Origin of the sequence: Pseudomonas sp. S44, assembly GCF_016624805.1 — a bacterium.
In the GTDB taxonomy this organism is placed as follows: domain Bacteria; phylum Pseudomonadota; class Gammaproteobacteria; order Pseudomonadales; family Pseudomonadaceae; genus Aquipseudomonas; species Aquipseudomonas machongensis.
Map to the genome: position 1 here is coordinate 56,819 of NZ_JACVTY010000009.1, position 108,363 is coordinate 165,181.

Annotated in this window: 92 protein-coding genes and 1 pseudogene (1 of these 93 running past the window's edge); 44 read left to right on the forward strand and 49 right to left on the reverse strand. The window is 64.3% G+C overall.

Features of this window, described 5'->3' with window-relative positions:
* A protein-coding gene (locus IAE40_RS09525) for a YgiQ family radical SAM protein (protein WP_200603082.1) crosses the window boundary here: on the forward strand, positions 1 to 1,353 show its 3' portion. 948 nt of this gene lie to the left of the window's left edge; only the last 1,353 of its 2,301 coding nucleotides appear in the window; its start codon lies beyond the left edge, outside the window; it ends in the stop codon at positions 1,351 to 1,353.
* Between the two features lie 63 nt (positions 1,354 to 1,416).
* On the opposite strand, the gene IAE40_RS09530 is transcribed toward IAE40_RS09525, so the two are convergent.
* Entirely contained in the window at positions 1,417 to 2,004 is a 588-nt protein-coding gene (locus tag IAE40_RS09530; RefSeq protein ID WP_054894542.1) for a TIGR00730 family Rossman fold protein, read from the reverse strand.
* A gap of 372 nt (positions 2,005 to 2,376) precedes the next feature.
* Here IAE40_RS09530 and azu point away from each other — a divergent pair, with 372 nt between their 5' ends.
* Positions 2,377 to 2,823: an azurin gene (gene azu / locus IAE40_RS09535; RefSeq protein ID WP_054894543.1), complete on the forward strand. Its 447-nt coding sequence runs from the start codon at positions 2,377 to 2,379 to the stop codon at positions 2,821 to 2,823.
* Between the two features lie 111 nt (positions 2,824 to 2,934).
* On the opposite strand, the gene nadE is transcribed toward azu, so the two are convergent.
* Entirely contained in the window at positions 2,935 to 3,762 is an 828-nt protein-coding gene (gene nadE / locus IAE40_RS09540; protein ID WP_153774199.1) for an ammonia-dependent NAD(+) synthetase, read from the reverse strand.
* Positions 3,763 to 3,765: 3 nt separating this feature from the next.
* Positions 3,766 to 4,971, reverse strand: coding sequence for a nicotinate phosphoribosyltransferase (gene pncB, locus IAE40_RS09545; protein ID WP_054894545.1), 1,206 nt, complete (start codon positions 4,969 to 4,971; stop codon positions 3,766 to 3,768).
* A 471-nt stretch (positions 4,972 to 5,442) separates the two neighbouring features.
* Between pncB and IAE40_RS09550 the strand changes: the two genes are divergently transcribed.
* From IAE40_RS09550 to IAE40_RS09575, 6 genes are all read left to right on the forward strand, one after another.
* On the forward strand, positions 5,443 to 6,579 hold the full coding sequence (locus tag IAE40_RS09550; RefSeq protein WP_054894546.1) for a branched-chain amino acid ABC transporter substrate-binding protein: 1,137 nt from the start codon (positions 5,443 to 5,445) through the stop codon (positions 6,577 to 6,579).
* A 158-nt stretch (positions 6,580 to 6,737) separates the two neighbouring features.
* Positions 6,738 to 7,652 carry an ABC transporter permease subunit gene (locus IAE40_RS09555; protein WP_054894547.1) on the forward strand — a complete coding sequence of 305 codons (915 nt, stop codon included), beginning with the start codon at positions 6,738 to 6,740 and terminating at the stop codon, positions 7,650 to 7,652.
* A gap of 2 nt (positions 7,653 to 7,654) precedes the next feature.
* Positions 7,655 to 8,956, forward strand: a complete 1,302-nt coding sequence (gene livM, locus IAE40_RS09560; protein WP_054894548.1) for a high-affinity branched-chain amino acid ABC transporter permease LivM — start codon at positions 7,655 to 7,657, stop codon at positions 8,954 to 8,956.
* Positions 8,953 to 9,828 carry an ABC transporter ATP-binding protein gene (locus IAE40_RS09565; RefSeq protein ID WP_197892457.1) on the forward strand — a complete coding sequence of 292 codons (876 nt, stop codon included), beginning with the start codon at positions 8,953 to 8,955 and terminating at the stop codon, positions 9,826 to 9,828. The genes livM and IAE40_RS09565 overlap by 4 nt, the downstream gene beginning before the upstream one ends.
* Complete coding sequence (locus IAE40_RS09570) at positions 9,825 to 10,541, forward strand: ABC transporter ATP-binding protein (RefSeq protein WP_054894550.1); 717 nt, start codon at positions 9,825 to 9,827, stop codon at positions 10,539 to 10,541. Before IAE40_RS09565 ends, IAE40_RS09570 begins: the two co-directional genes overlap by 4 nt.
* Before the next feature lie 594 nt (positions 10,542 to 11,135).
* Entirely contained in the window at positions 11,136 to 11,903 is a 768-nt protein-coding gene (locus tag IAE40_RS09575; protein ID WP_054894551.1) for an SDR family oxidoreductase, read from the forward strand.
* A gap of 171 nt (positions 11,904 to 12,074) precedes the next feature.
* Here the strand turns inward: IAE40_RS09575 and IAE40_RS09580 are convergent, their stop codons facing one another.
* The 3 genes from IAE40_RS09580 to IAE40_RS09590 form a co-directional block, all read right to left on the reverse strand.
* Positions 12,075 to 13,184 (reverse strand): AGE family epimerase/isomerase, encoded by a 1,110-nt coding sequence (locus IAE40_RS09580; protein WP_200603083.1) that lies wholly within the window; start codon positions 13,182 to 13,184, stop codon positions 12,075 to 12,077.
* Between the two features lie 82 nt (positions 13,185 to 13,266).
* Positions 13,267 to 13,899, reverse strand: coding sequence for a TetR family transcriptional regulator (locus tag IAE40_RS09585; protein ID WP_054894553.1), 633 nt, complete (start codon positions 13,897 to 13,899; stop codon positions 13,267 to 13,269).
* A gap of 125 nt (positions 13,900 to 14,024) precedes the next feature.
* Positions 14,025 to 14,480 (reverse strand): phage infection protein, encoded by a 456-nt coding sequence (locus tag IAE40_RS09590; RefSeq protein WP_200603084.1) that lies wholly within the window; start codon positions 14,478 to 14,480, stop codon positions 14,025 to 14,027.
* Positions 14,481 to 14,821: 341 nt separating this feature from the next.
* On the opposite strand from IAE40_RS09590, the gene IAE40_RS09595 reads away from it, so the two are divergent.
* On the forward strand, positions 14,822 to 16,885 hold the full coding sequence (locus IAE40_RS09595) for an AsmA family protein (RefSeq protein WP_197892453.1): 2,064 nt from the start codon (positions 14,822 to 14,824) through the stop codon (positions 16,883 to 16,885).
* 68 nt (positions 16,886 to 16,953) lie between these two features.
* Here the strand turns inward: IAE40_RS09595 and IAE40_RS09600 are convergent, their stop codons facing one another.
* Positions 16,954 to 17,541: a TetR/AcrR family transcriptional regulator gene (locus tag IAE40_RS09600; protein ID WP_197892452.1), complete on the reverse strand. Its 588-nt coding sequence runs from the start codon at positions 17,539 to 17,541 to the stop codon at positions 16,954 to 16,956.
* 116 nt (positions 17,542 to 17,657) lie between these two features.
* Between IAE40_RS09600 and IAE40_RS09605 the strand changes: the two genes are divergently transcribed.
* Positions 17,658 to 18,839: an epoxide hydrolase family protein gene (locus tag IAE40_RS09605; protein WP_153774108.1), complete on the forward strand. Its 1,182-nt coding sequence runs from the start codon at positions 17,658 to 17,660 to the stop codon at positions 18,837 to 18,839.
* A gap of 65 nt (positions 18,840 to 18,904) precedes the next feature.
* Here the strand turns inward: IAE40_RS09605 and IAE40_RS09610 are convergent, their stop codons facing one another.
* Complete coding sequence (locus IAE40_RS09610; protein WP_065861630.1) at positions 18,905 to 19,435, reverse strand: ferritin-like domain-containing protein; 531 nt, start codon at positions 19,433 to 19,435, stop codon at positions 18,905 to 18,907.
* Positions 19,436 to 19,477: 42 nt separating this feature from the next.
* Positions 19,478 to 19,819, reverse strand: coding sequence for an osmotically-inducible lipoprotein OsmE (gene osmE / locus IAE40_RS09615; RefSeq protein ID WP_054925771.1), 342 nt, complete (start codon positions 19,817 to 19,819; stop codon positions 19,478 to 19,480).
* A 135-nt stretch (positions 19,820 to 19,954) separates the two neighbouring features.
* Here osmE and IAE40_RS09620 point away from each other — a divergent pair, with 135 nt between their 5' ends.
* The gene (locus IAE40_RS09620; RefSeq protein WP_200603085.1) at positions 19,955 to 20,845 is read left to right on the forward strand and encodes an esterase/lipase family protein; all 891 of its coding nucleotides are present in this window, start codon (positions 19,955 to 19,957) and stop codon (positions 20,843 to 20,845) included.
* Here IAE40_RS09620 and IAE40_RS09625 read toward each other — a convergent pair.
* The gene (locus IAE40_RS09625; protein ID WP_200603086.1) at positions 20,826 to 21,719 is read right to left on the reverse strand and encodes a DMT family transporter; all 894 of its coding nucleotides are present in this window, start codon (positions 21,717 to 21,719) and stop codon (positions 20,826 to 20,828) included. The two genes, IAE40_RS09620 and IAE40_RS09625, sit on opposite strands and share 20 nt — an antisense overlap.
* 166 nt (positions 21,720 to 21,885) lie before the next feature.
* On the opposite strand from IAE40_RS09625, the gene IAE40_RS09630 reads away from it, so the two are divergent.
* The 3 genes from IAE40_RS09630 (at position 21,886) to IAE40_RS09640 (ending at position 24,108) form a co-directional block, all read left to right on the forward strand.
* Complete coding sequence (locus IAE40_RS09630; RefSeq protein ID WP_200603087.1) at positions 21,886 to 22,674, forward strand: AraC family transcriptional regulator; 789 nt, start codon at positions 21,886 to 21,888, stop codon at positions 22,672 to 22,674.
* Positions 22,675 to 22,736: 62 nt separating this feature from the next.
* The gene (locus tag IAE40_RS09635) at positions 22,737 to 23,030 is read left to right on the forward strand and encodes a PsiF family protein (protein WP_153774105.1); all 294 of its coding nucleotides are present in this window, start codon (positions 22,737 to 22,739) and stop codon (positions 23,028 to 23,030) included.
* Between the two features lie 70 nt (positions 23,031 to 23,100).
* Positions 23,101 to 24,108, forward strand: a complete 1,008-nt coding sequence (locus tag IAE40_RS09640) for an AI-2E family transporter (RefSeq protein ID WP_153774104.1) — start codon at positions 23,101 to 23,103, stop codon at positions 24,106 to 24,108.
* Between the two features lie 267 nt (positions 24,109 to 24,375).
* On the opposite strand, the gene IAE40_RS09645 is transcribed toward IAE40_RS09640, so the two are convergent.
* Positions 24,376 to 25,647, reverse strand: coding sequence for an Hsp70 family protein (locus IAE40_RS09645; RefSeq protein ID WP_063546350.1), 1,272 nt, complete (start codon positions 25,645 to 25,647; stop codon positions 24,376 to 24,378).
* Positions 25,648 to 25,810: 163 nt separating this feature from the next.
* Between IAE40_RS09645 and cbpA the strand changes: the two genes are divergently transcribed.
* Both cbpA and IAE40_RS09655 read left to right on the forward strand, forming a co-directional pair.
* Positions 25,811 to 26,764 carry a curved DNA-binding protein gene (gene cbpA / locus IAE40_RS09650; RefSeq protein ID WP_200603088.1) on the forward strand — a complete coding sequence of 318 codons (954 nt, stop codon included), beginning with the start codon at positions 25,811 to 25,813 and terminating at the stop codon, positions 26,762 to 26,764.
* Positions 26,765 to 26,766: 2 nt separating this feature from the next.
* Positions 26,767 to 27,072: a chaperone modulator CbpM gene (locus IAE40_RS09655; protein WP_054894567.1), complete on the forward strand. Its 306-nt coding sequence runs from the start codon at positions 26,767 to 26,769 to the stop codon at positions 27,070 to 27,072.
* A 13-nt stretch (positions 27,073 to 27,085) separates the two neighbouring features.
* Here the strand turns inward: IAE40_RS09655 and IAE40_RS09660 are convergent, their stop codons facing one another.
* From IAE40_RS09660 to cbiE, 18 genes are all read right to left on the reverse strand, one after another.
* Positions 27,086 to 27,616, reverse strand: coding sequence for a GNAT family N-acetyltransferase (locus IAE40_RS09660; RefSeq protein ID WP_054894568.1), 531 nt, complete (start codon positions 27,614 to 27,616; stop codon positions 27,086 to 27,088).
* A 3-nt stretch (positions 27,617 to 27,619) separates the two neighbouring features.
* A complete protein-coding gene (locus IAE40_RS09665) occupies positions 27,620 to 28,144 on the reverse strand; it encodes a GNAT family N-acetyltransferase (RefSeq protein WP_197892444.1) in 525 nt (174 codons plus the stop codon).
* A gap of 31 nt (positions 28,145 to 28,175) precedes the next feature.
* The gene (gene urtE, locus IAE40_RS09670; protein WP_054894570.1) at positions 28,176 to 28,874 is read right to left on the reverse strand and encodes an urea ABC transporter ATP-binding subunit UrtE; all 699 of its coding nucleotides are present in this window, start codon (positions 28,872 to 28,874) and stop codon (positions 28,176 to 28,178) included.
* 146 nt (positions 28,875 to 29,020) lie between these two features.
* A complete protein-coding gene (gene urtD / locus IAE40_RS09675; protein ID WP_063546347.1) occupies positions 29,021 to 29,878 on the reverse strand; it encodes an urea ABC transporter ATP-binding protein UrtD in 858 nt (285 codons plus the stop codon).
* Positions 29,875 to 30,954: an urea ABC transporter permease subunit UrtC gene (urtC, locus tag IAE40_RS09680; protein WP_200603089.1), complete on the reverse strand. Its 1,080-nt coding sequence runs from the start codon at positions 30,952 to 30,954 to the stop codon at positions 29,875 to 29,877. The genes urtD and urtC overlap by 4 nt, the downstream gene beginning before the upstream one ends.
* Positions 30,954 to 32,441, reverse strand: a complete 1,488-nt coding sequence (urtB, locus tag IAE40_RS09685) for an urea ABC transporter permease subunit UrtB (protein WP_153774100.1) — start codon at positions 32,439 to 32,441, stop codon at positions 30,954 to 30,956. The genes urtC and urtB overlap by 1 nt, the downstream gene beginning before the upstream one ends.
* Positions 32,442 to 32,580: 139 nt before the next feature.
* A complete protein-coding gene (gene urtA, locus IAE40_RS09690) occupies positions 32,581 to 33,846 on the reverse strand; it encodes an urea ABC transporter substrate-binding protein (protein WP_112899285.1) in 1,266 nt (421 codons plus the stop codon).
* Positions 33,847 to 34,399: 553 nt separating this feature from the next.
* On the reverse strand, positions 34,400 to 35,806 hold the full coding sequence (cycA, locus tag IAE40_RS09695) for a D-serine/D-alanine/glycine transporter (RefSeq protein ID WP_153774099.1): 1,407 nt from the start codon (positions 35,804 to 35,806) through the stop codon (positions 34,400 to 34,402).
* A 242-nt stretch (positions 35,807 to 36,048) separates the two neighbouring features.
* Entirely contained in the window at positions 36,049 to 37,416 is a 1,368-nt protein-coding gene (locus IAE40_RS09700; protein ID WP_153774098.1) for a PepSY-associated TM helix domain-containing protein, read from the reverse strand.
* Positions 37,417 to 37,473: 57 nt separating this feature from the next.
* Positions 37,474 to 39,531 carry a TonB-dependent copper receptor gene (locus tag IAE40_RS09705; RefSeq protein WP_200603090.1) on the reverse strand — a complete coding sequence of 686 codons (2,058 nt, stop codon included), beginning with the start codon at positions 39,529 to 39,531 and terminating at the stop codon, positions 37,474 to 37,476.
* Between the two features lie 67 nt (positions 39,532 to 39,598).
* A complete protein-coding gene (locus IAE40_RS09710; protein ID WP_200603091.1) occupies positions 39,599 to 40,036 on the reverse strand; it encodes a DUF2946 domain-containing protein in 438 nt (145 codons plus the stop codon).
* A 19-nt stretch (positions 40,037 to 40,055) separates the two neighbouring features.
* Complete coding sequence (locus tag IAE40_RS09715; protein ID WP_063546333.1) at positions 40,056 to 40,538, reverse strand: copper chaperone PCu(A)C; 483 nt, start codon at positions 40,536 to 40,538, stop codon at positions 40,056 to 40,058.
* A gap of 44 nt (positions 40,539 to 40,582) precedes the next feature.
* Positions 40,583 to 40,969 (reverse strand): DUF2946 domain-containing protein, encoded by a 387-nt coding sequence (locus IAE40_RS09720; RefSeq protein WP_200603092.1) that lies wholly within the window; start codon positions 40,967 to 40,969, stop codon positions 40,583 to 40,585.
* Positions 40,970 to 41,152: 183 nt separating this feature from the next.
* Entirely contained in the window at positions 41,153 to 42,007 is an 855-nt protein-coding gene (locus tag IAE40_RS09725; protein ID WP_054894580.1) for an SPFH domain-containing protein, read from the reverse strand.
* Between the two features lie 24 nt (positions 42,008 to 42,031).
* Positions 42,032 to 42,469, reverse strand: a complete 438-nt coding sequence (locus IAE40_RS09730) for an NfeD family protein (RefSeq protein WP_054894581.1) — start codon at positions 42,467 to 42,469, stop codon at positions 42,032 to 42,034.
* Positions 42,470 to 42,576: 107 nt separating this feature from the next.
* On the reverse strand, positions 42,577 to 43,296 hold the full coding sequence (locus IAE40_RS09735) for a cobalt-precorrin-6A reductase (protein ID WP_197892431.1): 720 nt from the start codon (positions 43,294 to 43,296) through the stop codon (positions 42,577 to 42,579).
* Positions 43,293 to 44,387, reverse strand: coding sequence for a cobalt-precorrin-5B (C(1))-methyltransferase (locus tag IAE40_RS09740; protein WP_112899277.1), 1,095 nt, complete (start codon positions 44,385 to 44,387; stop codon positions 43,293 to 43,295). Before IAE40_RS09740 ends, IAE40_RS09735 begins: the two co-directional genes overlap by 4 nt.
* On the reverse strand, positions 44,380 to 45,591 hold the full coding sequence (cbiE, locus tag IAE40_RS09745; protein WP_200603093.1) for a precorrin-6y C5,15-methyltransferase (decarboxylating) subunit CbiE: 1,212 nt from the start codon (positions 45,589 to 45,591) through the stop codon (positions 44,380 to 44,382). The genes IAE40_RS09740 and cbiE overlap by 8 nt, the downstream gene beginning before the upstream one ends.
* A 228-nt stretch (positions 45,592 to 45,819) precedes the next feature.
* Between cbiE and cobG the strand changes: the two genes are divergently transcribed.
* The 7 genes from cobG (at position 45,820) to IAE40_RS09780 (ending at position 52,325) form a co-directional block, all read left to right on the forward strand.
* Positions 45,820 to 47,151: a precorrin-3B synthase gene (gene cobG / locus IAE40_RS09750; protein WP_200603094.1), complete on the forward strand. Its 1,332-nt coding sequence runs from the start codon at positions 45,820 to 45,822 to the stop codon at positions 47,149 to 47,151.
* Positions 47,144 to 47,770: a precorrin-8X methylmutase gene (locus tag IAE40_RS09755; protein WP_197892426.1), complete on the forward strand. Its 627-nt coding sequence runs from the start codon at positions 47,144 to 47,146 to the stop codon at positions 47,768 to 47,770. Before cobG ends, IAE40_RS09755 begins: the two co-directional genes overlap by 8 nt.
* The gene (locus tag IAE40_RS09760; protein WP_172964810.1) at positions 47,767 to 48,501 is read left to right on the forward strand and encodes a precorrin-2 C(20)-methyltransferase; all 735 of its coding nucleotides are present in this window, start codon (positions 47,767 to 47,769) and stop codon (positions 48,499 to 48,501) included. Before IAE40_RS09755 ends, IAE40_RS09760 begins: the two co-directional genes overlap by 4 nt.
* Positions 48,489 to 50,195 (forward strand): precorrin-3B C(17)-methyltransferase, encoded by a 1,707-nt coding sequence (gene cobJ, locus IAE40_RS09765; RefSeq protein ID WP_200603095.1) that lies wholly within the window; start codon positions 48,489 to 48,491, stop codon positions 50,193 to 50,195. The genes IAE40_RS09760 and cobJ overlap by 13 nt, the downstream gene beginning before the upstream one ends.
* 92 nt (positions 50,196 to 50,287) lie before the next feature.
* Positions 50,288 to 50,968, forward strand: a complete 681-nt coding sequence (locus IAE40_RS09770) for a hypothetical protein (RefSeq protein WP_153774089.1) — start codon at positions 50,288 to 50,290, stop codon at positions 50,966 to 50,968.
* Between the two features lie 60 nt (positions 50,969 to 51,028).
* Complete coding sequence (locus IAE40_RS09775; RefSeq protein WP_197892423.1) at positions 51,029 to 51,709, forward strand: hypothetical protein; 681 nt, start codon at positions 51,029 to 51,031, stop codon at positions 51,707 to 51,709.
* Complete coding sequence (locus tag IAE40_RS09780) at positions 51,702 to 52,325, forward strand: hypothetical protein (protein WP_197892422.1); 624 nt, start codon at positions 51,702 to 51,704, stop codon at positions 52,323 to 52,325. Before IAE40_RS09775 ends, IAE40_RS09780 begins: the two co-directional genes overlap by 8 nt.
* A 14-nt stretch (positions 52,326 to 52,339) precedes the next feature.
* Here IAE40_RS09780 and IAE40_RS09785 read toward each other — a convergent pair whose 3' ends face one another.
* The 7 genes from IAE40_RS09785 to prmA form a co-directional block, all read right to left on the reverse strand.
* The gene (locus tag IAE40_RS09785) at positions 52,340 to 55,111 is read right to left on the reverse strand and encodes a hybrid sensor histidine kinase/response regulator (protein WP_200603096.1); all 2,772 of its coding nucleotides are present in this window, start codon (positions 55,109 to 55,111) and stop codon (positions 52,340 to 52,342) included.
* 135 nt (positions 55,112 to 55,246) lie between these two features.
* Positions 55,247 to 56,542 carry a phosphoribosylamine--glycine ligase gene (gene purD, locus IAE40_RS09790; RefSeq protein WP_200603097.1) on the reverse strand — a complete coding sequence of 432 codons (1,296 nt, stop codon included), beginning with the start codon at positions 56,540 to 56,542 and terminating at the stop codon, positions 55,247 to 55,249.
* A gap of 182 nt (positions 56,543 to 56,724) precedes the next feature.
* Complete coding sequence (purH, locus tag IAE40_RS09795; RefSeq protein ID WP_200603098.1) at positions 56,725 to 58,332, reverse strand: bifunctional phosphoribosylaminoimidazolecarboxamide formyltransferase/IMP cyclohydrolase; 1,608 nt, start codon at positions 58,330 to 58,332, stop codon at positions 56,725 to 56,727.
* Positions 58,333 to 58,412: 80 nt separating this feature from the next.
* Positions 58,413 to 58,733 carry a DNA-binding transcriptional regulator Fis gene (gene fis, locus IAE40_RS09800; protein ID WP_029614158.1) on the reverse strand — a complete coding sequence of 107 codons (321 nt, stop codon included), beginning with the start codon at positions 58,731 to 58,733 and terminating at the stop codon, positions 58,413 to 58,415.
* Positions 58,730 to 59,743 (reverse strand): tRNA dihydrouridine synthase DusB, encoded by a 1,014-nt coding sequence (dusB, locus tag IAE40_RS09805; RefSeq protein WP_054894209.1) that lies wholly within the window; start codon positions 59,741 to 59,743, stop codon positions 58,730 to 58,732. Before dusB ends, fis begins: the two co-directional genes overlap by 4 nt.
* A 168-nt stretch (positions 59,744 to 59,911) precedes the next feature.
* A complete protein-coding gene (locus tag IAE40_RS09810) occupies positions 59,912 to 61,207 on the reverse strand; it encodes a DUF3426 domain-containing protein (protein WP_200603099.1) in 1,296 nt (431 codons plus the stop codon).
* Positions 61,208 to 61,261: 54 nt separating this feature from the next.
* A complete protein-coding gene (prmA, locus tag IAE40_RS09815) occupies positions 61,262 to 62,140 on the reverse strand; it encodes a 50S ribosomal protein L11 methyltransferase (RefSeq protein WP_054894207.1) in 879 nt (292 codons plus the stop codon).
* 186 nt (positions 62,141 to 62,326) lie between these two features.
* Between prmA and IAE40_RS09820 the strand changes: the two genes are divergently transcribed.
* Entirely contained in the window at positions 62,327 to 66,214 is a 3,888-nt protein-coding gene (locus IAE40_RS09820) for a dermonecrotic toxin domain-containing protein (protein ID WP_153774084.1), read from the forward strand.
* Between the two features lie 173 nt (positions 66,215 to 66,387).
* Here the strand turns inward: IAE40_RS09820 and accC are convergent, their stop codons facing one another.
* The 6 genes from accC to IAE40_RS09850 all read right to left on the reverse strand — a co-directional run bounded on the left by accC (position 66,388) and on the right by IAE40_RS09850 (position 74,643).
* The gene (accC, locus tag IAE40_RS09825) at positions 66,388 to 67,743 is read right to left on the reverse strand and encodes an acetyl-CoA carboxylase biotin carboxylase subunit (RefSeq protein ID WP_054894205.1); all 1,356 of its coding nucleotides are present in this window, start codon (positions 67,741 to 67,743) and stop codon (positions 66,388 to 66,390) included.
* Between the two features lie 17 nt (positions 67,744 to 67,760).
* On the reverse strand, positions 67,761 to 68,225 hold the full coding sequence (gene accB / locus IAE40_RS09830; RefSeq protein ID WP_054894204.1) for an acetyl-CoA carboxylase biotin carboxyl carrier protein: 465 nt from the start codon (positions 68,223 to 68,225) through the stop codon (positions 67,761 to 67,763).
* Positions 68,226 to 68,334: 109 nt separating this feature from the next.
* Positions 68,335 to 68,787: a type II 3-dehydroquinate dehydratase gene (aroQ, locus tag IAE40_RS09835; protein WP_054894203.1), complete on the reverse strand. Its 453-nt coding sequence runs from the start codon at positions 68,785 to 68,787 to the stop codon at positions 68,335 to 68,337.
* A gap of 179 nt (positions 68,788 to 68,966) precedes the next feature.
* Complete coding sequence (locus IAE40_RS09840) at positions 68,967 to 70,733, reverse strand: protein-disulfide reductase DsbD (RefSeq protein WP_200603100.1); 1,767 nt, start codon at positions 70,731 to 70,733, stop codon at positions 68,967 to 68,969.
* 218 nt (positions 70,734 to 70,951) lie between these two features.
* Positions 70,952 to 72,913 carry a methyl-accepting chemotaxis protein gene (locus IAE40_RS09845; RefSeq protein WP_153774082.1) on the reverse strand — a complete coding sequence of 654 codons (1,962 nt, stop codon included), beginning with the start codon at positions 72,911 to 72,913 and terminating at the stop codon, positions 70,952 to 70,954.
* A gap of 113 nt (positions 72,914 to 73,026) precedes the next feature.
* Positions 73,027 to 74,643, reverse strand: a complete 1,617-nt coding sequence (locus IAE40_RS09850) for a response regulator (protein WP_125931321.1) — start codon at positions 74,641 to 74,643, stop codon at positions 73,027 to 73,029.
* Between the two features lie 250 nt (positions 74,644 to 74,893).
* Here IAE40_RS09850 and IAE40_RS09855 point away from each other — a divergent pair, with 250 nt between their 5' ends.
* The 4 genes from IAE40_RS09855 to speA all read left to right on the forward strand — a co-directional run bounded on the left by IAE40_RS09855 (position 74,894) and on the right by speA (position 79,139).
* Positions 74,894 to 75,961, forward strand: coding sequence for a DUF2333 family protein (locus tag IAE40_RS09855; protein ID WP_054894199.1), 1,068 nt, complete (start codon positions 74,894 to 74,896; stop codon positions 75,959 to 75,961).
* Complete coding sequence (locus tag IAE40_RS09860; protein ID WP_153774080.1) at positions 75,958 to 76,491, forward strand: NUDIX hydrolase; 534 nt, start codon at positions 75,958 to 75,960, stop codon at positions 76,489 to 76,491. The genes IAE40_RS09855 and IAE40_RS09860 overlap by 4 nt, the downstream gene beginning before the upstream one ends.
* Positions 76,492 to 76,700: 209 nt before the next feature.
* The gene (locus IAE40_RS09865) at positions 76,701 to 77,072 is read left to right on the forward strand and encodes a translation initiation factor Sui1 (RefSeq protein ID WP_054894197.1); all 372 of its coding nucleotides are present in this window, start codon (positions 76,701 to 76,703) and stop codon (positions 77,070 to 77,072) included.
* Positions 77,073 to 77,225: 153 nt separating this feature from the next.
* Positions 77,226 to 79,139, forward strand: a complete 1,914-nt coding sequence (speA, locus tag IAE40_RS09870) for an arginine decarboxylase (RefSeq protein WP_197892415.1) — start codon at positions 77,226 to 77,228, stop codon at positions 79,137 to 79,139.
* A gap of 42 nt (positions 79,140 to 79,181) precedes the next feature.
* On the opposite strand, the gene IAE40_RS09875 is transcribed toward speA, so the two are convergent.
* On the reverse strand, positions 79,182 to 80,519 hold the full coding sequence (locus IAE40_RS09875; protein WP_153774078.1) for an MATE family efflux transporter: 1,338 nt from the start codon (positions 80,517 to 80,519) through the stop codon (positions 79,182 to 79,184).
* A gap of 204 nt (positions 80,520 to 80,723) precedes the next feature.
* Between IAE40_RS09875 and IAE40_RS09880 the strand changes: the two genes are divergently transcribed.
* Positions 80,724 to 85,625 (forward strand): alpha-2-macroglobulin family protein, encoded by a 4,902-nt coding sequence (locus IAE40_RS09880; RefSeq protein WP_200603101.1) that lies wholly within the window; start codon positions 80,724 to 80,726, stop codon positions 85,623 to 85,625.
* Positions 85,626 to 85,683: 58 nt separating this feature from the next.
* Here IAE40_RS09880 and IAE40_RS09885 read toward each other — a convergent pair whose 3' ends face one another.
* Positions 85,684 to 85,977 (reverse strand): hypothetical protein, encoded by a 294-nt coding sequence (locus IAE40_RS09885; RefSeq protein ID WP_054894193.1) that lies wholly within the window; start codon positions 85,975 to 85,977, stop codon positions 85,684 to 85,686.
* Positions 85,978 to 86,036: 59 nt separating this feature from the next.
* Here IAE40_RS09885 and pbpC point away from each other — a divergent pair, with 59 nt between their 5' ends.
* The 5 genes and pseudogenes from pbpC (at position 86,037) to IAE40_RS09910 (ending at position 93,252) form a co-directional block, all read left to right on the forward strand.
* A complete protein-coding gene (gene pbpC, locus IAE40_RS09890) occupies positions 86,037 to 88,397 on the forward strand; it encodes a peptidoglycan glycosyltransferase PbpC (RefSeq protein ID WP_200603102.1) in 2,361 nt (786 codons plus the stop codon).
* Positions 88,398 to 88,649: 252 nt separating this feature from the next.
* Positions 88,650 to 90,236: a collagen-like triple helix repeat-containing protein gene (locus IAE40_RS09895; RefSeq protein WP_200603103.1), complete on the forward strand. Its 1,587-nt coding sequence runs from the start codon at positions 88,650 to 88,652 to the stop codon at positions 90,234 to 90,236.
* Positions 90,237 to 90,372: 136 nt separating this feature from the next.
* Positions 90,373 to 92,043, forward strand: coding sequence for a ShlB/FhaC/HecB family hemolysin secretion/activation protein (locus tag IAE40_RS09900; RefSeq protein ID WP_200603104.1), 1,671 nt, complete (start codon positions 90,373 to 90,375; stop codon positions 92,041 to 92,043).
* Between the two features lie 176 nt (positions 92,044 to 92,219).
* Positions 92,220 to 92,678, forward strand: a complete 459-nt coding sequence (locus IAE40_RS09905; RefSeq protein WP_153774073.1) for a helix-turn-helix domain-containing protein — start codon at positions 92,220 to 92,222, stop codon at positions 92,676 to 92,678.
* Positions 92,678 to 93,252 (forward strand): annotated as a pseudogene (locus tag IAE40_RS09910) (PIN domain-containing protein). The gene IAE40_RS09905 and the pseudogene IAE40_RS09910 overlap by 1 nt, the downstream one beginning before the upstream one ends.
* Positions 93,253 to 93,262: 10 nt before the next feature.
* Here IAE40_RS09910 and IAE40_RS09915 read toward each other — a convergent pair.
* On the reverse strand, positions 93,263 to 93,673 hold the full coding sequence (locus IAE40_RS09915) for a response regulator (protein WP_054894187.1): 411 nt from the start codon (positions 93,671 to 93,673) through the stop codon (positions 93,263 to 93,265).
* A 48-nt stretch (positions 93,674 to 93,721) separates the two neighbouring features.
* Positions 93,722 to 93,898, reverse strand: coding sequence for a Flp family type IVb pilin (locus IAE40_RS09920; protein ID WP_063546282.1), 177 nt, complete (start codon positions 93,896 to 93,898; stop codon positions 93,722 to 93,724).
* 283 nt (positions 93,899 to 94,181) lie between these two features.
* On the opposite strand from IAE40_RS09920, the gene cpaB reads away from it, so the two are divergent.
* The 8 genes from cpaB to IAE40_RS09960 are packed head-to-tail and all read left to right on the forward strand — an operon-like array spanning position 94,182 to position 101,602.
* Positions 94,182 to 95,129, forward strand: coding sequence for a Flp pilus assembly protein CpaB (gene cpaB, locus IAE40_RS09925; protein WP_197892407.1), 948 nt, complete (start codon positions 94,182 to 94,184; stop codon positions 95,127 to 95,129).
* Between the two features lie 18 nt (positions 95,130 to 95,147).
* Complete coding sequence (locus IAE40_RS09930) at positions 95,148 to 96,392, forward strand: type II and III secretion system protein family protein (RefSeq protein ID WP_125931334.1); 1,245 nt, start codon at positions 95,148 to 95,150, stop codon at positions 96,390 to 96,392.
* Positions 96,389 to 97,579, forward strand: coding sequence for a pilus assembly protein (locus IAE40_RS09935; RefSeq protein ID WP_153774071.1), 1,191 nt, complete (start codon positions 96,389 to 96,391; stop codon positions 97,577 to 97,579). The genes IAE40_RS09930 and IAE40_RS09935 overlap by 4 nt, the downstream gene beginning before the upstream one ends.
* Positions 97,576 to 98,832 (forward strand): CpaF family protein, encoded by a 1,257-nt coding sequence (locus tag IAE40_RS09940; RefSeq protein WP_200603105.1) that lies wholly within the window; start codon positions 97,576 to 97,578, stop codon positions 98,830 to 98,832. The genes IAE40_RS09935 and IAE40_RS09940 overlap by 4 nt, the downstream gene beginning before the upstream one ends.
* The gene (locus IAE40_RS09945; protein ID WP_200603106.1) at positions 98,829 to 99,710 is read left to right on the forward strand and encodes a type II secretion system F family protein; all 882 of its coding nucleotides are present in this window, start codon (positions 98,829 to 98,831) and stop codon (positions 99,708 to 99,710) included. The genes IAE40_RS09940 and IAE40_RS09945 overlap by 4 nt, the downstream gene beginning before the upstream one ends.
* Before the next feature lies 1 nt (position 99,711).
* Positions 99,712 to 100,599 carry a type II secretion system F family protein gene (locus IAE40_RS09950; protein WP_200603107.1) on the forward strand — a complete coding sequence of 296 codons (888 nt, stop codon included), beginning with the start codon at positions 99,712 to 99,714 and terminating at the stop codon, positions 100,597 to 100,599.
* Positions 100,600 to 100,622: 23 nt separating this feature from the next.
* Positions 100,623 to 101,324, forward strand: a complete 702-nt coding sequence (locus tag IAE40_RS09955; RefSeq protein WP_153774067.1) for a tetratricopeptide repeat protein — start codon at positions 100,623 to 100,625, stop codon at positions 101,322 to 101,324.
* A 17-nt stretch (positions 101,325 to 101,341) separates the two neighbouring features.
* Positions 101,342 to 101,602, forward strand: coding sequence for a DUF3613 domain-containing protein (locus IAE40_RS09960; RefSeq protein ID WP_153774066.1), 261 nt, complete (start codon positions 101,342 to 101,344; stop codon positions 101,600 to 101,602).
* 127 nt (positions 101,603 to 101,729) lie between these two features.
* Here IAE40_RS09960 and IAE40_RS09965 read toward each other — a convergent pair whose 3' ends face one another.
* Together IAE40_RS09965 and IAE40_RS09970 are read right to left on the reverse strand one after the other, a co-directional pair.
* Positions 101,730 to 102,506 (reverse strand): response regulator transcription factor, encoded by a 777-nt coding sequence (locus IAE40_RS09965; RefSeq protein WP_153774065.1) that lies wholly within the window; start codon positions 102,504 to 102,506, stop codon positions 101,730 to 101,732.
* Between the two features lie 122 nt (positions 102,507 to 102,628).
* Positions 102,629 to 103,099, reverse strand: a complete 471-nt coding sequence (locus tag IAE40_RS09970) for an A24 family peptidase (protein ID WP_054895204.1) — start codon at positions 103,097 to 103,099, stop codon at positions 102,629 to 102,631.
* Between the two features lie 76 nt (positions 103,100 to 103,175).
* Between IAE40_RS09970 and IAE40_RS09975 the strand changes: the two genes are divergently transcribed.
* Entirely contained in the window at positions 103,176 to 103,619 is a 444-nt protein-coding gene (locus IAE40_RS09975; RefSeq protein ID WP_200603108.1) for a TadE/TadG family type IV pilus assembly protein, read from the forward strand.
* The gene (locus tag IAE40_RS09980; RefSeq protein WP_200603109.1) at positions 103,616 to 106,255 is read left to right on the forward strand and encodes a PAS domain-containing sensor histidine kinase; all 2,640 of its coding nucleotides are present in this window, start codon (positions 103,616 to 103,618) and stop codon (positions 106,253 to 106,255) included. The genes IAE40_RS09975 and IAE40_RS09980 overlap by 4 nt, the downstream gene beginning before the upstream one ends.
* On the opposite strand, the gene IAE40_RS09985 is transcribed toward IAE40_RS09980, so the two are convergent.
* Complete coding sequence (locus IAE40_RS09985; RefSeq protein ID WP_325167272.1) at positions 106,240 to 108,204, reverse strand: pilus assembly protein TadG-related protein; 1,965 nt, start codon at positions 108,202 to 108,204, stop codon at positions 106,240 to 106,242. The two genes, IAE40_RS09980 and IAE40_RS09985, sit on opposite strands and share 16 nt — an antisense overlap.
* Positions 108,205 to 108,363: the final 159 nt, after the last annotated feature.

The following is a 108,363-nucleotide window of genomic DNA, read 5'->3' on the forward strand; positions in this document are numbered from 1 at the left end:
ACCAACCCAGGCAACGCCCGCGCCCTGGTGCAGAAGCACGGTGAAGTGGACGTGTGGTTCAACCCACCACCCATTCCGATGAGCACCGAGGAAATGGACTACGTGTTCGGCATGCCCTACGCGCGCGTCCCGCACCCGGCCTATGGCAAGGAGCGCATCCCGGCCTACGAGATGATCCGCTTCTCGGTGAACATCATGCGCGGCTGCTTCGGCGGCTGTACCTTCTGCTCGATCACCGAGCACGAAGGCCGGATCATCCAGAACCGCTCCCACGAATCGATCCTGCACGAGATCGAGGAAATGCGCGACAAGGTACCGGGCTTCACCGGCGTGGTCTCTGACCTGGGCGGCCCGACCGCCAACATGTATCGCATCGCCTGCAAGAGCCACGAGATCGAGAAGCACTGCCGCAAGCCGTCATGTGTGTTCCCGGGCATCTGCGAGAACCTCAATACCGACCACAGCTCGCTGATCTCGCTGTATCGCAAGGCGCGTGCGCTGCCGGGGGTAAAGAAGATCCTCATCGCCTCGGGCCTGCGTTACGACCTGGCGGTCGAGTCGCCGGAGTACGTGAAGGAGCTGGTCACCCACCACGTCGGTGGCTACCTCAAGATCGCCCCGGAGCACACCGAGCGTGGTCCGCTGGACAAGATGATGAAGCCGGGTATCGGCAGCTACGACCGCTTCAAGCGCATGTTCGAGAAGTACTCGAAGGAAGCGGGCAAGGAGCAGTACCTGATCCCGTACTTCATCGCTGCGCATCCTGGTACCACCGACGAAGACATGATGAACCTGGCCCTCTGGCTCAAGGGCAACGGTTTCCGCGCCGACCAGGTGCAGGCGTTTTACCCTTCGCCCATGGCGTCGGCCACGGCCATGTACCACTCGGGCAAGAACCCGCTGCGCAAGGTCACCTACAAGAGTGAGGGTGTGGAGATCGTCAAGAGCGACGAGCAGCGCCGCTTGCACAAGGCGTTCCTGCGCTACCACGACCCGAAGGGCTGGCCGATGCTGCGTGAAGCGCTGACCCGCATGGGGCGCGCCGACCTGATCGGCCCGGGCAAGCACCAGTTGATCCCGCTGCACCAGCCGCAGACCGACAGCTACCAGAGCGCGCGTCGCAAGAACTCGACGCCGGCTGGCAGCCACAAGGTGGCCAAGGAGCAGAAGATCCTCACCCAGCACAACGGCCTGCCGCCGCGTGCCAGCGATGGCAGCAAGCCGTGGGACAAGCGCGAGAAGGCCAAGGCCGAGGCATTCGCCCGCAACCAGCAGGCGGCCAAGGAGCGCAAGGAAGCGGCCAAAGGCGGCAAGGGCAAGAAGAAGCCGCGCCAGCCAGTGATTCCGCGCTGACCTCCAGGCCCGCAAGGAACATGGTGGGGGCGAAGCGCCGTCCCCACAGGTTCTGTAAAACGATCAATCAGGCTTGTGATCGACCCACTTCGGCGCCACCGGGGCGATGAAGCTGTCCATGCCATCGAGCAGCTCATCCGCCTGCTGACCGAGCAACAGCATCGCCCGGTGCTGCGGCCGCACGAAACCTTCCTCGACGATATGGTCGAGGAAGCCGCCAAGCTTTTCATAGAAGCCATTCACATCCAGCAGCCCCAGCGGCTTGGCGTGATAGCCCAGTTGGCCCCAGGTCCAGACCTCGAACAACTCTTCCAGCGTACCCAGCCCACCCGGTAGGGCGATGAAGGCATCGCTGAGCTCGGCCATGCGCGCCTTGCGGGCATGCATGCCGTCGACCACCTCCAGGCGCGTCAGCCCTTTGTGGCCGACTTCGGCGTCCATCAGGCTCTGCGGGATGATGCCGATGACTTCGCCACCAGCGGCCATGGCAGCATCGGCGACGATGCCCATGAGGCCGACGGCGCCACCGCCGTAGACCAGAGTCAGGCCGCGGTGGGCGATGGCCTGGCCGAGGGCGATGGCGGCCTCACGATAGGCCGGGTTGGCGCCGATGCTGGCGCCGCAGAAGACACAGACGGAACGTACGGGCATTGCTTATCTCCAGTGCAGTTCACCCGCTGCGCAGGCAGCGGGGCACACAGGGTAAGGCGCAATGCCGCGTGCTCCAAGCGTCGAGTTCACTCCGGTCGGGCGAACTCGCAGACCGCCGCACCGGTTGCGCCGCACGCATAGGCAGCCAACAGGCCGCGCATGAAATTTCCGAGATTCATGGCACTTGCTCCTAAATGAGAGGTTGTCCCATCGTCTATCAAGCAGGCATGATGTGCTCTTAGATTGTTTGTATACAATCCATTGAACAATACTACTGGCTGGCTCATTGATGGCCCTTGATTCAAATCAGCAAGGGCCTGGCCGGTTTCAGGCAGTCTCGCAATTGATAAAACCCTGCCAAGGAGATTCACGATGTTTGCGAAAGCTGTAGCGGTATCCCTGCTGACCCTCGCCAGCGCTTCTGTCTTTGCCGCCGACTGCAAGGTGACTGTCGACTCCACCGACCAGATGTCGTTCAACACCAAGGAGTTCACCGTCGACAAGAGCTGCAAGACCGTCGAGATCGAACTGACTCATGGTGGCAGCCTGCCGAAGAACGTCATGGGCCATAACCTGGTGATCAGCAAGACGGCCGACATGCAGGCCATTGCCACCGAGGGCATGACCCAGGGTCTGGACAAGGACTACATCAAGGCTGACAACGCTGCGATCATCGCCCACACCAAGATGATTGGCGCTGGTGAGAAAGACACCATCAAGCTGGACACCTCCAAGCTTGAAGCCGGTGGCGACTACAGCTTCTTCTGCACCTTCCCGGGCCACATCTCGATGATGAAGGGCAAGGTTGTCGTCAAGTAATCAAAGGCTGACGCTGAACCCTGTGGGAGCGGGTTTACCCGCGAATGCGATGTCGAATCTACCGACGCATTCGCGGGTGAACCCGCTCCCACAGGTCTTTCTGCAGCCTGATCAAGGGGCGAACGGCAGTTCGCGCTTGTGCTGGGTCTTGCGGTAGGTGGCGACGATGATGTCGAACGCTGCCTGGTCAACCGGCTGCCCATGCAGGAAGTCATCGATCTGCTGATAGGTCACGCCATGCGACGCCTCGTCCGGCTTGCCTGGTTCCAGGTCTTCCAGATCTGCAGTTGGCACCTTCTCCACCAGCGATTCCGGCGCACCGAAGCTGCGCGCGATCGCCCGCACCTGGTTCTTCACCAGCCCGCTCAGCGGCGCCAGGTCACAGGCACCATCACCGAACTTGGTAAAGAAGCCCATCACCGCCTCGGCGGCGTGGTCGGTGCCGATCACCAGGCCTGCGCGCGCGCCAGCGATGGTGTACTGGGCGACCATGCGGGTGCGCGCCTTGACGTTGCCGACGACGAAGTCGACCAGGGTCGGCGAGCCGTTCTTCAGTTCCGCCACTTCGGCGGCCAGGGCCCTGACAGCCGGGGCGATATCGACGGTGTGCACTTCGTCTGCCTTGATCACCTCCAGGCAGGCCTGGGCGTCGTGCTCGTCGTGCTGCACTTGGTAGGGCAGGCGCACGGCGATGAAAGTGTAGGCCTGGTCGCCGGTCTCGGCGCGCAGTTCATTGACAGCGCGTTGGGCGAGCAGGGCAGCGGTCAGCGAATCGACGCCGCCGCTGATGCCTAGCACCAGGGTCTTGAGCCGGGCGTTGGCCAGGCAGTCCTTGATGAAGGCCACGCGCCGGGCCACTTCCTTCTCGAGCGCGGCGGCGTCGGCGAAGGGCGGCTGTACCTTGAGCGCCTGGGCAATCTCTTGCTGAACGGCTTGCATGGGTTACTCCTTGCTAGGGACTTTGAATACGTGACGCAGGTAGGCGACGAAGTTCTCGTCGCGGCATTGGGTCTTGGCGGCTTCGTCGGAAATCTTCGCCACTGGCGAGCCGTTGCAGTCGGTCATTTTAAGCACGATGCTCATCGGCGCCACACCCGGAATGTCACAGGTCAGGTTGGTGCCGATGCCGAAGCTGACATTGATGCGACCGCGCAGTGCGCGGAAGATCTGCAGGGTGCGCGGCAGGTCCAGGCCATCGGAGAACACCAGGGTCTTGGTCATCGGATCGATCCCCAGCTTGCGGTAGTGCGCGATGGCCTTTTCCGCCCAGGCCACCGGCTCGCCGGAATCGTGGCGCAGGCCGTCGAAGAGCTTGGCGAAGTACAGGTCGAAGTCGCCGAGGAATGCATCCATGGTGATGCAGTCGGTCAGGGCGATGCCGAGCAGCCCGCGGTACTCGCGCACCCAGCAGTCCAGCGCGGCGATCTGGCTGTCGATCAGCCGTGGGCCGAGTTGCTGGTGGGCCATGATCCATTCGTGGGCCATGGTGCCAAGTGGCTTGATATCCAGTTTCCATGCCAGGTCGACGTTACTGGTGCCGACGAAGCGTGCCGGGAAGTCATCGCGCATCACCCGCACCACTTCTTCCTGCACGCGGCTCGAGAAGCGTCGGCGTGTGCCGAAGTCGGCGACCTGCAGGGCGCCCAGCTCCTCTTCGCTGGCATTGGCGCGCAACCAGTCGAACTTGCGATGGAGCTGGTCGCGCGCAGCGTTCAGGCGCATCTGCGGATGCAGGTGGCGGTTGCGCACTTCACTGATGATCGCCAGCAGCGGCACCTCGAACAGGATCACGTGCAGCCACGGGCCGCGCAGGCGCAGGAACAGCTGGTCGTGCTCGATGCCGATGCGCAGGTAGCGCAGGTTGAAGCGGAACAGGCCGAGAAAGCGCAGGAAGTCGGGCTTGAGGAAGCTGATGCGCTCGAGGAAGGTCAGTTGGCCGTCGTCGAGGGTGAGGTCGGCCAGCCGTTCGATCTGCCGGCGGATTTCGCCCAGATAGGGGCGCAGGTCTTCGCCATTGCGGCAGCGGAATTCCCATTCCACGTCGGCGTCCGGGTAGTTGTGCAGGACGCCCTGCATCATGGTGAGCTTGTAGAAGTCGGTGTCGAGCAGGTTATGCACGATGCGCTCGGCGAATGCGCTCTCGCTCATTGAATGGCTCCAGGGCGGCGATTGGTGCCTATTGTGCCAGCTTCGAGAGGGGGCCAGGGATTTGTGGTGGCCCCTTTGCGGGGAAACGCCGCCTGAATGCGAAAAGGCCATCATCGATAAACCACCATTCCCCGTCACAGCGTCTAGCCTTGAAACAGTGCCTGCCTGTAGCAGTCGCGCACCAGCGGTGTGCACTTCGGTGACGTCATGCTGTTACAGGATGGTTGCACGTAAACACTTGCGAGGGTTGCAATGATGGCACCTTGCGGTTGCTCCTTTGTTTTGCGTTCAGTGGCGCCTGCCCTGTGGCAGACGGTTGCACGCTCAATAAAGAAACGACCGCCGGAGGTCTGCAGTGGCCCAGCGAAGTGTGTTTTCCCGGAAGACAAAACCGATGGCACGGCCCTTGCTCAGAGCACAGGGTTGATGAAGTTGTAGTGCCAACTAAAAAAACTCTAGGAGCACCACCTCATGTCGCAGACGTTTTACAAGAAAGGTTTCCTGGCACTGGCCGTGGCTACGGCACTGGGTGTTTCTTCGTATGTACAGGCCGACGTAAAGATCGGCGTAGCGGGCCCGATGACCGGCGCCAACGCAGCGTTTGGCGAGCAATACATGAAGGGCGCCCAGGCGGCAGCCGATGTGGTCAACAAGGCCGGCGGCATCAACGGCGAGAAGATCGTCCTGGTCAAGGGCGATGACGCCTGCGAGCCGAAGCAGGCCGTGGCCGTTGCCAACCGCCTGGTCGATCAGGACAAGGTGATCGGCGTGGTCGGACACTTCTGCTCCTCCAACACCATTCCCGCCTCCGAGGTGTACGACGAAGCGGGCGTCATCGCGATCACCCCCGGGTCGACCAACCCGCAGGTCACCGAGCGTGGCCTGTCGGCCATGTTCCGCATGTGTGGACGTGACGACCAGCAGGGCATCGTTGCCGGCGATTACATCGTCGATGTGCTCAAGGGCAAGAAGGTCGCGGTCCTGCACGACAAGGACACCTATGGCCAGGGCCTGGCCGATGCGACCAAGGCGCAGCTCGAGAAGCGCGGCGTCAAGCCTGTGTTGTACGAAGGCCTGACCCGTGGCGAGAAGGACTTCAGCGCCGTGGTCACCAAGATCCGCTCCACCGGTGCCGACGTCGTCTACTTCGGCGGCCTGCACCCGGAAGCCGGTCCGCTGGTGCGCCAACTGCGCGAGCAGGGCCTGAAGGACGTCAAGTTCATGTCCGACGACGGTATCGTCACCGACGAACTGGTGGCCACCGCAGGCGGTGCGCAATACACCGACGGGGTGTACATGACCTTTGGTGCCGACCCGCGCCTGCTGCCGGACAGCAAGGCGGTGGTCGAGGAGTTCCGCAAGGCCGGCACCGAGCCTGAAGGCTACACCCTGTACGCCTACGCCTCGATCCAGGCGCTGGCCGCCGCGTTCAACGGCGCCAAGTCGAACAAGGGCGAAGACGCCGCCAAGTGGCTCAAGGCCAATCCGGTCAAGACCGTCATGGGCGAGAAGAAGTGGGACAGCAAGGGCGACCTGACCGTCTCCGACTACGTGGTCTACCAGTGGGATGCCAACGGCAAGTACCACCAGCTGGAAAAACAAAAATAACAACGGCTCGCGGCCCGGGCGCGTTGGCGCACCGGGCCCAGCCCCGCGGTATTTGTACTTTATCCGTAGATCTGCACAGTCCTGCGCGGCGAGGGACGCTCTGCCCTTGCCCTCGCCGTGGTCGGCGCTCGTGCAATCTCAACAGGTGAGATTGCGTTATGGATGGTATTTTCCTGCAGCAACTGATCAATGGGCTGACCCTCGGGTCTGTCTATGGTCTGATCGCCATCGGCTACACAATGGTCTATGGCATCATCGGCATGATCAACTTCGCGCACGGCGAGGTGTATATGATCTCCGCGTATCTCGCGGCGATCAGCCTGGCATTGCTGGCCTACTTCGGTATCGAATCCTTCCCGCTGCTGATGCTTGGCACGCTGTTGTTCACCATTGTCGTCACCGGTGTCTATGGCTTCACCATCGAGCGCATCGCCTACAAGCCACTGCGCAACTCCACCCGCCTGGCGCCGCTGATCAGCGCCATCGGTATCTCGCTGATCCTGCAGAACTACGCGCAGCTCAGCCAGGGGGCGCGCCAGCAAGGCGTACCGACCCTGCTCGAAGGCGCCTGGCGCGTCGATATCGGCACCGGCTTCGTCCAGCTCACCTACACCAAGATCTTCATCCTGGTTGCCGCCTTCGTCGGCATGGGCCTGCTCACCTATGTCATCAAGTACACCAAGCTCGGGCGCATGTGCCGCGCCACCCAGCAGGACCGCAAGATGGCGTCGATCCTCGGGATCAACACCGACCGGGTGATCTCCTATGTGTTCGTCATCGGTGCGGTGATGGCAGCGCTGGCGGGTGTGCTGATCACCATGAACTACGGCACCTTCGACTTCTATGCGGGCTTCATCATCGGCATCAAGGCGTTCACTGCCGCGGTACTCGGGGGCATCGGCTCGCTACCGGGCGCCATGCTCGGCGGGATCATCCTGGGCATTTCCGAGTCGCTGTTCTCTGGGCTGGTCAACTCCGACTACAAGGACGTCTTCAGCTTCTCGCTGTTGGTGATAATCCTCATCTTCCGTCCACAAGGCCTGCTCGGTCGCCCGCTCGTGGCTAAGGTGTGATCATGTCCGTTGCCAATACTGCCTCCACTTCCCCAAGCAAGGGTTTCGACATCAAGCGCAGCCTGATCGAGACCCTCGTCGCCGGCCTGCTGGCGCTCATCGTTTTCGGACCTGTCGTCGGCGTGGTGCTCGACGGCTACAGCTTCAATGCAGAACCCCGGCGCGTGGCCTGGCTGGTCGGCGGGGTGATGATCGGTCGCTTCGTGCTCAGCCTGTTCCTGCAGACAACCACCGGCCAACGCCTGCTGCAAGGTTTCGACAGCGGCGGCTCAGGCGTGCACGTGCTGGCACCCGACTACAAGTCGCGCCTGCGCTACATCATCCCGGCGTTGATCGTCATCGCCATCGTCTTCCCGATCTTTGCCAACAAGTACCTGCTGACCGTAGTCATCCTCGGGCTGATCTACGTGCTGCTGGGGTTGGGCCTGAACATCGTGGTCGGCCTGGCCGGGTTGCTCGACCTGGGTTACGTGGCGTTCTACGCCATTGGCGCCTATGGCCTGGCGCTGGGCTACCAGTACCTGGGGCTGGGCTTCTGGAGCGTGCTGCCGCTGGCGGCCATCGCTGCGGCACTGGCCGGATGCATACTGGGCTTCCCGGTGTTGCGCATGCATGGCGACTACCTGGCGATCGTGACCCTGGGCTTCGGTGAGATCATCCGCCTGGTGCTGAACAACTGGCTGTCGTTCACCGGTGGCCCGAACGGCATGCCGGCGCCGTCGCCGACCTTCTTCGGGCTGGAGTTCGGCCGTCGGGCGAAGGATGGCGGGGTGCCGTTCCACGAGTTCTTCGGTATCGAATACAACGCCAACTACAAGTTCCTGTTCATCTACATCGTGCTGTTCCTGGTGGTATTGGCGGTGCTCTACATCAAGCACCGGCTCACGCGCATGCCGGTCGGCCGCGCCTGGGAGGCGCTGCGCGAAGACGAGATCGCCTGCCGTTCGATGGGCCTGAACCACGTGCTGGTCAAGCTTTCGGCCTTCACCCTTGGCGCGTCTACTGCCGGTCTTGCCGGGGTGTTCTTCGCCACTTACCAAGGCTTCGTCAACCCGTCCTCGTTCACCTTCTTCGAATCGGCGTTGATCCTGGCCATCGTCGTGCTGGGCGGGATGGGCTCGACCGTGGGCGTGGTGATCGCCGCCTTCGTGCTGACCGTGGCGCCGGAGCTGCTGCGCAGCTTCTCCGAGTACCGCGTGCTGCTGTTCGGTGTGCTGATGGTGCTGATGATGATCTGGCGACCGCGAGGGCTGATTCGCATCAGCCGCACTGGCGTGGTCCCACGTAAAGGAGTGGCGCCATGAGCGACGAAATCATTCTCTCGGTCGACAACCTGATGATGCAGTTCGGCGGCATCAAGGCGCTCAGCGACGTCAGCCTGAAGGTCAAGCGCAACCAGATCTTCGCCCTGATCGGCCCCAACGGCGCCGGCAAGACCACGGTGTTCAACTGCCTGACCGGCTTCTACAAGGCCAGCGGTGGGCGTATCGAGCTGAACGTGCGTGGCAGCCACACCAACGTCATCCAACTGCTGGGCGAACGCTTCGAGGCGACGGATTTCGTTTCGCCGACACGCTTCGCCAATCGTCTGTACTACAAGATGTTCGGTGGTACCCATCTGGTGAACCGCGCGGGCCTTGCGCGCACCTTCCAGAACATTCGCCTGTTCAAGGAAATGTCGGTGGTGGAAAACCTGCTGGTGGCCCAGCACATGTGGGTCAACCGCAGCCTGCTGGCCGGGGTGCTCAACACCAAGGGGTATCGCCAGGCCGAAAGCGACGCGCTGGACCACGCGTTCTACTGGTTGGAGGTGGTCGATCTGGTCGATTGCGCCAACCGCCTGGCTGGCGAGTTGTCGTACGGTCAGCAGCGTCGGCTGGAGATCGCCCGGGCGATGTGCACGCGGCCGAAGATCATCTGCCTGGACGAGCCGGCCGCCGGTCTCAACCCGCAGGAGACCGAGGCCCTGAGCCGCATGATCCGTGTGCTGCGCGACGAACACGACATCACCGTGGTGCTGATCGAGCACGACATGGGCATGGTCATGAGCATTTCCGATCACATCGTCGTGCTCGACCACGGCAATGTGATCGCCGAAGGCGCCCCGCAGGACATCCGCAACAACCCGACGGTGATCGCCGCCTACCTGGGTGCCGACGAAGAGGAACTGATATGAGTGCACCCATTCTCGAGCTCAAGGACCTGGATGTGTTCTACGGGCCGATCCAGGCGCTGAAGAAGGTCTCGATGCACATCGAGGAGGGCGAGACGGTCAGCCTGATCGGTGCCAACGGCGCGGGCAAGTCCACGCTGCTGATGTCGATCTTCGGCCAGCCGCGGGCAGCTTCCGGGCAGATCCTCTACCGTGGCACTGACATTACCCGCAAGTCGTCGCACTACATCGCCTCCAACGGCATCGCCCAGTCACCGGAAGGGCGGCGGGTGTTCCCCGACATGACCGTCGAGGAGAACCTGATGATGGGCACCATCCCCATCGGCGACAAGCATGCCGACGAAGACATGCAGCGCATGTACGAGCTGTTCCCGCGACTCAAGGAGCGACGCAACCAGCGGGCCATGACCATGTCCGGCGGCGAGCAGCAGATGCTGGCCATCGCCCGCGCCTTGATGAGCCGGCCCAAGCTGCTGTTGCTGGACGAGCCGTCGCTGGGGTTGGCGCCGATCGTGGTCAAGCAGATCTTCTCGACCCTGCGCGAGCTGGCCAAGACCGGCATGACCATTTTCCTGGTCGAGCAGAACGCCAACCATGCGCTGAAACTGTCGGACCGGGCCTATGTGATGGTCAACGGGCAGATCCGCATGACCGGGACCGGGCAGGAGTTGCTGGTCAACGAAGAGGTGCGTAGCGCCTATCTGGGCGGGCATTGAGGTGTGGCAGGGGCTGCTTTGCGGCCCCGGTCGCCAATGTGGACAACTTGTCGCACATCCCGCCTGAACCACCGTAGATTCCCTGCATAACCCCTTGTTTCCACAGGCACGATGTTTTCCACGATTAATGTGGAACCGCCTGTGGAAAACATGGTGGCATGTCGCTGGACCCCACGTATCCAAAGGCCTGCATGGCGTTGGTCAATATTTGATCAGTCAAGCGTTGTGCACAGTTACGTCGCGCTTTTGCCCGTGAATCGCAGCTCGAAATCGCTGTTGCCTTTCTGTGGATAAGTCTGTGCGCAACCCTTGGACAGACTGCTGGACACGGCATGGTTGAAAGCGTTGCGCCATCACCTGAGCGTTCTGAAAGAGTTTATCCAGGTCAAAGGGTTCCCTTTGCCCGACGAGTTGCCCCCAATCCATGGGGAAAGCCTTGTGGATAAGATGCGTATAGCCTGCACCAGCCCTTGTGCTGCAAGGCTTTCGAGGCGTTGCCTGTTTTTTGACCAGTACCGAAAACGGCTTGCTGCCAGCGTGCGCCGCGGGCATGCTGCAAGGCCTGCCACGAGCCCTACAGCGAAGGAGAACAGCATGACGTCCACCGTATTCATCACAGGTGCCACTTCCGGTTTCGGTGAAGCCACTGCCCGTCGTTTCGCCGACGCTGGCTGGAAGCTGGTGCTTACCGGTCGCCGCAAGGAGCGCCTGGATGCCCTGTGCGCCGAGCTGTCGGCCAAGACCGAGGTGCTCGGCCTGGTGGTCGATGTGCGCGACCGCAAGGCGATGGAGGCGGCCATTGCCAGCCTGCCGCCGGCCTTCGACAAGCTGCAGGGCCTGGTCAACAACGCAGGGCTGGCCCTGGGCGCCGACCCTGCACCGCAGTGCGACCTGGACGACTGGGAAACCATGGTCGATACCAACATCAAGGGCCTGATGTACACCACCCGCCTGCTGTTGCCGCGCCTGATCGCCCATGGCCGTGGCGCAAGCATCCTCAATGTGGGTTCGGTGGCGGGCAACTATCCCTATCCGGGCAGCCATGTGTATGGCGGCACCAAAGCCTTTGTCGGGCAGTTCTCCCTGAGCCTGCGCTGCGACCTGCGCGGCACCGGCGTACGGGTGACCAACATCGAGCCGGGCCTGTGCGAAAGCGAGTTCTCGCTGGTGCGCTTCGGTGGCGACCAGTCGCGCTACGACGCTACCTACGCGGGCGCCGAGCCGATCCAGCCGCAGGACATCGCCGATACCATCTTCTGGGTACTCAACCAGCCGGCGCACATCAACATCAACAACCTTGAGCTGATGCCGGTAAGTCAGGACTGGGCTGGGTTCTCGATCGACCGTTCGGCCAAGGGCTGAAAACGGTTCCACGCCAGCCCTTGTAGGAGCGGCGGTTCGGCGCCCCGACTTGCCCGCGAAAAAGACACCGCGCTGCCTGGCACGGGCTATGCCCGTGTTCGCGGGACAAGCCCGCACACAGGGATTGGGCTGGCCTTTAGATTTTGAGCAGGACAGTTGCTCCTGCATCAATCAGAGCAGGCGTTGCAGGCCTTCGAGGCAGGTGGCCAGGTGGTAGGGCGTGGTGGATGGCATGTCGTGTCGGCTGACCGCGCCCTGGCCGTCGCGGCATTCGTGCCAGCCGCCGGCATGCAGGAAGTTGTCTTCGAGGGCTTTGAGCTGGGTCATCAGCTTCGCCTCGTTGCCTGGCTTCAATGCCAGCGCCCGCAGATATTCAGCCTGGGCCCAGATCCGCTGGGTCGCATCGATCACCTTGCCGTCCACATCCAGCGAAGCGAGCACCGCCGCGTCCTTCACGCCGCAGCGCTCGGCGTACTCGAATGCCCGACTGATCGATGCATGCAAGGGTGTACCGCGCAGCAGTGGCGAGGTGTCGAGCAGGTAGAACCATTCGAACTGATGCCCAGGCTCGAACCAGTTATCCACAGCACCGCGGGGTTTCTCCAGCATCACGCCGTGGGCCGGATCGATGAACTCCGCCTGCAGGGCTGTGCATAACAGCAGCAGAGCCGCTTGCGCGGCATCGTCCTGGCGCACGGCCAGGGTCTGCAGGAAGGCTTCGGCCAGGTGCATCTGCGGGTTCTGCAGCGGGCCGCTGCCAAGGTCGGACCAGTCTTCGCCCAGCACGGCTTCGTACAGGCCATCATCCCGGGCGAACTGCTCCTCGATGATTTCCAGGGCCGCGTTCAGCGCCGACTCGACCAGTCCTTCGCGGACCTTGCCCCAGTAGTGGGCGCAGGCGAAGACGATGAAGGCGTGGGTGTAGAGGTCCTTGCGTCGGTCCAGTGGCTTGCCGTCGGCATCGATGCTGTAGAACCAGCCGCCGTGCTCGGCGTCGTGAAAATGCCGCTGCAGTGAGCGGAACAGCGCTGCAGCACGCTCGGCGGCACCGGGTTGCTCGATGCGGTTGCTGAACAGGTACAACTGGCGTGCGCAGGCCATGGCGCGGTAGCGCTGCACCGGCAGCGGCTGGTGTTTGGCGTCGAGGGCTTCGAAGGGCAGGGCCATGTCGGCGTTCCAACCGGGACCTTGCCACAAGGGCACGATGCGCTCGGCGAAATGTTCGCGCACAGAAGCCAGGCAGGTACTCAGCTCGGACGGGGTAGGGCGGGGGTTGGACATGAAGGCGCTCGTCGCAATCGGGCAGGGCGCCATGGTAGCAGAACTGGTGAAGGGGTTGATTGTGCCGGCCGCTTCGCGGGCTTCAGCCCGGATTCCCCAACCCCTGCCAATGCCGCGCCCCGACGAAGATGAAGCGCAGTTGCTGGGTGATCTTGTCCTGCGCGGTCAGCGCCTGTGGGCAAGCCGGATCAGGGCTGTCGATCAGCTCTGGCAGGGTGGCGAACACGGTCTTGACCACCAGGTCGGCCATCACCCCGAGGGCGGCGCTGTCCAGATGCTGCCAGCGGGTCATGCGTGCAAGGTCGGTGGCCAGGTCAGAGCTGATATCCCGGCGCAGTCGGGCGATGGCCTGGCGCACGGGCTGCGAGCCGCCGTACTGTTCACGGGCGAGGAACAGGAACTGGGCGCGGTGAGCCGCTACCACATCGAGGAAGATACGTACCGAGGCGTCGGTGATGCCACCGAGTTCGAATTCGTTGTGGCGCACCAGGCGAATGGTCTGGCGGAAGGTGGCATCGACCTCGGCGACCAGCGCCAGGCCCAAGGCATCCATATCGGGGAAATGCCGGTAGAAACCGGTGGGGACGATACCGGCCGCCTTGGCCACTTCGCGCAGACTGATGCTGCCGAAGCCCCGGCCACTCTCCATGAGCTGGCAGGCGGCGTCGAGCAAGGCCTGGCGGGTCTGTTGCTTCTGTTCGGCACGCGGCAGCATGGGGCTCTGGATTCTGTGACTGTACGGCTTGGCACTCTAGATAAAAAAACGAAGCCCGGTCAATGGACCGGGCTTTGGAGGGGAGCAAGCGCTGTATGTCGAGTTGTCTTTATCAGCCATGGGCATCAGCTCACGCGGCGGATTTCGACCAGACGATCCGAGCCGCCTTCGGCTACGCGGTTGTTGCGTTCGATCAGGCGGTCCGAGCCACCTTCGGCAACGCGGTTGTTGCGTTCGATCAGGCGATCCGAGCCACCTTCGGCAACGCGGTTGTTGCGTTCGATCAAACGGTCCGAGCCACCTTCGGCAACGCGGTTATTACGTTCGATCAAGCGATCCGAGCCACCTTCGGCTACGCGGTTGTTGCGTTCGATCAGACGATCCGAGCCACCTTCGGCAACGCGGTTGTTGCGTTCGATCAGACGATCAGAACCACCTTCGGCAACCGTCTTCAGGGGCTGGGAAATCACTGCCGAGCTGGAACGGGCTTCGGCACTCAGGTGTTGGTCGGCAGCCGGCAAGGCGAAGGCGTTGGCGGCGAGGATGGAAAGACTCAGGCTCAGCAGCAGTTGGCGTTTCATGATTCGGTGCTCCTCGTGGGACGCTGGAAAGTGGGTACGAGGGCAATGCTACGCTTGGTAACTCAAGAAAAAAGTTCATATGGCTAATGGTAACAATCGACGTAAATGATGGTTGACCGCGAAGGCTCTGGATCAATGATTTCGGGGTGGTTGGTGGCTACGTGCTACCGCGTTTCACCGGTAACATCCAGGTCGATTTCACCCGCAAAGCTGAGGAATGGGTCAGAAAAAACTTCGCTATCATTGCCGTCGTCGATAAAACCCCTCGGGCTTTCATCAGTCCGAAGTAATGAATGCCTTTGCCGCACCGCTTCAAGTCTTGCAGTCAGGAGAGCCCCGCAATGACGCGCCCCGCCAGAATCTTCACCTGGATCCTCGCCAGCCTCGCGGCCTTGCTGGCGATACTGGTGGTGGTGATTGCCACCTTCGACTGGAACCGTATCAAGCCGCTGCTCAACGAGAAGGTCTCCGAAGCGCTGCACCGCCCGTTCGCCATCAAGGGCAACCTCGCCGTGCACTGGCAGCGCGAGCCCGATGAGGGCGGCTGGCGCGCCTGGGTGCCTTGGCCGCGCTTCGTGGCCGAAGACCTGACCCTGGGCAACCCCGACTGGCTCAAGGAGCCGCAGATGGTCGGCCTGGAACGTGTCGAGTTTCGCCTGTCGCCGCTGCCGCTGTTGTTCCAGCAGATCTCGATCCCCCGAATCGACCTCACTCATCCCACCGCCAGTCTCACGCGCCTGGCTGACGGCCGCGCCAACTGGACTTTCGATTTCGGGCCCAAGGACGAGAACGCCGAACCTTCCAGGTGGGTGCTCGATATCGGGGCGATCGGATTCGACCAGGGTAATGTGCGCTTCGACGACCAGACCCTGAAGACCGACATGAAGGTGCAGATCGACCCGCTGGGCAAGCCGATCCCGTTCAGCGAGATCGTCGGCAAGGCCAGCGCGGAAAAAGCCGGTGGCGCGCAGGATTACGCGTTCGGGCTCAAGGCCGAAGGCCGCTACAAGGGCCAGCCAGTGTCCGCGACCGGCAAGATCGGTGGCCTGCTGGCGCTGCAGGACGCCAGGCAGCCATTCCCGCTGCAGGTCGATGCACGCGTGGGTGACACCCGCGCAGCCGTCGCCGGCACCCTGACCGACCCACGCAATCTCGGCGCTCTGGACCTGCGCCTGAAGCTTTCCGGCAGCAGCCTGGGCAACCTCTACCCGCTGACCGGTGTGACCCTGCCCGATACGCCGGCGTATTCCACCGACGGCCACCTCAGCGCCAACCTGCATGATCCGCAGGGCGCGCGTTTCCGCTACGAAGGCTTCAACGGCAAGATCGGTGACAGCGACATCCATGGCGACCTGGCCTTCGTCGCCAGCCAGCCACGGCCCAAGCTCTCCGGCAACCTGGTCTCCAACCAGTTGCTGTTCAAGGACCTGGCGCCACTGATCGGCGCTGATTCCAATGCCGAGCAGAAAGCCCGTGGTGGCGCCAGCAAGCAGCCGACCGGCAAGGTGCTGCCGGTAGAGGAGTTCCGCACCGACCGCTGGCGGGCGATGGATGCCGACGTGACGTTCGCTGGCAAGCGCATCGTGCATAGCGAGCAGTTGCCGTTCAAGGATCTGTCTGCCCATGTGGTGCTCGAGGACGGTCTGCTGCGTATGGTCCCGCTGCGCTTTGGCGTGGCCGGCGGCAACCTCGATGCCAATATTCGCCTCGATGGCCGCTCGGTGCCGATGCAGGGCCGGGCACGCCTGACTGCCCGCGGCTTCAAGCTCAAGGAACTGTTCCCCACCTTCGCGCCGATGCAGACCAGCTTCGGCGAGCTGAACGGCGACGCCGACCTGAGCGGTCGCGGCAATTCGGTGGCGGCGTTGCTGGGCACTTCCAACGGCGACCTGCGCCTGCTGATCAATGATGGCGCGATCAGCCGCAGCCTGATGGAGATCGCCGGGCTCAACGTCGGCAACTACGTGGTCGACAAGCTGTTCGGCGACGAGGATGTGAAGATCAACTGCGCGGCGGCCGACGTGGGTATCAAGGATGGCCTGGCGACCACGCGGCTGTTCGTGTTCGACACCGAGAACGCGATCATCTACATCAATGGCACGGCGAATTTCGCCAGCGAGCAACTGGACCTGAAGGTCACTCCGGAATCCAAGGGGCTGCGCCTGTTCTCGCTGCGCTCACCGCTGTATGTGCGTGGGCCGTTCGCCAAGCCCAGTGCTGGTGTGCAGGCGGTGCCGCTGGCCTTGCGTGGCGCAGGGATGGTGGCGCTGGGTGTGGCCATCGGGCCGGCTGCCGGGTTGCTGGCGCTCATCGCTCCGAGTGGTGATGTGCCCAACCAGTGCACGCCGCTGCTGGAGCGGATGAAGGCCGGCAAGGCGCCTGCGGCGGTGAAGCCGAAGAAGTAGAGGGAACGGCACGGCGGTTCGGCGCCCCGACTGGCCCCGCGATAGGGCCGGCCCAGCCAAATAATCGGCTACAGCCCGAGCGCCGTCAGGAAGGCATCGATCTGCCGCTCGAACGCCGGCCGCTCATACTCCACCAACGCCATGCGCCACAGCCCCTTGAGATAGGTGGCGATGATCGCTGCATTCAATTGCGGGTCCATGCTCGACGGCAACTCCCCACGCTCGCGGTCCTCGGCCAGGCGCCCGGCGAACATCGCCTTCAAGTCCGCCAGCGCCTGCTCGGCGCGTAGCCTCAGCTCGTCGTCGACCAGCACTTCCTCGGTCTCCATCGCCGCCAGCAGGCACAGGCGCGAGGGCGTTTGTGGGTTGTCGAGGCTGTCGAGCACATCGGCGAAGAACGCACGGATGCCCAGGGCCGCAGTCGGTGCGGCCAACAGAGCCTGTTCGCGCTTGCCGACCACCTCTTCGTTGTAGCGCTCGACGCAGGCCAGGTAGAGCTGCTTCTTGCTCTTGAGGGTGTTGTAGAACGAGCCCTCGCCGATGCCCATGACCTTGAGTAGGTCGCGCAGGCCGGTGGCGGCGTAGCCGTTTTTCCAGAACAAGTCCGTGGCGCTGGCCAGGGCTTGCTGATAGTCGAATGAGATTTTTCGTGTCATGGGCCGCACTCTATCGCATTTGTAGCAGTCGTTAAAGTTTTTCGTTGACAGTGTTCCGAGGCGCGGCTTAGTGTTTGTAGTGACCGCTACAGGTTCGTTTTCATCCGGAGTTGAACATGTCCACGCTTTCCACCCTCGAGCCATTCAAGGTCGATGTCCCGCAGGCTGCAATCGACGACCTGCACCAGCGCCTGCGCGCCATCCGCTGGCCCGACCCGGAACTGGTCGCCGACTGGTCCCAGGGCGTGCCCCTGGAGGCTGCCAAGGGCTTGATCGACCATTGGCTCAACCACTACGACTGGCGCCAGTTCGAGGCTCGCATCAACCGCTTCGAGCAGTTCCACACACAGATAGACGGCGTCGCTGTTCACTTCATCCATGCGCGCTCGCCGCATCCCCAGGCGATGCCGATCCTGCTCACCCATGGCTGGCCGGGTTCGGTGGTGGAGTTTCTCGACGTCATCGAGCGCCTTACCGACCCGACCCGCTTCGGCGGCCGTGCCGAAGACGCCTTCCACGTCGTGGTGCCGTCGATTCCCGGCTATGGCTTCTCGGAAAAGCCCACCGAGCAGGGCTGGAATCCACAGCGGATTGCCCGTGCCTGGGCCGTGCTGATGACCGAGAGGCTCGGGTACCCGCGCTGGGTCGCCCAAGGCGGTGATTGGGGGTCGGCAATCACCCACGCACTGGCCAGTCAGCAGCCGGCGGGCTTGCTCGCCGCCCATGTGAACCTGTTGCTGGTGGTGCCCGAGCACGCCCCAGAGCATCCCACCGAGGCCGAGCTGCGGGCGCTGAGTGACGTGGATCATTACCTGGACCAGATGTCCGGCTATGCCGACCAGATGAACACCCGGCCGCAGACCATCGGCTATGCACTGAACGACTCGCCGCTGGCGCTGGCCATGTGGATGTACGAGAAATTCTGGGAGTGGACCGATAACAAGGGGCGCCCGGAAGATGCCCTGAGCCGCGACCAGATGCTCGACGACATCTCGCTGTACTGGTTCACCGGCACCGGTACGTCCAGCGCCCGCTTGTACTGGGAGGGTGTGGGCAGCACCATTCGCGACCGCAGTTTCTTCTCGGCGGTGCGTGCGTCTTCAGAGCGCATCCAGTTGCCGATGGGGGCCACGGTGTTTCCCGCCGAGACCTTCCAGCCGCCGCGCAAGTGGGCCGAGCAAGCCTACGCTGAACTGTTCTACTGGAATGAAGCCGAGCACGGCGGGCACTTCGCGGCGTTCGAGCAGCCGCAGATCTTTGCCCGGGAGATGTGGCGGGCCTTTGCGCGGTTCCGCTGAGAGGGGTGAGCGGGCTTGTCGCGGTGCCGGGCACCGCGACGGCCTCTTCGCGGGCAAGCCCGCTCCTACAGCCCTTGCAGCAGGTCGGACATATCGTCTGCGTGCTCTTCTTCCTGGGCCAGGATGTCTTCGAAGATGCGACGGGTGGTCGGGTCCTTGTCACCGATGTACTGGATGATCTCGCGGTAGCTGTCGATGGCGATACGCTCGGCAACCAGGTCTTCGAGCACCATCTCCTTGAGATTGCTGCCGGCCACGTACTGCGCGTGGGAGTTCTTGCTCAGGTTGTCCGGGTTGAAGTCCGGCTCGCCGCCTAGCTGGACGATACGCTCGGCCAGCTTGTCGGCGTGTTCGGACTCCTGGTTCGCGTGCTCGAGGAACTCCTCGGCAGCGACGCTGGCCTTGATACCGCTGGCCATGAAGTAGTGGCGCTTGTAGCGCAGGGTGCAGACCAGCTCGGTGGCCAGCGACTCGTTGAGCAGGCGGATGATTGTCTCGCGGTCGGCGTTGTAGCCTTCGGTGACGGCGCCTTGCTCTACATGCTGGCGTGCGCGCTGGCGCAAAGTGTTGATATCGGTCAGTTCAACGTTGCTCATGATTCTCTCCATACAGATCAGGGGGTAAGTGGGCGGGAGGGCTTACTGGCCGGGTAAGGCCTTGCGGTCCTCTTCTCGCTGTTTGCAGGTCTTGAATCCCTTGGCGTCGACATGTCCGCTGGCGTCGAAGCGCACGTAGTAGGGCTGCTGCTTGCCATCCTTGTAGAGGATGTAGTCGTTGCAGATCCCGCCGTTGGGCAGGTCGCTCATGTTCGATGGGCTGCCGCCGATGGCGATGACCTTTTGCGTGGTCATGCCGTGCTCGACCTGCTTGACCAGCGGCTCGTCGCGATAGGTGACGTAGTCCGCCGGGTTTTCCGGACGGCTGCCGCAGGCGGCGAGGGTCGTGCTTGCGACAAGAATGGCCAGGATCGCTTTGTTCATGGTTCCGCTCCTTGCAGAAAGGTCCGTTGCGGGTGGCTGTCAAGGTTGGAACCGCACGGCGCGTCAAGAGTTCGATTCATCAGGCGAAGCGGCGACTACCCTGAGAAGGGCAGGGTTCAGGGAGAGGAACGGCAGATGACAAACGAACTGGCCACACGCTACCCACTGGTGCTGGTGCCGGGCATGCTCGGTTTCGTGCGCTTGCTGCTCTACCCCTACTGGTTTGGCATCGTGCCGGCGTTGCGCCGGGGTGGGGCACAGGTGTTCGCGGTGCAGGTCTCGCCGCTGCATTCCAGCGAGGTGCGTGGCGAGCAGTTACTGGTGATCATCGAAGACATCTGCCAGCGCACCGGGGCAGACAAGGTCAACCTCATCGGCCACAGCCAGGGCGCTTTGAGCGCGCGTTATGCCGCAGCGCGCAGGCCTGGGCGAGTGGCGTCGGTCACCTCTGTTGCCGGTCCCAACCACGGCTCGGAACTGGCCGATCATCTTGAACGCAGCGCCCCCGGCGATTCGCCACGGGGGCGCCTGCTCAAGGCTGCACTGCATGGCCTGGCGCTGCTGCTGGTGTGGCTGGAAACCGGCTGGCGCCGTGATCCGTTGCCGATCGATGTGCACGCCTCGCACCAGTCGCTGACCTGTTCGGGCGTGGCGCTGTTCAACCAGGCTTATCCACAGGGCTTGCCGCAGCACTGGGGTGGCGAGGGTGCTGCCGAGGTCAACGGCGTGCGCTACTACTCCTGGTCCGGCATCCTGCAGCCTGGACGCACCGACAAAGGCTGGAATCGCTTCGATGGCAGCAACCGCTTCTGCCGGCTGTTCGCCCGCAGTTTCATTCGGGAAAAAGGCCAATGTGATGGCATGGTCGGGCGTTACAGCTCGCACCTCGGCCAGGTGATCGGCGATGATTACCCGCTCGATCACCTGGACATCGTCAACCAGCAGTTCGGTGCCGTGGGCAAGGGCGCCGACCCGGTGCGCCTGTTCACCGAGCACGCTGCCCGGCTCAAGGCTGCCGGGTTGTAAGCGCGCGGCGCACGGGAGTGGTCCAGCGTTCGGCGAGGATGACCCCGGCCAGTGTCAGCAGGCCGCCATACAAGTGATAGCTGGCCAACTGTTCGTTCAGGACGCCAGCAGCGATCACGGCAGTCACCACCGGCAACAGGTTGAAGAACAGGGTCGTGCGGGTCGGCCCGAGCCTGTGCACGGCCTGCATCCAGAACTGCGGCGCGATCATCGACGCCAGCACACAGGCATACAGCACCAGGCCGATGTTGTTCGCGGTCAGCCCGGTCTTCTCCGACAGCAGGTACATCGGCAGCAGTACCAGGATCGCCATCCAGATCTGCAGATACAGCAGTTGCATCTGTGGCAGGCGCAATTGCCATTTCTTCAACAGCACGCTGTACAGGGCATACGCGAAGGTGGCGACCAGCATCAGCAGGTCACCGCCATTGAGCCCTTGGTGCAGCAGCGCGCCGGGATTGCCGGCGGACACCACCTCCAGCACGCCGAAGAACGATACCAGGGCGCCGAGGGAGGCGCCGTAGGTCAGGCGCTGGCCGAGCCAGGCGATCGACAGGGCCAGCGACATCAGTGGCATCAGCGAAAGGATGATGCCCATGTTGGTGGCGCTGGTGATGCCGGCGGCGAAGTACGCCATGCTCTGGTACATGACCATGCCCAGTACCCCCAGGACGAACAGCTTGCCCAAGAGCGGGCGGATCGCTGTGCGATTGCGCCACACCTGCGGCAGCAGGAAGGGGGTGAACAGCAGGCCTGCGAGCAGCCAGCGGTAGAAGCCGATCTCGGCGGGAAAGATCGCCCCGGCGGACATCTTGGTGACGACGGTGTTGCCGGCCCAGATAAGAATCGCCAGGACGGGGAAGCTGTAGTTCATGAGGCTTTGACTCGTGGGAATTGCTGTTTCGGTGTGATGCTTTTGTGGGGCGGTTCGGCGCTCCGACTTGCCCGCGAAAAGAACACCGCAGATGCCCGCCATTATCCTCTGTCTGTCCACAAGGCTATACTCCCATCCAGACAACTCGCCCCGTGAAGCAGACAGCATGTCCGCCAAATACCTCGACCATCCTCGTTTCCCCGAACTCCCGGCGCCGGTGTACTTTCGCTACGACGAGTTCGGCGCCGACACGGTCAGCGCCCCGCACTTTCATCCGTGGGGCCAGCTCAACTATGCCGCTCACGGCGTCATGCACCTGGATGTCGACGGCCAGCGTTTCATCTCGCCGCCAAACCACGCGGTCTGGGTTCCTCCTGATCATGAGCACGGTTGCTACAACCCGCAGGCCGTCGTCTTCCGCTCGGTCTACCTCGACCGCAGCCTATGCGTCGATCTGCCGGCCCAGCCCTGCAGCCTGGCGATAAGCGACATCCTCAAGGCGATCCTCGGCGACTTTGCCCGTCGCGACCTCAAGATCGCCCAGGACGAACGGGACCAGCGCCTGGTCCAGGTGCTGCTCGACCAACTGCGGCTGGCACCCACGCAAACCTGCTACCTGCCTTTCGCCCGCAGCGACGGCCTGCGTCAGGTGCTCGAGGCCCTGCACGCCGATCCCGGCGATAACCGACCGCTCGGTGACTGGGCCGCGCAGGCGCATGTCAGCGAGCGTACTCTGGCCCGCCAGTTCATCCGCGAGCTGGGCATGAGCTTTGGCGAGTGGCGCTTGCGCCTGCGCTTTCTGCGCGCCATCGAAGCGCTGGAAAGCGGCACGCCGATCCAGAGCATCGCCTTCGACCTGGGCTACAGCAGTGCCTCGGCGTTCATCGCCATGTTCCAGCGCCAGGCTCGGTGCACGCCTGAGCAATACCGGCGCCGCGTGCGATCAGGGATGTAGGAATTGTTGTCTACACTCAGCTCGACGACCGTGCATCCTGCGCGGGACAAGGAGACCACTCCATGAAGATGCTGCATGTGTCATTGCTGGTACTGGGGATGTCGATCGCCGGGCAAGGATTCGCCGCTACGCCGCAACAGGAAAAGATGAAGACCTGTAACGCCGACGCCACCAGTCAGGCCCTCAAGGGCGACGAGCGCAAGGCGTTCATGAGCAACTGCCTGAAAAAAGCCGAGCCTGCCAAGCCGACCACGCCGCAGGAGCGCATGAAGGCCTGTAACGCCGACCCGAAGGCCACGGCGCTCAAGGGCGACGAGCGCAAGGCATTCATGAGCGAATGCCTGAAGAAGAAGTGACCTGCGCCTATGCCTTGCGCCTGAAGGCTGGCAGACTGCGGGTCTTTCCGCTGTCTGCCGCCGAGGCTGTATGACTTTCACTCCCCGCCAGATCACCCTGGCCAGCTGCATCATCGTCGTTGCCGGCCTGCTCCTGGCGTTGCCCCTCAAGCTGCTGCCGAGCCTGCTCGCGGGCCTGCTGGTGTTCGAGCTGGTGAACATGCTCACCCCACGCTTGCAGCCACTGATCGCAGGACAACGGGCGCGCTGGCTGGCGGTGGCGCTGCTCGGCACCCTGGTGGTGAGCACGCTGACGCTGTTGATCGCCGGCGCTTTCAGCTTCCTGCTGCACGAAGCCGAAAACCCCGGCGCTTCGCTGGACAAGTTCATGGGCCTGGTGGAGCGCGCCCGAGGGCAGTTGCCGCCATTCATCGAGGGATACCTGCCGGCCAGCGCGGCAGAGTTCAAAGTGGCCATCGGCGACTGGATCCGCAGCCACCTGAGCGACCTGCAACTGGTTGGCAAGGGCATGGCACATATGTTCGTGACCCTGCTGATCGGCATGATCCTCGGCGCCATCATCGCCTTGCAGCGGCTGCCCGACCTGTCCCGACGCAAGCCTCTGGCCGCCGCGCTGTTCGAGCGCCTGAGCCTGCTGGTGCAGGCGTTTCGCAATATCGTCTTCGCGCAGATCAAGATCTCGCTGCTCAACACCGCGTTCACCGGCATCTTCCTCGCCGTGGTGCTGCCGCTGTTCGACGTGCACCTGCCGCTGACCAAGACCCTGATCGTACTGACCTTCCTGCTCGGGCTGCTGCCAGTGATCGGCAACCTGATGTCCAACACCCTGATCACCATCGTCGGGCTGTCGCTGTCGATCTGGGTTGCGGCGGCGGCGCTGGGCTACCTGATCGTCATCCACAAGGTCGAGTATTTCCTCAACGCGCGGATCGTCGGTGGGCAGATCAGTGCCAAGTCGTGGGAGCTGTTGCTGGCGATGCTGGTGTTCGAAGCGGCGTTCGGCTTGCCGGGGGTGGTGGCGGGGCCGATCTACTATGCCTACCTGAAGAGTGAGCTGAGGCGGATGGAGCTGGTCTGAGGGGGTGCTTGAACGTGTACCGGCCTCTTCGCGGGTAAACCCGCTCCCACAGGTCCACCGCTGCCTTCAAGGCATAGGTAATCCTGTGGGAGGCACAGGTCCACCGCTGCCTTCAACGCATAGGTAATCCTGTGGGGGCCACAGGTTCACTGCTGCCTTCAAGGCATAGGTAATCCTGTGGGATTCACAGGTTCACCGCTGCCTTCAAGGCATAGATAATCCTGTGGGAGCGGGTTTACCCGCGAAGAGGCCAGTACAGGCAAAGGATCAGATTGTCCCGTACCGCTTGCGCGCCTCAATGGCCAGACCGCTGCCAATGCTGCCAAAGATATTGCCTTCCACATGCCGCGCATTGGGCAGCATCGCCGCAACGCTGTTGCGCAGCGCCGGAATGCCGCTCGAGCCCCCGGTGAAGAAGACCGTATCTACCTGCGCTTCACTGACCCCGGCCTTGGCCAGCAGCTCGCTGACACTGCCACGGACCCGCTGCAACAGGCCGTCGATGGCGTCCTCGAACAGGCCGCGGGTCAGGTCCGCCGCCAGGCCCGGCTCGACCCGGCCCAGGTCGATGCGCCGGCTGACCTGGTCGGTCAGCTCGATCTTGCTGGCCTCCACTTCCATCGCCAGCCAGTGTCCGGCGCGCTGTTCGATCAGGTTGAACAGGCGGTCGATGCCCAGCGCATCCTCGATGTCGTAGCGCATGCTGCCCAGCGCCAGTTGCGACTTCTGCGAGTACAGGGCGTTGATGGTGTGCCAGGTCGCCAGGTTCAGGTGGTAGCTGGTCGGCATCAGCGCGCCGCTCTTCATGCGGCTGCCATAGCCGAACAGCGGCATCACGCCTTGCAGGCTCAGTTGCTTGTCGAAGTCGGTACCGCCGATGTGCACGCCGCCGGTGGCGAGGATGTCATCCTGGCGCTCATCGACCAGGTGCCGTTCGGGCGACAGGCGGATCAGGGTAAAGTCCGAAGTACCACCGCCGATATCGACGATGAGCACCAGCTCTTCGCGGCTGATGCCCGACTCGTAGTCGAAGGCTGCGGCGATCGGTTCGTACTGGAACGACACGTCCTTGAAGCCGATCTTGCGTGCGACTTCGGCGAGGGTATCCTCGGCCTCCTGGTCGGCCGCCGGGTCCTCGTCAACGAAGAACACCGGACGGCCCAGCACCACCTGATCGAAGCTGCGCCCGGCGTTGGCCTCGGCGCGCTTCTTCAACTCGCCGATGAACATGCCCAGCAGGTCCTTGAATGGCAGGGCGCTGCCGAGCACGCTGGTGTCATGCTTGATCAGCTTGGAGCCCAGCAGGCTCTTGAGCGAGCGCATCAGGCGGCCTTCGTAGCCTTCCAGATACTCGTGCAGGGCCAGGCGGCCATACACCGGGCGCCGCTCCTCGATGTTGAAGAACACCACCGACGGCAGGGTGATCTTGCCCTCTTCCAGGGCGATCAGCGATTCGACGCCAGGACGGTGCCAGCCAACTGTCGAGTTGGAGGTGCCAAAGTCGATGCCAAGGGCGCGAGCCGGGGATAGGTCAGACATGGGGAGGGGCTTCCGGAGGCCAAACGGCCGCGCAGTTTATGCCAGTGGCCGACAGAATCAAGACCGATCGTCTGCCATATGACAAACCCAAGCGAACCTTGAAAGGCTATGCTTGACCCCAATCTTCAGATGCAACACGAAAATTCCTACTGGTGATCCTTAGATGGACTTCAAAGACTATTACAAGATACTCGGCGTCGAGCCCAGCGCGGACGAGAAGGCGATCAAGGCCGCGTACCGCAAGCTGGCGCGCAAGTATCACCCCGACGTCAGCAAGGAGCGTGACGCCGAGGAGAAATTCAAAGAGGCCAACGAGGCCTACGAAGTGCTGGGCGATGCGCAGAAACGCGCTGAATTCGACGAGATCCGCAAGTACGGCGGCCAGCATGGTCGGCCGTTCCAGGCGCCGCCAGGCTGGGAAAGTCGCGGCGGTGGCGGCGGCTTCGAGAGCGGTGACTTCTCCGACTTCTTCAGCTCGATCTTCGGTGCCCGTGGCGGCAATCCCTTTGGCGGCGCACGCGGCCAGCAGCGCAGTGCCAGCAGGCGAGGGCAGGACGTGGAACTGGAACTGGCGGTGTTTCTCGAAGAGACCCTGAGCAAGGACTCCAAGCAGATCAGCTTCCAGGTGCCGCAGACCAACGCTGCCGGGCAGCGCACCGGTTTCACCACCAAGACGCTGAACGTGAAGATCCCGGCCGGAGTGACCGACGGCGAGCGCATTCGCCTCAAGGGCCAGGGCGCTCCGGGTGTCGGCGGTGGTGCCAACGGCGACCTGTTCCTGACCATCCGCATGGCGCCGCACCCGCTGTTCGATGTCGAAGGCCACGACCTGATCATCACCGTGCCGCTGGCTCCCTGGGAGGCAGCGCTGGGCACCAAGGTGGCGGTACCGACCCTGACCGGCAAGATCAACCTGACCATCCGCCCCGACAGCCAGAGCGGCCAGCGCCTGCGGGTCAAGGGCATGGGCCTTGCGAACAAGCAGGGCGAGCGTGGCGATCTCTACGCCCAGCTCAAGGTGGTCATGCCGAGCACCTCCGATGCGACCACTCGCGAACTCTGGACCAAACTCTCCGAGAAGGCCGCGTTCAACCCGAGGACACAATGGAGTAAGTGACCATGAGCAGCACCCTGATCGTTCAACTGGACATGCGAACCTTGTGTCAGGAGGCCGATGTCACGGCCGACTGCGTGATCGAAATCGTCGAGCACGGCATTGTCGAACCCACCGGGCGCACCCCGGAGGACTGGTTATTCGACGATCAGGCGCCGCTGCTGGCCAAGCGTGCGGCAAAGCTGCACCAGGAGTTGGAACTGGAGTGGGAAGGGGTGGCGCTGGCGCTGGAGTTGCTGCAGGAAGTGCAGCAGTTGCGCAGTGAGAACAGCATGTTGAGGCAGCGTTTGGGGCGATTCACCCAGATGTAGAACTGCGGTGTTCTCAAGCGCCAGCCAGCACCTTGTAGTACAGCGCCGTCGCCCGATACACACCGTCCGGGCCGCAGGCATAGTCCGGGATCTCCCCGGCCTTGTCATACCCCAGTGCCTGGTAGAACCCCTCGGCACCCGACCCTGCCTCGGTGTCCAGGTACAGCATCCCGCGTTTCAGACGTCGGGCATCGGCCTCCAGCGCCGCTATCAACTGTTGCCCCAGCCCACGCCGTCGGGCACGGCTGTGCACCAGCAGCTTCTGCACCTCGGCGCGGTTCAGGCCGTTGGGTTTCAGGCACAGCCCCAACTGCACGCTGGCCAGCACCTCCTGCCCCTGGGCGATCACCCAGAGCAACTGCTCACCGCTGACAAGCCGGCTGCGAACTTCAGCGAAATACGCAAGCGCCTGGGCCTCGTCGATGTCCGCCAGAAACCCCACCGAAGCCCCATTGCGTACCGCATCGAGCAACAGCGCCACGAGGCTGTCGCGGTAGTAGGTCAGGCTCTCGTGGGTGACGCGCTGTAGCTGTGCGGCGTTCATGAATCAGTCCTTTCGAGGTGGTTCGCGATTGTCGTCCAACGCCAGTTGCATGAACGTCAGGTCGAGCCAGCGACCGAACTTCACCCCGACCTGGGCCATTTGCCCGGTCGTAATGAAACCCAGTCGCTCGTGCAGACGGATCGAGGCCGCGTTGCCGCTCTCGATGGCCGCGACCATCATGTGCTTGCCGCACTGCCGGGCGCGCTCGACCAGCGCCTGCATCAGCAGCGGACCCAGGCCCTTGCCGCGCTGGTCGCCGCGTATGTACACCGAGTGTTCGACCGTGAGGCGAAAACCTTCGAACGGCCGCCAGTCGCCGAACGAGGCGTAGCCCAGTACGCCGGTTGCGTCGGCCGCGACCAGGATCGGGTAACCCTGCTCGGCGCGGGCGGCGAACCAGGCCTGGCGGTTGGCCAGGTCGACCGGGGTTTCGTTCCAGATCGCCGTGGTGTTGCGCACGGCGTCGTTGTAGATGTCGAGGATGCCCGCCACGTCGTCGGGTAGGGCATCACGGATCAGGTAGCTCATGGCAGTGTCTTCGCGAAGTCGATGTTGCAGATTAAATGGTTACCAGCCCGCGTACACCTTCGGCCTGCATGTTTTCGCCGCGGCCGCGCTGGACGATTTCACCGCGGGCCATGACCAGGTACTGGTCGGCCAGCTCTTCGGCAAAATCGTAGAACTGCTCGACCAGCAGGATGGCCATGTCGCCGCGCTGGGCCAGGCTGCGTATGACCGCGCCGATTTCCTTGATCACCGACGGCTGGATGCCTTCGGTGGGTTCGTCGAGGATCAGCAGGCGCGGGCGGCTGGCCAGGGCGCGACCGATCGCCAGCTGTTGCTGCTGGCCGCCGGAGAGGTCGCCGCCACGGCGTTGCTTCATCTGTTCGAGCACCGGGAACAACTCGTAGATGAATGCCGGCACCTCCCGCGCCTCGCGGGCGCTGAAGCGCGACAGGCCCATCAGCAGGTTTTCCTCCACGGTCAGGCGCGGGAATATCTCGCGGCCCTGGGGCACGTAGGCGATACCGGCATGCACCCGTTGCTGGGGCTTGAGCGCAGTGATCGGCTTGCCCTCCCACTCGATGCTGCCTTCGCGGGCTGGCACCAGGCCCATCAGGCAGCGCAGCAGGGTGGTCTTGCCCACGCCGTTGCGGCCCAGCAGGCAGGTGACTTCGCCGATCCTGGCTTCGAACGACAGGCCTCGGAGGATGTGGCTGCCGCCGTAGTACTGGTGCAGGGTGTCGATCTTGAGCATGTTGGGTTCCTGACAATTCTGCTTTGCCTGTACCGGCCCTTTCGCGGGTAAACCCGCTCCCACAGGGGCGGCGCAGTTTCCGAGACCTTGCACCGTACCTGTGGGAGCGGGTTTCCCCGCGAAGAGGTCAGTGCAGGTTTCCTGATCTAGCGGCCCAGATAAACCTCGACCACCCGCTCGTCCGCCTGCACCTGTGCCAGCGACCCCTCGGCCAGCACCGAGCCCTGGTGCAGCACCGTCACATGGTCGGCAATGCTGCCCACGAAGCCCATGTCGTGCTCCACCACCATCAGCGAATGCGTGCCCGCCAGGCCCTTGAACAGCTCGGCGGTGAACTCGGTCTCGGCGTCGGTCATGCCCGCCACCGGCTCGTCGAGCAGCAGCAACTGCGGCTCCTGCACCAGCAGCATGGCGATCTCCAGGAACTGCTTCTGGCCGTGTGACAACAGCCCGGCCTGGCGCGAGGCCAGGCTGTTCAGGCGCACGGTCGTCAGTACGTGCTCTATTCGTTCACGCTGCTCGCCGCTCAAGCGCGCCGCCAGGCTGGCCCAGACCGACTTGTCGGTCTTGAGCGCCAACTCGAGGTTTTCATGCACGCTCAGCGCCTCGAACACCGTGGGCTTCTGGAATTTGCGGCCAATGCCCGCCTGGGCGATCTGGTACTCGCTCATGCGGGTCAGATCCAGGGTATCGCCAAAGAACGCACTGCCGGTGTCGGGGCGGGTCTTGCCGGTGATCACGTCCATCATCGTGGTCTTGCCGGCGCCGTTGGGGCCGATGATGCAACGCAGTTCGCCAACGCCGATGTACAGGTTGAGCGCGTTGAGCGCCTTGAATCCGTCGAAGCTGACGCTGATGTCTTCAAGGCTCAGTACCGTGCCATGGCGGGTGTCGAGCCCGGCCTTGCGCGGCTGGCCCAGGCCGATGGCGTCGCGGCCGGTGCCCACCTGATCGAAGACCGGCTCCAGCATGAATTCCGGATGAACCGCAGGGATGCCTCTCATGGCTGGCTCCTTTTCTTCAGCAGCCCGACCACGCCCTTGGGCAGGTACAGGGTGACCAGGATGAACAGTGCGCCGAGGAAGAACAGCCAGAACTCCGGGAAGGCCACGGTGAACCAGCTCTTCATGCCATTGACCAGGCCTGCGCCAAGCAGCGGGCCTATCAGCGTGCCGCGACCGCCCAGGGCAACCCAGACAGCGGCTTCGATGGAATTGGTCGGCGACATTTCGCTGGGGTTGATGATGCCCACCTGCGGCACGTACAGCGCCCCGGCCAGGCCGCACAGCACGGCGCTGAGCACCCATACCAGCAGCTTGAAGCCGCGCGGATCGTAACCGCAGAACATCAGGCGGTTCTCGGCATCGCGCAGCGCGGTGAGCAGGCGCCCGAACTTGCTGCGCGTCAGCCACCAGCACAGGTACAGGCTGCCCAGCAGCAGGATGACCGTGAGCAGGAACAGCACCGCGCGGGTGCCCGGTGCGGTGATCTCGAAGCCCAGGATGGTGCGGAAGCTGGTGAAGCCGTTGTTGCCGCCGAACCCGGTTTCGTTGCGAAAGAACAGCAGCATCCCGGCAAACGTCAGGGCCTGGGTCATGATCGAGAAGTACACCCCCTTGATCCGCGAACGGAAGGCGAACCAGCCGAACACCAGTGCCAGCATCCCCGGCGCCAGTACCGCCAGGCACAGCGCCCAGGCGAAGTGCTGGGTGCCGGCCCAGTACCAGGGCAGCTCGCTCCACGACAGGAAGGTCATGAAGCCCGGCAGGCCGTCGCCGGCCGCCTGGCGCATCAGGTACATGCCCATGGCATAGCCGCCGAGGGCGAAGAACAGGCCGTGGCCCAGCGACAGCAGCCCGGCATAGCCCCAGACCAGGTCCAGGGCCAGGGCGACGATGGCGTAGCAAAGGATCTTGCCGACCAAGGTCAGGGTGTAGGCCGAGACCTGCAGCGCATGGCCGTCAGGTAGCAGCGACAGCAGCGGCAGGGCCAGCAGCACCAGGATGACGATGGCGCCGATGGCCAGTGACAGGCGTGGCCCGACCTTTTGCGTGGCAGTGACAAGCAGTGGCTGGTTCATCAGTCGATTACCCGTCCCTTGAGGGCGAACAGGCCTTGCGGGCGTTTCTGGATGAACAGAATGATCAGCGCAAGGATGAGGATCTTGCCGAGTACCGCACCGATCTGCGGTTCCAGCAGCTTGTTGGCGATGCCCAGCCCGAAGGCCGCCCAGAGGCTGCCGGCCAGTTGCCCGACGCCGCCGAGCACCACCACCAGGAAGGAGTCGATGATGTAGCTCTGGCCCAGGTCAGGGCCGACGTTGCCGACCTGGCTCAGGGCGACCCCACCCAGCCCGGCGATGCCCGAGCCCAGGCCGAAGGCGAGCATGTCGACGCGCCCGGTGGACACACCGCAGCAGGCCGCCATGTTGCGGTTCTGCGTGACCGCGCGCACGTTCAGCCCCAACCGTGTGCGGTTGAGCAGCAGCCAGGTGAGCAGAACCACCGCCAGGGCGAAGCCGATGATCACCAGGCGGTTGTAAGGCAGCACCAGGTTGGGCAGCACCTGGATGCCGCCAGACAACCACGCCGGGTTGCTCACCTCGACGTTTTGCGCGCCGAACAGCAGGCGCACCGCCTGGATCAGGATCAGGCTGATGCCCCAGGTCGCCAGCAGGGTTTCCAGGGGGCGGCCGTAGAGATGGCGGATGACGGTGCGTTCCAGCGCCATGCCGACCCCAGCACTGACGGCGAAGGCCACCGGCAGGGCGATCAGCGGGTAGAACTCGATTGCGCCGGGGGCGTAGCGCTGCAGCAGCACCTGCACCAGGTAGGTGCTGTAGGCGCCGAGCATCAGCATTTCGCCGTGGGCCATGTTGATCACCCCGAGCAGGCCGAAGGTGATCGCCAGGCCCAAGGCCGCCAGCAGCAGGATCGAACCCAGCGACAGGCCGCTGAACGCCTGGCCGAGGATCTCACCGAACAGCAGCTTGCGTTGGACCTGGGCCAGGCTGGTCTCGGCGGCGGTGCGCACCCCGGCGTCGGGTTCAGCGCCAGGCTGCAACAGAACTTCCAGACGGGTACGTGCCAGCGGGTCGCCGGTTTCCCCGAGCAGGCGCACTGCGGCCAGGCGTACCCGAGGTTCGCTGGCGCCCAGCTGCAGGTTGGCCAAGGCGAGGCCCAGGGCGGCGTGCACGGCGGCGTCCGGCTCACTGGCGAAGGCGCGATCGAGCAGCGCCATCTGCGCCGGTTGCGCGCTCTTTTGTAGTTGCCGTGCTGCGGCCAGACGCAGGTTGCTGTCGGCGCTGAGCAGCTGATGGCTGGCCAGGGCGTTGTCGATCAGGCCGCGCAGACGATTGTTCAGGCGCACCTTGCGCGTGTCGTCTTCGGCAATACGCCCTTCGCGCAGGTTTTCCAGCAGCGCCAGGCGCGCCGGTTCGGGTTGTGCGGCCCAGCCTTCGAGCAGGCTGGCCTGTTCGGCGGGCTTGGCGCCGAGGAAGAATTCGCCCTCGCTGGCGTGGGTGGCCAGAGGCAGGAGCAGCAGGAGGGAGAGCAGGAGTCTGAGCATGCGGGTAATCCTGGAAATCGGCGGTGGATTCTTCGCGGGTGAACCCGCTCCCACAGGGACCGCGCGGGTTCCAGACCTTGCACCGTACCTGTGGGAGCGGGCTTGCCCGCGAATGGGCCGCAACGCGGCCCCCGTGCAATCAGTTGCCCTTCACCGCATAGTCAGGCCGCTTGTCGTTACCCGGAATGAACGGGCTCCACGGCTGCGCACGCAGCGGCTGCTCGGTCTGCCAGACCACACTGAACTGCCCGTCTTCCTGGATCTCGCCGATCATCACCGGCTTGTGCAGGTGGTGGTTGGTCTTGTCCATGGTCAGGGTGAAGCCGGACGGCGCCTGGAAGCTCTGCCCGGCCAAGGCCTCACGCACTTTGTCGACATCGGTGGACTTGGCTTTCTCGACCGCCTGCGCCCACATGTGGATGCCGACGTAAGTGGCCTCCATCGGGTCGTTGGTCACCGCTTTGTCGGCACCCGGCAGGCCCTTGGCCTTGGCGTAGGCTTTCCAGTCGGCGACGAACTTCTGGTTGACCGGGTTTTCCACCGACTCGAAGTAGTTCCACGCCGCCAAGTGGCCGACCAGCGGCTTGGTGTCGATGCCACGCAGCTCCTCCTCACCCACCGAGAAGGCCACCACCGGCACGTCGGTGGCTTTCAGGCCCTGATTGGCCAGCTCTTTGTAGAAGGGCACATTGGAGTCGCCATTGACGGTGGAGATCACCGCCGTCTTGCCGCCCGCGGAGAACTTCTTGATGTTGGCGACGATGGTCTGGTAGTCGCTGTGGCCGAACGGCGTGTAGACCTCTTCGATGTCCTTGTCGGCCACGCCCTTGCTGTGCAGGAAGGCGCGCAGGATCTTGTTGGTGGTGCGCGGGTAGACGTAGTCGGTGCCCAGCAGGAAGAAGCGCTTGGCACCACCGCCGTCTTCGCTCATCAGGTATTCCACCGCCGGGATCGCCTGCTGGTTGGGCGCAGCGCCGGTATAGAACACGTTCGGCGACATCTCCTCGCCTTCATATTGCACCGGGTAGAACAGCAGCCCGTTGAGCTCCTCGAACACCGGCAGCACCGACTTGCGCGACACCGAGGTCCAGCAGCCGAACACCACCGCGACCTTGTCCTGGGTCAGCAGTTGGCGGCTCTTCTCGGCGAACAGCGGCCAGTTCGAGGCCGGGTCGACCACCACCGGTTCGAGCAGCTTGCCATTGACCCCGCCCTTGGCGTTGATCTCGTCGATGGTCATCAGCGCCATGTCCTTGAGCGACGTTTCGGAAATGGCCATGGTCCCGGACAGCGAATGCAGGATGCCGACCTTGATGGTCTCGGCCGCCTGGATGCTCCAGCTCAGGCCCATCGCCGCAATCGATGCGCTGAGGGTGAAGGCCTTGATCAGACTGCGTCGCTTCATGTGCTCTCTCCGCTGAGTTGTTGTGGTGTTGGCAGAAGGGAGATTGCAAAGGCTGTGCCGTGGTGCGCGAGGCTACGGATTAGAAGGGTTGTGCTTCGATGCGGGGCTTGGATGAGGGCCAGGTTGGTGCTTGCGCGGCTGGCCTGCACAGGATTGGGGCCAGGGCGGTGAACAGTTTTGACACATAAGCGCTACTTGAGTACCGTTCGGCACCGCAGTAGATTCTGCGGGTCGGGATTGGCGTCCCGCTGTCAGAACCGGGCACATCGCATACGCGATAGTTGTGCCCTGCATGGTTGCACCCGTTATGGGCGGAGCCGTGTGTGGGAGCCTTCGGGCTCACCGGACCTTCTGACCGGCAACGCCAACCCGCACGGCTCCGTCCACCCATATTGGCGTATGGGCTCGGAGCGTCATAAAGAGAGAGCTGCAAGGAGATGCACCATGCTCAAGAAGATTGCGCTCCCACAGGTATTGCGCAGGTCTTCAGTACTACGCGGTCCCTGTGGGAGCGGGTTTACCCGAGAAGGGCTGCACAGCAGCCCTGTGCAGATCAGTGGTCGCGCATCACCGCCCGCGGCTGGCGCTTGCTGCGCACGAACTGGTAAGTGACCGCCAGGATCAGGAACCAGATCGGCGTGACCACCAGCGCCGAACGGGTGTCGGCCTCCAGGCTCAGCAGCACCAGAATGCCGGCGAAGAACACCAGGCACACGTAGCACATGAAGCGCCCGCCAGGCATCTTGTAGATCGACTTCTCGTGCAGCGCAGCGCGCTGCTTGCGGTAGCTCAGGTACGACAGCAGGATCAGCGTCCAGACGAACATGAACAGCACCGCCGACACCGTGGTCACCAGGGTGAAGGCTTCGATCACGTTCGGCACCAGGTAGATCAGCACCGCGCCGAGCAGCAGGCACAGGCAGGAGAAGTACAGGCCGTTGGCCGGCACGGCGCGCCGCGAGAGCTTTTCGAAGGCCTTCGGTGCATCGCCTTCCTGGGCCAGGCCGTAGAGCATGCGGCTGGTGGAGAACACGCCGCTGTTGGCCGACGAAGCGGCCGAGGTCAGCACCACGAAGTTGATGATGCTTGCCGCTGCCGGCAGGCCGGCCAGCACGAACAGTTCGACGAACGGGCTCTTGCCCGGGACCACGTCGCGCCATGGTGTAACCGCCATGATCGCGATCAACGCCAGCACATAGAACACGATGATGCGGATCGGGATCGAGTTGATCGCCCGTGGCAGAGTGCGCTCGGGGTTCTTCGCTTCGGCGGCGGTGGTGCCTACCAGCTCGATGCCGACGAAGGCGAATACCGCGATCTGGAAACCGGCGAAGAAGCCGAACAGGCCATTGGGGAACATGCCGCCGTCATTCCACAGGTTGGCCACGCTGGCCGTGTGGCCGCTCGGCGACTGGAAGCCGGTGATGACCATGTACAGGCCGGTGGCGACCAGGCCGAGGATGGCGACGATCTTGATCAGGGCGAACCAGAACTCCATCTCGCCGAACAGTTTCACCGTGACCAGGTTCAGCGACAGCAGCACCGCCACGCAGGTCAGCGCCGGTATCCACTGCGGCAGGTCGGGGAACCAGAACTGTGTATAGGCTGCGATCGCCACCACGTCGGCGATGCCGGTGACGACCCAGCAGAACCAGTAGGTCCAGCCAGTGAAGTAGCCGGCCCAGGGGCCGAGCAGGTCGGCGGAGAAATCGATGAACGACTTGTAGTTGAGGTTCGACAGCAACAGCTCGCCCATGGCACGCATGACGAAGAACAGCATGAAGCCGATGATCATGTAGACGAAGATGATCGACGGGCCCGCGAGGCTGATGGTCTTGCCCGAGCCCATGAACAGGCCGGTGCCGATGGCGCCACCGATGGCGATGAGCTGGATGTGGCGGTTGGTCAGGTTGCGCTGCAGATGCTGGTCATCTGCCTGGGGGGATGAGGTCCGGGTCATAGGCTGCATTCCATTGAGGGTCAGTCTTCTTTTGAGCGAAAGCCGGTTAGGCTAACACGCACTGCAAAGGTGCGGGCGTGACAGATCGCCACGATCTTGGCGGTGCAGTGGCGATTCTTGAATGACCGAAATCAACGGATGCCCTTTTCGCGGGCAAGCCCGCTCCCACAGGTACAGCGCTGACTCGGGGTTCAGCGCTGTACCTGTGGGAGCGGGCTTGCCCGCGAAAAGGTCGACGCGATTCAGGCCTGCACTGCGATCCGCCCTCGCCTTACCACCAGGCTGTCGACCACCCACATCACTACCATCGACACCCCAACCAGCGGGAACACGACACCCAGCACCAGCATCACCGTCACCGCTGTCTTCCAGCGCGGCAGGTCATGCCGCAGCGGCGGTACGCCAAGCCCACCGGACGGGCGGCGCTTCCACCACATCACCAACCCGCTCACCGAGCCCAGCAGGATCATCAGGCACACCAGCAGGATGACGATCTGGTTGAGCGGCCCGAACATCTTGCCCTCGTGCAGCATCACCCCAAGCTCGGTGGCGCGGGCTACCGGGCTGTAGTCGTGCCAACGCACGTCGGCCAGGACCTTGCCGGTGTACTGGTCGACATGCAGGGTGGCGTCGTTGCGCGGATCATCGGCGAACACCGCGATGGTGAACACGCCTTCAGCGGTGCTCGGCGAGGTGATGCTGTAGCCCGGCGCCACGCCGCGGGCGTTGGCCAGATCCTCGACCTGCTGCAGGGTGATCTGCGGCGCGGCCGGTGTGCTGTGCATGTCGTGATGGCCCATGTGCTCGGCATGCGCGCCGGACACCGGCATCGGCGTGTTCTCCAGGGCCCAGGGCACGGTCTGGCGATGGGCGCTGTTCAGCGCGCCGGCCTGCTGGTCGGATTTCGGTACGTCGTTCCACATCGCCGCTGGGAAACGGTTCCACAGGTCGGCGTATTGCTTGCCCCACAGCCCGGTCCAGGTCATGCCGCTGAGCAGCATCAGCAACAGCAGCGCCGAACCCCAGAAGCCACTGACCGCATGCAGGTCGCGCCACAGCACGCGACCGCGTGCCGACAGGCGTGGCCACAGTACGCCACGGCTGTTGCGGCCACGTGGCCACCACAGATAAAGCCCGGACACCACCAGCACGATGCCCCAGCCTGCGGCGAGCTCCACCAGCCGATCGCCGACAGTGCCGACCATCAGCTCGCCATGCAGGGCGCGGGCGATTGCCTGCAGGTTCTGCTTGCCGTCCTGCGCGCCCAGAACCTTGGCGTTGTACGGGTCGACGAACACGTTCAGTTCGCGGCCGCCATCATGCACCACAAACTGCGCGCTGCGCTCGGCGTCCAGCGGTGGCAGGTACTGGCCGACATGGCCCTGTGGATAAGCCTGGCGCACCTGGGCCAGCAGCGTGTCGGCGCTCTGGCGCTGCGGTCCGGCCTCGACCACCATCAGCTCGCGGTACATCCACGGGTCGAGCTGCGGCTTGAACAGGTAGATGATCCCGGTGATCGCCAGCAGGATCATGAAGGGCGCGACGAACAGCCCGGCATAGAAATGCCAGCGCCAGGCCAGGTTGTAGAAGGATTGCTTTGGTTTGCTCATGGAGCCTCCCGTTCGACCAGGTGGGGCGCGGTCAGGCCCGCGCCCCGGTTGTTATTGTCAGAAGCTGAAATCGACCTTGGTCCAGAAGGTCCTGCCCGGCTCGTTGACCGGCTGCGGGTCTGCCGCCGGGTAGCCGAACCCGGCGTTCCCGGCCAGGTTCAAGTGCTCGGCGTAGGCCTTGTCGAACAGGTTGTCGACGCCCGCGCTGAGCTTGAGGTTGTTGTTGACCTTGTAGGCACCGTTGAGCGAGAACACGCCGAAACCGCCGCTCTTCTCGTAATCCTTGCCCACCACGTTGCCCTGGTTCTGGGCGATGCGGTTCTGCGCCGCGACCAGACGCCACAGCGCACCGACGCTCCAGGCATCGCGGCTGTAGGTCAGGCCCAGGCGGCTTTCCAGCGGAGGCATCTGCGGCAGGGCCTTGCCGTCGCTGCTGTTCTTGCCCCAGGCGTAGGCCAGCGTCGCGTCGGCTTTCCAGTTTTCGTCGAGCTTGTACGCCGCACCCAGCTCGCCGCCCATGATGCGGGCGTCGATGTTCTGCGCCTGGGTGCTGCTCATGCCCATCATGCTGCGGTAGTCGAACAGGATGTAGTCGCGGATCTGTCCGACGTAGCCGGAGGCCCAGGCTTGCAGGCGTTCGTCCTGGTACTGGATGCCGAAGTCGAGCTGGGTGGTCTTCTCCGGCTTGATGCTGTCGAAGGCGTTGACCGAGCCCCGCGGGCCGTTGGTTGGCGAGAACAGCTCCCAGTAGTCGGGGAAGCGCTGGGCGTGGCCCAAGCCGATGTAGCTGGTAGCGGAAATCGCCGCCAGGTCATGCTCGTAGCGGATGAAGCCGCTGGGCAGGGTATCGGCGCGGGTATCGCCATGGGTAGCACTGGCCTGGCGGAAGTCGCGGGCCGAGGCGCGGTCCAGGCGCGCGCCGCTGATCAGGCGATCTTCGCCGGTGGCGTACCAGGTCAGCTCGCTGAACGCGCCGTAGTTATGGAAGTCGGCGTCCTTGGTCCAGGGCTGGCCCTTGTGCGCGTCGACGCCCATGCCGCCGCGTTTGCGGTGTTCGTTGGTCTGCGCGTCGATGCCGCTGATCAACTGTACGTCGGCCCAGCGCCAGGTCGCCTTGATACGTGCGCCGAGGGTGCGCCGATCGACGTTGCTGACCATGGGCATGCCCATCATGCCGCTGCCCGAGGGCGTGCGCAGGCTGTAGTTGTCCATCACGTGGTCGGCATAGTTGTAGTAGACCTGCGCCTCGACCTTGTCGAGCACCTCGCCGAGGTTGGACTTTTCAAAGCGCAGACCCAGGCTTTCGCGCTTGAACTGCGAGCCGTCCATGCCGCGTCCGGCGTAGCGCGCTTCGCCATCGCCCTTGCCGGCGGTGAGTTCGAGCAGGGTGTCGGTATCCGGGGTCCAGCCGAGGGTCACGTCGCCGTTCCATTTGTCCCAGCGCGAAGGCACGGTATCGCCGTTGCCGTCCTTGTAGTCGTCCGAGCGCGACTGGTTGCCGACGAAGCGAGCATAGGCCTGGCTGTTGCCGGCGGCGGCGTCGAGCACCTTGTCGAAGCGGCCGTTGGAGCCGGCGAGCAGGCTGGCGTTGACCCGGCTGCCGAGGGTGCCGAATTTCTCCGGCTCGCGCTCGAAGAGGATGGTGCCGGCCGAGCCGCCGGGGCCCCAGATCACGCTTTGCGGGCCTTTGATCACGGTCAGGCGGTCGTAGGTTTCCGGCGAGATATACGAGGTCGGGGCGTCCATGCGGTTGGGGCAGGCGCCTAGCATCACGCCGCCGTTGGTGAGGATGTTCAGGCGCGAGCCGAACATGCCGCGCAGCACCGGGTCGCCGTTGGTGCCGCCGGAGCGGATGGCGGAGAAGCCGGGGATGGTCTTGAGGTAGTCGGCGCCGTCACTGGCTGGCACCGGCTGACGTGGATCCTTGGGGTTGGTGACCACGGTCAGCGGCGAGCTGGGCGCGATGGCGGTGATCACCGTCGGGCTCAGCTCCGGGGCGTCATGGCCTTCGTGGACAGGCTCGACGGCGAGCGCCAGCGGGCTCAGCAGCGAGCCGCAGAGCATGGCGAGGGTCCCATGGCGGGACAGGGCAGAAACAGGGGTGCAGCCGGACATAATGATTCCAGTCGATCAGTCATGAGTAAGCGCGAAGCCTCCTGGCTTCGGGCGTGAAACGGAGTGGTCAGACGTTGATCGATGGAGGTGGGGCGCGGCTGCGGGCACCGGGAAACACCGCTTGCAGGGCATGGCCCTGGCGGGTCGGGTAGGTGGCGAGGGTGCTCGGGATGGTGCTGGCGAGGCTGAGTGGGCTGAGGGTCTGGGGCAGGGCGGGGCAGTTGAACAGCAAACTGCAGTAGCCGCATTTCTCCCAATCGGTGTGTAGCTGGCCGTCGTTGCCGTGACCGTGGTGGTCTTGCCCGGCATGCGGGTGCCCCGCGGCCATGGGCATGTCCATGGCCGTGCTCATGTTCATGCCGGCGTGGTGATCCATCGGCATCGACTGGGAAACCAGCGGGCCGATGAAAATCATCCACATGGCGAACAGGCTCAGCCAGCCGCCACCGACGCGCCTGCGATCAGGGCGGGTGCTGCGGGCTGTGCTGTTGCGCGGCAAGCTCATGACGAGCGCCTGTCAGCGGTCAGTGCGCGTGTTCGTGTCCTGCCTGGTCGGCGGGCGGCTGCTTCTGCACGGCGACGTCGACGGTGATGTCGCCGGCTTTCTCGAAGTGCAGGGTGAGCGGGAAGCGCTTGCCGTCAGTGAGCAGGCTGCGGTCCTTGGGCTGCATCAGCATCACGTGATAGGCGCTGGGGGCGAAGGTCAGGTCCTTGCCTGCAGGTACGACCACACTCTGTACCTGCTGCATCTTCATGGCGCCGGCAGCGGTCTTGGCGTGTTCGTGCAACTGGGCGTCATCGCTGACGGGGCTTTCGACACTCAACAGGCGGTCATCGACCTTGCCGTTGTTGTGAACGATGAAATACGCCGCGACATTGGGCGCGTTCGGTGGCAGCTCCAGCGACCAGGGGTGGGCGATATGCAGGTCGCCGACACTGTATTCGTGGGCGTTGGCGAAGGCGCTGGGCAGCAGCAGGGTGGCCAGGATGAGGGCTTGCTTGAGCATGGTGAGTCTCCGGTCTGTACAGGTTCAGGAACAGCGTCTTGAACTCAGGCCAATGGAGAGGCTCGCGGATTGAGCGCCGGCCAGAGCTGGCGCGGCGTGGGCTGATGCGTGGCGAGTGGTGGTGCCTGGCCGAAGCGCAATTGCAGCGGGCTGTGCAGTTGCGGTGTGTGGCTGGCCAGGGCGAGCACAGGCGAGGCACCCGAGCAGCACCAGCAGTGCTGCATGTTGGAGTGGTCGTCCTGTTGGCCCAGGTCGATCTTTGCCAGGGCCTGGACATCGAGCTTGGCCTTGCCTGCGCCAGTCGAGCAGAAGGCACCCCACAGCAGCTGTTCGGCCGGGCCCTTGGGCGCGGCAGAAGACAGCGGCATGGCCAGCAGGTTGAACAGCACTGCAAGGCAGGCTATCCAGGCGATGTGCCGACGTGGGGGCATGGAGAGATCCGGTCAGGAATCAGGTGGCTATTGTACGGCGGAGTATAGGTAAAAATGCGGGGGTGCGGTGAAGTGCCGCAGTTGTCGGTGCGCAGCGCTTGAAATCGGTGTTGTGTTCTTCGCGGATAAATCGGCGCGCCGAACCGCCGCTCCGGTTTACCCGCGAAGAGGACGGTGCGGTCTTCAGGCCTTGCCGCGCCCCAGCAACCCGCGCACGGTTTCCTGCAGGTCCGCTGGCAACACCACCACCTTGGAATTGTCGCTGCCGGCCAGGTTCTCCATCGCGCCGATGTAGCGCTCACCCAGCAGGTACATGGCCGGGGTGGTCTCGTTGCCCACCGCTTCACGTACCAGGGTGATCGCCCGGGCCGAGGCTTCGGCGAGGCTGATCTGCGCCTCGGCGTCCAGCCGTGCCGCTTGCAGGCGCGCTTCGGCTTCGAGAATGGCGGCCTGCTTGGCGCCCTCGGCGCGGGTCACGTCGGCCTTTCGTTCACGTTCGGCTGCGGCCTGGCGCTCCATGGCCTTCTGCATGTTTTCGGAAGGCTTGATGTCCTGGATCTCCACCGAGCGTACGGTCACGCCCCAGTCTTCGGTCTGTTCGGACATCGCCTCGCGCAGGCGCGCCTTGATCTGCTCGCGGCTCGACAACGCCTCGTCGAGGTCCATGGCGCCGACGATGGCACGCAGCGAGGTCATGGTCAGGCTGGTGACGGCGAAGGAGAAGTTCTGCACACCGTAGGAGGCCTTCTGCGGGTCGACCACCTTGGCGAAGCACAGGGCGTTGGCGACGATCACCGCGTTGTCGCGGGTGATGATTTCCTGTTGCTGCACGTCGAGGATGATGTCCTTGGTCGGCAGGCGGTAGGCGACCACGTCCATGTACGGCACCAGGATGTTCAGGCCGGGCTTGAGGGTGCTGTGGTAGCGGCCCAGACGCTCGACGATCCATTCCTCGCCCTGGGGCACGATGCGCACCCCCTTGAACAGGGTGATCAGAACGAACAGGGCGATGGCGCCGACGACGATGAGGCTGGTCATTGCAAGCTTCCTTTCAGTACGGATTCAGGGGCGGGTAACCCGCGCGGTGTTGCCTTCGATGGCGGCCAGGCGAACGCGCTCGCCGGCAGGGATGTCGCTGTCGGCGACGCAGGTCCATTCCTCGTTGCCGAGGATGGGCTTCTGGAAGCGCACCCGGCCTTTCTGGAACTGCGACACGCTGGCGGTCAGCAGGCCGACTTCACCGATCACGCTGTCGGCGGTCCAGCGCACGTCCGGCTTCTTGCGCCGGAACAGCTTGAACCACAGCAGGGTAGTGAGGGAGGAGAATGCCACCCACAGCAGCACCTGCATGTCCAGTTGCAGGGCCGGGGCGGCCAGGGCGATCAGCGACACCAGGATGGCGCCGATGCCGAACCAGAGAATGAAGAACGTAGGCAGGACCAGTTCGAGCAGGACCAGGGCGATGCCGAAGACGAGCCAGATCCACCATTGCATTTCCATATGGGCAGGGCCTTGCGGTGAGGGGGCTTGAAGTTTACGGCAGGGGGCGCGGGAAGACTATTGGCAGTGGAGGATGGCGGCGTCGGAAACTGCCGGGGCTGCGCTGCTCATATCGACAAGGCTTCGCGCAACTGCGCCACCGATCCGAACAGCCGATCCACCTCCGGCAGCTCCGGCCGCTTCAACACCAGCACCGGCACCCCACGCTCGCGTGCAACTTCAAGCTTTGGCTCGGTCGCGGCGCTGCCACTGTTCTTGCTCACCAGCACATCGATCTGGCGCCGCTCGAACAGCGCTCGTTCATCCTCGAGGTGGAACGGCCCTCGTGCGCCGATCACCTCGCAACGCTCATTGCCCGGGCAGGCTTCCAGGGCACGCAAGGTCCAGAACTGGTGGGCCGGAATGTCTTCTAGATGTTGCAGCGGCTCGCGCCCCAGGGTGAATAACGGGCGCTTGAAAGGCGCCAATGCGTCGATCAACGCATCCCAGCCCTCGACTTCGCGCCAGTCGTCACCTGGCTGTGGCTGCCAGGCGGGGCGGCGCAAGGCCCAGCAGGGAATGCCCGCCGCCTCCGCCGCCTGTGCGGCATTGGCGCTGATCTGTGCGGCATAGGGGTGGGTGGCGTCGATCAGCAGCTCGATCCGTTCGCGCCGGAGGTAGTCGGCCAGGCCGTCGGCCCCGCCGTAACCGCCCACCCGCACCTGGCAGGTCAGGTCCTGCGGGATACGGCCGATACCGGCGAGGCTGTAGACATGCTCCGGCCCCAGCAACCGGGCGATGGCCAGCGCCTCGGTGACGCCGCCCAGCAACAAGATACGGCCGCTCATTGCACACCCGCCTTGCCGACGACACCGCCCTGGCGGTCGATGGCGAAGACCTCGACCTGCACCTGTGCAGGCACCACGCTGCGGGCGAATGCCAGGGCGTGGGCGCAGACGGCGTCGCCCAGGGCGATACCGGCGGCATGGGCGAGAGCCAATGCCTGCTGGCTGGTGTTGGCGCCGATGATCGCCGCCTGCAGGGCGGCGTCTGCACCGATATCGGCGGCCCAGCCTGCCAGTTGCGGCAGGTCGATGCTCGAATGACGGCTGTGCAGGTCCATGTGGCCCGCGGCAAGCTTGCTGATCTTGCCGAAACCGCCGCACAGCGTCAGGCGTGGCACCGGTACCTTGCGCAGGTGCTTGAGCACCGCGCCGACGAAGTCGCCCATTTCGATCAGGGCGATTTCCGGCAGCCCATAGACCCGGCGCATGGTGTCTTCGCTGGCATTGCCGGTGCAGGCGGCGATGTGGGTGTAGCCGTTGGTGTGGGCAACGTCGATGCCCTGGTGGATCGAGGCGATGTAGGCCGAGCAGGAAAACGGCCGGACGATGCCGCTGGTGCCGAGGATCGACAGCCCGCCGAGAATGCCCAGCCGCGGGTTCATGGTCTTGAGCGCAAGCTCCGCGCCGCCCTGCACGTTCACCGTCACCTCGAATCCGCCCGCGTAGGCGCACTCGCCTGCCAGTCGCTGCAGGTGCTCGCTGATCATCCGCCGCGGCACCGGGTTGATGGCAGGTTCCCCGACCGCCAGGACCAGGCCGGGACGTGTCACCGTGCCCACGCCTTGGCCGGCGACGAAGCGCACGCCCGGCTCGTCGATCAGGCGCACCTGGCTGTAGAGCAGGGCACCGTGGGTCACGTCGGGATCGTCGCCTGCGTCTTTCACGGTGCCGGCCTCGGCGCGCTCGCCGTCTCGGCGGCAGAATTCCAGGCGCATCTGCACCTGCTTGCCCTTGGGCAGGGTGATCTGCACGGCGTCGGTGGACTGGCCGGTGAGCAGCAACTGTGCTGCCGCCAGGCTGGTGGCGGTGGCACAGCTGCCGGTGGTCAGGCCGCTGCGAAGTGGCGCGGGCTGTTCGCGGGTTTCTTCACGCATCGAGGGGTTTCACCACCTCGAGCAGCGTGATCGGCAAGGCCTGGCGCCAGGTATCGAAACTGCCCAGGACCTGGGCCTGGGCCACGTGGATGCGGGTCAGGTCGCCGCCATGCTGCTCACGAAAATGCGCCAGGGCCAGTTCGCTTTGCAGGGTCACGGCATTGGCTACCAGCCGCCCTCCAGGGCGCAGACGCTCCCAGCACAAGGGCAGTACGCCTTCGCCGGTGACGCCGCCGCCGATGAAAATGGCATCGGGGCGTTCGAGATCGGCCAGGGCTTGTGGCGCCTTGCCGCGAATCAACTGCAGGCCAGGAACGCCGAGCTGGTCGCGGTTGTATTCGATGAACGCCTGGCGACCTTCGTCGGCCTCGATGGCCAGTGCGCGGCAGCTGGGGTGGGCGCGCATCCATTCGATACCGATCGAGCCACAGCCGGCGCCGACATCCCACAGCAGTTCGCCTGGCTGTGGTGCCAGGCGTGCCAGGGTGATGGCGCGCACGTCGCGTTTGGTCAACTGGCCGTCGTGACGAAAGGCGCTGTCGGGCAGGCCGCTGATGGGCGACAGGCGCGGGCTATCCGGCGCGGCCTGGCATTCGATGGCGACCAGGTTCAGTGCTGCGACCTGGGCGTGTGGCCAGTCCTCTGCACTGCCGCTCAGGCGCTTCTCATCGGGGCCGCCCAAGTGTTCGAACACCTGCATCCGGCTCGGCCCGTAGCCGCGTTCACGCAACAACTGCGCAATGGCCGCAGGGCTGTCGCCGTCATTGCTCAGCACCAGCAGGCGCACACCGCTGTAGAGTTGGGCATTGAGCGCCGCCAGCGGCCGCGCGACCACCGACACCACCTGCACCTCCTGCAACGGCCAGCCCAGACGGGCGGCGGCCAGGGCGCAGGAGGAGGGCATCGACAGCACCTGCATCTGTTCGGCCGGGACCTGGCGCGCGAGGCTTGCGCCAACGCCGTAGAACATCGGGTCGCCGCTGGCCAGCACGCACACGGGCTCGCCGTGCAGGGCCAGCACAGGGGCGAGGGAGAACGGGCTGGGCCAGGCCAGGCGCTCACCGACCACGCAGCGTGGCAACAGGGCCAGTTGGCGCGGGCTGCCGAAGATACGTGCAGCACACAGCAGCGCGCGCCGGGCCTGCTTGCCCAGGCCGCTGAAGCCGTCTTCGCCGATGCCTACTACTGTCAGCCAGGGGGTCATCTGATCATTTCCGTCGTGTTGGGAGTCGTGTCGCCCTTTTCGCAGGCAAGTCGCAGCGGCGAACCGCCGTTCCCATAGCTATCCGGACCTGCAGGATACCTGTGGGAGCGGGCTTGCCCGCGAAAAGGACGACACGGTCCTGATGCATTGCTCGACCATCGGCTTTTCATGCCGCCGGACAAAGCAGGCATAATACCGCGCCTTCTACACTGAAGCGCGTCTTCACGATTGCCGGAATCCCCCTTGAAACCACCCCACACACCCGCCGTTTCGCCCCGCCCCTCGGCTTGCCCGGGGTTGTGGCGCATCGTCGCGGCGCGTGATGGCGGCATTTGCCGGATCAAACTGCCCGGCGGCCTGCTGCTGGCCGAGCAGGGAGAGGCGGTGGCCGAGGCTGCCGAGCGCTTCGCCGGCGGGGTGATCGAGGCAACCAACCGCGCCAACTTGCAGATACGCGGTATCGGCGACCAGCACCTGGCGCTGGTCGGGCACCTGCTCGATGCCGGCCTCGGCCCGCGCGAGGCGGCCGGTGACGATGTCCGCAACCTGATGCTCAGCCCGTTGGCCGGTGTCGATCCGGCGATGCTGATCGACATCCGGCCCTTGGCCGGGCAGATCCTGCACCTGCTGGAAACCACCCCGCGCCTGCATGAACTGTCGGCCAAGTTCGCCGTGCAGCTCGACGCGGGGGAGTCCCTGGCGATGCTCGCGCACCCCCATGACCTGTGGCTGTCGGCGCTGTTGCTTGACCGGCAGGTGTGGCTGGCCTTCGGGCTGGCGGGCTGCCCGGGCGATGGCGCAACCCTTGGCGCCGTCCCGCTGGAGCAGGGGGTGGCATTGGTGCAGGCGGTGCTGGAGCGCTTCCTCGACCTGGCCACGCCCGAGCAGACACGGATGCGCCAGTTGCTGCAGACCTGCCCCGTGCAGGATTTTGTCGAAGGGCTGGGCCTGCCGATTCGTCGCGACAGCGCTGTGCGTCAATGGCGGCGTGTGCCTGCCACACCGCGCTGGCTCGGTGTGTTGGCCCAGCGTGAGGGCAGTGCGTTCGGCGTGGCGCCGCCGCTGGGGCGCTTGACGCCCGCCATGCTGCGCGGCCTCGCCAGGCTTGCGCGCGAGGCCGGAGATGGCAGCCTGCGGCTCACGCCCTGGCAGAGTCTGGTGCTGCCGAACTTCGATCCATCGCTGCTCGCGCAGGCCCAAGTCGAGACAAAGGCGCTGGGCATGATCAACGACGTCTTGCAGCCACTTGCACGCATCAGCGCTTGCACCGGTTCCAGTGGTTGCGCCAAGGGCCAGTCCGACACCAAGGCCGATGCGCAGGTGATTGCCGGCCTGCTGCACCATGGCGCCCCGGCCAGTGTGCACCTGTCGGGCTGCCCGCGTTCCTGTGCCGTGGCCCATGTCGCCCCGGCCACCCTGCTGGCCCGCGCCCCGGGCCGTTATGACCTTTATTTTCGCGATGCACGCCTGCCGGGTTTCGGCCGACTGCGCGCATCCGACCTTACCCCAGAAGAAGCAGGCGCCATGCTCGACCTGCCGACGGAGCACCTTGATGATTGACTACATCCGCGATGGTCAGGAGATCTATCGCAATTCCTTCCGCATCATTCGCGAGGAGGCCCGCCTGGAGCGGATTCCGGCCGATCTGGAAAAGCTCGCGGTGCGGGTGATCCACGCCTGCGGCATGGTCGAGGCCATCGACGGCCTGCAGTTTTCCGAAGGTGCCGGAACGGCGGGGCGCCGGGCCCTGGCCAAGGGCGCACCGATTCTCTGCGACGCGCACATGGTTGCCGAAGGTATCACCCGCGCGCGTCTGCCGGCCGACAACCCGGTCATCTGCACCCTGCGTGATCCCAGCGTGCCGGGCCTGGCCAAGGACGCCGGCAACACCCGCTCGGCGGTGGCCCTCGAGCTGTGGCGCCCGCATCTGGAGGGCAGCGTGGTGGTGATCGGCAATGCCCCGACCGCGCTGTTCTACTTGCTGGAAATGCTCGACGCCGGTGCGCCCAAGCCTGCGTTGATCCTGGGCTTCCCGGTAGGCTTCGTCGGCGCTGCCGAGTCCAAGGCGATGCTGGCCGCCGACAGCCGTGGTGTGCCGTTCGTCATCATGCAGGGGCGCCTGGGTGGTAGCGCCATGGCCGCCGCTGCTGTCAATGCGCTCGCCACGGAGGTGGAATGATGCAGCCCCGTGGACGTCTGCTCGGCCTGGGGGTCGGCCCTGGCGACCCGGAACTGATCACGGTCAAGGCCCTGCGCCTGCTGCGCGAGGCGCCAGTGGTGGCGTATTTCGTGGCCAAGGGCAAGCGTGGCAATGCCTTCGGTATCATCGAGGCGCACCTGCAGGCGCAGCAGACCCTGCTGCCGCTGGTGTATCCGGTCACCACCGAGGTGCTGCCGGCACCGCTGTCGTACGAGCAGGTGATCAGCGACTTCTACGACGAAGCCAGCGTGCAGGTGGCCGAACACCTGGACGCCGGTCGTGATGTGGCGGTGATCTGCGAAGGCGATCCGTTCTTCTACGGCTCCTACATGTACCTGCACGATCGCCTGGCCCAGCGCTATGAGGCCGAGGTGATTCCGGGCGTGTGCTCGATGCTTGGTGGGGCGTCCGTACTCGGTGCGCCGCTGGTCTACCGCAACCAGACGCTGACCGTACTCTCCGGTGTATTGCCCCACGAAGAACTCAAGCGCCGCCTGGCCGATGCCGACGCTGCAGTGATCATGAAGCTTGGGCGCAACTTCCCCAAGGTGCGCGAGGTGCTTGCCGAGCTGGGCCTGGACGGTCGCGCGTTGTACGTGGAGCGCGCAACCATGGCCAACCAGAAGATCGTCGCGCTGGACGCGGTTGATCCGCAGTCTTCGCCGTATTTCTCGCTGATCGTGGTACCGGGTGAAAAATGGCAGGGATGAACAGCGACAAGGCACCGGCCATCGTCATTCTCGGCCCTGGCAGCCTGGCCACCGCCCAGCGGATCCAGCAGCGTTATCCACAGGCGCGGGTTCATGGCCTGAGCGGCCGGGTCGAAGGTGTCGAGCACTGCTACGAATCCTTCGGCGACACCCTGCGCGGCCTGTACCGCGAGGGTGCGCCGATCATCGCCCTGTGCGCGGCCGGCATCGTCATTCGCACCCTGGCGCCCCTGCTTGACGAGAAGGGCGCCGAGCCGCCGGTGCTGGCGGTGGCGGAGGACGGCAGCGCCGTGGTACCGCTGCTGGGCGGCCTGAGCGGAGTCAATGTCATGGCGCGGGAGATCGGCGAGGTGCTGGGGGTGGCGGCGGCCATCACCACCAGCGGTGAGCTGCGTTTCGGCACCTGCCTGCTCAATCCGCCGGCAGGCTACGCTTTGGCGGATCTTGAGCAGGGCAAGCGCTTCGTCTCTGACCTGCTGGCCGGCGAGAGCGTGCGCATCGAAGGCGCGGCGCCCTGGCTGGCCCAGGCGCAACTGCCCGAAGACGCAGCAGCCCGACGCAGTATTCATGTCGGCTGCCAGGCGCGTCCTGCCAGCCGCGACGAGTTGCTGATCCATGTGCGTTCGGTGTTGGTAGCGGTTCAGGCCGGGCAGGCCGATCTGCCTGCCCGTGTGCATGACGCCCTGGCTGCGGCGAATATCGCCGACGCATCGCTGGCGTGCTTGCTGGCTGGCGACGAGGCGATGGCCGAGCCCGCCGTGCACGACGCCGCCCGCAGTCTGGGTGTGCCCCTGCGATTCGCTCCAGCAGGTGGCAGCCTGGTCGAGATGGCCGGGCAGGCGCTGGAGGGCGCGCAACTGATCGAACAGGGCGGGGTGGTCATCGCTGTGGCGCCGTCGCCGATCGACCCGTTGCAGGTCGGGCGCGCGCGCGGCCGCCTGGCGGTGATCGGCCTGGGCCCGGGAGCCGCCGAATTCATGGTGCCGGCAGTAAAGGCCGAACTGGCCCGTGCCGACGATGTACTGGGTTACGAAACCTATGTGCGCATGGCTGGCCCTTTCCGCACCGATCAAGTGCTGCACTGCACCGACAACCGCGAGGAGATGCAACGTGCGCGGCACGCCTTCGAGCTCGCGGCGCAAGGGCGCTCGGTGGTTGTGGTATCTTCCGGCGATCCTGGCGTGTTCGCCATGGCGGCTGCGGTGCTCGAGGCATTGCACGAGTCGAGCGATGCGGCCTGGCATCGCGTCGACCTGCAGATTCTGCCCGGCGTTTCGGCCTCCTTGGCCACTGCCGCCCAGGCTGGTGCACCGTTGGGGCACGACTTCTGTGTGATGTCGCTGTCGGACAACCTCAAGCCCTGGTCGATCATCGAGAAGCGCCTGGACCTGGCGGCACAGGCCGACCTGGTGCTGGCCTTCTACAACCCGATCTCCCGCGCCCGGCCTTGGCAGCTGGGGCAGGCCGTGGAGATCGTTCGCCGTCATCGAGATGGGCAGACCCCTGTCGTCCTGGGGCGCGATATCGGCAGACCGGGGCAGACACTGAGTGTCGTCACTCTGGCGGAGCTGCTGCCGGAGATGGTCGATATGCGCACGATGGTGCTGGTTGGCTCCAGCACCACCACTGTGTTCAAGCATCCCGATGGCATGCAGTGGGTCTATACCCCACGCTGGTATCCCCCGCACCATTGACCTTATTGGAACTCCTTCAGCCCGCCAGATCGAGCTGGCGCTGGCTAACGTGGTCGCCCCTGGTGTTCAGGGGCAACCCAAAGGAGTTTCAGATGAGCGATGATAAACAAGTCACCACCACCGACGCCGGCCTGCTGGTCGAGGGCAACTTGCTGGCGTGCGGTGCGGGCATGACGGCGCAAAGCCGCCACGACGTGAAGAATGCGTTTCACTTCGCCACCCTCGTCGCCGACAAGGCGCTGGATATCGAAGAGAACGGCAAGGCCTGGTACGACAAATTCCTCGACGCGATGCGTGACCTGGGCTTCACCACTCCCCACCGCAGTTTCGAACTGGAGACCTCTTCGGAGGTGAAAGTCACGCTGGGCGCGGTGGCCGTTCGTGTCATCGGTGCAGCCGGCAGTGCACTGCTGGGCGGCACTACGCTGGGCGTACTGGCCAAGAAGGGGTTCGACAAGCTTACCAACGTCGAAAACGATACCCGCATCATCCACCACAAGAAAAAGAGCAAGGCCAGGGGCGTGGTCGGGATGGCGGCTTGCCTGGAAACCGAGCAAGGCGATGTGGTCATGGTGATGAGCTGCGTGCGGGCGACGGAGCCGAACCTGGATGAAGATGTGCTGGGGGTGCAGTTCCAGATCGAGAAGTCGGAGTACTACGCCGGTCATGCAGTGCTGACGCTGAACAATTTCGTCTACGACAAAGTGCGTGCCACGGTGGAAGAGAAGCTCGGCGTGCGCAGTGTCGAGAACGTTCTGCAGTACGACATCTGATCACGGGCGCGGGCCTTCGGGCACCGCGCTTTTCAGTTTCTACAGACCGGAACACCTGCCATGACCTATACAGACCACACGCTGACTTTGATTGGCCAGACCGCGCTGCTTTTGCCACCTGGCATCGAGGTACAGCAGCGCGAGGATGCCCTGGATTCACTGCATTACTGCCAGTTGCTGGCTGACAAGCAAGCTGGCTCATGCTTCGATCATCCCGATGAGTGGGCGGTCGCTTATCGCAAGGCCTTCGCGTCACTGAACTGGATCAAGTTCGTCAGCACGCACGACAGTATCTCGCTCGCGCCGCAGGCCACCCCCAGACAGGATACGCCCCTCTTGAGCTGGCTGAAGCAGCGCGAGATCGATGTCGATATGGCATTGGCGAAGCTGTCGCAGGTGCTGTCGGGCGCGCCTGAGGGTCTGGAGCATCTGCTGCGTTTCGCCGTGCGTAACGAGGCCAACAAGGGCGAGGTGCACATCGAGTTCGGGCTGCTCGGCGCCGGGCCGATTCTCGACCTGTGCAGCGTGTCGATGCAGTGCGACCACCCGATCACTCGGGAGACACTGGCCACCATTGCGCAGCGTACCCAGCTGCAAGGCGAACTGGCGGTACGGGCACTGTCGCTGAACCTGAGCAACCAGCGCTTCGCTGCGCGGCGTTCGGACCTGCACATCCTGATACTCGACAAGGAACGCGAGAAGCCTCGTCGACTGGCGCTGGGAGTGATTCCACGTGAATGAAGCCAATGCTGCTGTGATTGGTGCGGGAGTCGTCTCGTTCCTGCCGGGGCTGTCGCTGGTACAGAAAAACAAGGTGAAGCTGGCCTTGGCGTTGGCCGAGCGAGCTACCCAGACGGCTTTCGACGAAGGGCTGGTGGAGGATTGGTTCGCCTACTACCGCAACCAGTTGAAATTCATGGGCTGGGACGCGGTTTCTGCCGAGCAGGTCCACTGGCCGGATGCGGGGCGCGCCGAGGAAGTCGACAAAGTCCTGGGCTTGATCGCCAAGACTGCGGGTGAGCGCTTTGCCAGCAATGTGCAGGTGTCCCTGCAGCGGCTGTGCAACAGTCCGCAGACGCTCGCCACTCTGGAGAAGCACGCGCGCGAGCGAGGGCACTTTCAGTTACTGCCTTGTGCCCCTGCCGGGCAGAACCGGGTCGATATGGTGCTGTATCACGAGATCGATACCCAGGATGCCTGGCGTGCCGGTTTCATCACCCGCAAGCGTGGTATGAAGAACGTGCGCGCCGAGCTTGTACGGTTCAACATCCTGGCATTCGAGAACAGCTACCTGCCCAAGGTTCAAGCACGGATCGTGGAGGTATCCCTGAAACAGATACACGACTACGACGTTTGAAGGGCGCTGGGCGATCAGGGCGTATGGAGAGGGCCGGCGGCCGCTTCGCGCTGGTTCGCCCAGAACTGGATCAGTTCGCGCAGTTGCGACAGCTCTACAGGTTTGGCCATGTGCCCGTCCATGCCGGCCAGGCGCGCGCGTTCCTTGTGTTCGCTGAGAATATGCGCGGTCAGCGCTACCACCGGGGTGCGCTGGCGCTGGTTGGCCGCCTCCCAGTCACGCAGGCGTTGGGTCGCGGAGAAACCATCGAGTATCGGCATCTCGCAATCCATCAGGACCAGGTCGTAGCGCGTGGCCTGCATCGCCTCCAGCGCTTCTTCGCCGTTGCTGGCAGTGTCGGGCTCGAGGTTGAGCTTGCCGAGCATGCCGCGGATCACCTTGGTCGAGATGCTGTTGTCTTCTGCGACGAGGATACGGAAGTCGGCAGGCAGGTTCAGCGGCGCCGGCGTGCCACCGAGGGCGGCAATTATCGCCGGCTCGCGGCCGCGCTGGGCCAGCTCTTCGGCCAGGGTGGTCTTGAGCGTGTAGCCGGCTACCGGCTTGGCGAGGATGCGTTTGACCCCTGCATTGCGGGCGATGATCTTGCTGGGTGCGTTGCTGATGCCGGTCAGCATGATCACCAGGATGTCGTGGTTGAGGCTCGGATCTTCCTTGATCTTGGCTGCCAGTTGCATGCCTGTCATGCCGGGCATGTTCTGGTCCAGCAGCACGGCATCGAAGTAGTCGCGCAGGTGTGCCTTGGTGCGCAGCAGCGCCAGTGCCTCCTTGCCGGAAGGCACGGCGCTGACGTTCATGCCCCAGGCGCTGCACTGCTGCACCAGCACCTTGCGACAGGTGTCGTTATCGTCCACTACCAGCACCCGAGCATCGCGCAGCGGGCCGTCGAGGTCGGCGGGCGGCTGTTCCAGGCGCAGTGGATCGAGCGGCAGTGTCAGCCATAGCGTATTGCCCAGGCTGGTGCTGGTCTTGATGCCGAATTCGCCATGCATAAGCCCGATCAACTGCTTGGCGATCACCAGCCCCAGGTGGCCGCCGAGCTTGTTGCTGGAGAGGAAGTGGTGGCTGTGCAGCTCGGCCTGCAGCAAAGCCTCGCGCTCGGCGCTGGCCATCGGCTCGCCGCTGTCCTGCACGGCAATGCGCAGGCGCGGAGCGTCACCGCGCTGGTCGAGGGCCACCACCAGCAGGATTTCGCCTTGGTCGGTGTTCTTCAGGGCATTGTCCAGCAGGCTCGACAGGGCTTGACGCAACCGCGTCGGGTCGCCGCTGATCACGCGTGGCACCTGTGGCTGGGTGAAGCTGATCAGCTCGATGTTCTGCTGTTCGGCCTTGGCCCGGAAGATGTTCAGGCAGTCTTCGATCAGTGCGTTGAGATCGAACTGCACATCATCCAGCTCGATCTGTCGTGATTCGAGCTTGGAGATGTCGAGAATCTCGTTGATCAGCGTGAGCAACTCGTTGCCGGCACTGTGGATGGTCTGCACATAGTCGCGCTGCTTGACCGACAGCGGTGTGCCCAGCAGCAGCTCGGTCATGCCCAGCACGCCGTTCATCGGCGTGCGGATCTCGTGGCTGATCTTGGCCAGGAATTCGGCCTTGGCGTTGATCTCGGCGTCGCTGGCGGCGAGGGCTCGGCTGGCGCGCACGCGCTCCTCGTTGATCTTGCGCAGGCGCTCGCTGACGGCAAGGTTCAGCAACAGGCCGCTGACCACGGTCAGCCCCATCAGGATGACCAGCAGCCAGGGGGTGGGGGTGCGGGTCAGGCCGAGCAGCGCCGGCAGCAGGACCAGGCCACCGAGGTTGAACACCAGCATGGCCAAGGTGAACAGGCGGGCGGGGTTGTAGCCCTTGTACCAGTAGTAGGCGCTGGCCAGGAGCATGCTCAGGCTGCCGAGGGCAAGCAGGGTGTAGGTGGTCAGGTTCAGCGGCAGGGTGTCGATGAACAGCAGGAGCAAGCCGCTGATCGCGGCGATCAGCATTTCTGCCTGCAGGATGCGGGTGAGCCGCGCGCAACCGCAGGGCGAGAAGAAGCGCTGGGTGAAGTACAACCCGCAAAGCCCGGCCAGGACCAGCGTGAGGTAGGCAGCAGGCGTTTGCGCGCTGTGCCACAGGTGCCACCACGGGCCGCTGAGGTTGAGCAGGATCAAGGCACTGAGCAGCATCAACGCGTGGTAGAGCGCCAGCACCAGGGTTGTGCTGGAACGGGTGTAGAAGAAGCGAATCAGGTTGTGCAGGATCAGCATCACCAGGCCGCCGAACAGCAGGCCGAACAGCAGCGGCTGGCGCTGGTCGATGGCCGCGCTGGCCGCCGATTCCAGAGAGATCGCCGGGCGCAACTGGTGCTCGGAGACCAGGCGCAGATAGATGTCCAGCGGTTGCGTGGCGTTGGGCAGTGGCAGAACGTGGTCGCTGCCGCGCAGGGTGGGGCTGGCATTGCCCAACTGTCGACCATGGTGCAACTGGCGCAGCAGCGTGCTGCCGTCGAGGGCGTAGAGGTCCAGGCGTGACAGGTCGGGGGCGAAGATGCGCAGCAGGCGCTCCTGGTCGGCGGGCTCCAGGCGGTAGTGCAGCCACAGGGCCTGGTCGGGCAGGGCGGCATCCAGCGCGTCCAGTTGCAGCGGGCTGAACTGGTTGCGGTAGCGGTCGGAACGTACGTCGGAGAGCTGCAGGCTTGCCTGTTCATCGAGCAGCACAGACCACCCGCCGCCTTGTTCGGCCGCAGCCGGAAGCAGGCAGAGCAGGGTCAGCATGCTGACGATCAGGGCAGTGGCAATCCGAAGCCGACGCACGACGAGATCCTTTCTTGGCTGATAAGCCGGATAACAACTATGCGCGGCGTGCCGCGCCGAAGGCAAGGCCCCGGTGGGGCCCTGTCGACGAGCCGCAGGCCGTGCGCCATGGCGCTACGACCTGCGGGCCGCAGTTTACTGCTGGTGTTCACCGCGCTCGCGGGCGATGGCTCGGTAGCCGATGTCGGTACGGTAGAAACTACCGCTCCAGCTGACTTCCTTGGCCAGGCGGTAGGCCTGCTGCTGTGCATCGGCAACGGTGCTGCCCATGGCAGTGGCGCACAGCACGCGTCCGCCGTTGGTGGTTACCTGGCCATCCTTGAGCGCAGTACCGGCATGGAATACCTTGCCTTCGATCTTGGCAGCAGCATCCAGGCCGTCGATCACGTCACCCTTGGCGTAGTCGCCCGGGTAACCGCCAGCGGCCAGCACTACGCCCAGGCTCGGGCGTGGGTCCCACTGTGCTTCGACCTTGTCCAGAGCCTTGGCGAATGCGGCCTCGACCAACAGCACCAGGCTCGACTCCAGGCGCAGCATGACCGGTTGTGTCTCGGGGTCGCCGAAGCGGCAGTTGAACTCGATTACCTTGGGATTGCCTGCCTTGTCGATCATCAGGCCCGCATAGAGGAAACCGGTGTAGACGTTACCTTCCTCGGCCATGCCGCGCACGGTCGGCCAGATCACCTGGTCCATCACGCGCTGGTGCACGTCGGCCGTGACCACCGGGGCCGGCGAGTAGGCGCCCATGCCGCCGGTGTTGGGGCCGGTGTCTTTGTCGCCGACACGTTTGTGGTCCTGGCTGGTGGCCATTGGCAGCACGTTGTGGCCATCGACCATGACGATGAAGCTGGCTTCCTCGCCGTCGAGGAATTCTTCGATCACCACGCGTGAACCGGCTTCACCGAAGGCGTTGCCGGCGAGCATGTCGCGCACGGCGTCTTCGGCTTCCTGCAGGGTCATGGCGACGATCACGCCCTTGCCTGCGGCCAGGCCGTCGGCCTTGATCACGATCGGTGCGCCTTTCTCGCGCAGGTAGGCCAGCGCCGGCTCGATCTCGGTGAAGTTCTGGTAGTCGGCGGTCGGGATCTTGTGGCGAGCCAGGAAATCCTTGGTGAAGGCCTTGGAGCCTTCGAGCTGCGCTGCGCCCTTGGTCGGACCGAAGCAGTCCAGGCCGCGGCTGCGGAACAGGTCGACCACGCCAATCACCAGTGGCGCTTCAGGGCCGACAATCGTCAGGTCGACGTTCTTCTCGGCGAAATCGGCCAGTTGCTCCAGGGCGCAGACGTCGATGGCGACGTTCTCGCATTTGGCTTCGATGGCCGTGCCGGCGTTGCCCGGGGCCACGAAGACTTTCTCGACGCGTGGATCCTGGGCGACTTTCCAGGCCAGGGCGTGTTCACGGCCGCCGCTGCCGATGATCAAAACTTTCATGTCAAAACCTCGAAATCTGTCGAACGAGAGACAATGCTTCTCGCTGTACGAGGTCGCAATGAAGCTGGTAGATGCAAGGCGGGGACGGTTCCGATGAGCGGAGTTGCCTTCTGGCAATGAGCATCAGCGGAACCGGCCCCAACGCAGCAGATGCCTGCTTCAGTGCGGCCGATTGCCATAAATCAGTGGCGGAAGTGGCGCATACCGGTGAACACCATCGCGATACCGGCTTCGTCGGCGGCGGCGATGACTTCTGCATCACGCATCGAGCCACCCGGCTGGATCACAGCGCTGATACCCACCTTGGCGGCGTTGTCGATGCCGTCGCGGAACGGGAAGAACGCGTCCGAAGCCATGACCGCACCCTGTACCTGCAGACCAGCATGCTCGGCCTTGATTGCAGCGATGCGAGCGGAGTTGACGCGGCTCATCTGGCCGGCACCGACACCGATGGTCTGGCGGTTCTTGGCGTAGACGATAGCGTTGGACTTGACGAACTTGGCGACTTTCCAGGCGAACACCAGGTCGTGGATCTCTTGCTCGGTCGGCGCGCGTTTGGTGACGACTTTCAGGTCCTCGGTGCTGATCATGCCGATATCGCGGCTCTGCACCAGCAGGCCACCGTTGACGCGCTTGAAGTCCCAGCCAGCAGCGCGTTCGGCAGGCCATTCGCCACACTCGAGCAGGCGTACGTTCTGCTTGGCGGCGACCACTTCGCGGGCGGCCTGGGAGATTTTCGGTGCGATGATCACTTCGACGAACTGACGCTCGACGATGGCCTTGGCGGTTTCGCCGTCGAGTTCGCGGTTGAAGGCGATGATGCCGCCGAACGCCGACTCGGTGTCGGTGGCGTAAGCCAGGTCATAGGCCTTGCGAATGCCACCTTCGTTTTCCGGGACCACCGCCACGCCGCACGGGTTGGCGTGCTTGACGATGACGCAGGCCGGCTTGACGAAGCTCTTCACGCACTCCAGTGCGGCGTCGGTGTCGGCCACGTTGTTGAACGACAGTTCCTTGCCCTGCAACTGGACGGCGGTGGAAATGCTGGCCTCGCCTTTCTTTTCCTCGACATAGAACGCCGCGCTCTGGTGCGGGTTCTCGCCGTAGCGCATTTCCTGGGCCTTGACGAACTGGCTGTTGAAGGTGCGCGGGAACTCGCTGCGGCCTTCGGTCGACAGGGTGTCCTTGGACTGGTCGATGCTGCCCATGTAGTTGGCGATCATGCCGTCGTAGGCGGCGGTGTGCTCGAAGGCCTTGAGCATCAGGTCGAAGCGCTGGGCGTAGGTCAGGCCGCCGGCCTTGAGGCCTTCGACGATGCCGGCGTAGTCGCTGGCGTTGACCACGATGGCGACGTCCTTGTGGTTCTTCGCCGCGGAACGCACCATGGTCGGGCCGCCGATATCGATGTTCTCGATGGCGGTCGGCAGGTCGCAACCTGGCTTGCTGATGGTGGCTTCGAACGGATACAGGTTGACCGCGACCAGGTCGATCGGCTTGATGCCGTGCTCGTTCATGATGGCGTCGTCGGTGCCGCGACGGCCGAGGATGCCGCCGTGGATCTTCGGATGCAGGGTCTTGACCCGGCCGTCCATCATTTCGGCGAAGCCGGTGTAGTCGGCCACTTCCACCGCGTTCACGCCGTTATCCTTGAGCAGCTTGTAGGTGCCGCCGGTGGACAGGATCTCGACACCGAGCTGTTGCAGCTCACGGGCGAACTCGAGGATACCGGTCTTGTCGGAGACGCTGATCAGGGCGCGGCGGATCGGCAGGCGGGTAGTCTGGTCGGTCATTTCGGATTCCATAACGCGGTGGAGTCAGCAAAAAAGGCGCCTCTTTCAACGGAGCCGCCTTTTCTGATTGGGATTCTGGCTTACAACAGGTCGTACTGTTTGAGCTTCTTGCGCAGGGTGCCGCGGTTGAGCCCGAGCATCTCGCTGGCCTTGGTCTGGTTGCCCTTGACGTGGTTCATCACGCTCTCGAGCAGCGGTGCCTCGACTTCCGAGAGCACCAGGTTGTACACGTCCGTGACGGTGGCGCCTTCCAGGTGGGCGAAGTAGTTGTGCAGTGCCTTCTCGACGCTGTCGCGCAGGGTCTGGCCCTCTTCGCTCGGCGTGTTCAGGTGCTGCTTCAGGTTGGCGTTGTCGCTCACGGGCGTTGTTCCACTCACTAATGTCTCGGTCATCATCGTCATGCGGCCACCCCTTGTCCGTCCTCTGTCTCAAGGCTCTGTCGACGTTCGGCGAAAAACGCCCGAACGTTGGCGCACTGCGCTTGGGTATCTTCCAAGGCATTGAAGCGGGCGCGAAACTCCCTGCCGCCCGTGCGTGTTGCCAGGTACCAACCCACGTGCTTGCGGGCGATACGTACGCCCATCACATCCCCATAGAAGGCATGCAGCGCGGCAAGGTGCTCCAGCAGAATGCGTTCCACCTCATCCAGCCCGGGAGCCGGAAGATGCTCGCCTGTCCGCAGGTAATGCTCGATCTCGCGGAAGATCCATGGCCGCCCTTGGGCGGCACGGCCGATCAGCAGGCCGTCGGCCCCTGTGGCATCCAGCACCGCCCGGGCCTTTTCTGGCGACGTGATGTCGCCGTTGGCGAAAACCGGGATCGACACCGCCTGCTTGATTGCGGCGATGGTGTCGTACTCGGCTTCACCGGTGTACAGGTCGGCGCGTGTGCGGCCATGCACCGCCAGCGCCTGGATTCCGGCCTGTTCAGCGATCTTCGCCACGTTCAGGCCGTTCTTGTTCGAGCGATCCCACCCGGTGCGAATCTTCAGGGTGACCGGCACATCGACCGCACCGACCACCGCGTCGAGGATTTCAGCGACCAGCGCTTCATCTCTCAATAAAGCAGAGCCTGCCGCTTTGTTGCAGACTTTTTTTGCCGGACAGCCCATGTTGATATCGATGATCTGGGCACCGGACTCGACGTTGGCTCGCGCTGCCGCAGCCAGCATCTGTGCATCGCCACCGGCGATCTGTACCGAACGGGGTTCGGGATCGCCTTCGTGGATGCGGCGCAGGCGCGATTTGCGGCTGTTCCACAGGTTCATGTCGCTGGTGACCATCTCCGACACCACCATGCCCGCCCCCAGACGTTTGCAAAGCGTGCGGAAAGGCTGGTCCGTCACCCCGGCCATAGGCGCGAGGATCAGGTTGTTCTGCAGTGTATATGGGCCGATGCGTACCGCCGACATAGGTGTTCCCTGTTGTGGGGCCGGATCATTGGAGTTCGAAAAAGGGATGGCATGATACCCGCTCTCGGTGACCGGATAAAGATGGAACTGGATAAAATCTGAACAGTTGTGGGCTTATGACATTTAGGTTGGTGATGTCGCCCACCGCGCTCCCTCAGGTATGGCGTGCTACTCGGGGGAGCGGAAACTCAAGCTGTAGTTCACCGCCTTGGGGCCTGGATCGAGGATGTCCAGAGCGATGTGGATCGGTGTCTGGCTAGGCATCTCGCCACGCCCGGCCAGCTCGCCCGACAGGTACTCGCTGGGTTTGAACCGACGACTGGCGATCAACTGCCCGTTGAGGTCGGCGAAACGCAGCTCCAGCAAGGGGAAGGGTTGGCTGAAGGAGGCGCGGTTGTAGATGATCGCGTCGACGATCAGCGCGCCCTTGAAGTCCGGATGGCTGCGCACCACCAGGTTGCTGCTCTTGATACGCGCGATGTCGACTCGGGTGGGTACCTGGCAGCCGACGATCGGGCACAGTTGCTGGAACAGCGGCCGGTAACGATCGTGCCGGGCCATTTCATCGAAGTGGTAGTAGACGTACTGGAAGGCCAGCAGGCCAACGGCGAGCAGCGCCAGGAAGCCCCAAAGCAGGCGCTTGCCCCAGTTCGGTGCGGGCTTTTGCCAGTCCAGTTGCAGCGGGTCGTCGACCACATCGACCAATGGTTCCTTGCGCGCGCGCGAGGGTTTGCTGGCCAGGACCGGCTCCAGCCGTTCGTCGTCTTCGGCGCCGTCGTGGTCGTCACGTGCCGACAGGTGCAGATTCGCGACATCGTCGTCCAGGGCCGAGAGGCCTTTTTCCGGACGAGGCTCGTCGAGGGACGAGAGCCGCTCGGTGGCTGGTTCGTCGTGTTCGGCGGGCAAGTGTGCGGGGGTGTCTTCGTCGTCGAGCTCAAGCGTCTGTCCGAGGGTTGGCTCGGTACGCTCCTGGGCTATCGGTTCCAGGTCGAGGGGCTCCTGCTCGACCAGAACCGGTGCAGGTGTGGGTTGCGAGTCGGGCTCGAGGCGGTCATCGGTTGCGGTGCCGAAGGGCTCGTCACCATGTTGCTCCGGGTGCTGATCGTCACGCCGCGCCTGCAAGGATTCGTCGCGGTCGGCGTTTTGGCGCTCGGGGCGGGGGCCGCGTCGCTCCAGGCGCGCAAGCTCCTGGTCCAGATCCATGGCATCCAGCGTTGCAGCCCAGTCGTCCTGGCTCGGCGCGGGTGGCTCGACCGCAGGCGTTGCTGGCACCGGTGGCGCCACCGGTACCGTGGCGACCGGCGGCGCAACCTCCTGGCTTTGCTCGAGCAGCTGCCGGGCGGCATTGAACACCTGCAGGCACTGGCCACAACGCACCACCCCACGGGCCACGCTCAACTGGTGATACGTGACGCGAAAACGCGTCTGGCAATGCGGGCACTGGGTGACGAAACTGTCGGTCATGCGGCGATCCGGGCGTTGTGCAGGGTTGGAGTCTGGTGCTTCACGAACTGTAGCCTAGCGACGACGGCCGCTGATACGCACCCAGCCATCGCGCACGACGATCGGGTCGAGGTCGAAGTCGGCGGCGTAGGCAGCAGCCACTTCCTCGCCCTGCTCGGCGAGAATGCCCGACAGCGCCAGGAGTCCACCAGGGCGCACCAGGCCGGACAACTGCGGGGCCAGGGAGACCAGCGGGCCGGCCAGGATGTTGGCGACCAGCACGTCGGCCTGCATCGCCGGCATGTGCTCGGGCAGGTACAGCGCCAGCTTCTCGTCGGCGATGCCGTTGCGCTGGGCATTGTCACGCGAGGCTTCGATGGCCTGCACGTCGATGTCGGTCCCCACCGCTTCGCGGGCGCCCAGCAGCAGGGCGGCAATGGCCAGGATGCCCGAGCCGCAGCCAAAGTCGAGCACCTGGGTGCCTGCGAGCGACTGGCCGTCGAGCCATTCCAGGCACAGAGCGGTGGTCGGATGGGTGCCGGTGCCGAAGGCAAGGCCCGGGTCGAGCAGCAGGTTGACGGCGTCTTTCTCCGGGGCCTCATGCCAGCTCGGCACGATCCACAGGCGTTGGCCGAAACGCATCGGTTGGAAACCGTCCATCCAGCTGCGTTCCCAGTCCTGGTCCTCGATGACCTCGGCCTGGTGCTCGGGGAGCGCTGCACCGGTCAGCAACTGCAGATGGGCGAATACCGCTTCGGGCTCGGCATCGGCTTCGAACAAGGCCAGTAGATGCGTGTGCGACCACAGTGGGGTGGTGTTGAGGTCCGGTTCGAAGATCGGCTGGTCTTCGGCATCCATGAACGTGACCGAGACGGCGCCGACTTCGAGCAGGGCGTCTTCGTAGGTTTCGGCTTGTTCCGGGCTGATGGCCAGACGTACTTGCAGCCAGGGCATGGCGGGCACCTTAAATGTGGTTCGGTGTGATCGAAGAGGCAGTCTACGACTGCCAAATGGAGCATTTTACGCGAGCGCGTCCCGTACGGACAGGCCGCAGGATGATCCGTCGAACAAATAACTACCGCTGGTCGTGCCGTGGCGCTACCTAGAATTCGGGCCCCCAAGCCTACGAGGTATAGCGTCATGAACGATCAGCCCGCTACCCATTCCCCCATTGACGATTCGTCGGCCCACTCCATCATCGAGCGACTCGGGCGCTGGAGTGCGGCCTTCGAGCAACGACGCAACTCCCAGCTGAGCTTTATCGAGGCAATCGAAAGCGACGCGCTTGTGCAACTGCGCACCTACTACACCGAAGATATCGACCCGACTTTCATCCAGGACCTGCTGGATGCCGCTCTGCAGCGCCTGGCCACCCAGCAGCCGGTGCTCTATGACGAAGCAGAACATGCCATCTATCGCATCAGCGACGGTGAGCCGCTCGAAGTGCCGCTGGAACGGCGCCAGCAGGTCGAACAACTGGTGGAGGGCATCGGTGGGCGCATGGTTGAAACCTACCGGGATTACCTCACCCGCCACTGGGAGACGAAGCCCCAGGGCTTGAGTGATGTGCTCGAGTACCAGAAGCGAATCCGCCAACGTTGCGAGCAGCATTGCATCGATCTTGAAGCCGCGCTGGGCGCGCCACAGGTTGCCGCGATGACCAGTGCCCAGGTGCGGGCGCTGATTCGGGAGCAGGAGCGGGACTGGCATGCGCAGCCTGCGTTGTTGTTTCTCTCCGATGACGATGAGAAGCAAGTGATCGACAGGCTTGTCCGCAAGCACCTGCCGGAGTGGTATCGCAATTTGAATGCCGAGGACGTCGCGGCGCTGAGTGCTGCTCAGGGTGCTTGTGACGGAGCACAGTCAACGCTCGAAAACTTGCTCGGTAGTGCGCGCTCGTTGCGTGAGCATGCGGGCAGCCTGGCGAGCGCCTATCTGCGCGAGCATTTCGACCTGCCACTGTCTGCCGACCTCATCACCGTCAAATGCGAACCGTCAGCCACGGAAAATGTGAGCGTCAGGACACAGACGCTTACCGAACTGGTGATGGAAGGCGCCATTGACGTGACGCAGGTATACAAGCCGCTCCAGGTAAGTATGCCGTTACTGCATTGCAAGCCACCTTCCGCTGAGCAACTGCAGGTCTTGTTGAGCGAACTCGATGCACCACACAGCTTCCTGACGACCCTCAAGCAACGCCATCAGGACGCTGAAGTCGGGTTGGCGCAGCTAGAACTCTATGACATGCAATTGCGCTACAGCCTGCTGATTGCCAGCAAGAAAGGGCACCTGTCGGATGCGCGTCATGATCAGGTCGTGGCATTGCTCGCCCAGGAGCCGCCAGGCGACGAGATCTGCCCTCTGCAGTTGTGGGCGGGCGCAGATTGCAGTGACTTGTTGTTGTTCGCCGTAGCAGATGACGCCTTTGTGCTGTATGCCCCTGGTAAACCAGATGGCCAGGAGTGGATAGAGCTGGTATCACAGCGCGCGCTCAACAGTGAAATCGGTGGTTGGTTGGCGGAGGAAACGGGTCGTCATTATCTGTTGAGCCAGGTTCCCTTCGTTCAACGAGCCACGGTCAGTGCATCCATCCTGAGCATTGTGGAAAAACCTTCCGAATGGTCCCTGAGTCTGGATCGCAGGCGAGCCCTGACGGGTTACGAGGCATGCCTGGCCGAACGGGTGCGCTTGAGCAATAAAAAGGCCGAGGATGAGATCGAGGCCTCTATTGCGCCGTATTACGCACTTAATCTGAACATTGGCCAAAAGCGCGTGATCAACCTGGAAAAGCAGGTGGCGTTGCAAGCTGAGCACGTGTTTGCCGCGTCGATGCAGGATTATGAAGGTTTTCACGCGTTCGCCCGGCGTACCGTCGAGACTGCCATCAAGCCTTACCTGGCCGACAAGGGCATCACCGAACAGGTTGACCCGGAGTCTATTCTGTTCGATCTGCCGTCCACAGGCACGGATACGCCGCTGACGATGAACCTGGTCGATCTGGTCTGCTATGGATATGACGACAATTCTGGCCTGGACAACCCGAATAAGGGCGTGCGCTCTCTGGTTGGCCAGGACCTGAGCGCTCTGCGCAGCCACGACTTTACGCGCTATGCACGTCGCGCTTACGTTGGCGAGACGTACATCACACACATACGCGAGCACTATCTGAACGAGTCCTCGGCGGATTATGCGGCTCGCCGGAAGATGTTCGGTCGTGCGCTGATCTCGGCGATGGACCGCGATTTGCGCCTGGCCAGTATCAAGGCTGAACTCGATCAAGCGACCTATACGAAACTGATTGCACTGGTGACGGCGCTGGGGCGGACGTTGAGCCAGCCCGACATCGTCAGTGAGTCGGAAACGGTAGTCGAGAGTTCGGGGGTGTTTCGCTTGTCGATCGACGGCTGTTTCGTACTGGGCGCCTATGTCCTGCGCGATGTGGCAGACAAAGTGGCGACTGACTGGCTGTATACCCCGGACGCCCCGGATGGTGTTCTGCTGCGTCCCTATCAGTCCTTGAACGCCACAGGTACGGGCGTGCTTTACGATTATCTGCTCAACCGCGTTACGTTGGCCTCCAGATCCAAGGTCAGCACGCGCCTGAGGAGGTTGGCCAGTGGCGACAGTCATCGTGATTCCCTGCGTGGGCTCAACCAGGTGGTGACGGTGGCCGGGGAGTACAACGCGTTCATCGAGCATGCGCTCGCCGATGTCGAGGATGCGACCCTTGGCAAAGCCGAGGTCATTCGCGCCCAGGTGTTCAAAGGCGTTTTGTTCAGCGCACTGCCATTGCTGGTGTATCCGCCGTTCGCCATAGCGTTTGGTGCCTTCATGACCGCCTCCGCTTTGAAAAAGGCCATTGTCGCCCATACTCGATGGGAAACCGCGGTGGCCCTGCAGAACTGGCTGGAAGCGTCGTGGAGTTTGTTGGGGGCGGTGTTGAGTGTGCCGGGAGTGAGCCTGGGAATGCTCAAGTCAGCGCTTGCGCCCTTGCGCCAGGCAGTTGTTCGCCGCCCTCAGGTGACGGGTGCGACACGAACCCCCTCCCTGCAGTTCGACAAGTCCTGGGCAGTCAAGAGCAAGCCTGGCGATCTGCACAAGGTGACGGAGGACGGCATCTGGAAGGGCACCTACCGCAGCGGCGCCGAGGACGCTGCCAATGCAGAGCATTTCATCCACTCGGGCGGTCGTTACTACAAGGTCACACACGACGTCGAGCAGGCCACCTTACGGGTGTTCAAGGCCAATCGCCCGCAGAGCTACCATCGCCAGGCAGTGCGATTGCATGAAGATGGCCGATGGGTTGCCAACAGCACAGGCCTTCGCGGCGGCAATCATGTGCAGGATGCTGGAACCCTGACGCAGGCACGGCAAATTACCGACGGTGAGGGTGCGCCATCGCAGATACGTGGCGCTCTGCAGGGAGAAGCCGTAGTGGCGCGACACTTGGGGAGGGCGGATGACTACCTGTATACCGTCAATGCACAGTCCTGTGTGGCGGTATCCTTGTATAACCCTGCAACACGTGCAGGTGCGGTACTGCATGTTGATCACAATGTCCGCAGCCTGATCGAGCCCGCACTGCGGCAAGTGCTGACGGAGATTGGTGCTGCGCAGAATGGCGCGGGCGTCAGGGCAGTCATGGTCGGCGGCGACTGGCTGGGCGGTGTGGATATTGGCGGCGCCGTGCGTACGTTGCTCAGGCGCCAGGGAATCCAGGCAAGCTGGCAGCACTGGTCGTTTTCGTCGTGTTTTGGCGGTAGCTACGGCATGACGCTGAATCTAGGAACTGGGGTTACGCGTGTCTATCGAACGCCTGCGAGGTTGGTCGAACAAGTACTTGATCCGATCATGAAGAAGGCCAATTTCCGGTTGCCGGGTGTGCCCGCTCGCGCCTTCAGATTCAAAAGCCGTTTCCGCGCCGGCCCACTGTACGAGCGGTCAGGCGGAGTCGTGGAAGATGCTGCTGGATTGGCGCCGGCCCCGGACGAACTCGCCTTGCAGGCGATCTCAGTGGTGAGCCTCTGACAAGCGGATATCCCGCTCATGCGAGCCTGGGTGACCTGCTCTGTCCTGGGTAGATAGCAAAAAAAAACCGATGCCAGATTCTGGCATCGGTTTTTTGTGGCATCCCCGGTTTTTTCTGAAAGGCCAGTGGTTGGCATCGCAGCGATTGCCGGGCGTGCTACCTCAACAAGCGATCACTCCTGGTTGGCCAGTTTGTGCTCGAGGTAGTGGATGTTGACGCCGCCTTTGCAGAAACCTTCATCACGCACCAGGTCGCGGTGCAGCGGGATGTTGGTCTTGATACCGTCGACAACGATCTCGTCCAGGGCATTGCGCATGCGTGCCATGGCTTCGTCGCGGTCCTTGCCGTAGGTGATCAGCTTGCCGATCAGCGAGTCGTAGTTCGGCGGAACCGAATAGCCGCTGTACAGGTGCGAATCGACCCGCACGCCATTGCCACCCGGAGCATGGAAGTGCTTGACGGTGCCTGGGCTCGGAATGAACTTCTTCGGGTCTTCGGCGTTGATCCGGCACTCCAGCGAGTGACCGCGGATCACCACGTCTTCCTGGCGGAACGACAGCTTGTTGCCAGCGGCGATGCTGAGCATCTCCTTGACGATGTCGATGCCGGTGACCATCTCCGAAACCGGGTGCTCGACCTGGACGCGGGTGTTCATCTCGATGAAGTAGAAGCGACCGTTCTCGTACAGGAACTCGAAAGTACCTGCACCGCGGTAGCCGATCTCGATGCACGCATCGACGCAACGCTTGAAGACTTCCTGGCGGGCCTTCTCGTCGATGCCGGGGGCCGGCGCTTCTTCCAGTACTTTCTGGTGACGGCGCTGCAGCGAGCAGTCGCGGTCGCCCAGGTGCACGGCGTTGCCCTGGCCATCGGACAGTACCTGAACTTCCACGTGACGTGGATTGGTCAGGAACTTTTCCAGGTAGACCATCGGGTTACCGAACGCAGCACCGGCTTCGGTACGGGTCAGCTTGGCCGAGGCGATCAGGTCTTCTTCCTTGTGCACCACGCGCATGCCGCGACCACCACCGCCACCGGCGGCCTTGATGATCACCGGATAGCCGACTTCACGGGCGATGGCCAGTGCAGTTTCTTCGTCTTCCGGCAGTGGGCCGTCAGAGCCCGGCACGGTCGGGACGCCCGACTTGATCATCGCATCCTTGGCCGAAACCTTGTCGCCCATCAGGCGGATGGTGTCGGCTTTAGGGCCGATGAAGGCGAAACCGGATTTCTCCACCTGCTCGGCGAAGTCGGCGTTCTCGGCGAGGAAGCCGTAGCCCGGGTGGATGGCGGTGGCGCCAGTCACTTCGGCGGCAGCGATGATCGCCGGGATGTGCAGGTAGGATTCTTTCGACGATGCAGGGCCGATGCAGACCGATTCGTCTGCCAGGCCCAGGTGCATCAGTTCGCGGTCAGCGGTGGAGTGGACCGCGACGGTCTTGATGCCCAGCTCTTTGCAGGCACGCAGGATCCGCAGGGCAATTTCCCCGCGGTTGGCGATCAGGACTTTTTCGAGCTTCCCAGACATCGTTGGCTCTCCGCGATTCAAACGATGGTGAACAGCGGCTGGTCGAACTCAACCGGCTGACCGTCTTCTACCAGGATGGCGTCGATGACACCGCCGATATCGGCTTCGATGTGGTTCATCATCTTCATGGCTTCGACGATGCACAGGGTGTCGCCTTTCTTCACCGACTGACCGACTTCAGCGAAGTTCGGCGAGGTTGGCGAAGGCTTGCGGTAGAAGGTACCGACCATCGGCGAGCGGATCACGGTGCCTTTGAGGGCAGGTGCTGCAGCGGCTTCGGCAGCCGGGGCGGCGGCCACGGGGGCTGCGGCGGCAGGGGCCGGAGCGGCAAATTGCGCTGGGGGGGCGAAGTACTGGGCGCCGGCAGGTTGTTTGCTGTTACGGCTGATGCGAACGGACTCTTCGCCTTCCTTGATCTCCAGTTCGTCGATGCCGGACTCTTCCAGCAGTTCGATCAGCTTTTTGACTTTACGGATATCCATTAATCAGCAACTCCCAAGGTTCGGTCGGGGACTTAATTATCAAAACGTGTCGAAAACGTTTCTTCGTAGTGTTTCGAAGCCCAGGCATGTAGGCCTGGGCTTTGCGTCATCAGGGCTGTGCGTTGGCAGCCAGGTGTTCCAGAGCAGACTCCAGGGCTAGCCGGTAACCGCTGGCGCCCAGGCCGCAGATCACGCCCACTGCCACATCGGAGAAGTAGGAGTGATGACGGAACGGTTCACGCTTGTGCACGTTGGAGAGGTGCACTTCGATGAATGGGATGCTCACAGCGAGCAATGCGTCACGTAATGCGACGCTGGTGTGGGTGAAAGCGGCCGGGTTGATCAGGATGAAGTCCACGCCTTCGTTGCGCGCGGCATGGATACGGTCGATCAGTTCGTACTCGGCATTGCTCTGCAGGTACTGCAGGTGGTGGCCGGCGGCGCGTGCGCGCTGCTCGAGGTCCTGGTTGATCTGGGCGAGGGTGACGGCGCCGTAGACTCCCGGCTCGCGGGTACCGAGCAGGTTGAGGTTGGGGCCGTGCAGCACCAGTAGGGTGGCCATCTGCGGTTTCCTTGGTTTTGTAGGGCAATTCGACATAGCGCGGCGACTATGCCGCAAGAGACTAGCGAGTGTCCAGTTCCCTGCAATAGCCAGCACGATGACCGAGATTCGCGCAAAGTATGTGACCAGATGATCAGCTCTGGTCACTTCGTTGGAGAAAGTTACCGGTGCGCGGGAAGTTATAGACCGAGTTTGCTGCGCATGCCGGTGAGAATTTTCGCAAATTCGTCGGCGTTCACCTCGCCTACCACCCGATCAGTGGTCATTTCGCTGCCGTTTGCGGCAAAAAACAACAAGGCGGGTGGGCCGAACAGCGTGTAGCGGTCGAGCAGGGCGCGTTGTTCGGCGTTGCTCTCGGTCAGGTCGAACCGCAGCAGCTTGAAGCCGTTCAGTTGGGCCTGCACCTGTGGCGCGTTGAGTACTTCGTGTTCGATCACCTTGCAACTGATGCACCAGTCGGCGTACCAGTCCAGCAGCACCGGCTGGCCTGCGGCCTTGGCCTGGGCCAATGCGGCTTCCAGGGCGGCAGGGGTGGTGAGGGTTTGCCACGCATCTGCCTGGAAGGTGGCGTGGGACGAGGTGCTGACGCCGGGGCCGGGCAATGGACGCAGAGGATCGCCCTGACCCGCGAGGGCGCCGTACCAGCACGCCAGTGCATAGACCAGGCAGAGCAGCCCCAGCAGCTGGGCCAGGCGTTGACGTGGGGTCTTGACCACGAACTCCAGCGCGCCGAGGAACAGCGCCACGCCTGCCGACAACAGGCCGATCAGCAGCAAGGTCACCGGCCCCGGCAACACGCGGCTGAGCAGGCCGAGCGCCACGCCCAGCAGCAGGACCCCGATCACGTTCTTCACCGTGTTCATCCACGCCCCGCTCTTGGGCAGCCAGGCGGCACCGCCGGTCGCCACCAGCAGCAGTGGCGCGCCCATGCCCAATCCGAGCGCGAACAGCTTCAGTGCCCCGCCCAGGGCATCGCCGCTGGCGCTGATATAGAGCAGGGCACCGGCCAGTGGTGCCGACACGCAGGGCGAGACCAGCAGGCTGGAAAGCACGCCCAGCACTGCAGCACCGAGCAGCGAACCGCCGCGGGTATTGCTCGCGACGCGGTCCAGGCGTTGGCTCAGGGCGTGCGGCAGCTTGAGTTCGAACAGCCCGAACATCGCCAGGGCGAACACCACGAAGAACAGGGCGAAGGGCACCAGTACCCAGGCCGACTGCAGACGTGCCTGCAGGTTGAGGCTGGCACCGAACAGGCCCATCAGCGCACCGAGCGCGGCAAAGCTGGCAGCCATCGGTAGCACGTAGGCCAGCGAAAGGCTGAAGCCGCGCCACCCTCCCACCTGGCCGCGCAGCACCACGCCCGAGAGGATCGGCAGCATCGGCAGCACGCAGGGGGTGAAGGTCAGGCCCAGACCGGCGAGGAAGAACAGCAGCAAGGTCTGCCAGCTCCAGCGCTCGGCCGTGGTGGTAGACAAGGTGCTGCCTTCGCCGGGAATCGATAGCCGTGCGGTTTCAGGTGGGTAGCACAGGCCTTTATCGGCGCAGCCCTGGTAGCCGACCAGCAAGGTGAAGGCGCGCGAGTCGGTGCGCGGTACCTCGATGTCGACGATGCCATGGTAGACCTCGACATCGCCGAAGAACTCGTCGTGCTTGGCTTCGCCTTGGGGAATCCGTGCGTTGCCGAGGGCGATGTCGGCCGGCTCGCTGCGAAACTGGAAGCGATGGCGATAGAGGTAGTAGCCCTCTGTGGCGACGAAGCGCAGCTTGATCGACTGGGCATCGGCGCTGATCAGGTCGAGCTTGAAGGCTTCGTGGACCGGCAGGAAATCGGCGCTGTTGGACAGCGAGGCGGCGCCGAGGGTGGCGCTGGGACGGTTGTCGAGCAGGCCCGAGGCGAAGGTGGGGCTGGCCAGCAGCAGGAACAGCAGGAGGAACAGGCGGCGCATGGCGGACTCGCGAGGCGGAACGTGCCCGGCATGATAACGGAGTTGGCTGGAGGCGGGGATGACAGGTGGTCGCAGGTTCGGCTGCTTGCAGGCCTGGCCCCTTCGCGGGCAAGCCCGCTCCCACTCGGTAGCGGCGAGGAAACCTCCTGCTGGCGCGGTTCCTGTGGGAGCGGCGGTTCGCCGCTGCGACTTGCCCGCGAAGGAGCCAAGCCTGTCGATCACACCCTGAAAGCCCCCACCGCGGTATTCAGCTCACCCCCCAGTTGCAGCAACTGCTCACCCTGCTCGCGCCCTTCGCCGATGCGTTGCAGGTTGTCCTCACCGAGCGCATGAATCCGCTCGCTGTGGTCGCGGATCTCGCTCACTGCACCGCTCTGCTGTGCGGTGACGTCGGCAATCCTCACCGCTGTATCGGAGATGGTGCGAATCGCGCTGACGATCTCATCCAGCGCACCATCCGCCGCCTGGGCCTGGCTGGCGGTCGCTTCGGCGTGTTCGAGCTGGGTGCGCATGCCATTCACCGATTCGCGCGCTGCCTGTTGCAGGCGGTCTATCAGCGACTGGATCTCGCCGGTGGCGCCGGTGGTGCGCTGGGCCAGCGAACGCACTTCGTCGGCCACCACGGCAAAGCCGCGGCCCATTTCCCCGGCACGGGCCGCTTCGATCGCTGCGTTGAGGGCCAGCAGGTTGGTCTGCTCGGCGATCGAGCGGATCACCGTCAGCACGCCACCGATGGTCGCCGACTCCTCGGCCAGCTGTTCGATCAACTGCGCATTGCCCTGCACCTCATCGACCAGTGCTCGCAGGCCGGAGAGGCTGTGGCCGATCACCGCCTGGCCGTGCTCCACGGCGCGCCCGGCGTCGCGGCTGGCATCGGCGGCCGAACTGGCATCGCCGGCCACCTGCTGGATGGTCGCTTCGAGCTCGCCCAGGGCATCGCGGATCTGTGCGGTATCGCCTGCCTGGCGTTCGGCACCGTCATGCAGCGCGCTGCTCATGCCGGCCAGGGCATGGCTGCTGCCTGCGACTTGCTCGGCGTTGTGGCGGATGGTGCCGACCAGCGTCACCAGGTACTGGCGCAGCCGGTTGAGCGACTCCTGGATGTCGTGCAGTTCGAGGTTGGTCTTGCCAAGGGCGACCGGCTGGGCAAAATCGCCCTCGGCCCAGCGCGACAGGGCCGGCGCAAGGCTGGTGAGGGTGCGTGTCAGGCGGCGCTGCAAGGTGTCGATGAGCAGGGCGATCAGCAGGATCAGGCCGATCATCAGGCCCTGGATGACCCGGACCTCGCCAGCGATCTTCGCGTGCTGACCACGCACCTCTGGTTCCAGTCCGGCGATGGCCTTTCGCACAGCTTCGAGGCGCTCGCTGGTGCTGGCGGCCAGTGCGGCACGACGCTCGATCTGTTCACGGGTGCGCTGCAGTTCGGCCGGATAGCGACCGAGCAAGCTCTGCAATTCACGCTTGAGGCTCACGGCAACGTCTTCCTTCTGCTCGCTGCCCTGGCTTTGCAGGCCCATCATCGCGGCGAAGTCGTCGGCGTTGGATTCGGCCGCGCGGGTCACCCCCAGCAACGGCAGGCTGTCGATGATTTGCGCCTGGGCGCGGATCTGTTGCAGTTCACGCTCCACTTCGTCGGCCAGTTCCGCGCGACCGCTGCTGACCAGCTTGTCGCGGGCCATTGCCAGGCGGCCCAGGTGCAGCGAGGCGTCCATCAGCGGGGCCAGGTAGCGACCAGCCTCGGCGTTGCCGCTGTCGCGGGCATAACCGGCCAGTTGCTCAAGGTTGGCGCCCAGCTCGCGCTCGGCTTGCAGCAGCAGTGCCTGCGGATCACCGGCCAGCTTGCCGGCGGCCAGCAATTCGTTGGCGGTGAAGCCCTGCAGGCTGTCCAGGCTCGGGCGAAGCTTGGCGGCCAGTGCGTCTGGCCATTCTCCAAGGGCGCTGTGCAGCTGCTTGTTGGCCTCCATGGCCGAGGCGTGGCGCAGGGCGTCGCCGCTGGCCAGGTAGGCCTGGATATTGGCGGCGGCCTCGTTCTGGAACTGCTGGGACAGCCCCAGGTAGCGCTCCATCATCTGGTAGGGACGCTCGAGTGCACGTTGCGACCACCACAGGGTTGCGCCCAGGGCGAAGCATACGGTCACCAGCAAGAGGGTGTTGAAATTGGTCAGCCACTTCAGGCGCATAGCCGCGAACTTCCTGCGGGAATGGAGAGGTAGGTGCCTGAAGTTATTGCGATTTTGTGACCGGGTGATGACGAGGACGGGGTGGCGCCATAAAAAAGTGGCAGAGTGCCAGTCTAGGGCTCGACCCTCACCACGCAATTGCGCCCCGCGTGCTTGGCCCGGTACAGCGCCTCATCCGCCGCGCTGGCCATGGTCAGCGCGTCCAGCGTGTCATCGAGTTGCACCACCCCGGCGCTGAAGGTGCACTGCAGGTCGTTCGGCTGGGCGGGATAGTGGATTTCGGCGAAGCGCTGGCGGATCTCGTCGAGGACCTTGTGCGCAGCTTCCAGCCCGGTGTTGGGCATGACGATGGCGAATTCCTCACCGCCATAGCGGCCGATGAAATCGGTCTTGCGCAGGCGCTGCTTGAGGAACAGCGCCAGGCTCTTGATCACCCGGTCGCCCATGGGATGGCCATGCCGGTCGTTGATCTTCTTGAAATGGTCGATGTCGAGCATGGCGAAGCTCAGTGGGTGTTCCTCGCGGCGAGCGCGGAAGCTGCAGTCTTCGAGCAGTTGCAGGATGTGGGTATGGTTGTACAGCCCGGTCAGGCTGTCGCGCACCATGCGTGCCTTGAGATGACGAGCGCGGGCGGCGCGGTTGCGCACGGTGGTCACCAGATGGCGGGCGCGGATCGGCTTGGTGAGGAAGTCGTCGCCACCTTCGCTCATGGCGTCGAGCTGCTTGTCCAGGTCGTCCTCGGCCGACAGGTAGATGATCGGTACGCTGACATAACGGTCGTTGTGGCGGATCACCTTGGCCAGTTCGGTACCGGTGCAGTCGGGCATGTACATGTCGAGGATGATCAGGTCGGGCTGGAAGTCAGCGAGCTCGGCCATGGTGCGGATCGGCTCGGTGAGCGTGCGGGTGATGATGCCGGCGCCGTTGAGCAGGCGCTCGGTGTGCATGGCCTGGGCGCGCGAGTCATCGATGATCAGCACCCGAAACGGGTCGTATTGGGCGGCGCTGGTCAGCAGTTCGACCTTCTCCAGCAGGCTGGACGCTTCCAGGGTGCCGGTGAGGAACTCCTGGCCGCCGGCGCGCACGGCGGCCAGGCGGGTCGGGGTGTCGGTCTCGTGGAGGCTGAAGAACAGCAGCGGAATGTGCAGCTCCAGCCTTTGCTGGGCTTCGGCGGCCAGTTTGAGGCCCTGGCCGGGGCCACTGAAATCGACATCCATGACGATGGCAGAAGGCAGGCGTTCGCTCATCGAGGCACGAAAGGCATCGGCGTTGCCCAGTGCCTGCACACCCAATCCGAAGAACTCCAGCTGTTGCGCCAGGCGTTCGGCGCGGTCATGGTCCTGCAGCAGGATGTACACCGGCTTGCGCAAGGGCGGCAGGGGCACATGATCGAGCTGGTCGCCCTTGCGCAGGCCGGTGCGCGACAAGCGTTGCATCAGGCGATTGAGCTCGCCGATCAGTTCTGAATTGAGCCGCGTGCTGTTCGCTTCGATGGCCCTCAGCGTCTGCTCGATGGCCGTCGACAGGCTGCCGTGCTCGGGCTGTTCGAAACGGTCGGCGTAGCGTTGCAGGCGCAGATTGGCGTCGCTCAGCTCGCCCAGCCCTGCGCTCGACCACTCGCCACGCTGCAGGCGCTGCCAGATCTCGAGGATCTGTCGGGCCTGATGGATGACCCGCTGGGCGAAATGCTGCTTCAAGCGCTCGTGGCTGGGCTCGGCTGGCTGGGTCATGTCCTGACTGCTTGTTGGAGGTTAGGGTGCAGGTTCAATGATGGCTCTATGCTAGCAGGTCTTTTCCTGCTCGCGAGTGCTGTGAATCAACAAAGCGTTCAGGCCCGATTATTCAGTTTCCGACCCATTGGTCGCTTATGCGTATGGCGGCGTCTGCTTTATAGTGCTGGGACGCGGGCTTGCCGTGGCACCCTGGCCGAGGCCTGTGGTCCAAGCCCCTGAACCGTCATGATTGATTAAGGACAACGCCATGCTGGACTGGAAAAACCGTGAGGCCAAGGCCGAGCGCCCTGAGCGCGCCGATGGCCGTGGCGCCGCCACCCGTAGCTACCTCGGCGGCCTCTGGAGCCGCGCCCTGGGCACTCTGATCGGCCTGTACCTGCTGGTGTGCATCGGCCTCGGCTGGTACTGGAGCGAAGAGCCCGACCTGTTCCCGGTGCAACAGAACGCCCAGGCTGCGGCCGAGCGTAACGGCCAGCAGATGGTGGTTGGCTATACCACCATCGAAACCCTCAAGAACGTTGCCGGCACCCTGCTCGACAAGCCGGGCGGTTATATCTCCAACGACCGCTTCCCGCCGGGGTTGTGGATGGACAACATGCCGAGCTGGGAATATGGCGTGCTGGTCCAGGTGCGCGACCTGTCGCGTGCGCTGCGCAAGGACTTCGCTCGCTCGCAGTCGCAATCGACCGAAGACGCCGACCTGGCCAAGGCCGAGCCGCGCTTCAACTTCGACAACAAGAGCTGGATCCTGCCGTCCAGCGAGTCGGAGTTCGAGGAAGGTATCAAGTCGCTCAACCGCTATCAGGTGCGCCTGGCCGCTGGCGACCAGGGCGCGATCTTCTACACCCGCGCCGACAACCTGAACAACTGGCTGGGCGACGTTGCCACGCGTCTGGGCTCGTTGTCCCAGCGCCTGTCGGCGAGCGTGGGACGGGTCAAGCTCAACAGCAACCTGAAGACCGAAACCGTCCAGGCCGGCCAGGCACCGCAGGTCGACGAGGAAATCGTCGAGACGCCATGGCTGCAGATCGACAACGTCTTCTACGAAGCCCGCGGCCAGGCCTGGGCGCTGTCGCATCTGCTGCGTGCCATCGAGGTCGACTTCGCCGACGTACTGGCCAAGAAGAACGCCACCGTCAGCGTGCGTCAGATCATTCGTGAGCTGGAAGCTTCGCAGGAGCCGCTGTGGAGCCCGATGGTACTCAACGGCAGTGGCTTCGGCATGTGGGCCAACCACTCGCTGGTAATGGCCAACTACATCTCCCGGGCCAACGCCGCAGTCATCGACTTGCGTCAGTTGCTCTCGCAAGGATGACCATCAATCCCGCCGAGGTCGCGCACCGCGCGGCCTCCGATGCCGAGCTGGTGGCCTGGGTGGACGAGCACGACCAGTACCTGGGCGCACTGGCGCGGGCCGAGTTGCGCGAGCGTGGGCTGATCGGGCGCTGCACTTTCATTCTGCTGTTCAACAGCCAGGGCGAGCTGTGCGTGCACCGGCGCACCTTGAGCAAGGCGTTGTATCCCGGGTACTGGGATGTGGCGGCCGGTGGCATGGTCGGGGCGCACGAGGAGTACGCCGAGTCTGCGGCCCGCGAGCTGGAAGAGGAACTGGGCATTGCCGGCGTGACGTTGCGCTTTCACGAGAAGTTCTACTTCGACCAGCCGGGCAACCGGCTGTGGTGCGCGGTGTTCTCGGCGGTATCCGATGCGCCGCTGCGGTTGCAGCCTGAAGAGGTCATCGAGGCGCGCTTCGTCACGGTGGAGCAGGCAGAGGCCGAGAGCCGGAAGAAGGACTTCTGTCCGGACTCGCTGGCGGCGTTGCAGCGCTACAAGGCGAGCCTGTAGCAGCCGGCGCTCCCCCACGTCGCAAAACATTCGCAAAATGCCGCAATCCAGTACTTAGCAAGCCAAGGATTTATCGTTACACTGCGCGCCCTTTTCGGGCTGTCGCAACACCTGCGACAGTAGCGCCGCCCCTGCCAGAGTGGGGCTTCGCGGTCGGTCCAGTCCCCCTGTGGTCCGACCAGTTTTTGTCCTCAGCAAGAGGAACAAAAGTGGCCAAGAAAGCTTCTTCCTTCTCCGCCCTCGGCGGTCTCGTGTTTTCCACCGACGCTGGTCGGCACTGCCCCGACTGCAGCAAGCCGGTGGACGCGTGTGTCTGCAAGCAGCAACTCATCCCCGAAGGCGATGGCATCGCCCGGGTACGTCGTGAAAGCAAAGGGCGTGGCGGCAAGACCGTCACTACCATTACCGGCGTCCCGCTGCCGCTCGAGCAGCTCAAGGATCTCGCCAGCACGCTCAAGCGTCGATGCGGTACCGGTGGCGCCCTCAAAGACGGCGTCATCGAGATCCAGGGTGATCACGTCGAGCTGTTGCTCGCCGAACTGATCAAGCAGGGCTTCAAGGCGAAGAAGTCCGGCGGCTGAGCCAGCCCGCAGGATTTTTTGCCCAGTGCTTTCTAAACTCGTTTCCGTTGCCGGGGTCTACCCCCGAAGACGGACGAATCGTCATTTTCAGCTTCTACACTGCGCCCGCACCCATCGCGGGGCAGTGTCTTGACTTATCTATAGGGGACTTGAATGTCCGTACGACGCACACGCAAGGACGATGGCAGCCAATGGACCGTGGCCGACAGCCGCAGTGTTTATGGTATCCGCCATTGGGGCGCTGGTTATTTCGCCATCAATGAAGCCGGGCGTGTCGAAGTACGCCCTAACGGCCCCGACAGCGCGCCGATCGATCTCTTCGAACAGGTCGACGAGTTGCGCCAGAGTGGCCTGTCGCTGCCCCTGCTGGTCCGCTTCCCGGACATCCTGCAGGACCGCGTACGCCAACTGACCGGTGCCTTCGACGCCAACATCGCGCGCCTGGAGTACCAGAGCCAGTACACGGCCCTTTATCCGATCAAGGTCAACCAGCAGGAAGCGGTGGTCGAGAACATCATCGCCACGCAAAACGTCTCGATCGGCCTCGAAGCCGGCTCCAAGCCCGAGCTGCTGGCCGTGCTGGCGCTGGCGCCCAAGGGCGGCACCATCGTTTGCAACGGCTACAAGGACCGCGAGTTCATCCGCCTGGCGCTGATGGGCCAGAAGCTCGGCCACAACGTGTTCATCGTCATCGAGAAGGAGTCCGAGGTCGCCCTGGTGATCGAGGAGGCCGCCGAGCTCAAGGTCAAGCCACAGGTCGGCCTGCGCGTGCGCCTGTCGTCGCTGGCGTCGAGCAAGTGGGCCGACACCGGGGGCGAGAAATCCAAGTTCGGTCTGTCGGCTGCGCAATTGCTGTCGGTGGTCAGCCGCTTCCGTGATGCCGGGCTCGACCAGGGTATTCGCCTGCTGCACTTCCACATGGGCTCGCAGATCGCCAACCTCGCCGACTACCAGCACGGCTTCAAGGAAGCCATCCGCTATTACGGCGAGCTGCGTGGCCTGGGCCTGCCGGTCGATCACATCGACGTCGGTGGCGGGCTGGGCGTCGACTACGATGGTACCCACTCGCGCAACGCCAGCTCGATCAACTACGACATGGATGACTATGCCGGCGTGGTGGTGGGGATGCTCAAGGAGTTCTGCGACGCCCAGGGCTTGCCGCACCCGCACATCTTCTCCGAGAGCGGTCGCTCGCTGACTGCACACCACGCCATGCTGGTGATCCAGGTCACCGACGTCGAAAGCCACAACGACGAAGTGCCGACCATCGAGAACAAGGAGGCGTTGCCCGAGACCGTGCAGTGGCTGGCCGACTTGCTCGGCCCGACCGACATCGAGATGGTCACCGAGACCTACTGGCGCGCCACCCACTACATGGGTGACGTGGCCGCGCAGTATGCCGACGGCAAGATCAGCCTCTCCGAAAAAGCCCTGGCCGAGCAATGCTACTTCGCTGTGTGCCGTCGCCTGCACAACTCGCTCAAGGCTCGCCAGCGTTCGCACCGCCAGGTGCTGGACGAGCTCAACGACAAGCTGGCCGACAAGTACATCTGCAACTTCTCGGTGTTCCAGAGCCTGCCGGACACCTGGGCCATCGGCCAGGTACTGCCGATCATCCCGCTGCACCGCCTGGACGAAGAGCCCATGCGCCGCGCGGTGCTGCAGGACCTGACCTGCGACTCCGATGGCAAGATCAACCAGTACGTCGACGAGCAGAGCATCGAAACCAGCATGCCGGTGCATGCGGTGCGCGAAGGCGAGGACTACCTGCTGGGTGTGTTCCTGGTCGGCGCCTACCAGGAGATCCTCGGCGACATGCATAACCTGTTCGGTGACACCGACTCGGTAAACATCTACCAGAACGCGGACGGCAGCGTGTACCACGCCGGCATCGAGACCCACGACACCATCGAGGACATGCTGCGCTACGTGCACCTGTCGCCGGAGGAGTTGATGACTCACTACCGCGATAAAGTCGCCAGCGCCCAGATCACCGCCCGGGAGCGGACCCAGTTCCTTGATGCGCTGCGTCTGGGCCTGACCCGCTCTTCGTACCTGTCGTCGTGATCGGCGGGCCGCTCCTGCAAGGTTTGCAGGAGCGGCCCTGCTTCAACCGATCCATGCTGCCCGCTGTTGCAACCGCCACCCCACCCACCCCAGCGTCACCGCGCGCAACCCCATGAATCCGAGAAACGCCAGCCACAGTCCATGGTTGCCGAATCCTCTGAGGGCGAATGCCAGCGGCAACGCGATCGCCACCGATACCAGCATCGCGTTGCGCATTTCGCGGGCACGCGTCGCACCGATGAACAGGCCATCCAGCAGATAGCTCCACACCGCTACCAATGGCAGCAGCGCCAGGTAAGGCAGGTAGGGGTAGGCCGCGTCACGCACGCTTTGGATATCGGTCTGCAAATCGATGAATAGGTGCCCACCCAGCAGAAACAGCCCGGCAAAGACCAGGCTGACGATCAGCGACCAGCCGCAGGCGACCACCAGCGAGCGGCGCAGGGTGTCGCGTTCACGTGCGCCGATGGCGTGGCCGCACAGGGCCTCGACCGCATGCGCCAGGCCGTCCAGGGCATAGGCAGTCAGCAGCAGGCCATTGAGCAGCAGCGCGTTGGCCGCGACCGTCGCCTCGCCCAGGCGTGCGCCCTGCACGGTGATCAGAAGGAACACCAACTGCAAGGCCAGGCTGCGCAGAAAGATATCGCGGTTGACCGCCAGTAGCGGGCGCCAGGCCTGCCAGCGTTTCAGCGCGGCCCAGGCGATGCGTCCCGGATAGGCGCGCAGCGCCGGGCGGGTCAAGGCAAGGCCCAGCAGCGCCGCGCTCCATTCGGCGATCACCGAGGCCCGCGCCGAACCGAGTACGCCCCAGTCCAGTCCGAGCACGAACCACAGGTTGAGGACGATGTTCAGCAGGTTGGTGGTCAGCAGGATCGCCAGCGGTGCGCGGGCGTTCTGGGTGCCGAGGAACCAGCCGACCAGGGCATAGCTGGCCAGTGCCGCTGGCAGCCCGAGCAGGCGGGTATGGAAGAAGTCTTCGGTGGCGCTGTGCAGCGCTTCGCCGGGTTGAATCATGTGCAGCGCAAACTGGCTGAACGGCAGGGCAAGCAGGCCGATCAGTGCGGCGAACGCCAGCGCCAGCAGCAACCCTTGTACAAGCACCTGGCGCAGCGCGGCGCCGTCGGCGCGGCCGGCGGCCTGGGCGGCAAAGCCGGTCGAACCCATGCGCAGGAACCCCATCAGGCCGACCATGAAGGTGAACAGTGTGGCGCCGACGGCGACGGCACCGAGCTGGTGGGCGTGGGGCAGATGGCCGATGACCGTGCTGTCGACCAGTGCCACCAGCGGCACCGAGATGTTCGAAAGGATCATCGGCGCGGCCAGGGCCCAGACCTTGCGGTGGGTGAGGCGGTGGTGCCAGTCGGTGAGCAGTGAGGGCATGCGGGAGTGCTTATCCTGTGGGAGCGGGCTTGCCCGCGAAGGGGCGCATGGCGGCCCCGGTTTTCGGCTGGTGGCCATTGTACCGGCCAGGCAACCAATCCGTGCGAACGCGGTCTCATTTGCCACTGCAGCGCAGGTAGCCTGCCGTACGTTGCGCTATAGTTCCTGCCCTCACCACCCTGCTGCCGAAGAGTCCTCTCTCCCATGTTCAACAAAGGATTGTTGCTGGCCTGCGCGCTGGCCCTGCTCAGTGCCTGTGATTCCTCCTCCAAGGACGCCCCCGCGCCGGCGGAAAAGCCCGCGGCCAGCGCGCCAGCCGAAGCCAAGCCCGCCAAGCGCGAGGACCCGGCAGCGCTCGCCAAGCGCTACGCCGACCGTGAGCTCGACGTGCTGGACGTCTCGGAGGTCCAGCTCGACGGTGCCAGTACCCTGTCGATCAGCTTCTCGGTACCGCTCGATGCCAATCAGGACTTCGCCGCCAAGGTGCACCTGGTCGATACCGTCAAGGGCAAGCTCGACGGCGCCTGGGAACTGTCTGACAACCAGATGGAACTGCGCCTGCGCCACCTCGAGCCGCAGCGCAAGCTGGTGCTGACCGTCGACAAGGGCCTGCTCGCGGTCAACGGCAAGACGCTTCAAGGCGAGTCGGTCAGCCGCCTGGAAACCCGCGACATGCAGCCGACCATCGGCTTTGCCAGCCGTGGCTCTTTGTTGCCTACCCGCCTGGCCGAAGGTTTGCCGGTGATCGCCCTGAACGTCGACAAAGTCGATGTCGAGTTCTTCCGGGTCAAACCGGAAATGCTCTCGACCTTCCTGGTCAACTGGGGCCGTAACAGCAGCCTGTACTACTACCAGTCCAAGGAAACCCTGGACATGGCCGAGCTGGTCTACAGCGGCCGCTTCGACCTGAACCCTGCACGCAACACCCGCGAAACCGTGCTGCTGCCGATCGCCGGGATCAAGCCGTTGCAGGAGCCGGGCGTCTACCTGGCGGTGATGCGCGCCTCCGGTACCTACGACTATTCGCAACCGGCGACCCTGTTCACCCTCAGTGATATCGGCGTGTCCGCCCACCGCTACCGCGACCGCCTCGACGTGTTCGCCCAGGCCCTCGAGGGCGGCAAGGCCCTGAGTGACGTAACCCTCGAACTGCACGACGACAAGGGCAAGCTGCTGGCCCAGGCCAAGACCGATGGCAAGGGCCATGCCGAGTTGCCGATCACGGCCAAGGCCGACACCCTGATCGCCACCCAGGGCGTGCACACCACGCTGCTGCGCCTGAACACCGCCGCACTGGACCTGGCCGAGTTCGACATCACCGGCCCCCAGGCCAACCCGCTGCAGTTCTTCATCTTTGGCCCGCGCGACCTGTATCGCCCCGGCGAAACCGTGCTGCTCAACGGCTTGCTGCGCGACCAGGACGGCAAGCCGGTCAAGGCCCAGCCAGTGACGGTCGAAGTGCGTCGCCCCGATGAGCAGGTCAGCCGCAAGTTCGTCTGGGAGGCTGACCAGAACGGCCTGTTCCAGTACCAGTTGCAACTGGCCAGCGAAGCGCCCACCGGGCGTTGGCAGCTGCTGCTCGACCTGGGCGGCGGCCGCAAGCAGGTTTACGAGTTCCTCGTCGAAGACTTCCTGCCCGAGCGCCTGGCGCTGGAGCTCAAGGGCAGCAAGACACCGCTCAGCCCCGAAGAAACCGCGCGCATCCAGGTCAATGGTCGCTACCTCTATGGCGCGCCTGCCGCCGGCAATCGCCTGAGCGGCCAGGCCTACATCCGCCCGCTGCGTGAAGCCGTGCCGGCGCTGCCGGGTTATCAGTTCGGCTCGGTCACCGAGAGCGAGCTGACCCAGGACCTGGAACTCGATGAAGTCACCCTCGACCAGGCCGGCAAGGCCACTGTCGATATCGAGAGCCGCTGGGCCGAGGCCCGCTCGCCGCTGCAACTGACTGTGCAGGCCAGCCTGCAGGAGTCTGGCGGTCGACCGATCACCCGTCGCCTGGAGCAGCCGATCTGGCCGGCCGATCGCTTGCCGGGCCTGCGCGGCCTGTTCGATGGCGAAGAGACCGACAGCGATGCCCCGGTGCAGTTCGAGGTGCTGGTCGCCGATCGCGACGGCAACAAGCTCGCCGCCGACGACCTCAAGGTGCGGTTGATCCGTGAGCGGCGCGACTACTACTGGAACTACTCGCAGAGCGATGGCTGGAGCTACAACTACAACGAGAAATTCCTCACCCAGAGCGAAGAAACCATCAGCATCAAGGCCGGTTCCACCGCCAAGCTGACCTTCCCCGTGGAATGGGGCCCATACCGCGTCGAGGTCGAAGACCCCGAGACTGGGCTGGTATCCAGCGAGCGCTTCTGGGCCGGCTACCGCGCCCAGGACAACGCCGAAGGCGGCGCGGTACGCCCGGACCAGGTCAAGCTGGCACTGGACAAACCGTCCTACGCCGACGGTGCTACCGCCAAGGTCACCGTCACGCCGCCTGCCGCAGGCAGCGGCTACCTGATGATCGAGTCGAGCGACGGCCCGCTGTGGTGGCAGGAAATCGACGTACCTGCCGAGGGCAAGACCTTCGAGGTCGAGCTGGACAAGAAATGGGCCCGTCACGACCTCTATATCAGCGCCCTGGTGATTCGTCCGGGCGAGCGCAAGGTCAATGCCACGCCCAAGCGCGCCGTCGGTGTGCTGCACCTGCCGCTGGACCGTGCCGAGCGCAAGCTCGCGGTCAGCCTGCAGGCGCCGGAGAAGATGCGTCCCAAGCAGCCCCTGACCGTCAAGCTCAAGGCCGTCAATGCCGATGGCAGCGTGCCGAAACAGGTGCATGTGCTGTTGTCTGCGGTGGATGTGGGCATCCTCAACATCACCGACTTCAAGACCCCCGACCCCTTTGCCAGCCTGTTCGGCCGCAAGGCCTACGGCGCCGACCAGTTGGACATCTACGGCCAACTGATCGAAGCCGGCCAGGGGCGTCTGGCGAGCTTGGCCTTCGGTGGCGACGCCGCCATGGCCAAGGGCGGCAAGCGCCCGAACACCACGGTCACCATCGTCGCCCAGCAGAGCCTGCCGGTAACGCTCGATGAGAAAGGCGAAGGCCAGGCCACGGTCGATATTCCTGACTTCAACGGCGAACTGCGTCTGATGGCGCAAGCCTGGACCGACGAGCACTTCGGCATGGCCGAAGGCAAGACGGTCGTAGCGGCACCGCTGATCGCCGAGCTGTCGGCGCCGCGCTTCCTTGCCGGTGGCGACCAGACCCGCCTGGCCCTGGACCTGGCCAACCTGTCTGGCCGCGCCCAGCAGCTCAACGTGCAGGTGACGACCGACGGGCAGCTCGACCTCGCTGGGGCTGCCCAACAGAACATCAACCTCGCCGAGGGCCAGCGCAGCACGTTGATGATCCCGGTCCAGGCCCGTGGTGGCCTGGGGCAGGGCAAGGTACACGTGCGTGTCGATGGCCTGCAGTTGCCGGGCGAGACGGCCACTGGCTTCGAGCGCGAATGGACCCTGGGTGTGCGCCCGGCGTATCCGGCCATGCTCAAGCACTACCGCGTGGCGCTGAAGGACCAGCCTTGGACCCTGCCAGAGAATGAGCTGGCCGAGTTCGAATCGGCAGGCCTTGAAGCCAGCCTGGCGCTGTCGAGTCGCCCTCCGCTGAACCTGGCCGAACAGATCCGCGCTCTGGAAGCCTACCCTTACGGATGCCTTGAGCAGACCACCAGCGGCCTGTACCCCTCGCTCTATGCCGATGCCGACGCCCTCAAGCGCCTGGGTATCAAGGGCGAACCGGCCGATGTGCGCAAGCGCAAGATCGAAATGGGCATCGAGCACCTGCTGGGCATGCAGCGCTACAACGGCAGCTTCGGCCTGTGGAGTTCGGACAGCGAGGAAGAGTACTGGTTGACCGCCTACGTCACCGACTTCCTCCTGCGTGCGCGTGAGCAAGGCTACGGCGTGCCTGCCGATGCCTTGAAGAAGGCCAACGAGCGGCTGCTGCGCTACCTGCAGGAACGCAACCTGATCGAGGTCGACTACAGCCAGGACGCCGAGCACACCCGCTTCGCCGTGCAGGCCTACGCCGCCCTGGTGCTCGCCCGCAGCCAGCAGGCGCCGCTGGGTGCGCTGCGCAGCCTGTTCGAGCGCCGCAGCGACGCCCGCTCCGGCCTGCCGCTGGTGCAACTGGCGGTGGCATTGGACAAGATGGGCGACAAGCCGCGTTCGCAGCAGGCGTTGCAGGCGGGTCTTTCCATCGGCCGCGGCAAGGGTTGGCTGGCCGACTACGGCAGCGCCGTGCGTGACCAGGCACTGATCCTGGCCCTGCTGCAGGAGAACAACCTGGCCAGCAACCAGGTCGATCAGCGGCTGTTTGCGCTGTCCGACGAACTGGCCTCCAACCGCTGGCTGTCGACCCAGGAGCGCAACGCGCTGTTCCTCGCCGGTCGTGGCCTGCTGGGCAAGCCCGAAGGCAACTGGCAGGCGCGCCTGGACAGCGCCGGCGAGGTTCGCGAGTTCAACAACGCCGAATCGGGCATGAAGCTCGAAGGCCTGTTGCTGGCATCGCCGCTGAGCATCCAGAACCAGGGCAGCGAGACCCTCTACCAGCAACTGACCCTGTCCGGTTATCCGCGCCAGGCACCTGTGGCCAGCAGCAATGGCATGGAGATCCGTCGCGAATACCTGGGCATGAACGGCCAGGCCCTGGACCTGCGCAACCTGCGCAGTGGCGACCTGGTGCTGGTGCACCTGGCGCTCAAGGCCCAGAGCCAGGTGCCGGATGCGCTGGTGGTCGACCTGCTGCCGGCGGGCCTGGAGCTGGAAAACCAGAACCTGGCGCAGAGCGCGGCCAGCCTCGACAACGCCAGCAGCGCGGTCAAGCAATGGCGCGAATCGATGCAGAACGCTAGCGTGGTTCACCAGGAGTACCGCGACGACCGTTATGTGGCCGCCCTCAAGCTCGACAGCTATGGCACCACGCACCTGTTGTACCTGGCGCGTGCGGTAACGCCGGGCAGCTATCGCATTCCGCCGCCGCAGGTGGAGTCGATGTACCGGCCGAACCTGCAGGCAGTGGGGGATAGCCAGGGCGAGATGGTGGTGCGTAGCCGTTGATGCGACTGTGGGAGCGGGTGAATCCGCTCCCACAGGTTCATGGATGGCGGGCCTTGGGTCAGTGAATGATCCAGCTCAACACCCACAAGCCCAGCACCAGCCAGATGATGCCCATCACGATCGACGCCCGCATGAACGCCCGGATCGCCGAGTACAACAGCATCAGCCCGACGATCAGCGCAAGGATGCTGACCAGCGAGGTGTCCATGCCCAAGGTGCGCGCCAGCCCGTCGATGAAATTGCCGCCGGCATTGGCCAGGAGATTGAACAGCCCGCTCATGATATCGACGATGAACTTGATCACCGCGCCCAGTGCCTGGCCCAACCACTCGAAAAACCCTTCTACATGCATAGCTGCTTCCTGATGATCATCCCAAGCCTTTGGCCATCGTTCGATGGGGTCGGTTCCCGATGCCAGGCGCAAGCATAGTTCGCCCGCGTACGCGCAGCGCAAGGATCTTGCGTGGTATCGGCATTACTGTGTTGTCGAGCGTCGTCTTGCTGTGGCTGGCGGATCGCCTGTGGCCGTTGCCGATGCCGGGCGACGACCTGGCGCGGGTGGTGCTCGCCGAGGACGGCACGCCGCTGTGGCGCTTCGCCGATGCCGATGGCGTGTGGCGCTATCCGGTCAGCCCCGAGGAAGTATCGCCTTTGTATCTGCAGGCGCTGCTCACCTACGAAGATCGCTGGTTCTACGACCATCCCGGGGTCAACCCGCTGGCCCTGGCGCGCGCGGCCTGGCTGAACCTGCGTGGCGGGCGCGTAGTGTCCGGCGGCAGCACGCTGTCGATGCAGGTAGCACGTTTGCTCGACCCCCATGATCGCACCCTGGCCGGCAAGCTGCGTCAGCTGTGGCGTACGGAGCAACTTGAATGGCACCTGTCCAAGCGCGAGATCCTGCAGATCTACCTCGATCGCGCGCCCTTCGGCGGCACCCTGCAGGGCGTCGCTGCCGCCAGTTGGGCCTACCTGGGCAAGTCGCCCAAGCACCTCACGCCTGCCGAAGCGGCATTGCTCGCCGTACTGCCCCAGGCGCCCAGCCGCCTGCGCCCGGATCGCCATCCCGAGCGTGCGCAGCGTGCCCGCGACAAGGTGCTGCAACGCCTGGCCGACTACCAGGTGTGGCCTGAGCAGCGGATTGCCGAGGCGCGCGAGGAGCCTTTGTTGCTCGCCCCACGCCAGGAGCCGGCGCTGGCGCCACTGCTGGCTCGGCGGCTGAACACGGCGGACAGCCCGACGCTGATCCGCACCACGCTCGATGCATCGTTGCAGCGTCGTCTCGAAGACCTGCTGCTCGGTTGGCGTGCACGCTTGCCCGAGCGCACCTCGGCGGCAATCCTGGTGGTCGAGGCGCAGACCATGGCCGTGCGTGCCTACCTGGGTTCCATCGATCTGGGCGATGAGCGCCGCTTCGGCCATGTCGACATGGTGCATGCCCTGCGCTCGCCGGGCTCTACCCTCAAGCCGTTTCTCTATGGCATGGCCCTGGACGATGGGCTGATCCACTCCGAATCGTTGTTGCAGGATGTGCCGCGTCGCTATGGCGACTATCGTCCGGGCAACTTCTCGATGGGCTTCAGTGGGCCGGTGTCGGCCAGTTCGGCGCTGGCGTTGTCGCTCAACCTGCCAGCGGTTCAGTTGCTCGAGGCCTATGGGCCCAAACGCTTTGCCGCGCAGATGCGTATCGGTGGGGTGCCGCTGATACTGCCGCCACTGGCCGAGCCGAACCTGTCGCTGATTCTCGGCGGCGCGGGCAGCCGCCTGGAGGACCTGGTGGGTGGCTATGCCGCGCTGGCGCGTGAAGGCAAGAGCGCGAAGATCCGCCTGCAGCCCCAAGACCCGCTGCTGGAGCGGCGCCTGTTGTCGCCGGGTTCGGCGTGGATCGTGCGGCGTATTCTCAGCGGCCAGGCGCGTCCGGACCGCGATCCGCACGCCGAGCTGGTGCAGCGCCCGCAACTGGCCTGGAAGACCGGCACCAGCTATGGCTTTCGCGATGCCTGGTCGGTCGGGGTCGGCCCGCGGTACATCATTGGTGTTTGGATAGGCAGACCCGATGGCACGCCGGTGCCGGGCCAGTTCGGCCTGGCTTCGGCAGCGCCGCTGATGCTGCAGGTGCACGACCTGCTAAGCAACCGCGACAGCCAGCGCGGTGTTGCCGTGCCCGTGGAGAACGTGCCGGGCAGTGTCGGCGTGGCAGCGATCTGCTGGCCCCTGGGACAACCGATGAATCGTCAGGACCCGCAATGCCGCCGCCAGCGTTTTGCCTGGACCCTCGACGGCACCACGCCGCCGACCTTGCAGGCTGCCGACCAGCCGCTGGGGTTGGGCCTGCGCGAAACGGTATGGGTCAATGAGCGCGGCTTGCGGGTCGATGCCAGCTGTCGGGGGGCGAAAGCATTGGAAATTGCCCTCTGGCCTGCGCCTCTGGAACCGTGGCTGCCACGGGTAGAGCGGCGTAGTGCGCGGCTGCCGATGGTCGATCCTGCCTGTCCACCGCAGGTGCCGCCCAGCGCGCCGCCGCTGTCGATCGTCGGTGTGCGAGCAGGCGACAACTTGCGCCGGCCGCTCACCAGTCACGAGCCACTGCAACTGCACGTATCGGCACTGGGTGGGGCAGGGCGGCGCTGGTGGTTCCTCAATGGCCAGCCGCTGGGCGAGACCGAAGGGCAGGACAGCCTGCTGGTGCGTTTCGAGCAGTCAGGCCGCATCGAGTTGAGTGCGTTGGATGAGAGCGGCGAGACGGCACGGGTCGAGTTCCAGGTGGCGGAGTAGCCGCTCTCAGCCAGCGCTTCCTTGTACTAATGACATGGTATTAAACCTTTCGGTCAGCCATTCGGGCTGCCCTCACAACTCACTGAATTTCATAGGCTTTCCAGCGCCGTCAGCACCTTATTCCCCCGTATTAATACCAACTTACGACCTACCGCCGTCGAACCGCCGGAGCTTCACTGCTGACTGAAGGCATAACGCTGGCCAGCCTGGCCAGCGCGCCTATCCAACAACAAAGCAGTGCGGGAGTCGCCCATGAAAACTCAGGTTTGGATGAAAGCGAGTACGGCATTGGCGCTGGTGATGGCCCTTGGGCTTGCCGGGTGCAGCAGCGGTGGTGGTGGTCATCACAGCGAGGTTGATGGCTCGTCCACCGATGGTGGCGCTGGTGCAGGTGCAGGCGGCGGCTCCGACGGATCGGGCGGCAGCGGTGGTGATGGCGGCGGTATGGCGGGTGGTGGCAACGGCGCAGGCAACGGTGGCACTGGTGGTGGCACCGGTGGTGGAGGAGATGGTACGGGAGGCGGCGGTACCAATCCTGGTAACGGTGGCGGAACGCCAGGCGGTGGTGATGGTGGTGCGGGTGGCGGTAATACGCCGACCCCGCTGGTCACCGGTCAGGTCGTCGGCCAAGTCGGCAATACCGTTTCCGGGCTGGGCGATGGTGTCAGCAACCTGGGTGAGATGATCGGCTCGCTGCCGGTGGCGGGGAACACTTCGCTGACCGGCGGCGTAGGTTCGCTGGTGTCGTCCACGGGTGATGCAGTCAGTAGTGTCGGCTCCGGCCTGAGCGAGGGGCTTGGGCAACTGGGCACCGGAAACAACGCCGTTGGTACGACAGTCGGCGTGGTGGGGGCAGCCACTTCCAACCTCGGGACCGGCGTATCCGGCCTGGGACAGGGCATAGGGGCGCTCGCAACGAGCTCACCGGTCGAGCAGGTTCCGTTGGTCAACCAAGTGGTGGCAGGTGCCGGGCAAGGCGTCGACCGTGTCGGTCAGGCGGTCACCATGCTGGGCAACACGCTGACCCCTGTCGGTACCAGCGGGCCGCTGGCGGGCGCCACGCAAGGGGTAAGCAATGCGTTGGTGCCGGTGGTGTCGCTGGTGGAAAACACCACTGCCAATGTCACCCGGCAAACCGGGCTCGCTGGCCCGCTGAACCAGACCCTCAACCAGGTCGGCGGGGCGCTCGACCAGGCCGGGCAACAGGTTGCAGGCACCGGCAACGGCAATCCATTGACCAGTACGCTCGGGCAAGTGGTGAGCAATGTGGGTAGCACCGTCAGCACCACCAGCGGCCTGGCCCCGACAACCGGCGGCGCACGCACTGGCCTGCTGGAAACCGTTGGCGGCGTGGTTGCTGGCGCTGGCAGCGGGCTGGCGGCGGGCACTGGTAATCCGGCGGTAGCGTCGGTAGGTGGCAGCACGGGCCAGGTTGGCAACACCGTCGCTGCGCTCGGCACGGTGCTCGGTGGCAATGGCGTCACCAATACGGCAGCAGGTGCTCCGGTGGCAGCGGTGACGCAACAGGTGAGCGCCGGTGTGACGCCGGTCGTCAGTGGCGTGGCCAGTGTGACCCAGCAGGTTGGTGCTGCGACGGGCGTCGGTGCGCCGGTCGCCGGGTTGCTCAATCAGGTGGGCGGTGCGGTGGCCAGTGCAGGCAGCCAGCTTGGCGCGGCCACCGGCAACCCGGTAGTCAGCCAGGTGGGCACGACGGTCAGCGCAGTCGGTGGCACCGTTGGCCAGGCCGGCACGCTGGTCAATGGCAGCGGTAGCCAGGGTGGCGGGCTCGGCGGCGTACTGGGCGGTGTGACCGGTGCCTTGGGCGGCGTGCAGCGTTGATAAAGTGCCCGGCGGATCTTTTTCGCTGATCCGCCGGGCGCTCGGTTAGACGACGGCTCGCTCAGCACCTACGCTTGCATTGACAAGGGCGTCCCTGCCGGGCGCCCCTGGTTCCACAGGATCATGGAGTGTCCGAATGCGTCCACTGCTGGTGACGATGCTGGCGCTGTCCTGGGCCTGCGTGGCCCGCGCCGAACCCCTCCCGAGTTTTCTCAACAGCAACGAAACCGAACGCCGCCTGCCCACGCCGAATCTACCGGTGGACGCCTACCGTCCGGGCAAGCCTGGGCTGAATGTATCGGCACCAGCGGCACCCCAACAAACGCCATTGCAGATGAACACCCAGGTCCTGGTGCGCAAGGTGCGCTTCGAGGGCGGGACCGTCTACCCCTTGGCAGATCTGCGCGAGCATTACCAACCGATACTCAATCGCAGCGTGACCCTCGCTGAACTGATCGAGGTCACCCGACGCCTGACCCAGCGCTATCAGCAGGACGGCTACCTGTTGTCCTACGCCTACCTTCCGCCGCAAGACTTCGCCGATGGCCGCGTGCGGGTGGTGCTGGTGGAAGGTTATATCCGCGACTACGAGGTCCAGGGCGATATCGGCTCCGCATCGGGCTATGTCGAGCGTCTGGTGAACAAGCTCAGGGCCGAACGGCCGCTGACGCGCAAGACCTTCGAGCGCTACACCAGCCTGATCAGCCGTATCCCCGGTGTCACCTTCCAGGCCCAGGTGCCGCCACCGGGCACCACCGACGGTGCCACGCGCCTGATTGCCCAGGCTTCGCGCAAGCCCTTCACCACCACGCTCAACCTCAGCGACGGCAACCGTGACGACCTGCAAGCGCTGCTGGGCGCCAGCAGCAATGCCCAGACCCGCTTCGCCGAGCAGTTGAGCGCCAGCGTGCTGGTGCCACCGGGCGAGGACAAGGAACACTATTACCGCGTCGACTACAGCCAGTTCCTGGATGACGAGGGTACGCAACTGCTGTTGTCGGCATCGCGCTATCGCAGCGACCCGAAGGCACGCATTCGCCTGGACAACGGTATCGACCTGACCCAGCACCGCGAGAACGAGCGTTACTCGATCGGGCTCAGCCAGGCGTTGATCGCCTCACCGACCGAATGGCTGGATGTGGTCGGGCGCTTCTATGCGGTCAATGACCAGATCGACTACCAGGTCGTGGGCTTCCCGCTGAAGCTCGACAGCCACACCGACATTCGCGCGCTGTCGTTCGAGGGTGATTGGCGCAAGGCCGAGGCCAAGCGCCTGCGCATCCTCAGCGCCGGGGTCTACCAGGGCCTCGACCATTTTGGCGCACGCACCAATGCAGGCTACGACCTGGACTTCCTGCGCCTGCGCCTGTCCGGGGTGCAGAGCGACAATTTCCTCGAACACTGGCAAGGGGTCGTATCCGCTGCCGGTTACTGGAGCAACGACAGTTTGCCCGACAGCGAACGGGCGGTGTTCGGCGGGCAGAACTTCGGTCGTGGCTACCCCAGCGACCAGGCCTCCGGCGACAAGGGCTGGGGCCTGGCCTATGAGCTGAACTACAGCATCCAGCGTGAGGGTCAGTGGCTGAAGGTGCTGCAGCCCTATGTGGTGCTCGATACCGCGCGGGCCTGGTTCAACGAACTGGAGGTGCAGAAGGCGAAGATGTCGTCGGCGGCGGTAGGGCTGCGGTTTGGCGATGCGCGCTATTACAACATCGCGCTGGAGGTGGCCAAGCCCATGTCGGACATCGCCCTGGACAGCCTGAACCGGCGGCCGCGGTTCACGGTAAGCTTCAGTTATCAACTGTAGGGAGGATGGATCTTCCTAGGAACTGTCTGACCTGATCTGTCGAATAGCGTCTGATTGTCGCTCATGGGGGGCCTGTCTAGTCTTTGCGAGGACGTCAGGGAAGGGAAGTTGGTGATACTTGATTGTTCTTATTTCGAATATGTTGAAGTGAACAGAAGTCTTCAGCGAGAAAGTTCATGACTGTGCCTATCCGTACCGAGTTTCCCGAGGCCCGTGAAGTAGCAGCCGCTGTGCAGGGGCAACGAGACCTGGCAGCCGTGCTATGCACCCAGGCTGACATGCAGCGCATCGAGATCTACGACGCCGATAACAAGGCGCATGCCGTCGAGCTGCCAACCAGTGCGCTGCGGTTGCTCCTGGACATACTGGGAGAGTTGGCACGGGGCAACTCTGTGCGGGTAGTGCCGGTCCACGCGGAGCTGACCACGCAGGAGGCTGCGGATCTGCTGAGTGTTTCGCGCCCTCATCTGGTGAAACTGCTCGAGGAAGGAGCCTTGCCCCATCACAAGGCGGGTCGACATCGTCGTGTTCTCTTCTCTGACCTGATGACCTACAAACAGCAGCGGGATCAGGCCAGCCGCAAGGCGATGGACGACTTGACCGCGCTATCGGAAGAGCTTGACCTGGGGTATTGATGCGTCACTCACCGTTCACCACGATTTACGACGCATGCGTTCTTTATCCCGCCCCTTTGCGCGACTTGCTGGTCAGGCTCGCTGGCAAGGCCTTTACAGAGCCAGATGGAGCGCCCAGATCGATGATGAATGGAAAAGGAATCTGTTGCTGAAACGGCGGGATCTTACCCGGGGGCAATTGGACCGTATTTCCACACTGATGGAAGCGGCGATTCCCGATGCACTGGTTGTCGGTCATGAATCCTTGTACCCGGCTCTGAATCTGCCCGACCCCGATGACGTACATGTTCTTGCCGCCGCGATCAGAAGCAACGCGGAAGTCATCGTGACGTTCAACCTGAAAGACTTTCCCCCATCCGCATTGCGCTGTTTCGGTGTAGAGGCACAGCACCCTGACGAATTCATCATGGACTTGTGGGACCTCGATCAGGCTGCTGTTCTGGAGGCTGTGGCTGAAATGCGGCGCAGCTTGGTTCGTATGCCTTACACCGCCGAAGCCCTGCTGGAGTGCTATTCGAGGCAAGGCCTACCGCAGAGGGCAGGAGTTTTGCGCGACTTCGCCTTGTTGATCTGAACGCATTGGCCTACCGCCCCACCACCTGCATCACCGACTTGGGAAACAGATTGTCGAGTGTCTCCAGCAAGCGGGCGTGGTAGATCGGTTTGCGAAACAGGTCGAGCACATGCAGGCGCAGCAGGTCGCTGACGTCGTCCATATCGGCATGGCCGGACATGACGATCACCGGCAGATGCTGGCGGGCGGTGTGGTCGCGCAGGCGCTTGATCAGGCCGATGCCGCTTTCTTCGGGCATGCGCAGGTCGGTGATCACCAGGGCCACATCAGGGTAGCGGGTGAGCTGTTGCAGGGCTGTCTTCACCGAGTTGGCGGTGTGGCACTTGAAACCTTCGTTTTCCAGCAGTTCAGCCAGCTCTTGCAGTGCCTCTTCCTCGTCGTCCACCAAAAGAATCTGCTGGCGCGAGGAAGAGTTCGGCATGCTTGGCTCCTGTTGGCCTGGCGTTATGCTGCGGCGTGCTGCTCAAGGTCATAGCGCCCCGGAGATGGCGCTGAACATCGTGGTGATCTTGCCGGAGATCGTCGGTACGAATGGCACCAGCACCACCGCGACCATTGCGGCGATCAGCGCGTATTCGATACCGGACGCGCCGTCCTTGCGGGTGATGAAGTTCTTGCAGTGCTGAAGGATCCGTTGCAGTTGCATGGCACATCTCCTTGCGCCGACGGCGCGGGGTAAGGACGTGGCTAAGTAACGTCCATTTGCCATCATAGAATTGCCAAGCTGGCGAAGCCTGCAAATGTAAAAAGGCATTAACTCTAAAGTATTGGAAGCCAAGGCTTTTTCTAAGTACCTGTTTTCCCTGCATGTCCGCGTGCCAGACGAAAAAATCCCGTTTCCGCTCATGGCGAACGGTGAGGTCTGCGCTACCGTTCAATAGCGAAATAGTTTCGTTTTGCCAGCAATCTAATGGCGCAGGGAGGCGGAGATGAGCAGTCGCTTGACCATGGTCCTGGCTGTCCTGTTTCTTCTCGGCGCAGTACTCGCAGGTTACTGGGGGCTGGTGCTCAGCCGCCCGTCCACACCCCCCGTCAGTCCTGCTCCCACAGTCGCCGAAGCGCCTGCCGAAGTGATTGCGCCACCTCCCCAACCGCCCGAACCGGCACGTTCACCCATCGTTGTGTTGCGCAGGGCGCTCCCGGCGAACACGCCCCTGACCGAGGACGATGTGCTGCTAGAGCGCCTGCAAGTGGTGCCTGCCGGTGCGTTCCAGCACATCGACCAGGTGCTCGGTCGCTCCAGCGCGCGTGCGCTGTCGGCGGGCAGTTGGCTGGACGAGGCGAGCTTTCAGGCGGGCGGGCCACTGTCGCGGATGATTCGTGCCCACGAGCGCGCGGTGGCCGTGGGCGTCGACGATGTGGTGGGGGCGGCCGGACTGCTGCGCCCAGGCGACTACGTGGACGTATTGCTGTTTCTGCGCGAGGAGAACAACAACCCGCAGTCTTCAGCCCAGGTGGTGCTGCCGGCCCTGCGCGTGCTGAGTGTCGGCGAGCAGATGGGGCTGGCCAACGATGGCCGGCCGGCGCAAACCGTCGAGGAGGAACAGGCCCGGCGCGAACAGCACGGGAGCCAAGGCAGCGTCGGCGCTACCCGCACCGTCACCTTGGCCGTACCCGAAGCCCTGGCCAGCCGGCTGATGCTCGCTGCCCAGGCCGGCACCCTGCGCCTGGCCGTACGCAGCGCCGATGAACAGCGCCTGGCCCGTTACTGGGCCGAACCTGAGGCGCGGCCGCAGGTCGAGAGCGCCGGACGCGAGCTCTATCGCTTCAGCCAGTTGTCCCAGTCTCCCGTGGCCAGCGCTGCTCCCGCCAACGCTGCGCCCAGCATGCAGATCATTCGTGGCGCCAAGGCTGCCGACACCGACAAGACTCCCTGACCAGGCAAGGATGCAGCGATGCGACGTTCCGAGCGTAGTTTCCGACATGCGTGCCGTGCACTGCTCCTGACGGCACTGGTGCCCCACGCCCAGGCGGCGGTGAAGGGGTGCGAGGCTTTCGGCCAGTTGCCCTCGGTGATCGAGATGGACCAGGGCCTGCAGCAGGAACTGCGCCTGCCGCTGGCGATCAGCCGGGCGGCGGTGGGCGAGCCCAAGGTCGCCGACGTGCAGGCCAGCGGCGATCGCGCGGTGCTGCTGACCGCCGTGGGGCCGGGCAATACTACGTTGATGTTGTGGACCGCCTGCGCGCCAGCGCCGCACCGGACCATGCTGTTCGTCAAGGGTCGGGCCAGTGCCGACATGGCAGAAGGCAGCCTGCTACCGTCTCAGGACGCGCAGTTGCCAAGCCAGGTGCAGGCCGATATCCGCTTCGTCGAAGTGCGCCGCAGCAAGTACAAGGAGGCAGGTGCGCGGCTGTTCTTCAAAGGCTCGAACAACAGCCTGATCGGCTCGCCGGGAACGGTGCCGAATACTGCTGTGACCCCAGGCTCGGTGCCGATCACCCGCCCCGCGATCCCGCTCGACGACAACGTCTTCAACATCGTCTGGGGCGGTGGCAGCAGCAAGTTCCTGGCGGCGATCAACGCCCTGGAAAACAGCGGCTTCGCCTACACCCTGGCGCGCCCCAGCCTCACTGTGCTCAGCGGCCTGACGGCCAGTTTCCTGGCCGGTGGCGAGATCCCGGTCCCGGTGCCCAGCTCCGGCAGCGACAACGTGTCGATCGAATACAAGGAGTTCGGCGTACGCCTGGCGCTGACCCCGACCGTGGTCAGCCGCGACCGTATCACCCTGAAGGTTGCCCCCGAGGTCAGCGAGCTGGACTACAACAACGCGGTGAACATCGCCGGCACCCTGGTGCCGGGGCTGAGCGTGCGGCGCACCGACACCAGCATTTCCCTGGCCGATGGCGAGAGCTTCATCATCAGCGGCCTGGTCAGCAACAACACCCGCTCCTCGGTGGACAAGCTCCCCGGCCTGGGCAACCTGCCGATCCTCGGCGCGTTCTTCCGCCAGTCGGCGCTGGTGCGCGAAGAGACCGAACTTTTGATGATCGTCACCCCGCACCTGGTCCAGCCGCTGGCGGCCAATGCGCGCCTGCCGCAGTTGCCGGGCGAAGCACTGCGCACCTACGACCCGAGCTGGGGCCAGCTGTTCTTCATGGAAAACGGCAACTTCGAAGGTCAGGGGGGGTTATCACGATGAACGACAGCCTCAACCAGACTTACCTGGCCATCACCCGCAACGAAGACGACCTGCAGTGGCTGCAGGACGCCCTGGCGCCGCAGGGGCAGGTGATCGGCGCCAGCGCAGGCACCCTCGACGAATTGCTGGCGCTGTTGGATGTGACGTTCAGCAACCTGGTGTTCATCGGCCTTGACCGCGAGCAGTTGGTCAGCCAGTGCGCGCTGATCGAAGGCGTGCTGGAAGCAAAGCCGATGCTGGCCATCGTCGCGCTGGGCGATGGCATGGACAATCAATTGGTGCTGCATGCCATGCGTGCCGGTGCGCGCGATTTCGTCGCCTACGGCTCGCGTGCCAGCGAGGTGGCCGGGCTGGTGCGCAGGCTCGGCAAGCGCCTGCCGACGGTGACCAACAACCCCAAACTGGGTGGCCTGACCGTGCTCTATGGTGCCCAGCGCGGCGCCGATGGCGCGCTGCTGACCACCCACCTCGCGCGGGTGGTGCAGGAGAGCGGCCAGCAGACCCTGCTGCTCGACCTGGGCCTGCCGCGCGGCGACAGCCTGGCCCTGCTCGGGCTGGAGGCGTCATTCTATTTCGGCGATGCCTTGCGCCACCTGCGTCGGCTCGACACCACGCTGATCGACAGTGCCTTCACCCGCGACAAGGGCGGCCTGCGCTTGCTGAGCTATGCCGAGAACGACGATCCGCTGCGCCAGACCAGCGCCGCCGAGCTGTACATGCTGCTCAGTGCCTTGCGCCAACACTTCCAGCACATCGTCGTGAACCTGACCGGGCATGCCGACAGCGAAGCGCTGCGTACCATCGTCAGCCATTGCGACAAGCTGATCGTCTACACCGACCAGAACATCCTGGACTGCCGGCGCAACCTGGAAGTGCTCGAACAGTGGCGCGACCGCGGCATGAAGCTCGAGCATGCCAGCTTGCTGGTGGACCGCTACCTGCGCAATGTCGCCCCGGATGCCGAGGCGCTCGCCAAGCGCTATGGCCTGCCGCTGCTCAAGGTGATGCCCGACTGCCCAGAGGTGCGCATGAACGTGAAGAACCAGGGCCTGAGCCTGTTCGAACTGGCCCCGCGCGAAGGCCTGACCCAGGCCCTGCGTGCCCTCGGCGAGCGCCTGGCCCGGCGCTCGGAAAACCTCGCCCCACCGAGCTTCCCCTGGCTGCGTCGGCTGTGGGGTAGCAAATGAGCGGCGACGAACCCTTCGGCGGTCAGCGCCACGCCTCGGGCGACCCGCACGCGCTCAAGCGTGCGCTGCATCGCTTCGCTATCGACGCCATCGAAGACAGCGGGCGCAACCTGCTCGAAGGCGCACGCCCGGCGTTGACCCAGTTCGTCCTTGAACAGGTGGGTGACTATGTCGGGCGCTTGCGTTTGGCGCTGTCGCGCTACGAGATGGAGCGCCTGGCCGAGGAACTGGTCGATGAACTCACCGGCTTCGGCCCGCTGGAAGTGCTGCTGCGCGATGCCAGCGTCACCGAGATCCTGGTCAACGGCCCGCACCGGGTGTTCGTCGAGCGGGCCGGGTTGTTGCAGCAGACCGACCTGCGCTTCATCGATGCGCACCATGTCGAACGGGTCATGCAGCGCATCCTTGCGCCCCTGGGGCGACGCCTGGACGAGTCTTCGCCGATGGTCGATGCGCGTCTGCCCGATGGCAGCCGGGTCAACGCGATCATCCCGCCAGTGGCGCTGGACGGGCCGTGCCTGTCGATCCGCAAGTTCCGCCAGGACATGCTCAAGAGTGCCGACTTGCTGGCCACCCGCGCCATCGATCAACCCATCTTCGATTTCTTCGAGCGCGCCGTGGGCCGTCGTTGCAACATCCTGGTCAGCGGCGGCACCGGTACTGGCAAGACCACGCTGCTCAATATCCTCAGTCAGATGATCGCGCCGCGCGAGCGCCTGGTGACCATCGAGGATGTTGCCGAGCTGCAGCTTCACCACCCCCACGTGGTGCGTCTGGAAACCCGGCCACCGAACGCCGAGGGCCATGGCGAGATCAAGCCCAGCGAGCTGATCCGCAACGCCCTGCGCATGCGTCCTGACCGCATCATCCTTGGCGAGATTCGCGGCGCCGAGGTGCTCGATGTGCTCACCGCGATGAACACCGGCCACGACGGCTCGATGAGCACCGTACATGCCAACACTGCACAGGACGCCCTGCTGCGCCTGGAGACCCTGGTCGGCCTCAGCGGCCGACAGATCGCCGAGAAGACCTTGCGCCAGATGATCTGCGCGGCGCTGGATGTGGTGATCCAGTTGACGCGTTTGCCTGATGGCAGGCGTTGCGTCTGCGAAGTGCTGGAGGTGGTCGGCGTACGTGAGGATGTGTATGTGACCAATACCCTGTTCCGCCTCGACCGGCGCGGCGGCGAGACCTTCCAGCGCGAGGCGCCGAACCCGGCAGGCAGCAAACTGCGTCAGGACGGTGTGTTGTGATCGGGCCTTTGCTGCTGGCGCTGGCGCCGCTGCTGCTGGGGGCCGCCATGCTGCTGTTTCGCCTGGGCTTGTACAAGCGCGGCGAGGAGCGCGTCCTGCAGCGTCTGGGGCGCGCCTACCAGACGATTCGAACGGGCAGTGCCCGGCGCGACTGGCTCGACCCGCTGCTGCAACGGGCCGGCCTGATCAGCGCTGACGTGCGTCCGCAACGCTGGCTGCTGGCGTGGTGCGGGCTGGTGCTGGTGGCGGTGCTGCTGGCCGGTTGGCTGGCCGGCCTGATGGTGCTGCTCGGTACGCCGCTGTCGGGCTATCTGTACTTGAGTTGGCGATGCCGTCGGCGCATGCGTCAGCTCGTCGAGCAACTGCCCGGTCTGCTCGACTACAGCGTGCGCAGCCTCAAGGCCGGTCGGACCCTGAGCGATGCGGTGCTCGGCGGCATCGACGGCACGCGCGAACCGTTGCATTCGACCATGGGCCGTGTGCGCCGCAATGTGCAGATGGGCGTGCCATTGGAGGATGCGCTGAGCGAGCTGGCCGAGCTGTACGACCAGGACGAATTGCGCCTGTTCGCCCTGGGCCTGCGCATCAATCAGCGCTATGGCGGCAATGCCAGCGAACTGATGGAAAACCTGATCAAGCTGATCCGCGAACGTGAGCAAGGCGCGCGCCAGCTCAAGGCCATGACCGGCGAAACGCGTGTCACTGCGTGGGTGCTGGGGGCCTTGCCGCTGTTCATGGTCGGCTACTTCCTGACGGTCAACCCCAACTACCTGATGAGCCTGTGGCGCGACAGCAGTGGGCAGTGGCTGCTGTTCCTGGCCTTTGCCCTGCAGGCGGTCGGCTGCCTGGTGCTGTGGCGCATGATGAGGAGTCTTTGACATGGCCCTGCTGATCTGCGCCCTGTGCCTGCTCGTCGTCGCCCTGTTGCTGGGGTTGCAGGCCTCGCGTCAGTTGCGTGCGCGCTACCTGGTTACGCGGCGCCTGCAAGGGCGCCTGGCCCGCGAGGAACGCCTGGGCGACATGCTGCACTGGCTGGGCAGCAGCCCGCTGGGGCAACGCTTGCAGACGCTCGACGGGGAAACCCAGGGCCTGCTCGAACGGATCGGCTGGCGTCGCAGTCGCCAGCGCGCGCTGTTCGCCGCCGTGCAACTGGGATTGCCGTTGCTGGCCATGGGGCTGGCGTTGCTGCTGCAGCATGCCTTCATCGGCGTCGATGCCCTGCATTGGCTGGTGCTGCCAGTGTGCGCGCTGGTGATCGGCTACCTGTTGCCCAAGCGCCTGTTGGCGCTGGCTGCCACGCGCCGGCAACAGCGTATCGCCCAGGAGGTCAGCCTGATGATTCCGCTGCTGCGTATTCTCTTCGAGACGGGGCTGGCCGTGGAGCAGGCGTTGCGTGTGCTCAGCCAGGAGGGACGGACACTGGTGCCGGAGATCAGCGAAGAACTGCGCCAGGTTTTGCAACGGGTGGATTCGGGGCTGTCGCTCGGCCCGGAGCTGGAGAAGACCGCTCGGGTGCTGGCAGTGGATGAGCTCGTCGACACCTGCGTGATCCTTCAGCAACTGGTGGTGCAGGGCAGTGGCGGGATGAAGTCGCTGCTGGCGCTCAAGGCGCTGCTCGACGATCGACGCCTCACGCACCTGCAGGAGCGAGTGTCGAAGATGTCGGCAAAGATGTCGGCGGTGATGATGGTATTCCTGTTCCCGGCCTTGCTCATCGTCCTGGCCGGGCCAGGTTTTTCTGCGTTGGCACGGGCCTTGGGGGTCTAGGGCCTGAGTCTAGGGAGAGAGGGATGAAAACGATCCTGTTGTTCACCGGCATGCTGCTGCTGGGCGGTTGTGCCGGGCAGTCGGCGCAGGGGCTGGGTGCATTGTTCGGCGGCCCAGGCTGTGGCAAGCCGGATGCCGACCAGCAACTGGCGTTGAACCTGGCGGACGAGATGCTCAATGAGGGGCGCCCGCATGCCAGCCTGGCGCACCTCGAGCAGTTGCCGAACACCCTCGACCAGGTGCGCCTGCGCAAGGCCAGGGTTTCGCGCTTGCTGGGGCGTAGTGAGGCCGAGCCCCTGTACCGCAGCCTGCTGGGGGGCTGCCTGGCGGCCGAGGGCGAGCATGGTCTGGGCCAGCTCGCCTCGGCGCGTGGCGATGATGCGCAGGCCTTGCAGAACCTGCAGCGCGCGGTGCGCCTGGCGCCCACTGACGAGCGCGTGCGCAACGACCTGGGCGTGGTGCTGATGAACCTGGGGCGATACGAGCAGGCACGCTTCGAGTTCCTCACGGCCATCGAGCTGAAGGACGACAACGCCTTGGCGGCGGTAAACCTGGTGACCCTGTCGCTGGTACAGGACAACTGGCAACAGGCGACCGATCTGGTCGGTCGCCTGCACTTGCGCCCCGAACAGTTCGCCGATGCCCAGGCCCGGGCCAGGCAGGTGAAATCCACCGGGCGTGGTCCCATTGCGTTGGCCAATGGTGCCGAGGCGGTGGTCAATTGAGCAGGAGGAGGGTGGTCATGTTCAGGTATCTGATGGTGCTTGCCGGGTGTGCTTGCGTGTCAATGGCGATGGCCCAGGAGCCACCTCGCCAGGCAGAGGCGCAGACGGCCACCGAGGCGTTGCTGCGGGTGCAGTCCAGTGGTGAGCAGGCGTCGAACCGGTTGCAGGTGCAAACGGCGCAGGAGCGCGACCAGTCGATGCAGCGCTGGCTGGACACCTACAAGTATGTGATCCCGGATTTCTATCGTTGGACCAAGATGACGTCTTCGAACAACTGAGTGCGATAGCCGCAGGAGCGGCGATTCGGCGCCCCGACTTGTCCCGCGAGCACGGGCGCAGCCCGTGCCAGGCAGCGCGGTGTCTTTTTCGCGGGCAAGTCGGGGCGCCGAACCGCCGCTCCTGCACCTAGTGGGTAGTGAACCGCTGATGCACAGGCGAGGCGCGCGGCGTCAGAGCCAGGGCCAACTGGGTGCGGTTGTGCATGTGTGTCAGGCGCAGCACCTGCGACACATAGAGTTTTACCGTGTTCTCGGTGATCCCCAGCTCACAGGCAATCTGGTAGTTGGTCTTGCCCTTGCTGACCAGCTTGGCCACTTCGAGTTGGCGCGGCGAGAGCTTTTCGAACACCGGTGGCAGTTCGTTCTCGAGTTCTTCCCCGTCACCGGCCCGGCGATGGGCACCCTGGCCACGGGCCTTTTCCAGGTCGTGGTAGAGGTCGTCGATGGATTCGGCCAGCTCCTGCAGGCGCTGGTTCAGGCTACCCAGCTCGCGGAAGTTGCGGCGCCGCTCCATCAGCGCTGCTTCCTGGCGGCGCAGGCCTTCGAGCAGCTCTGCCAGGTCCATGGGCTTCTGGTAGTAATCGGAAAACCCTTCGCGCAGCGCGCGAATGACATCCTGCTTGTCAGCGCGGCCGGTCAGCATGATCGCCTCGAACAGCCGTTGCTGCCCGGCGATGTCCTTCAGCGCGCGCATCAACGCGATGCCGTCCTGTTCGGGCATGTGCAGGTCGCACAGCACCAGGCCAATGGACTCGTCCGCGCCGTAGCGCTCGATGGCCTGCGCCGTGGAGTGCGCCGGCACACAGTGGTAGCCCGCGCTTTCGAGATATTCGCAAAGCTCTTCGACGATCAACGGCTGATCGTCCACAACCAGTACTTTCACCTCACTAGCAGACTTGTTCACGTTCAACTCCCTGTTGGTACGGGCCCCGCTCCGTTGGCCAGACAGCCTGGCCCTTAAGAAAAGTAGTCGCACTTTGAAATTATGTACAAGGTCTATACACGCGGATTCGACCCACTGGTCATTCATTGGATCCAGACGGCGGTCAGGAGAAACCCGGCCAGCACGTAGGGTGCGAACGGTTGTTTGTCGCCCACCTGCTCGGCCAGGCGCTGCAGGCGCTTCTTAACCTTGGGGTTGGCCAGGGTCCACAGGCGGCGTCGGCCAAGCATCCACACCAGCACTGTCACGCCTGCGCCGATGAAGGTGCCGAGCACGTACTGGTGGCTGGTGGCCAGGGCCAGGGCGCCGAGCAGTTTCACATCGCCGGCGCCGAAGCGGCCGAGCATGTAGCCGGGAAGGGTCAGCAGCATAACGATGGCCAAGGCCCAGCCCGCATCGCTGGCATCGGCACCTATCCAGCTGTGCCCGGTGGCGAACAGCCAGGCCAGGGCGCAGGCGGCGACACCCAGGGTCAGGGTGTTGGAGATCTGCCGTTCACGGACATCTTGTTCGGTGCACAAGGCAAGCCACATCAGGAGAACAATGCTTTGCATTGGCAATTGGCCATCCCTATTCGTTGAACGGGTTCTATGCTGTCACTCAGGACTTCTAGTCAGGGTAGACGTGAACATGCGAGCAAGCTTGGCAGTACGGCAAAAAGGCGCGGCAGCCATCGAGTTTGTCGCAGTCTTCATGATCTTTTTCGCGGTGTTCTACGGATTGGTCAGCTACAGCCTGCCGATGCTCATGCTGCAGTCGTTCAACCAGGCCAGCAGCGAGGCGGTGCGGCGCTGCGTGGCGCTGGACCCGAACAGCGCCACCTATGCCAACGATGTCCAGAACCTGGCACGCCAGGTGATCGCCCAGCAACTGAGCTGGATGCCCGCTGCGCTGGACTTTCAGCCCGCCACCGATGCACGGATCGTACTGGCTCCCGGCAACCTGCTGACCGTGACCATCGACTACCCGAAAAACAAACTGACCAATGTCATGCCGGTGCTGGTGCTGCCGTTGATCGGCGAAGTGCCGCGGCTGCCCCAGCGCTTGCAGGCCCAAGCGAGCCTGCAACTGTGAGCGGCGTTTTCGATCGCTGGTTGGGTGGCCAGACATCGGTGGCCGAGGCGCCGTTGGCGGTCGGTCTTCAGGTGTGGCTCGACGAGCAGGGTGAGGTGCTGCGCTTGTCTGGCCCGCTGCGTACCCTGTTGGCCATGCCGCCCCAGCATGCCAGACGGGTGCAGGATTACCTGCAGCACCATAGCTGGCTGGTGCTCGAAGGTGATCCCGCCGATTGGCAGGGACAGCCGCTGGATCTGGATTTTCGTACCGTGCACGGGCAGGCACTGCACACCCGTGGCTGGCTGCAACGTCAGGCCGAGGGCTGGCTGCTGCAGTTGTTCGATATCGGCGACCTGGTGCGCGCGCACGACCACGAGGGGCAGCGCTTGAGCCTGCAGCGCCTGGCTGGCGACATCGGCCGAGCGGTACGCGACTGCGGCGAGGAGCGCCTGGCGCAGGTGACCGGCGAGCAGTTGCAGCGCCTGGTCGAGTACTGGCAGGCCGATTCGGTGCGGCTGATGCTGCTGGAGGCCGGCGTCTGGCGCAGCCATGCCGACAGTGGCGACGACTGGCCCTGGGCCGATGACGGGCAACTGCGGCCGTGGCTTGAAAAGTATGCGCTACGGGGCGAGCTCGATGCGTGCGAGCGTTACGAATTGCAGGTCTTGTGCGGCGGCTTGCCGGTGTCGCTGCTGCCCTATCGGCTGGGGCCGGACATCCAGGCCTGTCTGCTGTGCGTGGCGAGCGGGTCGCCGCCTGTGCACGAGCCGGGAGAGCGGCTCTTGCAGGCGTTGCTGGACCCGTTGCTGGCGCGCCTTCGACAGCGCCAGTTGCAGCGCAGCGACCAGCATCTCGAGGCGCTGCAGCGGCAGTTGGGCGCCGGTTGGTGGGAGTGGCCACTGCAGGGGCCGCTGCAGTTGGACCCAGCGTTGGCGGCCAGTTTCGACCTGCCGCGTGAAATCACCGTCGAGCAATGGCTGGCGCGAGTGCACCCGGCGGATCGCGAGGCCGCGCAGCTGGCGCTCGAGCAACTGCGTGAAGGCCGTGCCCTGAGCCTCAGCCTGCGCCTGCACGAGCACGCCCCGCAGATCAGTCCGCGTTGGCTGCACTGGGTGGGGCAAATGCAGGGGCGCCAGGTCCGCGGCTTTCTGCTCGACATCAGTGCGCTCAAGGCTCAGGAACTGCAGGCTGGCGCCGCCCGTGCACGGCTGGAGAACCTGATCGCCAGCTCGCCGGCCGTGATCTATATCCAGCGCTATGCCGAGGGTGCGCTGCACAGCGAGTTCTTCAGCGCCAGCCTGGCCCCGATGCTGGGCTGGCACAGCGACAGCGAACAGGCTCGTCAGCCGGGGCTGGCAGTGCACCCTGACGACCGCAGCCTGTGGCTGGAGCGCACGCGCACACTGCTGCGCGATGGCCAGGCGCGCTGCCGCTACCGCCTGCGCGACCAGTCGGGTGGCTATCACTGGGTACTCGATGAAGCCCGTCTGCTGCGCGACGACCTCGGCCAGCCCGTGGAGGTGGTCGGGCTGTGGCTGGACGTCAGTGAGGCGACCGAGGCTGCTGAGCGCGTGCGCCACAGCGAGGAGCGTTATCGAGTGCTGGTGGAGGATTCGCCGGCGATGATCTGCCGCTATCGTCCCGATCTCGAACTCCTGTTCGGTAACCGTCCGCTGGCTGACCACCTGGAGTGTGCGCCGGAGCAGCTTGCCGGCATGAACCTTGGCCAGTGGATGTCCGACGCGCAACGCAGTGCGTTCCAGCAGCGCCTGGCAACGCTGACCCCGGAGCAGCCCTTGAGCAGCGCGGAGATCTGCCTGCAACTGCCGGGGCGGGAAAACGCCTGGTGGGTGTGGGCTGACCGCGGCCTGTTCGACGCGCAGGGGCGGCTTCTGGAAATCCAGGCGGTCGGGCGTGACAACACCGAGGTGCGACGCAGCCAGCGCCAGTTGTTGCAGGGCGCGAAGATGGCGACGCTCGGTGAGCTGGCGACCGGGCTGGTGCATGAGATCAATCAGCCGCTGAACGTGATGCGCATGGCCGTGGCCAATACCTTGAAGCGTCTGGAGAACGGCGCGGCGGATACCGATTACCTGACCGACAAGCTGCACCGCATCGAGGCCCAGGTAGAGCGGGCGGCGCGGCTGGTGGAGCACATGCGCGTTTATGGCCGTCGCTCTGAACCGGAGCGTCAGGCATTCGTGGCCTGGGACGCGGTGGAAGGTGCGGCCGCGTTGCTGGCCGAGGGGCTTCGGGGCAAGGGTGTGGCCTTGCATATCGTGGCGCCCGAGTCGGCGTTGACGGTACTGGGGCATCAGGACCAGCTCGAGCAGGTGTTGATCAACCTGACGATCAATGCCCGCGACGCGTTGCTCGAACGCCAACCCCTGGCACCGGCCATCCGGGTCAGCCAGCAGCGGGTCGAGGGTCGCGTCTGCCTGCAGGTCGAGGACAACGCGGGTGGCATCGATCCGCGCCTGCTCGGGCGCATCTTCGAGCCGTTCTTCACCACCAAGCCCGCGGGTGTCGGCACGGGGCTGGGGCTGTCGGTGAGCCATGGCATCGTCGAGGCCATGGGCGGCAGCCTCGAGGTACTCAACGGCCCGGACGGCGCGTGCTTCTGCATACTGCTGCCGCTCTACAGTGCCAGTTGAGCGCGGCCTGTCGAGCAACTGAGGTTGGCGCCGACTTCGGCGTTGACCAGGTCGATGCCCAGCACTTTCAGCAGCACGTTCAGCAAGGGGTCGAGCAGCGGGCTGAGCAGACCTTTGATCAGCGGCTCGAGTATCGCCTTGACGCCATCGAGCACCCCACCCACGAGCACCAGCACCTGGCCCAGGCCGCTGTTGTTGGCGGTCGGCCGGTAGGCCTCCAACTGAATGCCCTGCAGGGTGTCGCTGAGGCTGCCGACCACGTTGTCGTTGGCGCTTCTCATGGGTAGAAAGGCAGGTTTGAGACCGATGTTCGGCGGTACGCTGTCGGGGGCCTGGAAGGTCAGCGCGCGCTCCTGGGCACCGCTGCCCAGCACCTTGCTGTCCACCCGCAGGCCGATGCCGCCGCCGACGAAGGGGATGCGCTCCTCGCACTGTCCGAGCGGCAGGATCAACAGCCGGGTGCAGCGCTTGGTGCCGATGTCGATCAGGGGCAACGCCTTCACCGCAGTGGTGCCGTTGGTGAAGAACTCATCCGGTGAGGCGAACTGGCCTACCGCGATCTTGACCGCCGAGCTCTGGTTGCGGGTGGTCAGGCGCTTGGGTGAGCAACTGAAGGTATCGGGGGCTGCAGGATTGAGGCGGGTGCTGGCTTCGGCGACTTCCAGGCCGATGTCCAGGTGCAGCTTGCCGGGCACCAGGACGATATCGCTGACCGTACAGGGCACGCCGAGCAGGCAGAGCACCGATTGCACGGTGGCGGCGAGGTTCAGGCTGAGCAGGTTGTTGATCACGTTGGTCAGCGGCGCGGCGAGGTCGAGCACGGCGTTGACCAGGCCGAAGATGCCATCGAGCAAGGGCAGGTCGAGGGAGATCATCGCCCGCACCTGGGCAGTGTGCACACGCAGTTCGTCGGTACGCGGGTCGCCGACCGAGGAGATCTGCTGCGGCTCGATGACCTTCAGGCGAACTCGTCCGTTGACCAGGCCGAGCACGTTGAGCGGCAGGTCGACGTTGGCGGCGCTTTCGCTGGCGGCCAGCTGGATCACCCCTTGCACCAGTTGCAGCAACTGGATGCTGGCATCCAGGCCAGCCTGGGCGGTGCCGTTCTGGATGTCGAGGATATCGCCCAGGCGCACCAGCGTGCCGTTGCCGGCCCCCAGGGCGACCTTGCCCAGGTTGGTCACCACCTCCAGCGCCGCACCGCTTTGTTGCAACACCTTGACCGCCGCCTGCAGCAGTTGGGTGGCGGTGGCGTTGGCGTTGAGCAACTGCTTGTAGTCGCCGACCGTGAGGTTGAGATCGACTGCCAGTTGATCGAGATAGCTGAGCAACTTGATGTCGGTGGCGGCGATGCCTTTCCAGCCGGCGAGGTCCAACTGCACACCACCACCGAGGGCGCCGAGCAGGGCGTTGAGCAGTACCGACTGGCGCGAATCGACCGTGGCCAGGGTGGTGCGGATGCTAAGCATCGCCTGCGGCGGCAGTGGCGCGGAGGCGACAGCGTGGGCCTGCAAGGTTGTGGTCAGCGGCACGCCGTTGCCCTGGACCAGGGCATACACCCCCGCCGCGACGCTGGTGGTGACGGTGTTGCTGACATCGACCCGGATCGCTTCGTTGCGGTTGTCGTCACGGGTAAAGCTGCGCAGGCTGTTGGCGCCGGTCTGCACGTAGCCGCAACTGGCCTGCAGCGGGTTGCCGGGGGCGTGCCCGTTGCGGGTGGCGGCATTGCGGGCGATGGCATTGGCCTGTGGGCCGGTGCCGATGCACACGGCGAACTGCCCGGCGGCTTCCAGCGCAGCCATGTCGGCGATGCGCTGCAGCTTGCGTTGTTCGAGGTAGAGCCGCCCACTGTCGATTGCCAGCAACAGGAACAGCAGGGCCATACCGAGGGTGATCACGGCCATCAGGCCGATCGCGCCGCGTTGGCGCGCAGCGGAAGAGGAAACCACGGGCACTCCTTTGCAGGCCGAAGGCCAGGCATCGCGGCTGCGGTCAAAGGAGTGTAGTCAGGATGATGGCATCTTGCCTCTTCTCAGCCTTCACGCCACCTGGTTGTAGGAGCGGGCTTGCCCGCGAAAAAAACACCGCGCTGCCTGGCACGGGCTACG

Coding starts and splice junctions, on each gene's coding strand:
- IAE40_RS09565 (WP_197892457.1), top strand. CDS start 8,953: ATGAGCGACGAAATCATTCTCTCGGTCGACAACCTGATGATGCAGTTC.
- IAE40_RS09640 (WP_153774104.1), top strand. CDS start 23,101: ATGACTTTCACTCCCCGCCAGATCACCCTGGCCAGCTGCATCATCGTC.
- IAE40_RS09595 (WP_197892453.1), top strand. CDS start 14,822: ATGACGCGCCCCGCCAGAATCTTCACCTGGATCCTCGCCAGCCTCGCG.
- IAE40_RS09530 (WP_054894542.1), bottom strand. CDS start 2,004: ATGCCCGTACGTTCCGTCTGTGTCTTCTGCGGCGCCAGCATCGGCGCC.
- IAE40_RS09885 (WP_054894193.1), bottom strand. CDS start 85,977: ATGCATGTAGAAGGGTTTTTCGAGTGGTTGGGCCAGGCACTGGGCGCG.
- IAE40_RS09775 (WP_197892423.1), top strand. CDS start 51,029: ATGACCTATACAGACCACACGCTGACTTTGATTGGCCAGACCGCGCTG.
- dusB (WP_054894209.1), bottom strand. CDS start 59,743: ATGTCGGCGGTACGCATCGGCCCATATACACTGCAGAACAACCTGATC.
- IAE40_RS09605 (WP_153774108.1), top strand. CDS start 17,658: ATGTCCACGCTTTCCACCCTCGAGCCATTCAAGGTCGATGTCCCGCAG.
- nadE (WP_153774199.1), bottom strand. CDS start 3,762: ATGCAAGCCGTTCAGCAAGAGATTGCCCAGGCGCTCAAGGTACAGCCG.
- IAE40_RS09700 (WP_153774098.1), bottom strand. CDS start 37,416: ATGAGCAAACCAAAGCAATCCTTCTACAACCTGGCCTGGCGCTGGCAT.
- IAE40_RS09975 (WP_200603108.1), top strand. CDS start 103,176: ATGCGAGCAAGCTTGGCAGTACGGCAAAAAGGCGCGGCAGCCATCGAG.
- cbpA (WP_200603088.1), top strand. CDS start 25,811: ATGGACTTCAAAGACTATTACAAGATACTCGGCGTCGAGCCCAGCGCG.
- IAE40_RS09880 (WP_200603101.1), top strand. CDS start 80,724: ATGTTCAACAAAGGATTGTTGCTGGCCTGCGCGCTGGCCCTGCTCAGT.
- IAE40_RS09610 (WP_065861630.1), bottom strand. CDS start 19,435: ATGAGCAACGTTGAACTGACCGATATCAACACTTTGCGCCAGCGCGCA.
- IAE40_RS09930 (WP_125931334.1), top strand. CDS start 95,148: ATGCGACGTTCCGAGCGTAGTTTCCGACATGCGTGCCGTGCACTGCTC.
- pncB (WP_054894545.1), bottom strand. CDS start 4,971: ATGAGCGAGAGCGCATTCGCCGAGCGCATCGTGCATAACCTGCTCGAC.
- IAE40_RS09580 (WP_200603083.1), bottom strand. CDS start 13,184: ATGTCCAACCCCCGCCCTACCCCGTCCGAGCTGAGTACCTGCCTGGCT.
- IAE40_RS09920 (WP_063546282.1), bottom strand. CDS start 93,898: ATGCAACTGCAACGGATCCTTCAGCACTGCAAGAACTTCATCACCCGC.
- IAE40_RS09845 (WP_153774082.1), bottom strand. CDS start 72,913: ATGCGCCTGAAGTGGCTGACCAATTTCAACACCCTCTTGCTGGTGACC.
- aroQ (WP_054894203.1), bottom strand. CDS start 68,787: ATGGCCACCCTACTGGTGCTGCACGGCCCCAACCTCAACCTGCTCGGT.
- IAE40_RS09755 (WP_197892426.1), top strand. CDS start 47,144: ATGATTGACTACATCCGCGATGGTCAGGAGATCTATCGCAATTCCTTC.
- IAE40_RS09840 (WP_200603100.1), bottom strand. CDS start 70,733: ATGCGCCGCCTGTTCCTCCTGCTGTTCCTGCTGCTGGCCAGCCCCACC.
- IAE40_RS09875 (WP_153774078.1), bottom strand. CDS start 80,519: ATGCCCTCACTGCTCACCGACTGGCACCACCGCCTCACCCACCGCAAG.
- purD (WP_200603097.1), bottom strand. CDS start 56,542: ATGAAAGTTTTGATCATCGGCAGCGGCGGCCGTGAACACGCCCTGGCC.
- IAE40_RS09570 (WP_054894550.1), top strand. CDS start 9,825: ATGAGTGCACCCATTCTCGAGCTCAAGGACCTGGATGTGTTCTACGGG.
- IAE40_RS09770 (WP_153774089.1), top strand. CDS start 50,288: ATGAGCGATGATAAACAAGTCACCACCACCGACGCCGGCCTGCTGGTC.
- cycA (WP_153774099.1), bottom strand. CDS start 35,806: ATGACCCGGACCTCATCCCCCCAGGCAGATGACCAGCATCTGCAGCGC.
- IAE40_RS09900 (WP_200603104.1), top strand. CDS start 90,373: ATGCGTCCACTGCTGGTGACGATGCTGGCGCTGTCCTGGGCCTGCGTG.
- IAE40_RS09600 (WP_197892452.1), bottom strand. CDS start 17,541: ATGACACGAAAAATCTCATTCGACTATCAGCAAGCCCTGGCCAGCGCC.
- fis (WP_029614158.1), bottom strand. CDS start 58,733: ATGACGATGATGACCGAGACATTAGTGAGTGGAACAACGCCCGTGAGC.
- IAE40_RS09860 (WP_153774080.1), top strand. CDS start 75,958: ATGACCATCAATCCCGCCGAGGTCGCGCACCGCGCGGCCTCCGATGCC.
- speA (WP_197892415.1), top strand. CDS start 77,226: ATGTCCGTACGACGCACACGCAAGGACGATGGCAGCCAATGGACCGTG.
- IAE40_RS09575 (WP_054894551.1), top strand. CDS start 11,136: ATGACGTCCACCGTATTCATCACAGGTGCCACTTCCGGTTTCGGTGAA.
- IAE40_RS09950 (WP_200603107.1), top strand. CDS start 99,712: ATGGCCCTGCTGATCTGCGCCCTGTGCCTGCTCGTCGTCGCCCTGTTG.
- IAE40_RS09740 (WP_112899277.1), bottom strand. CDS start 44,387: ATGCGTGAAGAAACCCGCGAACAGCCCGCGCCACTTCGCAGCGGCCTG.
- cbiE (WP_200603093.1), bottom strand. CDS start 45,591: ATGACCCCCTGGCTGACAGTAGTAGGCATCGGCGAAGACGGCTTCAGC.
- IAE40_RS09970 (WP_054895204.1), bottom strand. CDS start 103,099: ATGCAAAGCATTGTTCTCCTGATGTGGCTTGCCTTGTGCACCGAACAA.
- IAE40_RS09850 (WP_125931321.1), bottom strand. CDS start 74,643: ATGACCCAGCCAGCCGAGCCCAGCCACGAGCGCTTGAAGCAGCATTTC.
- IAE40_RS09760 (WP_172964810.1), top strand. CDS start 47,767: ATGATGCAGCCCCGTGGACGTCTGCTCGGCCTGGGGGTCGGCCCTGGC.
- urtE (WP_054894570.1), bottom strand. CDS start 28,874: ATGCTCAAGATCGACACCCTGCACCAGTACTACGGCGGCAGCCACATC.
- urtC (WP_200603089.1), bottom strand. CDS start 30,954: ATGAACCAGCCACTGCTTGTCACTGCCACGCAAAAGGTCGGGCCACGC.
- purH (WP_200603098.1), bottom strand. CDS start 58,332: ATGACCGACCAGACTACCCGCCTGCCGATCCGCCGCGCCCTGATCAGC.
- IAE40_RS09705 (WP_200603090.1), bottom strand. CDS start 39,531: ATGTCCGGCTGCACCCCTGTTTCTGCCCTGTCCCGCCATGGGACCCTC.
- azu (WP_054894543.1), top strand. CDS start 2,377: ATGTTTGCGAAAGCTGTAGCGGTATCCCTGCTGACCCTCGCCAGCGCT.
- urtD (WP_063546347.1), bottom strand. CDS start 29,878: ATGAGAGGCATCCCTGCGGTTCATCCGGAATTCATGCTGGAGCCGGTC.
- IAE40_RS09710 (WP_200603091.1), bottom strand. CDS start 40,036: ATGAGCTTGCCGCGCAACAGCACAGCCCGCAGCACCCGCCCTGATCGC.
- IAE40_RS09905 (WP_153774073.1), top strand. CDS start 92,220: ATGACTGTGCCTATCCGTACCGAGTTTCCCGAGGCCCGTGAAGTAGCA.
- IAE40_RS09735 (WP_197892431.1), bottom strand. CDS start 43,296: ATGAGCGGCCGTATCTTGTTGCTGGGCGGCGTCACCGAGGCGCTGGCC.
- cobJ (WP_200603095.1), top strand. CDS start 48,489: ATGGCAGGGATGAACAGCGACAAGGCACCGGCCATCGTCATTCTCGGC.
- urtB (WP_153774100.1), bottom strand. CDS start 32,441: ATGCTCAGACTCCTGCTCTCCCTCCTGCTGCTCCTGCCTCTGGCCACC.
- IAE40_RS09810 (WP_200603099.1), bottom strand. CDS start 61,207: ATGACCGACAGTTTCGTCACCCAGTGCCCGCATTGCCAGACGCGTTTT.
- IAE40_RS09915 (WP_054894187.1), bottom strand. CDS start 93,673: ATGCCGAACTCTTCCTCGCGCCAGCAGATTCTTTTGGTGGACGACGAG.
- IAE40_RS09960 (WP_153774066.1), top strand. CDS start 101,342: ATGTTCAGGTATCTGATGGTGCTTGCCGGGTGTGCTTGCGTGTCAATG.
- IAE40_RS09620 (WP_200603085.1), top strand. CDS start 19,955: ATGACAAACGAACTGGCCACACGCTACCCACTGGTGCTGGTGCCGGGC.
- IAE40_RS09665 (WP_197892444.1), bottom strand. CDS start 28,144: ATGAGCTACCTGATCCGTGATGCCCTACCCGACGACGTGGCGGGCATC.
- IAE40_RS09855 (WP_054894199.1), top strand. CDS start 74,894: ATGCTGGACTGGAAAAACCGTGAGGCCAAGGCCGAGCGCCCTGAGCGC.
- pbpC (WP_200603102.1), top strand. CDS start 86,037: ATGCCAGGCGCAAGCATAGTTCGCCCGCGTACGCGCAGCGCAAGGATC.
- IAE40_RS09715 (WP_063546333.1), bottom strand. CDS start 40,538: ATGCTCAAGCAAGCCCTCATCCTGGCCACCCTGCTGCTGCCCAGCGCC.
- IAE40_RS09645 (WP_063546350.1), bottom strand. CDS start 25,647: ATGTCTGACCTATCCCCGGCTCGCGCCCTTGGCATCGACTTTGGCACC.
- IAE40_RS09655 (WP_054894567.1), top strand. CDS start 26,767: ATGAGCAGCACCCTGATCGTTCAACTGGACATGCGAACCTTGTGTCAG.
- urtA (WP_112899285.1), bottom strand. CDS start 33,846: ATGAAGCGACGCAGTCTGATCAAGGCCTTCACCCTCAGCGCATCGATT.
- livM (WP_054894548.1), top strand. CDS start 7,655: ATGTCCGTTGCCAATACTGCCTCCACTTCCCCAAGCAAGGGTTTCGAC.
- IAE40_RS09720 (WP_200603092.1), bottom strand. CDS start 40,969: ATGCCCCCACGTCGGCACATCGCCTGGATAGCCTGCCTTGCAGTGCTG.
- IAE40_RS09590 (WP_200603084.1), bottom strand. CDS start 14,480: ATGAAACGCCAACTGCTGCTGAGCCTGAGTCTTTCCATCCTCGCCGCC.
- IAE40_RS09895 (WP_200603103.1), top strand. CDS start 88,650: ATGAAAACTCAGGTTTGGATGAAAGCGAGTACGGCATTGGCGCTGGTG.
- accC (WP_054894205.1), bottom strand. CDS start 67,743: ATGTCTGGGAAGCTCGAAAAAGTCCTGATCGCCAACCGCGGGGAAATT.
- IAE40_RS09820 (WP_153774084.1), top strand. CDS start 62,327: ATGAACGATCAGCCCGCTACCCATTCCCCCATTGACGATTCGTCGGCC.
- osmE (WP_054925771.1), bottom strand. CDS start 19,819: ATGAACAAAGCGATCCTGGCCATTCTTGTCGCAAGCACGACCCTCGCC.
- IAE40_RS09660 (WP_054894568.1), bottom strand. CDS start 27,616: ATGAACGCCGCACAGCTACAGCGCGTCACCCACGAGAGCCTGACCTAC.
- accB (WP_054894204.1), bottom strand. CDS start 68,225: ATGGATATCCGTAAAGTCAAAAAGCTGATCGAACTGCTGGAAGAGTCC.
- prmA (WP_054894207.1), bottom strand. CDS start 62,140: ATGCCCTGGCTGCAAGTACGTCTGGCCATCAGCCCGGAACAAGCCGAA.
- IAE40_RS09955 (WP_153774067.1), top strand. CDS start 100,623: ATGAAAACGATCCTGTTGTTCACCGGCATGCTGCTGCTGGGCGGTTGT.
- IAE40_RS09935 (WP_153774071.1), top strand. CDS start 96,389: ATGAACGACAGCCTCAACCAGACTTACCTGGCCATCACCCGCAACGAA.
- IAE40_RS09585 (WP_054894553.1), bottom strand. CDS start 13,899: ATGCTGCCGCGTGCCGAACAGAAGCAACAGACCCGCCAGGCCTTGCTC.
- IAE40_RS09730 (WP_054894581.1), bottom strand. CDS start 42,469: ATGGAAATGCAATGGTGGATCTGGCTCGTCTTCGGCATCGCCCTGGTC.
- IAE40_RS09940 (WP_200603105.1), top strand. CDS start 97,576: ATGAGCGGCGACGAACCCTTCGGCGGTCAGCGCCACGCCTCGGGCGAC.
- cpaB (WP_197892407.1), top strand. CDS start 94,182: ATGAGCAGTCGCTTGACCATGGTCCTGGCTGTCCTGTTTCTTCTCGGC.
- IAE40_RS09725 (WP_054894580.1), bottom strand. CDS start 42,007: ATGACCAGCCTCATCGTCGTCGGCGCCATCGCCCTGTTCGTTCTGATC.
- IAE40_RS09550 (WP_054894546.1), top strand. CDS start 5,443: ATGTCGCAGACGTTTTACAAGAAAGGTTTCCTGGCACTGGCCGTGGCT.
- IAE40_RS09555 (WP_054894547.1), top strand. CDS start 6,738: ATGGATGGTATTTTCCTGCAGCAACTGATCAATGGGCTGACCCTCGGG.
- IAE40_RS09635 (WP_153774105.1), top strand. CDS start 22,737: ATGAAGATGCTGCATGTGTCATTGCTGGTACTGGGGATGTCGATCGCC.
- IAE40_RS09625 (WP_200603086.1), bottom strand. CDS start 21,719: ATGAACTACAGCTTCCCCGTCCTGGCGATTCTTATCTGGGCCGGCAAC.
- IAE40_RS09630 (WP_200603087.1), top strand. CDS start 21,886: ATGTCCGCCAAATACCTCGACCATCCTCGTTTCCCCGAACTCCCGGCG.